Raw genomic sequence first — 115,343 nt, 5'->3', positions numbered from 1 at the left:
CAAGCGGATCGAGGCCGGCCTGTTCGCCGAGGAGCGGCTGAACTCCGGCGAGAAGATGGAGCCGAAGAACCGCCGCGAGATGCAGTGGATCGCGGAGGACGGCCGCCGGGCCAAGAACCACCTGCTCGAGGCCAACCTGCGGCTGGTCGTCTCGCTGGCCAAGCGCTACACCGGCCGTGGCATGCAGTTCCTGGACCTGATCCAGGAGGGCAACCTCGGTCTGATCCGCGCGGTCGAGAAGTTCGACTACACCAAGGGCTACAAGTTCTCCACGTACGCCACCTGGTGGATCCGGCAGGCGATCACCCGGGCCATGGCCGACCAGGCCCGCACCATCCGGATCCCGGTGCACATGGTCGAGGTCATCAACAAGCTGGCCCGCGTGCAGCGCCAGATGCTCCAGGACCTGGGCCGCGAGCCCACCCCGGAGGAGCTGGCCAAGGAACTCGACATGACCCCGGAGAAGGTCATCGAGGTCCAGAAGTACGGCCGGGAGCCGATCTCGCTGCACACCCCCCTCGGTGAGGACGGCGACAGCGAGTTCGGTGACCTGATCGAGGACTCCGAGGCCGTGGTCCCGGCCGACGCGGTCTCGTTCACGCTGCTGCAGGAACAGCTGCACTCGGTGCTCGACACGCTGTCCGAGCGGGAGGCCGGCGTGGTCTCGATGCGGTTCGGCCTCACCGACGGCCAGCCGAAGACGCTCGACGAGATCGGCAAGGTCTACGGCGTGACCCGCGAGCGCATCCGGCAGATCGAGAGCAAGACGATGTCGAAGCTCCGGCACCCGAGCCGTTCCCAGGTGCTGCGCGACTACCTGGACTGACCGGTCCTGCACGAGAAACACCCCCGGCCTGCGAAGGCCGGGGGTGTTCTTCGTTTCTCAGGCGGTGCGCGCCACCGGACGGATCTTGAGATCGGCGACGAACTGACGCCGGGCCAGCGTGAGCAGGGCGGCGCCCACTGCCATCCCGACCGCCATCACCAGCCAGGCCGCCGGGTAGCCGGCCGAACCGGCCACGAGCCCGAACAGCAGGGGGCCGAAAGCGCCGCCGGCGAACGCCCCGGCCTGAACAAAGGCGGCTGCGCTGTTCGGACGGTCACGGCCGAGCCGGACCACGGCGAAGATCAGCAGCCCGGGCCAGGACCATCCCAGGGCGAAAGCGACCAGGCCCCCGATCAGCACGAGCGGCACGTTGCCGAGGGCGAGTAGGGCCAGGCCGATCGATCCGGCGGCCATCTGCAGGGTGACGACGGGCAGGTTGCGACCGTTGCGGCGGTCGGCGGCGGCGCCCACGAGAAGACGCCCGGTGATGGCCAACGCGCTGCAGGCGGCCACGAAGAACCCGGCGGTGGACGCGGAAAGGCCGGAGAGGTGGGCCCACTGGGGGAGGAAGGCGATCAGCGCCATGGCGGAGCCGTTCGCGGTGAGCATGGCGCAGGCGGTGAGGAAAAGGGCCGACCGGGGGGCTGATTCGAGTGGGGCGGGCGGCTGCGCGGGGTGGGGCGATGGGGGCGAACTGGGGACGTCGGTGGTGGGCGCGGTAGTGGTGGCGGCGGTTTTGTGGGTGAGGGTGGCAGAACTGGGGACGTTGGTGGCGGGGGCGGTGGGGTCCCCGGCGGTTTGGTGCGTGGAGGCGGCAGAACGAGGGACGTCGGTGGTGGCCGCGGCGGCGACGGCGGCGGTTTGGGGGATGGGGGCGGCAGAACGAGGGACGTCGGTGGTGGCCGCGGTGGCGACGGCGACGGTTTGGGGGAGGGGGGCGGCAGAACGAGGGACGTCGGTGGTGGCCGCGGTGGGGGCGGCAGAATTGCGGACGCCGGGAGCAGATGGGGCGGCCTTGCGGGGGATGCGCGTGGCGGCCAGGAGCAAGGTCACGGCGCTCAGCGCCAGCAGGCCATAGGTCCAGCGCCAGCCCAGCCACAGACCAACCGCCGGCACGGCCAACCCGGCAATGAGCGCAGCCGCCGGGGGAGCAGACTGCTTGACCCCGAACCCCAGCCCCTGTCGCCCGGGCGCCACCGTCTCGGACAAGCTGAAGTTGGCTGCGGTGGTCAGCCCGGCCTGGCCTACCCCGCCGATGAGCACGAACAGCAGCAGCACCAGGTAGTGGTGGGCCAGCAGCGCGATCCCCAGCGCGCAGGCCAGAGTGCAGGCGGCGGCCAGCAGGGTAAGCGGACGACGGCCGTGCACCTCGCCGAAGCGGGTGATCGCCACCGACACCAGGGCCCCGATGCCGAACGCGACCGAGACCAGCAGACCCTGGGCGGCCTCGCCGAAGTGCAGGTCGGCACGGATCATCACGGACTGGTTGCTGAGCAGCTGCAGCGGCAGCGTGCCCAGCGAGGCGATCGCGGCGGCGGTCATGGCCGCCCTGAAGAACGACGGGCGGGCCTTGGGGGCGAGCACGGACGACCTCCCGGTGCCGGTGACAAGGGTCGATCCTCGTTGAGCGATGCGGACCCCCATGCTGCGCCGAACCCGCCCCATCTGTGAAATGCATATACCGGCGCGAAGCGATGCGCTCAACGTATAGTCCAGCGATGGACGACCGGGACCTGCGCTGGCTGACCCTTCTGGCGGAGACCGAGAATGTGTCGCAGACCGCCGCCCAGCTCGGCGTGCCCCAGCCCACCGTGTCCCGGGCCCTGGCCCGGCTGGAGGCCGACTTCGGTGCGCCGCTCTTCGACCGCGCCGGGGGCCGGTTACGGCTGAACCGCAGTGGAGAGCTCGCGGTGGCGCACGCGCAGCGGGTGGTGCAGGAGATCGACACCGCCCGGGAGCGGATCGCCGAGCTGAATCACCCCGAGCGCGGCCTGATCCGGCTCGGATTCCTCAGCACGCTGGGCGAGTCGGTGGTCCCGGCCCTGCTCACTCGCTACCGCCGCAGTGCGCCCGAGGTGAGATTCGTGCTTCAGGAAGGGCATTCGACCGACTTCCGGGAGTGGATCCGCGAGGGGCGGGTCGATCTGGCTCTGACCGGGCGGATGCGTCCGGGGACCGATCCGGACTGGAAGGACGTGGGCTGGGCACAGATCCAGACCCAGCAGCTGTGCCTGGCCGTGCCCGCCGGGCACCCGCTGGCCGGCGGCGGCCCGGTCGACCTGGCCCAGGTGGCGCACGAGCAGTTCATCACCTTCTGGCCCCGGGCCGAGGTCCGGCTGCTCACCGAACAGCTCTGCCGGGAGGCCGGTTTCACCCCGGCCGTGGCGGTGCAGACCGGTGAGGTGGCGACCGCCCGGGCCCTGGTCGCGGCCGGGCTGGGGGTGGCCGTGGTACCCGCCCCCGGCATCCCGGCCGGGCCGGTCACCGCTTCCAGCAGCAGCGAGGTCCTGGGCGTGGTGCACCTGCCGCTCAGCAACCCGGGGGCCGAGCGTCAGGTCGGGATCGCCTGGCCGGCGCACGGCCGGCTGAGCCCCGCGGTGGCCCGCTTCCTGGCGTTCCTGCGCTCCGGCGGAGAGTAATTCTCACCTCCTCAGCGTGCCCGTGGTACGAACAGGTGTCCGGACGGTGGACAATGCGGGCATGGCCCGTCGTTCTTCCACACCCCCGCCGCCTGAGGACTTCACCGAGCGGATCGTCGACATCGACGTCGAGCAGGAGATGCAGGGGGCGTTCCTCGAGTACGCCTACTCCGTCATCTACTCGCGCGCCCTGCCCGACGCCAGGGACGGGCTCAAGCCGGTGCAGCGGCGCATCGTGTACACCATGCAGGACATGGGCCTGCGCCCCGAGCGCCCGCACGTGAAGTCGTCGCGGGTGGTCGGCGACGTGATGGGCAAGCTGCACCCGCACGGTGACACCGCGATCTACGACGCGCTGGTCCGGCTCGCCCAGGGCTTCACCATGCGCGCGCCCCTGGTCGACGGGCACGGCAACTTCGGCTCGCTGGACGACGGCCCGGCGGCCGCCCGGTACACCGAGGCCCGGCCCGCCCCGCTGACCACCGAGCTGACCAACGGCCTGGACGAGGACACGGTCGACTTCGTCCCGAACTACGACAACAGCCTCACCCAGCCCGAGGTGCTGCCCGCGGCGTTCCCCAACCTGCTGGTCAACGGGGCCAGCGGGATCGCGGTCGGGATGGCCACCAACATGGCCCCGCACAACCTGGTCGAGGTGGTGGCGGCGGCCCGCCACCTGCTGACCCACCCGAACGCCACGCTGGAAGACCTGATGCGGTTCATCCCCGGGCCGGACCTGCCCACCGGGGGCCGGATCATCGGCCTGGACGGCATCCGGGACGCCTACGCCTCCGGCCGCGGCAGCTTCCGCACCCGGGCCACCGTCTCGATCGAGAACGTCACCGCCCGCAAGCAGGGCGTCGTGGTCACCGAGCTGCCCTACCTGGTCGGGCCGGAGAAGGTGATCGGCAAGATCAAGGAGCTCGTGCAGGCCAAGAAGCTGCAGGGCATCTCCGACGTGGTCGACCTGTCCGACCGCACCCAGGGCCTGCGCCTGGTGATCGAGATCAAGACCGGGTTCAACCCCGAGGCGGTGCTCGAGCACCTCTACCGGCTCACCCCGCTGGAGGAGTCGTTCGGCATCAACAACGTGGCGCTGGTCGACGGCCAGCCCCGCACCCTGGGCCTGCGGGAGCTGCTCAGCGTCTACGTCAACCACCGGATCGACGTGGTGCGCCGGCGCACCACGTTCCGGCGGGCCAAGCGGCAGGACCGGCTGCACCTGGTCGACGGTCTGCTGGTCGCCATCGTCGACATCGACGAGGTGATCCGGATCATCCGCTCCAGCGACGACACCGCGATGGCCCGCGAGCGCCTGGTCGCGGCCTTCGAGCTGACCCAGACCCAGACCGACTACATCCTCGAGATGCCGCTGCGCCGGCTCACCAAGTTCTCCAAGATCGAGCTGGAGAAGGAGAAGAGCGAGCTCGAGCGGGACATCGAGGAGCTGTCCGGCATCCTGTCCGACGACAAGGTGCTGCGGAAGCTGATCTCCGGCGAGCTCGCCCAGGTGGCCAAGACGTACGGCACCCCGCGCCGCACCGTGCTGCTGGAGGGCTCGGGGGCGGCCGTGAAGTCGGCCAGCGCCACCCCGCTGGAGGTGGCCGACTCGCCCTGCTGGGTGCTGCTGTCCTCCACCGGCCTGCTCGCCCGCACCACCAACGTCGAGCCGCTCACCCCGGTCGAGGGCGGTCACCGCCAGGCCCACGACGTGCTGGTCTCGGCGGTGCGCACCAGTACCCGGGGCGAGGTCGCGGCGATCACCAGCCACGGCCGGATGATCCGGGTGCCGGTGGTCGACATGCCCGCCCTGCCGCCCACCTCGAACGCTCCCACGCTCTCGGGCGGCGCGCCGGCCACCGAGTTCGTCACCCTGGCCAAGGGGGAGCGGCTGCTCGGCCTGACCTCGCTGTCCACCGAGACCGCGGGGCTGGCGCTCGGCACCGCCCGGGGAGTGGTCAAGCGGGTCACCATCGACTACCCGGCCAACAAGGACGAGTGGGAGATCATCGGCCTGCGCGAGGGGGACGAGGTGGTCGGCGTGGTCGAGCTGCCCACCGACGAGGCCGACCTGGTGTTCATCAGCTCCGAGGCGCAGCTGCTGCGCTTCAGCGCCAAGCTGGTCCGCCCGCAGGGCCGCGCGGCCGGCGGGATGGCCGGGATCAACCTGGCCGCCGGGGCGAAGGTGGTCTGGTTCGGGGCGGTCGACCTGAACGTGAAGGACGGCGAGTGGGGGAACGTCGTGGTGACGATCTCCGGCTCCAGTTCCGCGCTGCCGGGCACCCAGACCGGGGCCGCCAAGCTCACCCCGTTCGCGGAGTACCCGGCCAAGGGCCGCGCCACCGGCGGGGTGCGGTGCCACCGGTTCGTGAAGGGCGAGGACTCGCTGCTGCTGGCCTGGGCCGGCCCGGCACCCGCCCACGCGGCCGGGGCCACCGGTGCAGCGGTCGACCTGCCCGCGCCCGACCAGCGGCGCGACGGCTCGGGCGTCCCGCTCAAGGCGGCAGTGGTCGCGATCAGCGGTCCCCGGCCGGTTTTCGGGGCCACCGACCCCGAAGAAGGTGCCGAGGAGACCGAGACCCTCCCCGGGGTCTGATCTTTCGAAGCCCACAAACTCATGACGTCCGTGAGCACCATCGGTGCTCACGGACGTCGACAGTTTGTTGGTTCAGAGAGCGGTGCGCCCGGTGACCGCCGCGTCGAGAAGCCCCCGCCAGACCAGCCCGGTCTCGGCAAAACCGGCCTTCAGCAACGCTTCCTGGTGCCAGGTCACATCCATCAGCGACTCGGTGTGGTCGTCACCGCGCCGCTGGGCGAAGAACGCGTCGCGCTCGGCGGTCGGCCCGGAGAGCTCCGGGTCGGCGCGCAGCAGGTCCCACCAGGCCTCCCAGCTCGGCACGCCGTCTTCCCAGCGGGCGTACCGGGTGCGGCGTTCCACCTGGGCCAGGCCGTCGGTCAGCGAGGGGAGCCCCGGGTCGATCATGTAGTCGGCATTGATCAGCACCCCGCCCGGCCGCAACAGCGTGCGCGCCTCGGCGTACACCCCCTGGACCCGCTCGGCCGGCAGCCAGTGCAGCGCGGTGGCCGTGAGCACAGCGTCGAACCCGCCCGCGTCGAGCGCCGAGCCCAGGGTGGAAGTCAGCGTGCTGGGCCAGGTCCCGGTGCCCAGGTCGACCTCGGCCACGGTCACCCGGGCGTCGTCGGCGAAGGAACCCCGGGCGATCGCGAGCAGCGCCGCGTCGATGTCCAGCACCACGGTGGTGGCCTTCGGAAAGCGCTGCAGCACACGGCGGCTGATCGAGCCGGTGCCGCCGGCCAGGTCGAGCACCCGCGGCGTGAGCAGTTCGGACGGGCCCGCGACCTGACTCTCGGAATCCGCACTGCTCTCGCTGGGCAGCATCACGGCCTCGACGGTGTCGAGCATGGCGGCGAACCGCTGCTCCCGGTCCGGCAGGTACGCCTCCTGCTGCGCGTCCCACTGACGCTGCCAGTTCTCCCAGTCGCTCATACCGGTCCCCTGTCCTCAAGTCCTCAGTCGCCCTGTAATGAGCGCTACCGGCTCACGCTCATTACGCTAGACCGGACGGGGTAAGCTGCACAAGTGGATACAGCCGCTTACGCGCAACGCGCCATGGACCTGGTGAACGCCACGCTCGACACGCCGGACGATCTGCGGGCCTTCCTCGGGACGCGGGAGTGGATGGTCGAGGCGGTGCGCGCCGAGGACGTGCCGGTGCTGCAGGAGTTCCGGGTCCGGCTGGCGGAGGTGGCCGACGCCTCGGCCGCCCGCGACGGCGGCACGGTGGTGGCCCGGCTCAACGCCCTGCTGGCCCTGCACCCGATCCGGCCGGTGATCTCCGGTCACGACGAGGGCAGCTGGCACCTGCACGTGTACGACGTGGATGCCTCGGTGAGCGAGACGGTCTGCGCCGAGGCGCTCTTCGGCCTGGCCATGCTGGTCTCCGACCACGGCGCCACCAAGATCGGCCGGTGCGCGGCCACCCGCTGCAGCAACGCGTTCATCGACACGTCGGCCAACTCCTCACGCCGGTTCTGCTCCACCCGCTGCAGCACCCGGATGAACGTGGCGGCCCTGCGGGCCCGGCAGAAGGCGGCCCGGACGAGCTAGGCCCGGCCCCGGTCCAGAACTCAGAACAGGACTCAGAACTGGACCACGTTGCGGTTGGAGGCCTTGGCCTGCACCAGCGCCCGGTCGGCGCGGTCCAGCAGCAGTTCCGGGGTCCGGTCCTTGTCCTGCGAGATCGCGAAACCGACGCTGGCCGAGATGGTGATCGGCTCGCCGTGGAAGCTGACCGGCTCGCTCACCGTGGTCACCACGCGCTCGCCGATCCGGGCGATCAGGTGGTCCGGCCCGATCGCGTCCATGATCACCATGAACGTGTCGTTGGCGATCCTGCAGACCATGTCGCCGGTGCGCAGCTGCGACTGCATCCGCGCGGCGGTCACCTGCAGCACGTGGTCGCCGACCTCACGGCCGTGGATCTCGTTCAGGTCGGCGAAACCGTTGATGTCCAGGATCATCACGGCCAGCCGGTGGTTGCGGTTGCGGGCCCGGGCCAGCCGGGTGTTGAGCCACCACTGCGCCTCGGCCCGGTTGGGCAGCCCGGTCAGCGTGTCCAGGCCGCGCTCGGAGCCGCTGTCGGCGCTGCGCTTGCCCAGCAGGCCCCGGAGCCGCTCGCGCGAGACGTAGGCGGCGCCGGCGGCGGCCAGGAGCAGGGCGATCCCGGCGCCGGCCAGCATCCGGCGTTTGGTGGCGGGCGACTTGCGCCGGGGGAGCGCCCGGGGCAACACCGGCAGCGCAGCCAGGGTGGGCAGGGTGGGCAGGTGCAGACCGGTCGGGTCCGGCCGGTGCAGCGAGCGTGACGTCTTCCCCCGCGGGCTGAGGCTGGAGGAAGCGGTCGATGACAACCTCGGGCGCTTCATGGCTTGGACTTCGGTCGGCCCTCAGAGGGGCTTGAGCCTGAAGGGTGAGGTCAGGTGCCGCGCTCTGCCCACGGGCAGAGGCCGGGTTGTGCCCGGGGGGCGATGTCCGGCGGCCGCCCGAGCGACACAGTCGTGGGCATGGACACCGACGAGGAGCACGTGGTGAGCGTCCGGGGGCTGCACAAGGCCTACGCCGGGCGAACCGTGGTGAACGGGGTGGATCTGCAGGTCCGGGCCGGTGAGGTGCTGGGCCTGATCGGCGCCAACGGGGCGGGCAAGACCACCACCGTCGAATGCCTGCAGGGACTGCGCAGGCCCGACCGTGGCACGATCCGGGTGCTCGGGCTGGACCCGCACCGCGACGCCGACCGGCTGCGCCGGCAGGTGGGCAGCCAGCTGCAGAACTCGGCCCTGCCCGACCGGATGAGGGTCCGCGAGGCGGTGGCGCTGTTCTCCGGGCCGCACGCCGCCGACGCCGGCGAACTCCTCGAGCGGTTCGGCCTGGCCCATCGGCACGGATCGGCGTTCGGCGGGATGAGCGGGGGCGAGCGGCAGCGGCTGTTCCTGGTTCTGGCCCTGCTGAACCGGCCCCGGCTGGTGATCCTCGACGAACTCACCCAGGGGCTGGATCCGGCCGCCCGGCGGGAGGTCTGGTCGGCCGTGGCCCGGCTGCGGCGCGAAGGCACGACCGTTCTGCTGGTGACCCACGAGCTGGACGAGGCCGAGGCGCTGTGCGACCGGGTGGTGGCGATGCGCGCCGGGCGGGTGCTCGACCAGGGCACCCCGGCCGACCTGGTGGCCCGGCACGGCGGCTGGGCCACGGTCCGGTTCAGCCTCACCGACCCGCAGGCGGCTCAGGAGCTGAGCAGTCTGCCGGGCGTGCAGGACGTCTCGCGGCGAGGTGAGGAACTGGCGGTGACCGGCAGCCGGGCGGTGATCGCCCACACCGGAGCCTGGCTGCTGGCCCGCGGCGGCCCCGAAGGCGTCCCGGCCGACCTGCGGGTGGAGATCCCCGACCTGGAGACCGCCCTGCTCGCCCTTCTGGACAGCGATCACGAGAGCGAGGCCGCGTAATGACCACCGTCGTCACGGCCGGTACCGCCGAGGCGGTCCGCCGGCACCCGTCCGCAACCCGTCGCCTGCTGGTCTCCGAACTGAGGCTGCTCGGCCGGGAGCCGATGACCCTGACCTTCGTCCTGGCCTTCCCGATCGTCACCATGCTGGTGATCGCCGGATCGTTCGGTACCCAGCCGGACGAGGGCTTCCCGGTGAATCCGGCGCACTGGTACGTGGCCTCGTACGTCACCGTGGTGATCGGGGCCACCGGGCTGGTGATGCTCCCCGTGCACATCGCCTCCTACCGCGAGCGCGGTGTACTCCGCCGCCTGGCCGCCTCCGGCTTCCCCCGCTGGTCGTTCGCCCTGGCCGAGATCGCCGTGGGGCTGGTCGCCATCGCCGTGGCCTCCGTAGTGCTCCTGGCCGTGGCAGCCCCGATCTACGGCATACCCCGCCTCGAAAATCCCCTGAGGGTGCTCGCGGCCGCGTTCGCCGGCTCGCTGTTCTTTGTGGCGCTCGGCGTGCTGCTCGGGACGATCCTGCCGAGCGCCCGGGCCGCCCAGGCGGTGGGGCTGCTGCTCTACTTCCCGTCGTTCCTGCTCGGTGGGGGAGGCCCGCCCCCGGCCGTGATGAGCGACGCCCTGGCCTCCGTGGCCGAGGTCCTGCCCCTGACCCTGGTCACCGAGGCAATGCGGGGCCCCTGGCTGGGGCTGGGCAACGAGACCGGAACCCTGTTGGCGGTGACCGGTCTGGCGGCCGTCGCAACCTTCCTGGCTGTGCGCCGCACCGCTCTGTGAGACTGACTCCTGTGCCCCTAGGTCCTGTCCTGCGAATCGGTCGCCTACTGCGGGGCACCCGGTGGGCAGCCTGGACGCACCCGGCGGGCGCCCACGTAGAACCACTACGAGGGCGCCCACCGGGCACGCCCAGGCCGTCACCGGGCACCTCCTCGCAACGGCGCCGATCCACAGGACAGCCCCTAGCCGCGATCGAGCGTTCCCCGAGGTGGGCCGCGGCGATCGCGGTTACGGCGTTCGCCCTGGTCGGAACCGTTTTCCCGTTCGGGCCGACCCCGCAGATCGCCCGCTGGACGGCGCTGGCCGCAATTGCCCTGACGGTCGCCGAACTGGCCCGGCGCCGCGCCGGTGGCCGGCTGCTGCTGGCCGGGCTGTTGCTGGCCGATGCCGGGCTGCACGTGATCGGCGCCGGTGGCTCGGCCACGCTGAGCTGGTTCGGGATGATCATCCTGGCCGCCTGGGCGGCCTACGCCCTGCCGAACCGGGTGGCGCTGACCTTCGCCGTCGTGATCTGTGCGCCGATGCTGGCGCAGTGGATGTTCGAGCCCGACACCGGCTGGGCCTCCTGGACGGCGGGCACCCTGTTCACCGGTTTCGCCTGCGTGCAGGACACCCGGCAGCGGGTCCTGCTCCAGGAGCTGCGCCGGGCCCAGGCCGAGCTGGCCACCCGGGCCGCGGCCGAGGAACGCGCCCGCATCGCCCGTGAACTGCACGATGTGATCGGCCACGCCCTGACCGTCTCCACCCTGCACATCAGCAGCGCCCGGCTGGCCCTGGCCGACGAGCCCGCCGAGGCCGAGGCGGCGCTGGCCGAGGCCGAGAGGCTCACCCAGGCCGGGCTGGCCGAGGTGCGCACGGCGGTGGGGTTGCTGACCGGGCCGAGCAGCCGGCAGCCGCTGCCGGGCGCGGCCGAGATCCCCGAGCTCATCGAGACCTTCCGTCGGGCCGGTGGCCGGATCGACGTCGAGGGCGAGTTCGGTTCCCTGAACGCGACTCTCGGCCTGACGGTCTACCGCATCCTGCAGGAGGCGCTGACCAATGCCGTGCGCCACGCTCACGGATCACCGGTCTCGGTCACGGTCACGGTGAACGCAACTGGAGCACAGACCCGACTGGTCGTACAGTCCGAGGCGCGCCCGACGTCCATCGTTGGAAGCGGAAGTGGACTGGTGAGCATGCGCGAAAGAGCTGAGGCAGTGGGCGGGAACCTGACCGCCGGGCCGCACGAGACGGGTTGGCGGGTCGAGGCGGTGCTGCCCACGTGAGCATTCGCGTGCTTCTGGTCGACGACCAGGAGCTGATCCGGGCCGGCCTGCGCGGAATCCTGCGCCCGAGATACGGGTTCGAGATCGTGGCGGAACTGGGCGATGGGACGTCGGTGGTTGCGGCGGTCGGCGAACACCAGCCGGACGTCGTGGTCATGGACGTACGGATGCCGGGCGTGAGTGGGGTGGAGGCGACCCGGCGGGTGCGGGCCGTGGACGGCCCACCAGTGCTGGTACTGACCACTTTTGAAGACGACGAGGTGCTCGCCGGTGCGCTACGCGCGGGCGCGGCCGGGTTCCTGCTCAAGGGGGTGCCGGCCACCGACCTGCAGCGGGCGGTGAAAACGGTGGCCGAGGGCGGGGCCTGGCTCGATCCGGCCGTGACCGGAAGGGTGCTGAACGCCTACCGGGACGGTGCACCCGCCGTGGAGGCCGGCCCGGCGCTGGAGGTGCTGACCCCACGCGAGCGGGAGGTGCTCACGCTGATCGGGGAGGGGCTGACCAACGCCGAGATCGCCGCCCGGTTCGTGCTCGGTGAGGGCACGGTGAAAAGCCACGTGGGGCGGATCTTCTCGAAGCTCGACCTGCGCGACCGGGCCGGGGCCGTGGTGCTGGCCTTCGACCACGGCCTGGTCCGTCCGGAACCAGGCCGTGACCGCAGGGTCCAGTGAGATCTAGGCGTCGATCCGGTCGCGGTCCATCTGGGCCGCGCCTTCCACGATGAAGTCCTTGCGCGGGGCCACGTCGTTGCCCATCAGCAGGTCGAACACCCGCTCGGCGGCCGCCGCGTCCTGCATCCGGACCCGGCGCAGCGTGCGCCGGCGCGGGTCCATCGTGGTCTCGGCCAGCTGGTCGGCGTCCATCTCACCCAGACCCTTGTACCGCTGGATGTTCTCCTTCCAGCTGCGGCCGCGCTTGCGCAGGTCGGCCAGCAGCCGCTGGAGCTCCTGCTCGGAGTAGGTGTAGACCATCTCGTTCTTCTGCCGGCCGGAGCCGATCACCTCGACCCGGTGCAGCGGCGGCACCGCCGCGTACACCCGGCCGGCCTCGACCAGCGGGCGCATGTAGCGGAAGAACAAGGTGAGCAGCAGGGTGCGGATGTGCGCGCCGTCGACGTCGGCGTCGGTCATCAGGATGATCTTGCCGTAGCGCGCCGCCGGCAGCTCGAACGTGCGGCCCGAGCCGGCCCCGATCACCTGGATGATCGCCCCGCACTCGGCGTTCTTCAGCATGTCGGCGATGGACGCCTTCTGCACGTTGAGGATCTTGCCGCGGATCGGCAGCAGCGCCTGGAACTCGCTGTTGCGGGCGAAGTTCGCGGTGCCCAGGGCCGAGTCACCCTCGACGATGAACAGTTCCGAGCGGTCCACGTCCTCGCTGCGGCAGTCTTTCAGCTTGGTCGGCAGCGACGAGGTCTCCAGCGCGTTCTTGCGGCGCTGGGTCTCCCGGGTCTGGCGGGCGGTGACCCGGGTGCGCATCGCCCCGACGACCTTCTCCAGCACCAGTGCGGCCTGGGCCTTCTCGACCCGGGCGGCCGAGGTGAGCTTGGCCGTGAGCTCGCGCTCGATCACCCGCGAGACGATGCCGCGCACCGCGTTGGTGCCCAGGATCTCCTTGGTCTGGCCCTCGAACTGGGGCTCGGCCAGGCGGACGGTGACGACGGCGGTCAGGCCCTCGAGCACGTCGTCCTTCTCGATCTTGTCGTTCTTCTCGTTGAACTTGAGCTTGCGCTTGTTCGCCGGGTCGGCGATCTGCGCGCGCAGCGTCTTCAGCATCGCCTGCTCGTAGCCGGCCACGTGGGTGCCGCCCTTGGGCGTGGCGATGATGTTCACGAACGAGCGCAGCTCGGTGTCGTAGCCGGTGCCCCAGCGCATCGCCACGTCGACGAAGCACTCGCGCTCGACCTCGGTGTGCACCATCTGGCCGCGGCTGTCCAGGACCGGCACGTTCTCCTTGAAGTGCCCGGTGCCCTCCAGCCGCCAGACGTCGGTGACCGCGGCGTCGGTGGACAGGAACTCGACGAACTCGCCGATCCCGCCCTCGTGCAGGAACTTCTCCTCGACCGGGCCGTCGGCGCCGGGGGTGCCGGGCAGGCCGCGCTCGTCGCGCAGCACGATCTCCAGACCCGGTACCAGGTAGGTGGTCTGGCGGGCCCGGGTGACCAGCTCGTCGTAGGAGAAGGCGGCGTCCTTGATGAAGATCTGCCGGTCGGCCCAGTAACGCACCCGGGTACCGGTGACCCCGCGCTTGACCTTGCCCACGACCTGCAGGGCGGAGTTGTCGACGAAGGGGGTGAAGCCCGCCTCCGGGTCCATCCCGTCGAAGATGCCCGGCTCACCGCGGCGGAAGCTCATCGCGTGGATCTGCCCGCCCCGCTCGACCTGGACGTCGAGCCGGGAGGAGAGGGCGTTGACCACGCTGGCGCCGACGCCGTGCAGACCGCCCGAGGCGTTGTACGAGCCGCCGCCGAACTTGCCGCCCGCGTGCAGTTTGGTGAAGACCACCTCGACGCCGGTCAGGCCGGTCTTCGGCTCGACGTCGACCGGGATGCCCCGGCCGTCGTCGTGCACCTCGACCGAGCCGTCGGCGTGCAGCACCACCCGGATGTGCTGGCAGTGCCCGGCCAGCGCCTCGTCCACCGCGTTGTCGATGATCTCCCACAGGCAGTGCATCAGGCCCCGGGAGTCGGTGGAGCCGATGTACATGCCGGGACGCTTGCGGACGGCCTCCAGGCCCTCCAGCACCGACAGGTGGCGGGCGGTGTAGTCGGAACCAGCCGAGGAGCGTGATCCCGCGGAAGCCGGTCGTTTCGCGCCGGCGGCGCGGGACCGGGCCGTCTCGCTGGGTTGCACGGCCACGGGCGGCTCCTTGCTGTCGGGTGGTGCTCGTCGATGTTCGGGGGTCGAACGCGCGTTCGAATATAGCTTGGGCATGCGGGGGCCCGGGAGGGCGTTGTTTCGGGCCGCTTCCGGGCAGATTACCCGGATGCCCACAGAGGTGGTTCCCAACGCGCCGGGATCCGCAGCGTGCCGAGGGTCTCTCCCGGGCGCCCGGACGGTCGCTCTGTGTAGCACTGAGTGATCGAGGGCCTGCGCCCAGTGGTTCTTCAGTGACTACGCGGACAGCGAACGCGGCCGCCTGGAGTCCCGGGGAAGCCCGAAGCCTGATTCACTGTTCTCTCAGTGTCACCGATGTCCATTCCCGTCAGGGTCCGTCTCGTACGACGGGATGTTCAAGGAGGTCACCAGTGGGTGCTGCCATTGCTACAGAAACGCTGACCGCGACCGACCGCTGCGACCGTTGCGGCGCCCGGGCCTACATGCGGGTCACGCTGCCGGGTGGGGGCGAGCTCCTGTTCTGCGGCCACCACGGTCACGCGCACAAGGAGGCCCTGACCGCGGTCTCCGCCTCCATCCAGGACGAGTCCCAGAGCCTCTCCGGTACGCCGGCCGCCGAGGGCGAGCGCTGAGTCCCGGGCCCGGCTTCCATCACTGAATCCCCGAATCCACCCACGCTGACCTAGCCGATGAGCGCCGTGACCGTCCTGGCCGCGGCGCTCATCGTTGTCGGTCTGGCCGGGGTGATCGTGCCGGTCCTGCCCGGGCTGCTGGTGGTGGCCGGCGGGATCCTGCTCTGGGCCTTCGCCGAGTCCTCGGCCGCGGGCTGGACGGTGTTCGGCCTCGCGGCGGCCGTGCTGCTGCTGGGCACGGTGGTGAAGTACGCACTCCCGGGCCGGAGGCTACGCGAGGGCGGTGTGCCATGGATCACGTTGGCCTTCGGTGCGCTACTCGGAGTCATCGGCTTTTTCCTGATCCCGGTGATCGGCCTGCCCATCGGCTTCGTGGCCGGTATCTACCTGGCCGAGCTCACCCGGCTGGGCAGCCATTCCCCGGCCTGGTCCTCCACTCTCGCCGCGGTCCGCGCGGTGGGCCTTTCCATGCTGATCGAGCTGGCCAGCGGGCTGCTCGCGGCCGCGGTCTGGATCGCCGGGGTCATCTGGGCCTGAGGCCCGCCCGGGGCAGCACCGGAAGCGGCCGGGTCGAGGCCTGCGCCGGATAGGCCACCCGGCCCGCCCGCACCTGCACCACCTGATCGGCGTAGCGGGTGAGCGCCCGGTCGTGGGTGACCAGCAGCACCGTCCGGCCCTGCCCGGTGAGCCGCCGCAGGGTGCGGATCAGCCGTTCGGCGGCCTCCGGGTCCAGCCCGGTGGTCGGCTCGTCCAGCACCAGCACCGGACTGTCCCGCAACAGCGCCCGGGCCAGCGAGATCCGCTGCCTCTGCCCGCCGGACAGGGCCCGCCCCCGTTGACCCACGCGGGTGGCCAGGCCCTGCGGGAGGCGGTCGACGAACTCCGCGGCCCCGCTCTCCTGGGCGGCCTGCCGGATCGCCCCGGTGTCGGCCTGCGGGGCCAGGCCGTAGACGATGTTCTCCCGCACCGACTCGTCGAACATGTACGGCTCCTGCGGCAGCAGGGTGATCAGCCGGCGCAGCTGGGCCAGCGGGTAGTCGCGCAGGTCGCGGTCGTCGAGCAGGATCCGGCCGCCGTCCGGGTCGCGCAGCCGCACCAGAAGGTCCACCAGGGTGGACTTCCCGGAACCGCTCGGCCCGGTGATCATCGTCAGCGAGCCGGCCGGGACCTTCAGGTGCACGTCGGTGAGCCGGTCGGCCCGGCCGGGGGAGTGCACGGTGACGCCCTCGATGGTCAGCGAAGCCCGCTCTGGACCGCCGGCTTCGGCCACCGGAGGCTTCTGACCGGATTCGGCGATACCCGGTGGCAGGTCGAGCAGTTCGACCAGCCGGGCGGCGCTGGTGCCGCAGCCGGCCGCGGTCAGGCCGAGCTGCCCGAGGGCGGTGATCGGTGGGTAGAGGAAGGTCAGGTAGGCGGTGAACGCCAGCAGCCCGCCCACGGTCAGGTCGCCGGTGGCGATGTCGATCACGCCGATCCCGATCACCGCCAGCAGCCCGGCCGTCTCGACCAGTTCGGTCAGCGGCCCCTGCACGGCGGCCAGCCGGGTCTGGCGCAGACGGGCGCGCATCAGCCGGCCGGAGACCGCGGCCAGCCGGCGGCGCTCGGCGGGCCGGGCGTCGTAGGCCTGCACCAGGGCGGCGTTGCTGATGCTCTGTTCGAGGGCCGAGGTGAGCGCGCCGTGGGCGATCCGGGTGCGCATCGAGATCCGGTGGGTGCGCCCGGTCAGCCAGCGGTTGAGCAGCCAGACCACCGGCGCGGCGGCCAGCACCACCAGGGCCAGCAGCCAGCTCTGGCGCCAGGCGGCCACCCCGAACACGACCACCGCGAGCACCGCCCCGGCCGCCTCGATCGGGCCGGTCACGGTGAGGTGCTCGACGTCTTCGGTGTCGTCGACCACCCGTGAGAGCAGATCGCCGAGGTGACGCCGGTCGAGTTCTTCCGGCGCCACGGTGAGCAGGTGTTCATGGGTCTGGGCCCGCACGCGGCGGGAAACCCGTTCTGCGGCGCCGGCCGTGAGGATGGAGCCGACATAGGTCAGGGAAGCGGCGCCCAGGGTCACCGCGGCCCAGATCGCCGCCGGACCCCAGAACTGGCCCAGGTCGGCGTCTTCCACCGCCCCGTCGATCAGGGTGGCGAGCAGTTCGATGCCGACCGCGTCGGCCACCACGGCCAGGGTGAAGCAGAGCAGGGCGCCGATCATGGCGGTGCGCCGGCCCCGGGTCAGGGGCCAGAAGCGGCGCAGGACCGCCGACCACCCCAGAGGGGCCGGACCGGCGGGTTCTTCGTCAGGTTCTTCGGGAGGTGGGGGCGCCGACAGACCGGCGGGGCCGGTGATCACCCGAAGGTGACCACCGGCCCCGGCCTGTGCGTCGAGCATGTCACTCATGGTGTGGTTGTGGAGGCATCTCGGACGTCAGGTCGGTCCGGCTCAGTCGCGGCCGGCCCGGTTCGGCTGCGGGTTCTGCGCCTGCTCCTGCTCCTTGCGGCGCTTCGGCAGGGCCTCGACCTTGGCGGCGGGACGGCGGGTGCGGGCCTTCAGGATCTTCGCCATGGTGGTTCTCCTTCTCGCGGTGATTCTTTCGGCGACTGCGACGGTCTCGCTGTCGTGAGAAGAACTCTGCCCACCGTTCCTGGCAGAACCACGCGCAGAACCTGGCAGCCACCTCTGACAGCGAGTGACAGCCTGCTGAAGGGTTTCTGCTAGGCGCCGGCCAGCCGGACCAGCACCTGGTCGATGCGTTCGGCCAGCTGCAGACCGGTGCCCAGCGAGGCGGCCCCGGACACGATCGGGAACACCCGCTCCTGCTGCACCGCGATCTTCTCGAACGAGTACTCCTGGGTGGGCCCGGACTGCGAGGCGGAGGGCTCGGCCAGGCGCAGCCCGCAGTCGAGCAGCACGGTGGTGTCGGTCCAGGCCGGCCCGAGCGTCCAGAACGTGGTGTCGGTGGCCAGTTGCACGAAGGAGAAGGTGTGCTCGGCCAGGACGGCGGCGTGTTTCTGTCGGACCGCGGCGGTGCGGGTGCAGTACTCGTCGAGCACGGCGTTCGCCTCGCTGGTGCGCAGGATCAGGTCGGGCTCGGCGGCGGCGATCTTCTCCACGTCCGGCTCGGTGTAGTCACCGGTCACCAGCACGCCCGCGAGCCGGTCGCCGTAGCGCGCACCGGTGGACTCGTACCCGCCGCCGCCCACCCCCACCGGCACCAGCCCCACGTCGACCAGGGCGAAGGCGCCGAAGTAGTCGCCGCAGACCACCCGCTGCGGTGCGGCGGGCACGGTGACCGGGCCCTTGTCCGTTGCCTACCCCTCCCGCTCGAAAGGTGAGCCGAAAACACCGTCGTGGCAGACGTCTTCAATCGGTTTCCGGCCTCTGCGCAGGGAGGGGGAGCGATGGTCGGTGCCGGGTTCCGGCGGGTGGCCCAGGCTGATCACCCCGACGATGCGGCGCTCCGACGGGATCGCGAAGGCCTCGCGCACGGTCCCGGTCCGGGTCGGCGGCACCCCGAAGAAGCAGCCCGCCAGGCCGGCGTCGACCGCCGCGAGCAGGATGATCATCGAGGCCATGCCGGTGTCGACGTCCCAGTAGGGCACCGGCCAGCGGGCCTCGTCGCGGTCGGTCCAGCCCTTGTCCGGCTCGGCGTAGCGGTCCAGGTAGGCGTCCCGGTCCGACAGGCACAGGATCAGTGCGGGGGCGGTGCGCATGCCGCGCAGCCAGCGGTCGGGTTCCCGGTCGGGCTCGGTGGTGGCCGCCCAGAACCGGCCCACCTGCTCGGGGGTGCTGAGCACGACGAAGTCCCAGCCCTGGCTGAAGCCGGCGCTCGGAGCCCGCACGGCCAGGTCCAGCAACCGGGTCAGCACCTCGCGGGACACCGGCCGGTCGGGCCGGTAGCTGCGTACCATCCGGCGGGCCCGGACAACCTGCTCGAATTCCATGGCGCGAGCCTGCCACAGGGCAAAAGGACCACCGCGTAGCCTGGTGCCGTGGGCCAGTCGACGAACGACCCGCCGGCACGACCGGACTACCCCCTGCACTGGGAGGCGGACGTCGTGCTGCGGGACGGAGCCACCGCACACCTGCGGCCGATCACCGCCGACGACGCGGACGCGCTCCAGCGCTTCCACGTGCACCAGTCGCCGGACTCCACCTACCTGCGCTTCTTCGCGCCGATGCCCCGGCTCTCGCCCCGCGACCTGCACCACTTCACCAACGTCGACCACCGCGACCGGGTGGCGCTGATCGCGGTGCTGGGCGAGGACATCGTCGGGGTCGGCCGTTTCGACCGGCTCGACCAGGGCTCCGACGCGGCCGAGGTGGCGTTCAACATCAGCGACGCGCACCAGGGCCGGGGGATCAGCTCGGTGCTGCTGGAGCACCTGGCCGCGGCCGCCCGGGAGAACGGCATCCGCCGGTTCGTGGCCGACGTGCTGCCGCGCAACCGCAAGATGCTGACCGTGTTCCGGGAGGCCGGCTACGAGCTCACCAGCCGCTTCGACGACGGGGTGATCGAGGTCCGGTTCACCATCGACCCGACCGAGCGCTCCCGGGCGGTGATGGAGGCGCGGGAGCACCGGGCCGAGGCGCGCAGCATGGAACGGGTGCTCAACCCGGCCTCGGTGGCGCTGATCGGGGCCAGCCGGCGCACCAACACCGTGGGGCACCGCCTGCTGGCCAACCTGATCGCCGGCGGGTTCACCGGCCGGCTGCACATCGTGCACCACGAGGCCGACGAGTTGCTCGGCCGGCCCACGGTGCGCCGGCTGGCCGACATCGAGGGCGACATCGACCTGGTGCTGGTCGCGATCCCGGCCGAGGGGGTGCTCGACGTGGTGCGCGAGTGCGCCGAGCACGGGGTCCGCGGAATGGTGGTCGTCTCCACCGGTTTCGCCGAGACCGGCGACGAGGGCCTGGCCCGGCAGCGGGAACTGGTGCGCACCGCCCGCTCTCACGGCATGCGGGTGGTCGGGCCGAACTCGTGGGGGCTGATCAACGCCGGTGAGGCCGTCCGGCTGAACATGTCACTGATCCCCGACCTGCCCGAAGACGGCCGTCTGGGCCTGTTCTCGCAGTCCGGCGGGCTGGCGGTGGCGGTGCTGGACGCGGTCGAGCGGCGCGGGCTGGGGGTGTCCACCTTCCTGTCCGCGGGCAACCGGGCCGACGTCTCCGGCAACGACTGCATGCAGTACTGGGAGGAGGACGCCAACACCGACGCGGTGGGCCTGTACCTGGAGAGCTTCGGCAACCCGCGCAAGTTCTCCCGGATCGCCCGGCGCCTGGCCCGGTCCAAGCCGGTCATCGTGCTGAAGTCCGGCCTGTCGAGTTTCGGTGTGCCGCCCGGTCATTCGGTGCGAGCGAGCACGGCGCCGCGGGAGGCGTTCGACGCCATGCTGCGGCAGTCCGGGTGCATCCGGGTGCAGACCGTGGCCGAGATGCTCGACGTGGCCCAGGTGGTCATGCACCAGCCGCTGCCGGCCGGGCCGAACGTGGCCATCGTGGGCAACAGCGACGCGCTGAGCACGCTGATCGCCGATGCCTGCGTCGCGGCCGGGCTGGTGGTGGTGCACAAGCCGGTCGCCCTGCACCCGCAGGCCGACGCCGCGCAGTTCCGGGGTGCGCTGACCGAGGCGTTCGCCGCCGAGCAGGTGCACGCGGTGGTCGCCGCGTTCATCCCGCCCATCGCCACCGAGGCCGCAGAGGTGGCCCAGGCGTTGTCCGAGGTGTCGGCCCAGTCTCCGGACATCCCCGTGGTGGCCTGTTTCGTCGGGGTGCACGGCGTGAACCGTGCCCTGTCCAACCCGCGGCTGATCCCGTCCTACCCCACACCCGAAGAAGCCGTGCGGGCCCTGGCCAAGGCCGAGTGGTACGCCCGCTGGCGGCGTCGCGATCCGGGGGAGCGGGTCGACCCCCCTGGCGTGGACCTGGCTGCTGCGCGGGCCGTGGTCGCCGAGGCCCTGGCCGCCGTCCCCGGCGAGGAGAGCACCTCACTGAGCCCCGAAGCCTCCGCCCGTCTGCTGGCGGCCTTCGGTATCGAGCTGTGGCCGCGTACCCCCGTCGGCACCGCGTCCGAGGCGGCCGAGGCGGCCGCGGCGATGGGCTATCCGGTGGTGCTGAAGACCACCGCGCCGCACCTGCGGCACCGGGTCGACCTCGGGGGAGTGCGGCTGAACATCGAGGACGAGAACGAACTGCGGGCCGACTACGCCCAGATGCGCGCCACGCTCGGCCCCCTGGAGGCCGATCAGCTGGTGGTCCAGCGGATGGCCGAACCCGGCGTGGCCTGTGTGCTGCGCACGGTGGAGGACCCGCTCTTCGGCCCGGTGGTGTCGTTCGGGCTGGGCGGGGACGCGGTGGGCCTGCTGGGTGACGTGGCCCACCGGATCCCGCCGCTGACCGACGTGGACATCTCCGACCTGGTGCGCTCGGTGAAGGCCGCGCCCAAGCTGTTCGGGCACAAGGGCGCCGCCCCGGTCGACGTGCCCGCCCTGGAGGACGTGATCGGCCGGCTCGCCGTGCTGGCCGACGAACTGCCCGAGGTGGCCGAGCTGGAGCTGAACCCGGTGGTCGTCGCCGGGACCGGGCTGGCCGTGCTGGACGCCGGGATCCGCCTCGCCCGGCCGGCCGAGCGGGCCGACTCGGTCCGCCGCGAGCTGCCCAGCTGATCCGGCGCCGACCGGGCGTGTCTGCGCCCGGCCCGGGGCGGAGTGACAAGATGGGGCAATGCGTGAACGACCCGGGACGGACGCCGCCGTGAGCCAGACCAACGCCCTGCCCGACGATCTCGTGGCCGACGTCGAACGGGCCGGTTTCTACCCGGCCCTGGTGCGCGACGCCCTCGACGTGGCGATCGCCGGCGAGGAGGTGGTGTCGTACCTCGTGCAGCAGGAGACCACCTTCGACCGGGTGGAGGTACGCCGGCACGTCACCGTGCTCTCGCTCACCCCGACCCGGCTGGTGGTGGCGCACGCCGACGACCACGACCCGGACGCGCTCAGCCCCGAGCCCTACGCCTCGGCCTCCACCGAGGCGGTCCCGCTGAGCAAGGTCACCTCGGTGGTGCTCTCGCACGCCGTCACCTCGCCCGAGCGGCACCGCAGCGGCGCCGTGCCGCGGGAGCTCAGCCTGACCATCGGCTGGGGCTCGCTCACCCGGGTCGACCTGGAGCCCGCCTCCTGCGCCGACCCGGACTGCGAGGCCGACCACGGCTACACCGGCACGCTGGCGTCCGACGACATCACGGTGCGCCTGTCGGCCGAGGCCGAGGGGGAGTCCGCGGTCCGCGCGGCCGCCGCCTTCGCCCGGGCGCTCTCGGCCGCCACCGCCCGCAACTGATGCGCACCCTCGCCGACGTCCTGCCCTCGGCCGCCCTGGCCATCGCCCGCAAGAAGGGCCCGCTGCCCAAGGCCCGCACGGTCGTCGTCATGCTGGTCGACGGCCTGGGCGACGAATTGCTGCGGGCGAGTTCGGGCCATGCGCCGTTCCTGCGCCGCCTGCGCGAGAACCCCTACTCCACCCGGCTCAGCTCGGGCTTCCCGAGCACCACGGCGACCAGCCTGGGCATGCTCGGCACCGGCCTGCCCCCGGGCGCCCACGGCCTGGTCGCGCTCGACGTGCTCGACCCGGCCCGGGACAAGGTGTTCAACGAGCTGATGTGGGACCCGGAGGTCGACCCGCGTCAGTGGCAGCCCGCCCCCACCGTGTTCGAGCAGGTGGTCGCGTCCGGGCGGGACGTGGTGCGGATCGGCCCGGGCTACTTCGACGGTTCCGGCCTGACCGAGGCGGTGCAGCGGGGCGGCCGGTTCGTCGCCGCGCAGTCGCTGGACCAGCGGGTCGAGGTGGCGATCGACACCGCCCGCCGTTCCAAGGGCGCGCTGATCTACCTCTACTGGGGTGACCTGGACAAGATCGGCCACGAGCAGGGCTGCCGCTCCTGGAACTGGACCGGCGAGCTGGAGCGGGTCGACGCCGGGGCCCAGGCCCTGGCCGCCGGCCTGCCGGCCGACTGCCTGCTGGTGGTCACCGCCGACCACGGCATGGTCGACGTGCCCTTCGAGAACCGCCTGGACATCGCCCACGAGCCCGAACTGCTCACCGGCGTGCGGCATCTGGGCGGGGAACCGCGTTCGCTGCAGCTGTACTGCGAGGCGGGCGCGACCGACGACGTGGCCGCCGCCTGGCAGGCCCGGATGGGCTCCGACATGACCGTGGTCACCCGGGCGCAGGCAGTCGACGAGGGCTGGTTCGGCCCGGTCGCGCCGCACGTGCTGCCCCGGATCGGCGACGTGGTCACGGCGGCCACCGGCGAGGTGGCGGTGGTCGACTCGCGCACCGCCCGCCCCCAGGTGCTGCGCCTGCTGGGGCTGCACGGCTCCCGCACCAGCGTCGAGACCCAGGTTCCCCTCCTGGTCTCCCAGAGCTGAACCACAGAACAAAGGACGTCGGTCAGCCCTCGGGCTGACCGACGTCCTTTGTCGGTCGGTTCAGTCGCGTCGCTGGCCGAACACGATGTCGTCCCAGGAGGGGACGCTGGCCCGGCGCTGCTTGCGGCTGCTGGCCGCAGGCCGGCGCCCGGCCGGGACCGGGGTCGGCTCGGGCTCGGCCTTCTCGACGTCGACGACCCGCTCGGGCTCGGCCGCCTTGGCCTCGCTTTCGGCCTGCTCGCGCTCGGCGCGTTCCCGGCGCTCCCGTTCGGCGCGCTCGCGCTCCCGCTCGGAACGTTCCCGCTCGGCGCGGTCACGGTCGAGCCGGTCCCGGTCCGACCGGTCGGCCCGTTCCGGCTTCTCGGCGCGGGGCGGCACCGGGGCGTCGGCCGGCTCGAGGTCGTACAGCGACTCCGTGTCGGGCAGCACCAGCACCTCCCCGTCCCGCGCGTCCTGCGGGCGGGATCGGGCCGGATGGGCGGCCGGGGGCTCGCCCATCGTGTCGCTGCGGCTGAGCAGGGTGTCGATCGCCTCACGCACCGGATCGGGATGACCGGCGCGCTCCTCGTCCTCGCTGAGGGCCCGGTTACGCCGGCCACGCCGCTCGCGCAGCGTGTCGAGCAGGTTGACGGCCGCCGGTTCCTCGTACGCCGGACGCGCCTCGACCCGCTGTTCCTGGTCGTAGGGGCGGTCGGCGCCGCGCACCGTGGCCAGCCGGCGCATGCTGCCGGTGACCGGCCCGGCCGCCCGCTCGTTCTGCGGCTGGGGCGGTTCGTCCTCGGTGAGCCAGCGCGCCTCGTCGTTGTGCGCGGTGACGTTGCGCAGACCGGCGTTGTAGAGCCAGCGGGCCTGGCGCAGCGTGGAACCGGCGATGAACTCCAGCGCCAGGATCCACAGGCCGTCGTCTCCCCGCCAGGCGTCCCACGAGGTGGTCTCCTGGTCGACCTCACGGGCGGCCAGGCGCTCGGTGACGGTCTCGTCGAGCGAGAGCGGCTCGGCGCCGCCTCCCCGCCGCACCCGCACCCGGCGGGCCTGCTCGGCCACGTACTCGCGCTCGGCCAGCACCGGGCCCTCGTACTTGCGCACGTGCTCGAGCGAGAGACCGGCCGCCTCGGCGACCTCCTCGGCGGTCTCGCCGGCCCGGATCCGGGCCTGGATCTGGCGCGGCCGCAGCCGGCCCTCCGCCTCGATCTGGATCTGGCTCAGCCGGGCCCGGTCGCGCCGGACCGCCGCGCGTAACGCGTCGTCCACCCGCAACCGGAAGCGCTGGCCGTTCGGGCCCGAGAGCAGCAGGTGCTCCCCGTCCTCGTGGACGCCGACGAGCGAAAGATCTTCCATGTTCACTCCCTCCGGCAACCGCGACCTGCGTGAAGACTGTGCCACTTCGTACCGCATCGGCGAAGCACATGGCGGGCGAGTCGGCCCGGCAATCCAGGTCACACCCGTCCACCCAGGTTCACGATGAACTCTGGGTACCGATGTAATCACATTGTGTGCCGGAATCGGGGAGCGGGCCCCAGTATGGGCCGCCGGGCGGCTCCGGGACGGCGGACTCGCCGGTGCGGGACTTCCGACCCGAACGCGCGGGGACGGAAGTCAGTTGGCAGGATCTACGGGTGAGCTCCTTGAAGCCGTACGACGCCGTCCTCCTGCTCTCGTTCGGCGGGCCCGAGGCCCCCGACGAGGTGATGCCGTTCCTGGAGAACGTGACCAGGGGCCGGGGCATCCCGCGCGAGCGACTCGAAGAGGTCGAGGTGCACTACCAGCACTTCGGCGGCCGCAGCCCGATCAACGACGAGAACCGGCTGCTGCTGGCGAACCTGCGTGAGCAGCTCGCCGCCGCCGGGGCCGGCGACGTGCCGGTCTACTGGGGCAACCGCAACTGGGCCCCCTTCGCCACCGACGCGCTCCGCGAGGCGCACGAGGCCGGCGCCCGCCGGGTCCTGACGGTGGTCACCAGCGCCTACCCGAGCTACTCGGGCTGCCGCCAGTACCGCGAGGACCTGGCCGAGGCGCTGATCACGCTGTCCCGCGAGGGCCGCAGCCTGCGCATCGACAAGATCCGGCACTACTTCGACCAGGACGGGTTCCTGCAGCCGGTCGCCGACTCGATCACCCACGCCCTGGCCACCCTGCCCCGGGGCTCGCGGGTGGTCTTCGTGACGCACTCGATCCCCGACGCGATGGACGACGCGGCCGGCCCGGACGGCAACGCCTACACCCGCACCCACCGCGAGGCGTGCGCCGCCGTGGCCGCCCGCGTGCCCGGTTCGCAGGACTGGGACCTGGTCTACTGCTCGCGCTCCGGCCCGCCCTCGCAGCCCTGGCTGGAGCCGGACATCGGCGACCACCTCACCGAGCTCAAGGCCCAGGGCGTCCCCGGCGTGGTGGTGGTGCCGATCGGGTTCGTCAGCGACCACATGGAGGTCGTGTTCGACCTGGACACCGAGGCCGAGGAGATCGCCCGGGGGCTGGACCTGCCGTTCGTGCGGGCCGCCACCTCCGGCCGGGCCCAGGAGTTCGCCGCCACCCTGGCCGCCCTGGTGGTGGAGCGGGCCGCGGCCGAGCGGGGCGAGAACCCCGAGCGGCCCTCGATGGCCGGGGCCGGGCCCTGGCACGACGTCTGCCCGGCGAACTGCTGCAGCAACCTGCGTAACCCGGACAAGCCGGCCGCCTGTGGGGTCGACTGGGTGCTGCCGATCGACAAGAACGCCGACCAGCCGGTCGCTCCGGAAAGGGTGAACCAGTGAGCACCGAGCAGTTGCGGGCCCTGGCCGAGGAGGTGGCCCGGGCCGGTGGTGACCTGATCCGGGCCGGCCTGGCCGACGACCCGGGCGCCCGCGAGGTGGAGAGCACCAAGTCCACCCCGACCGACATCGTCACGGCGATGGACCAGGCCGTGGAGCGGCTGCTGCGCGAGCGTCTGGCCGAGGCCCGGCCGGGCGACGGCCTGCTCGGCGAGGAGGCCGGCTACAGCCCCGGCGAGTCGGGCCTGACCTGGGTGCTCGACCCGATCGACGGCACCGTCAACTACCGCTACGGGATCGACGCCTACGCGGTCAGCGTGGCCGTGGTGGAGGGCGACCCGACGGTGGACGGGGCCTGGACGCCGGTGGCGGCCTGCGTGCACAACCCGGCCACCGGTGACACCTGGACGGCCGGGCGCGGGCTGGGCGCGGAACTGACCCCGGGCGACGGCTCGATCCCGCGAGGGCTGAAGCTGGCCGCCCCGCCGGCCCTCGACCAGGCCCTGGTGGCCACCGGGTTCGGCTACGCGGCGACCCGGCGCGCCGGACAGGCCCGGGTGCTCACCGGGGTGCTGCCGCAGGTCCGGGACATCCGGCGGATCGGCAGCGCGGCGCTCGACCTGTGCGGCGTGGCCACCGGCACGGTGGACGCGTACTACGAGCGGGGGGTGAACGTCTGGGACATCGCCGCGGCGGCCCTCGTGCTCACCGAGGCGGGTGGTGCGTTGTCCGGTCTCCGGGGCGCTCCGGCCGGTGGTGCGATGGTCGTCGGAGCGGCGTCCCCCCTTCTCGAGGGGCTCTGCGACGTCCTCGGGCAGCTGGACGCCGACTCCGACCCGACCTGAAGCGCCTTCGATCGCTCGGACCAGACGCGGGTGCCCCTAGGCCGTTGCCCCGCCGGTGCGGCCCTGGGGGACCTGCAGGCCGTACGCGTTCAGCGACTCGGCCACTCCCTCCAGGGTGATGCTGTGGTCGGCCGCCACCCGGGCGATCGACTCGATCTGGTCGAGCGAGACGTTGACGAGGTACTCGTCACCGCTGTCCTGCGCCTCCCGGAGCCAGGTCAGCGCCTCTGCCGCACGGCCCCTGATCTGCGCGACGAACTCGCTCATTGATTTTCTCCCTCACTCGCCCCCGAACGATGTCCGCGAGCTCTTCCAGTGCCGGAAGCCATCTCTTCCGGCACTGGCGCGAGTGGGCCTCACGGGTGAGGAACAGCCGCGTTACGGCCGTGCAACAGCTGTGAGACACACTGCACCGCCCGACACTCTACGGTCGACGCAGCGTTGCCGGACAGGCGACTCGGGTGCCGTCGAGCGAACACGTGCGGGAACATTTCGTGACGTCCACCCGTTAGGCGCCGTGTCCGAGTACGGAGGGTGAGGTCTGATCCGTTCGGTGACGGGAATTGATGTCGTTCTCCCGGTGCGGCGGTGTGGCTATCCCGGCTCGACTGGTGCACAATCCCTGCCGCGAGAGCGGGCACAAATCCGGCCCCGGGCGCGTTAGTCCACAGTCCGGTAGCAACGACCTTGATCCACCAGGGCGCGAGCACCGCATTCGGCCAGAGCACCACCAGTTCGAGCAACGACCAGCAATCCCGTTCTCATGGGGGCAACGCGCACCTCACCGGTTCCGCATCGGCGGATCCGGTGGAAGGGCACGTCCCGCGTGAGTTCCACACACCGGAGCGTGACCACACCATGGCAACCGACTACGACGCGCCGCGCAAGACCGACGACGACCTCAACGAGGACTCGCTCGAAGAGCTGAAGGCCCGCCGGGTGGACAAGTCGGCCGGCTCGGTCGACGAGGACGAGACCGAGGCGGCCGAGGGCTTCGAGCTGCCCGGGGCCGACCTGTCCAACGAGGAGCTGTCCGTCCGCGTCCTGCCCCGCCAGGCGGACGAGTTCACCTGCATGAGCTGCTTCCTGGTGCACCACCGCAGCCAGCTCGCGGGCGAGAAGAACGGCCAGCTGATCTGCAAGGAATGCGCGGCCTGAACCAACGGAACGGCACTACCTGAGAGTGTGGGGCGCCAAGGGCTCGCCCAGGAGCGTCACGAGCCCAGCGCCCGCACCCAGTCCTGCGGCCGGCGGGTCGAGACGAGCCAGTACGGCGTCGGGTCCTGCGGGTCGTCCAGGGTGACCCGGATCCCGGTGCGCACCCAGCCGCGCGTGCAGCGGTAGGCCCGGGCGTCCAGCTCGGTGCCCAGCAGGGCCTTCATCCGGGCCGGGTCCAGGGCCTCGACCTCGGCGACCAGCGAGGCCGGCACCTTCGCCCGCCCGGCCGAGAACACGCCCTTGGCCAGTTCCAGCCGCGGCGTCCAGAGCACCACCAGGCCGAGCACCACGCCGGCCATCACCACCGCGGTCCCGATCGCGAACGGCACGTTGATCGGGCCCGGGATCAGGCCGAAGGCCGCCCCGAAGGCGGCGAAGCCGAGCCACACGCCGGGCGTCGGGCTCAGCTTCTCGGTCAGGTTCTTCTTCTTGGCGGTGGTCGCGGGCGTGGCCGAGGCCGCCGCTTCCTGCTGGTCCGGGCGCATGTTCCCAGTTTCCCACGGGCCCGCCGGGCCGGTGCGTACCACCCGGCCCGCGCCGTACGGAACGCATCCTGGCCGGGGCGGACCGGCCGGGCTCCGGTGCTGGATAGGCTGTCCGACCGTGAGCACGACTTCCGCACCTTCCGGCTGGGAGGACTTCGCCTCCGGCCAGGTCGAGGTGCTCGTCCAGCGCCTCGACCCCGAGCTGCCCCTGCCCGGCTACGCGCACCCCGGCGACGCCGGGGCCGACCTGGTCACCGCCGTCGACGTGACCCTGGAGCCGGGGGAGCGGCAGACGGTCCCGACCGGGGTGGCGATCGCCCTGCCGGACGGATATGCCGCCTTCGTGCACCCGCGCTCCGGCCTGGCCGCGCGTTTCGGGTTGACGGTGGTCAATGCGCCCGGCACGGTCGATGCGGGATATCGCGGTGAGATCCGGGTGACGCTGCTGAACACCGACCGCACCACCCCGGTGCAGTTGCGGCGCGGCGACCGGATCGCGCAGCTGGTCGTCCAGCCGGTGAGCCGGGCCTCCTTCGTCGAGGCCGGCCGGCTGCCCGGCTCCGTGCGCGGGGCGGGCGGCTTCGGCTCGACCGGTGGGTTCACCGACGGCAGCACGGGCAGCACGGGCTTGGGAACGCAACGAGGAGAGCACTGATGAGCTGGTTCCGCCGCAACAAGGGGGACGAGGCGTCCCCGGCCGACGAGCCGGAGACCACCTCCGCGTCCTCCGCCGCCGACGACGACCGTGAAGACAACGCCCCGAAGGGCGCACCGGCGCCGGGCGACGTCTACGACCGGTCCAACGGCCCCTGGGACGAGGCCGAGGCCGACCCCGAGGTCACCTACATCGACCTCGGCGCGATCCGGCTGCCGGCCCGTGAGGGCACCATCCAGATGCGCCTGGAGATCGAGGAGCAGACCAACAAGGTCATCGCCGCGACCGTCCAGCTCAACGACTCGGCCGTGCAGCTGCAGGCGTTCGCCGCCCCGCGCACCTCCGGGATCTGGGACGACATCCGCGCCGAGATCGCCGCCAGCGTGAGCCGCCAGGGCGGCGAGGTCGACGACGTGCCCGGCGTGTTCGGCCGCGAGCTGCTGGCCAAGGTGCCCGCCCGCACGCCGGACGGCCGCACCGTGCTGCAGCCGGCCCGGTTCTCCGGCGTCGACGGCCCGCGCTGGTTCCTGCGCGCGGTGTTCCACGGGGCCGCCGCGCTCGACCAGGAGAAGGCACTCGAGCTGGAGAGCCTGGTGCGGGACGTGGTGGTGGTGCGGGGCACCGATGCGATGGCCCCGCGCGAGCTGCTGCCGCTGAGCCTGCCCGACAACGCCCACCCGGCCGACGGCGAGGGCGAGGGTGAGGGCGAGGGCGCACCGGCCGAGGAGAAGAAGGACACGCTGCGCCCGCCGGAGCGCGGCCCGGAGATCACCGAGGTCCGCTGACCAGCTCTTCCGCGAGCACGCAGAACAGCACGGAGAACGGCCCAGGTCGGGTACCGGCCTGGGCCGTCCGGCTGATTGCCCCCAAGTCCGCCCGCTCCGGTTGTGACTCCTCGGCCGATCTGGGTCAAGATGGATGTGCGGAGCAGGAATAAGAACCGAAACGGCTTGTTGAGCAACAGGTCGTACACCTGCAAAAGAGTGGGCAGGGCCACTCCCCGAACGCCCGGGGACGGCTCAGGGAGCAGGTTCGGGATGGGTACGCTGAAATCCGTGGGTAAGCAGATCACAGACGATCAGGCACCGGCCGCCCCGGCCGAACGCTCCGGCCTGCGCCGGGCCCTGGCCCGGTTCACCGCCCCTCAGCACGTGGTGCACGCCGACGAGGAGCGCGAGCAGGCGGTCCGCCTCGGCGGCACCCCGATCGCCCAGCTCCGGGCCCGGCAGCCGGCCATGGTCTGCGGCACGCTGCGCGCCGTCACGCTGCGCCCCCGGGCCGGCGTCCCCGCGCTGGTCGCGGAGCTGTACGACGGTAGCGGCAGCATCGCGGTGGTCTGGCTGGGCCGCCGGCACATCGGTGGGGTGGAGCCGGGCCGGCGCATCCGCGTCCAGGGTGTGGTGTGCGAGGCGAGCGGCACCGCCACCATCTTCAACCCGCGCTACGAACTGGTGCCCGGCAGCCCGGGCTAGGCTTTGGGGCAGCGGTCCGCCCGGTGCGGGCCGCCCGCCCAGCCGAACCCAGAGCCGACCGGAGCTGACCAGAGCCGATGACGGAGCAGCAGCACGGGTCCGCCCCCGTCCCGGGGGAGCACTCCCAGCATCCCCACCCGCCCGTCGAACACGCTGCCGAGAACGTCGCCGAGCGGGTCGGCAAGGGCTCGTTCGCCCAGGCCGTGGCGGCCGAGTTCGACCTGAACAAGGCGATCGGCGGCCCCCGCGGCGTGATCGAGTCGGTACTGCCGTACACCGTCTTCTCGATCGCCTTCGCGATCACCCAGGAACTGCGGCCCTCGGTCTACGCGGCACTGGCCCCGCTGGTCGTGCTGATTGCGATCCGCCTGGTCCGGCGCGAGCCGCTCACCCAGGCGCTCTCCGGGGTGATCGGGATCGCGATCGGTGCCTGGATCGCGAGCAAGACCGGCCGGGCCTCGGACATGTTCCTGACCAGCATCGTCAAGAACGGCGGCTCGGCGCTCGGGGCGATGATCTCGATCGCCGTGCGCTGGCCGGTCGTCGGCGTCTTCGTCGGCCCGATCACCGGCGAGATGTTCGAGTGGCGTCACCACCGCCCGCGCTACCAGGCGTTCGTGAAGGCCACCTGGATCTTCGTGGCGCTGTTCCTGATCCGGGTGGCGGTGCAGGTCCCGCTCAGCATCGCCGACCAGGCCACCCTGCTGGGCCTGCTGAACGGCCTGGTGCTGGGCCTGCCGCTGTTCGCCGTGGCGCTCTGGCTGATCTGGCGGGTCCTGCGCAAGGTGCCGCCGGTCACCGCCGACCACACCCCGCACAAGGTCTCCTGACCAACGAAGGTGCCCACCGACGTCCTGAATCTGAGGACGCCGGTGGGCACCGATGTTTTGTACGGGGACTCTCAGCCGCGGGGGTTGAGCAGTTCCTGCAACGCGTCCTCGCTGTCCGGCACGGTGATGAACATCAGCTCGTCCCCGGCCTCGAGGGCGTCGTCGCGGCTGGGCGGGATCGGCCGCTCACCCCGGATGATCCCGACCAGCACGGTGTCGTCCGGCCAGGCGATCTCGCCGACCATGGTCCCGGCCAGCGGCGACTCGGCCGGCAGGGTCAGCTCCACCATCGAGGCCTGACCCTGCTGGAAGGTGAAGATCCGGACCAGCTCACCGATCGAGACGGCCTCCTCGACCAGGGCCGTCATCAGCCGCGGGGTGGACACCGCCACGTCCACGCCCCAGGCCTCGTCGAACATCCACTCGTTGGCCGGGGTGTTCACCCGGGCCACGGTGCGGGGCACCCCGTACTCGGTCTTCGACAGCAGCGAGACCACCAGGTTGGCCTTGTCGTCGCCGCTGGCCGCGACCACCACGTCGCAGTCGGCCAGCCCGGCGTCGGCCAGCGAGCTGATCTCGCAGGCGTCGGCCAGCAGCCACTCGGCCTCCGGCACGCTGGTCACCCGGATCGCGTTCGGGTCCTTGTCGATCAGCAGCACCCGGTGCCCGTTGGTGAGCAGTTCCCGCGCGATCGAGCGGCCCACGCTGCCCGCGCCGACGATGACGATCCGCATCAGTGCCCATCCTTCGACGGCGGGACGGCCATTCTCTGTTCCACCGAGGTGAGCTGGTCGTGCCGCAGCACGAAGTGCACCAGGTCGCCCTCCTGGTAGAGGGTGTCCGGCCCGGGCACGAGCCCCTCGCCGAGCCGCGAGAGGAAGGCGACCCGGGCCTCGGAAGCGGCTTCCAGGGCGGCCATCCGCCGCCCCACCCAGCCGGTGTGCACCTGTACCTCGGCCAGGATCACCGCGCCGGAGGGGTCGCGGTACTCGGAGATCGCGCCGGCGGGCAGCAGCCGGCGGGCCATCTGGTCGGCCGTCCAGCGCACGGTGGCGACGGTGGGGATGCCCAGGCGCTGGTAGACCTCGGCGCGGCCCGGGTCGTAGATCCGGGCCACCACGTTGCTCACGCCGAACGTCTCCCGGGCCACCCGGGCGGCCAGGATGTTGGAGTTGTCGCCGTTGCTCACCGCGGCGAACGCGTAGGCGTCCTCGATCCCCGCCTCGGTCAGGGTGTCCCGGTCGAAACCGGGGCCGACCACGCGGCGGCCCTCGAAGTGCGGGCCGAGCCGGCGGAAGGCGTTCGCGTTCTGGTCCACCACCGCGACGGTGTGCCCGCGGTCCTCGACCATCTGGGCCAGGGTGGAGCCGGTGCGGCCGCATCCCATGATCACGAAGTGCACGTTCGTCGGCCCTCTCAGCTGACCTGCTGTCCGCCGCTGAAGGTACACCCGTGGCTCGCCCACGGTGGGCCCCACGGTCCACCGTTACCGCCCTCCGGCCGCCGGGAATACGATGACCGGCCGTGCCTTCATTTCCCGGCGCCGTGAAACGGCTGCTCGTGGGGCGGCCGGTGCGCAGCGAACGTCTGGGCGAGACCCTTCTGCCCAAACGCATCGCGCTGCCGGTCTTCGCCTCGGACGCGCTCTCCTCGGTGGCCTACGCGCCGGACGAGATCCTGCTGACCCTGGCCGCCGCGGGCCTGACGTCGTACGCGCTCTCGCCCTGGGTCGGGGTGGCGGTGGTCTTCGTCATGCTGATCGTGGTCGCGTCCTACCGGCAGAACGTGCACGCCTACCCCTCCGGCGGCGGCGACTACGAGGTGGCCACGGTCAACCTCGGGCCGACCGCCGGGATCACCGTGGCCAGCGCGCTGCTGGTCGACTACGTCCTCACGGTCGCCGTCTCGATCTCCTCCGGGGCCCAGTACGCCGCCTCGGCCATGCCTTTCCTGCGGGGGCACGAGGCGCTCGTCGCCGTGATCGTGGTCGTCCTGCTCACCACGATCAACCTGCGCGGGGTGCGGGAGTCGGGCTCCGCGTTCGCCGTGCCCACCTACGTCTTCATGTTCGCCATCCTGGGGATGAGCGCCTGGGGGTTCCTCAAGTACTTCCTGGGCGACCTGCCGCAGGCCGAGAGCGCGGTGCTCGACCTGCTCCCGGAGTCGCAGTTCGAGCAGGGCCTGGTCGGTCTGGGCGGGGCCTTCCTGCTGCTGCGGGCGTTCTCGTCCGGCTGCGCGGCGCTGACCGGGGTCGAGGCGATCAGCAACGGGGTGCCCGCGTTCAAGAAGCCGAAGAGCCACAACGCCGCCACCACGCTGGCCCTGCTCGGCTCGATCGCGGTGCTGATGCTGATGTCCACGATCATCCTGTCCCGGCTGATGCACGTGCGCTTCGCCGAGTTCCCGGCCGAGCAGCTCACCCGCGACGGCGTGCCGGTCGGCGAGGACTACGTGCAGGACCCGGTGATCGGCCAGATCGCCTCGGCCCTCTTCGGCGGCTTCCCGCCGGCCTTCTACCTGGTCACCTTCGCCACCGGGCTGATCCTGATCCTGGCCGCCAACACCGCGTTCAACGGCTTCCCGGTGCTCGGCTCGATCCTGGCCCGCGACGACCTGCTGCCGCGCCAGCTGCACACCCGCGGCGACCGGCTGGCCTACAGCAACGGCATCGTGCTCCTGGCGGTCGGGGCGAGCCTGCTCATCCTGGCCTTCGACGCCCAGGTCACCCGGCTGATCCAGCTCTACATCGTGGGCGTCTTCATCTCCTTCACGGTCAGCCAGACCGGCATGGTGCGGCACTGGACCCGGCTGCTGCGCACCGAGGCCGACCCGGCGGCGCGGCGGAGGATGAAACAGTCCCGGGTGATCAACGCGATCGGCCTGAGCATCACCGGCAGCGTGCTGGTGGTCGTGCTGATCACCAAGTTCACCCGCGGCGCCTACCTGGCCCTGCTGTTCATGGCCGTGCTGTTCGTGCTGATGCTGGCGATCCGCCGGCACTACCGGAAGGTGCGGGCCGAGCTGGACGAGGAGGACGACAGCAGAGGCCGGGTCCTGCCGTCCCGGGTGCACGCCATCGTCCTGGTGTCCAAGCTGCACAAGCCCACGCTGCGGGCGCTCGCCTACGCCCGGGCCTCCCGGCCCTCGGTGCTGGAGGCGGTCACGGTCACCGTCGACGCCGAGGAGACCCGGCGCCTGCAGGAGGAGTGGGACCGCCGCGACATCCCGGTGCCCCTGCGGGCCCTGGACTCGCCGTATCGTGAGGTCACCCGCCCGGTGCTCAACTACGTGCGCAGTATCCGCCGCGACAGCCCCCGCGACCTGGTGGTGGTCTACGTGCCGGAGTATGTGGTGGGGCGCTGGTGGGAGCAGTTGCTGCACAACCAGAGCGCGCTGCGGCTGAAGAGCGGTCTGCACTTCATGTCCGGCGTGATCGTGGCCAGCGTGCCCTGGCAGCTGCGGTCCTCGCGGCACCGGCTGGGCGAGGAGAACCGCCCGGCCCCGGGGGACGCGCGGCGGGGTGCGGTGCCGCCGGAGAGCCCCGAAGAGATCTCTACGAAGGAACAGAATGTCTAGCAGTCCGACCAGTGACTCCCCGTCGTCCGTCGCCTCGGGGCCTGGCCTGGTCACCGACGAGCTGATCCAGCTGCAGGTCGGCCCGGTGGCGCACGGCGGGCACTGTGTGGCCCGGCACGAGGGCCGGGTGGTCTTCGTCCGGCACGCGCTGCCCGGTGAGGTGGTGCTGGCCCGGCTGACCGAGTCCGGGCCGGACGCGAAGTTCTGGCGGGCCGACGCGGTCGAGGTCGTCGAGGCCTCGCCCGACCGGGTCCCGGCGCCCTGCCCGGTGGCCGGTCCCGGGCTGTGCGGCGGGTGCGACTGGCAGCACGCCGACCTGTCCGCCCAGCGCCGGATGAAGGCCGACGTGGTGAAGGAGCAGCTGCGCCGGATCGCTCACCTCGACCCGGTGCCCGAGGTCGTGGTGGAGGGCCCGGAGGGTGACGGGCTGGGCTGGCGCACCCGGGTGCGGTTCACGGTCGACACCGAAGGACGCCCGGGGTTGCGCAAGCACCGCTCCCATGACGTGATCGCGGTGAAGGAGTGTCTGATCGCCTCTCCCGCGGCGGCGTCGCTGGGGATCACCCAGTCCCGCTGGCCGGGGGCGCTCGCGGTCGAGGTGGTCGAGCCCTCCACCGGCTCGCCGCTGGTGGTGGCCGAGGCCGTCGCCAGTCGCAAGGGTCCTTCGCTGCGGCTGCCCAAGCTGCCCGAGACCAACGTGGCCACCCGCGACGACGAGGGCCTGCACCAGGTCAAGGGGCGTACCTGGGTCTCTGAGGAAGTAAGCGTGGCGGGTACGCCGCGGCCGTTCCGGGTCACCGGTACGGGCTTCTGGCAGGTGCACCCGGCCGCGGCCCAGACCCTGCTCGACGCCGTGCTGGAGGCCACCCAGGCCCGGCCGGGGGAGCGCGCGGTGGACCTGTACGGCGGCGTGGGGCTGTTCGCGGCCGGGCTGGCCGAACAGGTCGGCGTCACCGGCAGCGTGCTGCTGGTCGAGGGCGACGCCCGGGCCTCGGCCGACGCCCGCCGGGGCCTGCACGACCTGGGGCAGGTGCGGGTGGAGAACGGCTCGGTCTCCCGCGTGCTGCCGCGCCTGGCCGCAGAGGGGGGACCGCTGGCCGACGGCGGGGCCGACGTGATCGTGCTCGACCCGCCCCGTTCGGGCGCCGGCAAGGACGTGATGCGTCAGGTCACCGCGCTGGCTCCGCGCGTGGTCGTCTACGTGGCCTGCGACCCGGCCGCCCTGGCCCGCGACCTGGCCTTCGCCGAGGGGCTGGGCTACCGGCTGGACAAGCTGCGGGCCTTCGACCTGTTCCCGATGACCCACCACGTGGAGTGCGTGGCCGTGCTGGTCCCGGCCGGTGAGCGGCCCTCGCCGTCGGAGGTCCCGACGGTGTCCGAGCCCGCCCGGCGCCCCGCCTGGCCCCGGCGTTCGCGCGGTCGGCGATAACAGGCCGTCGCTGCCTCGAGTGCGTCCGGAACTCGTAGCGGTTGCGCCGAACGGCGCGTCAACCTGCCTCGTTGTTCGACTGGGGGCAGGCTTCGACTTAGGTTCGGCTAACTATCTTGACGTCGAGATACTTTAGTATGGTGCTCGGTGACGACGATCTACGACGATCTAAGGAGCTCTCGTTGAGCAGTGTGAGAAGCCTCGACAGCTTTGGCGCGCGCGGCCAACTCGCTGCCGGAGACGCCAGCTACGACATCTTCCGGCTCTCGGCCGTCCCCGGTGCCGCCGAGCTGCCGTACAGCCTGAAGGTCCTGCTGGAGAACCTGCTGCGGACCGAGGACGGCGCCAACATCACCGCCGGCCACATCCGGGCGCTGGCCGGCTGGGACCCGAGTGCGAACCCGGACACCGAGATCCAGTTCACCCCGGCCCGGGTGATCATGCAGGACTTCACCGGCGTGCCGTGCATCGTCGACCTGGCCACCATGCGCGAGGCCGTGGCCGAGCTGGGCGGCGACCCGAACAAGATCAACCCGCTGTCCCCGGCCGAGATGGTGATCGACCACTCGGTGATCGCCGACGTGTTCGGTCGGCCGGACGCGTTCGAGAAGAACGTCGACCTGGAGTACCAGCGCAACGGCGAGCGCTACCAGTTCCTGCGCTGGGGCCAGACCGCCTTCGACGACTTCAAGGTGGTGCCCCCGGGCACCGGCATCGTGCACCAGGTCAACATCGAGCACCTGGCCCGCGTGGTCTTCGAGCGTGACGGCGTGGCCTACCCCGACACCTGCGTGGGCACCGACTCGCACACCACCATGGTCAACGGCATCGGCGTGCTGGGCTGGGGCGTCGGCGGTATCGAGGCCGAGGCCGCGATGCTCGGCCAGCCGGTCAGCATGCTCATCCCGCGGGTGGTCGGCTTCAAGCTCAACGGTGAGATCCCGGCCGGGGTCACCGCCACCGACGTGGTGCTCACCATCACCGAAATGCTGCGCAAGCACGGCGTGGTGGGCAAGTTCGTCGAGTTCTACGGCGAGGGCGTCGGCGCGGTGCCGCTGGCCAACCGGGCCACCATCGGCAACATGAGCCCCGAGTTCGGCTCCACCGCCGCGATGTTCCCGATCGACGAGGTCACGCTCGACTACCTGCGCCTGACCGGCCGCAGCGATGCGCAGGTCGCCCTGGTCGAGGCGTACACCAAGGAGCAGGGCCTGTGGCACGACCCGGCCAGTGAGGCCAAGTACTCCGAGTACCTCGAGCTCGACCTGTCCACCGTGGTCCCGAGCATCGCCGGTCCCAAGCGCCCGCAGGACCGGATCGAGCTGGCCCACGCCAAGGCCGCCTGGCGCGGGGCGATCTCCGACTACGTGAAGGACTGGCAGTCCGGGGGCAAGCAGGACGAGGCGGTGGCCGAGTCGTTCCCGGCCAGCGACTCCCCGTCGGCGTCCTCCTCCAGCAAGGCCGACGAGCCGAACGCGCCGCACGAATCGAACGGCCGCCCGCACAAGCGGGTTCCGGTCACCATGGCCGACGGCACCCAGTTCGAGCTGGACCACGGCCACGTCACCATCGCCGCCATCACCAGCTGCACCAACACCTCCAACCCGTCGGTCATGCTGGCCGCCGCGCTGCTGGCCAAGAACGCGGTGGAGCGGGGCCTGTCGGTCAAGCCGTGGGTGAAGACCACGATGGCGCCGGGCTCCAAGGTGGTCATGGACTACTACGCCAAGGCCGGTCTGGTGCCGTACCTGGAGAAGCTCGGCTACCACCTGGTCGGCTACGGCTGCACCACCTGCATCGGCAACTCCGGCCCGCTGCCCGAGGAGATCTCGGCCGCGGTGCAGGAGAACGACCTCACCGTGGTGTCGGTGCTCTCCGGCAACCGCAACTTCGAGGGCCGGATCAACCCCGACGTCAAGATGAACTACCTGGCCTCCCCGCCGCTGGTGATCGCCTACGCGCTGGCCGGCACCATCGACTGGGACCCGGAGAACGACCCGATCGGCACCGACTCCGACGGCAACGACGTGTTCATGCGCGAGATCTGGCCGTCCGCTCAGGAGGTCGCCGCGGTGGTCGAGGACTCGATCACCAAGGACATGTTCGTCGGCGACTACGCCGACGTGTTCGCCGGTGACGAGCGCTGGCAGTCGCTGGACACCCCCGAGGGCAGCACCTTCGCCTGGGACAGCGAGTCCACCTACGTGCGCCGCCCCCCGTACTTCGAGGGCATGAAGATCGAGACCACCCCGGTCACCGACATCTCCGGCGCCCGGGTGCTGGCCAAGCTGGGTGACTCGGTGACCACCGACCACATCAGCCCGGCCAGCTCGATCAAGGTCGACTCGCCGGCCGGGGTCTACCTGGCCGAGCACGGCGTGGCCCGCAAGGACTTCAACTCCTACGGTTCCCGGCGGGGCAACCACGAGGTGATGATCCGCGGCACCTTCGCCAACATCCGGCTGAAGAACCAGCTGCTGGACGGCGTCGAGGGCGGCTTCACCCGGAACTTCCTGGCCGAGGGCGAGCAGACCACGATCTACGACGCGGCCCAGGCCTACGCCGAGGCCGGCGTCCCGCTGGTGGTGCTGGCCGGCAAGGAGTACGGCTCGGGCTCCAGCCGCGACTGGGCGGCCAAGGGCACGCGTCTGCTGGGCGTCCGCGCGGTCATCACCGAGAGCTACGAGCGGATCCACCGCTCCAACCTGATCGGGATGGGCGTGCTGCCGCTGCAGTTCCCGGCCGGCCAGAACGCCGACTCGCTGGGCCTGGACGGCACCGAGACGTTCGACGTCGCCGGGGTCACCGAGCTCAACAACGGCACCACCCCGGCCACCGTCAAGGTCACCGCCACCAGGACGGACGGCACCAAGGTCGAGTTCGACGCCGTGGTCCGGATCGACACCCCCGGTGAGGCCGACTACTACCGCAACGGCGGCATCCTGCAGTACGTGCTGCGCTCGCTGGTCAGCTGAACCGATTAGGGACGTCCGTGGGCACCGACGCCACGGACGCCCCCTCGGGTGGCTGGTAGCCGTCCGGACCGGTCTGAACCGCCCGTCCCTCGAACGAGGGGCGGGCGGTTCTGCGCGGAGGGGCTAGGGCCTGTCCTGTGGATCGGCGCCGTAGCGAGGAGGTGCCCGGTGACGGCCTGGGCGTGCCCGGTGGGCGCCCTCGTAGTGGTTCTACGTGGGTGCCCGCCGGGTGCGTCCAGGCTGCCCACCGGGTGCCCCGCAGTAGGCGACCGATTCGCAGGACAGGACCTAGTTGCGGCCGGTGCGCTCGACCGGGATGGGATCGTCGTACTCCCCGGCGCTGCCGTGGAGCGGCTTGCCCTTCGGCGACGGCCAGGCGTTGGCCCGGCATCCGTGCATGCCGAGCGACTGCTGCTGCATCACCGGTGCCAGGCGGCCGGGGCCCGGGCAGAGCTCGTGGCCGTGCCCCAGCAGGTGCCCCGTCTCGTGGTTGATCACGTAGGCGCGGTAGACGGCCAATGAGGCGGGGTAGTCCGGCACCCCGTGCACCCACCGGGCCACGTTGATCACCACGTCGTCGCCGTTGCGGCACGAGGTGTACCCGCCCGTCCCACCGCAGAGCACGTCCCGGGTGCCCGGGGTGGTCAGCCGGACGGTGAAGTCGGCGCTCTGGCCGGGGCCCACCCGCCGCAGGCGGCGCTCGCCCTGACCGGTCCAGCTGCGGTCGTCGCCGAGGATCTTCACCACCTCACCGGCGAACTTCTTCGCCGTGATCCCGTCGATGCCCCGCTCCACCGCGACCTGGTAGCGCAGCACCGGCCCGGCCGACCCGCTCACCGCCGACTTCCCGGCCGCGACCACCCAGGTGTTCTTGCCGGTGTGCAGGTACTTCACCGGCCGCACGGTCACCGGGGCCTGCGGGGTCTGCGTGGTCTCCGGCCCGACCGGAGGTGCCGCAGGAGCCGTGGTCGCCGGGGCAGCGGCGGCTCCTTCCACCCGGTCGTGCAGGACGACCTCCACATGCGGAAGACCGCATCCGCCGAGCAGCGCCGACCCGGCGATCAGCGCCCCGCCGGCCCGCAAACGTCCTGAAAACACAGTCTCTCCTGGTAACCGCCAACCCCCAGATGAGATCAGACGCCACTGACAACGACGGAATCACCCGGTGGATCGGTTGCACTCCCGGGTGCGACGGGTGTCACTCTCTTTCCTGTGACCGAACACCTCCCGCCCGGCTGGCCCGAGGCCGTCCTTCCGCCCGGCACCCGCGAGTGGGAGCAGTCCGCCTCGTCCTGGCTCCTCGACCAGTGCCCGGCCGACTTCCGCGCCTACCCGGTGCTGCGGAAACAGGTCCTGGGTCTGGCCTGGCTGGCCTACCAGCACGTCGGGGCGCAGCGGCAGGCCCTGGACCGGGGGCTCAGCCGGATCCGCACCGACCTGTCCCGTGACCTGCCGCCTGCCGCGCTCGAAGAGATGATCGAGGCGGTCCAGCAGGAGCAGTCCCGGCTGGCGGCCGCCCAGCGGGGTGTGGAGCTCGTGGCCCGGGCCCTGCGGGGGGAGCGGTACATCCCCCGGCTGTGACCGGCTGCGTGGGGTGGCGCTCGTCACCTTCCGGCCGGGCGACTCCGGCCACGCACGGTCCCTCCCGGGTCACGGTCCGTCGAGCATGCTCTGCCCCAAGACCTGGAGGAATTATGAAAGTTTCGTGTGTCTAATCCCTTACGGGTGGAGGTTCGCAGCGCGGGCTGCGGGAGCGACCCTAGAATCGTGGGTCAGGACGGTGGATCCGCCGGATCGGGTCCGCCGAGTCCACGGGTTTTACACGGCAGCTAGGGAGATGCGTAGTCGATGGTGGCGCTCACGGAGATCCATGGCCCGGACGACCTTCGACTGCTCGACGCGGCGCAGCTGGACGATCTGGCCCAGCAGATCCGCACGTTCCTGGTCCGCGAGGTCTCCCGCACCGGCGGCCACCTCGGGCCCAACCTCGGGGTGGTCGAGCTGACCATGGCCGTGCACCGGGTCTTCCAGTCCCCGCACGACCAGATCGTGTTCGACACCGGGCACCAGTGCTACGTGCACAAGCTGCTCACCGGCCGGCAGGACTTCAGCGCCCTCAAGCGGCAGGGCGGCCTGTCCGGCTACCCCTCCCGGGCCGAGTCCGAGCACGACATCGTCGAGAGCAGCCACGCCTCCTCGTCGCTGTCCTGGGCCGACGGCCTGGCCAAGGCCAACCAGCTCACCGGCCGCGGCGACCGGCACGTGGTGGCGATCGTCGGCGACGGCGCGCTCACCGGTGGCATGGCCTGGGAGGCGCTGAACAACATCGCCGTCGGCCAGGAACGCAACCTGGTCATCGTGGTCAACGACAACGAGCGCTCCTACGCGCCCACCATCGGCGGCCTGTCCGAGCGGCTGGCCAAGCTGCGCACGCTGGACAGCTACGAGAAGGCGCTCGACCTGGGCAAGTCGGTGCTGCAGCGCGGGGGCACGCCGGGCCGGCTGGCCTACGGCACCCTGCACGGTATGAAGAAGGGCATCAAGGACATCGTGGCCCCCCAGGGCCTGTTCGAGGACCTGGGTCTCAAGTACGTGGGCCCGGTCGACGGCCACGACCTCGAGGCCATGGAGTTCGCCCTGGGCCGGGCCAAGTCGTTCGGCGGCCCGGTGATCGTGCACGCGATCACCGAGAAGGGCCGCGGCTACGCACCGGCCCGCAACGACCAGGCCGACCAGTTCCACGCGATCGGCGTGATCGACCCGGAGACCGGCAAGCCGGTCTCCAGCGGCCGCGGCGGGGTCAAGTGGACCAGCGTGTTCGCCGACGAGATCGTCCAGATCGCCGACGAGCGGCCGGACGTGGTCGGCATCACCGCGGCCATGCTGATCCCGGTGGGTCTGCACCGCTTCGCCGAGCGCTACCCCGACCGGGTGTTCGACGTCGGTATCGCCGAGCAGCACGCGGTCACCAGCGCGGCCGGGATGGCGCACGGCGGCCTGCACCCGGTGGTCGCGGTCTACGCCACCTTCATGAACCGGGCCTTCGACCAGGTCCTGATGGACGTGGCGCTGCACCGCGAGGGCGTCACCTTCGTCCTCGACCGGGCCGGGGTCACCGGCGACGACGGGGCCAGCCACAACGGCATGTGGGACCTGTCGCTGCTGGGCCTGGTGCCGGGCATCCGGATCGCCGCCCCGCGCGACGCCGTGCGGCTGCGCGAGCTGCTGCGCGAGGCCGTGGCAGTGGAGGACGCCCCCACCGTGCTGCGCTTCCAGAAGGGCCAGGTGGCCGACGAGGTCCCCGCGCTCGAGCGGGTCGGCAACCTCGACGTGCTGCACCGCGAGGGCGACGAGGACGTGCTGGTGGTGGCCGTCGGCTCGATGACGGCCCTGGGGCTGGAGGTGGCCCAGCGGCTGAACCAGCAGGGCATCGGCGTCACCGTGGTCGACCCGCGCTGGGTGCTGCCGGTGAACGAGGCGGTGCCGGCGCTGGCCGCCCGGCACCAGCTGGTCGTGGTGGTGGAGGACGGCGGGGTGTCCGGCGGGGTCGCCAGCCACGTGTCGTCCGCCCTGTCCGCCGCCCGGGTGCCCACCGCCGTCCGTGGTTTCGGGATCCCGCAGGAGTTCCTCGACCACGCCAGCCGGGCCCAGGTGCTGGAGCACGTCGGGCTCACCGCGCAGGAGGTCTCCCGCGAGGTGGTCGAGCACTTCTCCCGTCAGGCCGAGGTCGCGATGGAAGATCTGCCCCGTCCCTGACAGTCAGATGGCGTGCCTACCCCGTCGCGCTCCGTGCCGGGGTACGGCAACCTCATCGGCCGTCACCAACAGCGGGATGTCGAGAGCGCGGTCGGGCTCGTCGGTGAGCTGCCAGGCGGCCTGCACGAAGCCGGGGTCGATGTGCCGTAGGTCGAACCAGGCCCGCTGACGGGTGGGGGCGGCCACTGCCCGCATACCCACGCCGTCGCCCTCGGCCAGGTGCTTGCGCAGGGTGCGGGAGCTGAGCAACGCCAGCACGTCGCAGCCCCCGACGGGCCGGATGACCCCCTCGCGCCCGTCCCGCGACAGCCGGGCCGCCGCCAGAGCGCCCATGCGCTCGGTGTATTCACGCAGGGCGGCCCAGGACTCGCGCCCCTGTACGCCTACTCGGGCTGCCAGGGAAGGTGCGAGCGAAACACAACGGTCCGGCTCGTCCAGGAGGCCGTAGACGCCGTACCCCAGGTCCAGTGCGCCCCCAGGCAGCTTCTGCACCACCCAGTCGGGCCCGAGGTGGTCAATGTGGCCGGGCGGCAACGCAATCAGGCGCAGCGCCTCACGGAAGCAGGACCCGGCCTCGTCGCCCAGTTCGCCGACCAGTCGGTGCAGCCGCAGCAGGGCCGCCACCCGGTGCCGGGCGGTCGCGCTCTCGGCCGGCTCCGGGCCGACCACCTGGCGGATCATCGGCCAGGTCACCAGCGCGCCTTCCGCGTCCGGCAGCCGTACCCCGTCGTCGGAGGGCACGAAGTCGATGTCGTGCAGAACGCTCACCGCTAGGACACATCGCCGCAGCGCGGTCTCGTCATTTCCGATCGCGTCGGGCATGGGCCCACCGTAAGCGCGCAGAGTGCACCCAGCGTCCGAAAACCGTGGTCTGAGCCTTGATCGTGAACACTCAGTACCCGGACGCCGGGTGCACTCTCACCAATCGCGCTTCGGTGATGACTTTCCGTCAGGGAAGCGTGGATTCACCGGCCGGCAGGAACCGGCGGCCCAGAACCCGCTCGCTGTATCCCTCACGATCCAGGTACGGCGTGATGCCGCCGAGGTGGAACGGCCAGCCGGCGCCCATGATCATGCAGAGGTCGATGTCCTGAGCCTCCTGGACCACGCCCTCCTCGAGCATCAGGCCGATCTCCTGGGTGAGCGCCACCAGCGTGCGGTCGCGGATCTCCTCACCGGTGGAGACCTTGTCGCCGAACTGGAACAGCGCGGCCGTCTCCTCGTCCACGTAGGGCTTGCCGGTCTCGTCGTACGACCAGATCGCCGGCTTGCCCGCGGCCACCAGCCGGCCCAGGTTCTCCGACACCGTGAACCGGTCCGGGTAGGCCCCGTGCAGCGTCTCGGCCACGTGCAGCGCGATCGCCGGGCCGACCAGGTTCAGCAGCAGGAACGGCGACATCGGCAGCCCCAGCGGGGCCAGCGCGTCGTCGGCCACGTGCAGGTCGCTGCCCTCGTCGGCCGCGTTGACCACCTCGCCCATCACCCGGGTGAGCAGCCGGTTGACCACGAACGCGGGGGCGTCGGCGGCCAGCACGCAGGTCTTGCCCAGGGCCCGGCCGAGCTGGAAAACCGTTGCCAGCGTGGCGTCGTCGGTCTTCTCCGCGCGTACCACCTCGACCAGCGGCAGGATCGCCACCGGGTTGAAGAAGTGGAACCCGGCGACCCGCTCCGGGTGTGTCAGGTCCGCGGCCATCGCCCCGACCGACAGCGACGAGGTGTTGGTCAGCAGCACGCAGTGCTCCGGCACCACCGCCTCGAGCTCGGCCAGGACCTTCTTCTTCACCTCGAGGTCCTCGAACACCGCCTCGATCACCACGTCGGCGTCGGCGAAGACGGCCTTGTCGGTGCTGCCGCGCACCAGCGCCTTCAGCCGGTTGCCGGCGTCACCGGTGAGCCGGCCCTTGAGCAGCAGCTTGTCGATCTCGTCGTGGACGTACTGCACGCCCTTGTCCACGCGCTCCTGGTCGAGGTCGGTGAGGGTGACCGGCACCTTCAGCCGGCGCACGAACAGCAGGGCGAGCTGCCCGGCCATCAGCCCGGCCCCGACCACCCCGACCGAGCCGACCTTGCGGGCCAGCGACTTGTCCGGCGCCCCGGCGGGCCGCTTCGCCCGCTTGTTCACCAGGTCGAAGGCGTACAGTCCGGCCCGCAGCTCCGGGCTGGCGGCCATGTCGGCCAGGGCCTCGTCCTCGGCCGCGAAACCCTCGTCCCGGGAGGCCGTCCGGGCCTGGGTGACCAGCTCGATCGCCCGGTAGGGGGCCGGGGCGGCGCCACCGATCTTGGAGTCGGCGAACGCCTTCGCCTCGGCCGCCGCGGCGGCCCAGACCTCCTCGGCCTCGTCGACCGGGGCCCGGGAGACGGTGACCTGGCCGCGCAGCACGTCCGCGGCCCAGAACAGCGACTGCTCCAGGAAGTCGGCCGGCTCGAAGACCGCGTCGGCGATCCCGCGTTCGAAGGCCTTGCGGCCGTTGAGCATCCGGTTGTTGCTGAGCGGGTTCTTGATGATCAGCTCGAACGCCGCGGCCGGGCCGATCAGCCGGGGCAGCAGGTAGGTGCCGCCCCAGCCGGGGATCAGGCCGAGGAAGCACTCCGGAAGGGCCACCGCCGGGACCGAGGAGGAGATCGTGCGGTAGGTGGCGTGCAGCGCGATCTCCAGGCCGCCGCCGAGCGCGGCGCCGTTGACGAAGGCGAAGCTCGGTACCGGCAGTTCCCCCAGCCGGCGGAACACGTCGTGGCCGAGCCGGCCCACCAGCAGCGCCTGCTCGCGCGTGGCCTCGCCCTTGAGCAGGTTCAGGTCGGCCCCGGCGGCCAGGAAGAACGGCTTGCCGGTGACGCCCACGGCGACGATCTCGCCCGCCGTGGCCCGGGTGGTGGCCACCTCGAGCGCCTCCTCCAGGCTGCGCAGCCCGCGCAGGCCGAAGGTGCTGGGCCGGGTGTGGTCGAGGCCGTTGTCCAGGGTGATCAGCAGCAGCGTGCCGGCGCCCCCGGGCAGGGCGACGTCGCGGGCCAGGGCCCGGGTCACCACCTCGTCGGGCTGCGCGGCCTCGGCCTGTTCGCGAAGGTCGGTCACCGTCAGGCCCCCTTGCCGTAGTCGCGGTGGTGCGGGTTCTCCCAGATCACCGATCCGCCCATGCCGATCCCGATGCACATCGTGGTGAGCCCGTAGCGGACCTCCGGCCGGGCCTCGAAATGCCGGGCCAGCTGGGTCATCAGGCGCACCCCGGAAGAGGCCAGCGGGTGCCCGAGGGCGATCGCCCCGCCGTCCGGGTTGACCCGCGGGTCGTCGTCCTTGATGCCGTAGAAGTCGAGGAACGAGAGCACCTGCACGGCGAAGGCCTCGTTGATCTCGAACAGGCCGATGTCGTCGATGCTCAGACCGGCCAGCTCGAGCGCCCTTTCGGTGGCCGGCACCGGGCCGTAGCCCATCACCTCGGGCTCGACGCCCTTGAAACCGTAGGCGACCAGCCGCATCTTGACCGGCAGGCCGAGGGCGGCGGCGGTGCCGGCGTCGGCCAGCAGACAGGCGGTGGCGCCGTCGTTCAGGCCCGCGGCGTTGCCGGCGGTGATCCGCCCGTGCGGCCGGAACGGCGTCTTCAGGTTGGCCAGGCCCTCGAGAGTGGTTCCCGGGCGCGGCGGTTCGTCGGCCACCGCCAGGCCCCAGCCCTGCTCGGTGCTGCGGGTGGCCATCGGGACCAGGTCCTGCTGCATCCGCCCGGCCTCGTAGGCCGCCTGCACCTTGGCCTGGCTGGCCACAGCGTAGGCGTCGGCGCGTTCCTTGGTCAGGTGCGGGAACCGGTCGTGCAGGTTCTCCGCCGTCTCACCCATCACCAGCGCGGCCGGGTCGACGATCTTCTCCGAGATGAAGCGCGGGTTGGGATCGACCCCCTCGCCCATCGGGTGGTGCCCCATGTGCTCCACCCCGCCGGCGATCGCCACGTCGTAGGCGCCGAAGGCGATGCCCGAGGCGGTGGTGGTGACGGCGGTCATCGCGCCGGCGCACATCCGGTCGATGGCGTAGCCGGGCACGCTCTTGGGCAGCCCGGCCAGCAGGGCGGCGGTCCGCCCGATGGTCAGCCCCTGGTCGCCGGTCTGGGTGGTGGCCGCCACGGCCACCTCGTCGACCTTCTCCGGGGGCAGTTCGGGATGCCGTCTGAGCAGTTCCCGGATGCACCGGACGACCAGGTCGTCGGCGCGGGTCTGGGCGTACATCCCCTTGTCTCCGGCTTTGCCGAAGGGGGTTCGGACACCGTCCACGAAGACGACGTCCCTCGAAGTGCCGGGCACGCGACCTCCCCGTTGCTCGGGCGGCCTGGAGCTGCCGCCACCGTTGGCGTAGTCATCTGAATGCTACTCGCCAGTAACGCCAGTGCGAAACCGGCCCGTTACCGTGACCTGAAACAGTCACGCTACCTGTGAGGGGTAAGGGCAGACAGCGAACAATGGACGGGTGGCGCGCCTGGGCGCGCAGGTCCCGTCGAGTGCGGGGCAGGTCAGTGCCCGGACGTCTCCGGCGTGGGTTCAGGAGGAGGCGCCGGGGTCTGCAGAGTCTGCACCAGCGGTTCGGCGATCAGACCGATCTGCCAGGCCCGGGCGCCGGCCGACTCCAGCCGCGCCTGGACCGTCGCGAGGGTGATCTCGGCGGGCGGTGACCAGGACAGCCGGCGCACCGTGTCGGGGGAGATCAGGTTCTCGACCGGCAGGCCGAGCTCGGCGGCCAGTTCACCCATCGCCGCCCGGGAGGCGGCCAGGCGGGCGGCGGCCGCCGCGTCACGCTCGGCCCAGACCCGCGGCGGGGGCGGGCCCTCGCTGGGCAGGTGCTGGGGCGGGAGGTCGCTGTCGGACAGGCCGCGGGCCTTGGACACCGCTTCGGTCCACTGCCGGGCGTAGCGCCGGGCACCCCGCCCGTTGAAGGCGGGCAGGGCGATCAGGGCGCTCAGGGTGGTGGGCATCGCCAGGGCGGCCTCGATGATCGCGGCATCGCCGAGCACGCGGCCGGGGGAGAGGTCACGCTGGCGGGCGATCGCGTCGCGGGTCTGCCACAGCTCCCGCACGGCGGCCAGGCGGCGCCGGTCGCGCACCCGGTGCATGCCGGAGGTGCGGCGCCACGGATCCACCTTGGGGGCCGGGGGCGGGGTGGCCGCGACCGCCGCGAACTCCTCCGTGGCCCAGGGCAGCTTGCCCTGCCGGGTGAGCTCGGCGGCCACCGCGTCGCGCAGGTCGACCAGCACCTCCACGTCGAGCGCGGCGTAACGCAGCCAGGGCTCGGGCAGCGGCCGGGTGCTCCAGTCGACCGCCGAGTGCTCCTTGGCCAGGCTGAGGCCGAGCAGTTCCTCGACCATCGCGGCCAGGCCCACCCGCGGGTAGCCGGCCAGCCGGGCGCCGAGCTCGGTGTCGAAGATCAGGGTGGGGCGCAGGCCCACCTCGGACAGGCAGGGCAGATCCTGCGACGCGGCGTGCAGCACCCACTCCACGTCGGCGATGACCGCGTTCAGCCCGCTCAGGTCGGGCAGGGCCACCGGGTCGATCAGGGCGGTGCCGGCGCCCTCACGGCGCAGCTGCACCAGGAAGGCGCGCTGGCCGTAGCGGTGGCCGGAGGCCCGCTCGGCGTCGACCGCGACCGGGCCGGAGCCGGCTGCGAAGGCGTCGATGACCTGCTGAAGGGTGGCGATGTCGCTGACTACCGGGGGCACGCCGTCGCGGGGAGCGTCGAGCCGCTCCAGCACGTGCTCGCTGTCGGGGCCACCGGCTGCCGGGCCTGCCGGAACGCCGTCCGGGGTCAATGAATCGCTCCTCCCTTCGTCAATCGACACAAACCCCACCGTAGCCTGCCGCCTGCCGGTGTCGCTTGTTCTGCTGTGTGACGTTGCAGTGAGCGATGCGGTCGTGCGGGACCGGGGGCTGCCGTCAGGCGGCCTGTGTGCGGCTGTGTGCAGCGGTGTGCGGTCGGGACCGGTCTGCGGAACGGCCCGGAACACCGGGCCGGACCTGGTCAGCCTGCCACCGATCGACGTCTGTGTCCGGGGCGGCGCCGGGCCGATATGAAGGCGTGACCCGGGTCACGGGTCCCGTCTTCGTGCCGTCCAGGCGTCACCGGACTTCATATCACCCGATCCCGTCGGGCGGCGGCCCTGGTCGGCGCGGGTGCTACCGACCGGTCACCCAACGTAACCCGACCGTCACCCGACCGTCGCCCGGGACTGCTCAGGCGATGACGCCGGAGCGCAGTGAGGTTGCGACCATCTCCGCACGGTCACCGGTGCCGAGCTTGCGGGCGATCCGGGCCAGGTGACTCTTCACGGTCAGCGCCGACAGCCCCAGCGCCACCCCGATGTCCTTGTTCGACTTGCCCTCGGCGACCAGCTGCAGCACCTGGATCTCCCGGGCCGAGAGCGAGTCCACGCCCTCACCCCGGTCGGCCGAGGGGCGGGGCATCCCGGTGCCCGCCGCCGAGACCACGTAGCAGCGGATGCCCGCACCGACCGCGGCCCGCACGCTGTAGGGGTCGTCGCTGGTGGCCACCACCATGCCGCGCTGCCAGCCGGCCTGACGCAGTTCCCGCACCAGGGCGATGCCCGAGCCGTCGGGCAGACCGGCCTCGGCCACCACCAGGTCGGCGATACCGGCGGCGGCGCGCTGCCGGGCCTCGGCCACCGTGTTGATCTCCAGCACGTGCCGGGCCCCCATCGCCCGCAGCGTGTGAGCAACGGTCTCACGTACGGCGGGGCTGTTGACCACGACCATCGCGGCGAAGCGGCCCGGCCGTGGCACCGCAACTCCTGTTCGCTCCACGAGTGTGGTCACCTCAGCCTCCAAGGGGGGATGTAGCCCGGACGAGTGTCGGCGGCCGGGTCGGTTGCTCCCCAAGAGGGTCGGCACCGGGCGGTGTCGACTTGAGATCACACGTGCGGGCGGTGGACAGCCCCGCCGAGGTTCGGTCGGGCCCGGTCGCGGTGCGTCGGGCCCGGTCGCAGTGCGGCCGGGCTCAGTCGCGGCGGCGCCGGGGCAGGGCGGTCACCCCGGGCGAGACCGGTGGCAGCCCGCCGACTGTGCACAGCAGTTCCGACCACGCAGTCAGGTGGATCACCGCGTCGTCCACCGGCGTCCATGAGGCCCGCAGCTCGATGTCCACCGTAGGCGCCTGACCGGCGAGGGCGCCGAACGACTCCGAGACCACCCGGGTGATCGTGCCGCCCGAGGCCCGGTGCCCGGCACCGGCCGCGGACAGCGACTCCTGCAGCCAGGCCCAGCCGACCTGCCCCATCAGCGGGTCGGTGGCCAGTTCGCTCTCCAGGGCCGCCCGGATGAAGCTGACCACCCGGTAGGTGCCCTCCCAGGACTCCGGGCCGGAGGGGTCGTGCAGCAGGACGAACCGGCCGGTGGCCAGGTCCTCGTCGTCCTCCGAGACCACGTCGGCCGACAGGGCCAGGGCGAACGGGGCGATCCGCTGCGGTGCCGGGACCTCCTCGAGGATCACTTCCGGGCGCAGCTTGGCCGCGCGCAGACGGGAGACCACGTCGAGGAAACCCTCGGGGGCATCGTCGGAGATCCTCATGGCAGCCACGCTCGCAGCGTACGGTGACGGATCGCCACTATCGGGGACGACGCGCCCAATCCTGGGGGTGAGAGCAGCCATTTCGCGTACTCGGTGTGACGAAGCCCGGTCCGGACGCTGCCCGGATGTGCACCGAGATGCGCGCCGGGGTGCTCACCACCTGAGAGGATCGGCTCGTGTCCACCGAGTTCGCAGCCCCCTTCGCAGCCCTTCCCGTCGCCCCCCGTGACCCCCGTCTCGCCGATGCACCACTGCTGCGCGCGGCGCGTCGGCTGCGCCCGGCCCACACGCCGGTGTGGTTCATGCGTCAGGCCGGGCGCTCGCTGCCGGAATACCGCAAGGTGCGCGAGGGCATCGCGATGCTGGACAGCTGCCGCCGCCCCGAGCTGGTCACCGAGATCACCCTCCAGCCGGTGCGCCGCTACGGGGTCGACGCGGCGATCTTCTTCTCCGACATCGTCGTGCCGCTCAAGGCGGTCGGGGTCGGGCTGGACATCAGGCCGGGCGTCGGCCCGGTGATCGATCAGCCCTTCCGCACCCGGGCCGACCTCGACCGGATCCCCGAGCTCGAGCCGGAGATGATCGGCGACATCGCCGAGTCGGTCGGCCTGCTCACCGCCGAGCTCGGCGGCACCCCGCTGATCGGCTTCGCCGGTGCCCCGTTCACCCTGGCCTCGTACCTGGTCGAGGGCGGGCCCAGCCGCGACCTGGCCCGCACCAAGGCGCTGATGTACTCCGACCCGCAGCTGTGGGAAGCGCTCCTGCAGCGCCTGGCCCAGATCTCGGCGGGCTTCCTGCGGGTGCAGGTGGCGGCCGGGGCCTCGGCCGTGCAGCTGTTCGACTCCTGGGTGGGCGCCCTGCCGCTGGCCGACTACCGGAGGTTCGTCCAGCCGTCCTCGGCCGCGGTGCTCGACGCCGTGCGCGAACTCGACCCGACCGCGCCCCGGATCCACTTCGGCGTGCAGACCGGTGAGCTGCTGCCGGCCATGGCCGAGGCCGGCGCCGACGTGGTCGGGGTGGACTTCCGGGTGCCGCTCGACGTGGCCACCGCCCGGCTGGGCGGCGACCACGCCGTGCAGGGAAACCTCGACCCGGCCCTGCTCTTCGCCTCGCGTGAGGTGCTCGGACAGCGGGTGCGGCAGACCCTCGAGGCGGGCGCCGCCGCCCCCGGCCACATCTTCAACCTCGGCCACGGGGTGCTGCCCGACACCGATCCCGACCAGGCCAAGTTCGTGGTCGACACGGTTCACGCCTGGAAGGGCTGAACCCCTCAGGGATTCACCGGGCCGGGGGCAGGCCGCCGCAGACGCCGGTACCCGAAGTAGGCCGGAACCCCGATCACGGCCAGCACCACGCCGATCGGCAGCAGCACCCCGATCACGGTGAGCACCACCACGGTGCCCGCCTTCAGGCCGTCCCAGCCGGTCGAGAGGCCGGCCAGGAACCCGCTGTCGTCGTCCTCGGGGGCCCCGGCCCGGGGCACGTCGAGGGTGACCACCAGGGTGGAGAGGGCGGCCTTGTCCTTCACCGCGGCGGCCTGGGCCTGCAGCGACTCCAGGTCGGCCTCGCGGGTGCTGAGCTCGGCCTCGATCGAGATCACGTCCCTGACCGAGTCGGCCTCGGCCAGCAGGGCGCGCAGTCGCTCCACCGACTTCTCCTGGCTGAGCACCCGGCTGTCCAGGTCGGCCACCTGGGCGGTCACGTCCTTGCTGCTGGTGCGCAGGTCGAGGGTCCGGCCCAGTTCACCGACCCGCTCGATCGCCGGGTCCAGGCGGTCGACCGGCACCCGCAGGGTGATCACCGAACTGCCCTTGCCCGGCCGGGCCCCGAAGGTGCTGTCCTCCTTCTGCACCAGCCCTTCCGACGCCGAGGCGATCCCCCGGACCTTGACCGTGGCCTCGGCCACGTCGTCGACCTGGAGCGTCATCTCGGCCGTGCGGATCTGCCGGGACGCCGCCGGGTCGGTCAGCGCGGCCGGATCGACCTTCGTCGTCTTCTTGGCCGGTTCCGTGGCGGTCCCGCCTTCGGAACTGAACCCGGCCGAGTCCTCCGCCACGTTCGCCGAGCTCGCACCCCCGGACGACTCGTCACTACCCGCGCTGCACCCGCCGGCCAGGAACGCCAGGCCCACTGCGAGCGCGATCGTGGCACCTCGTAAGTTCTTCCGTGCAGTCATCTCCGGCCCCTCCCCATGCTGTCTGGTCCTCCGCGCAGTTCGACGGGGCAGCCCGGCGGCCGGTTGCGGGCCCGAGGTAATGATCAGGTAACGGAATGCGGGTCAGCGGGGGTCGTTCGGCCCTGGCCGGGCCCAGGGGTAGTTCCGCGAGGATCAAGGTGTGAGAAGAGATGTCTGACAGTTCGAGCGGCCGAACCGGCGACCGGGCGGTGCGCCTGGTCGTGGTGGGTGGCGGGATCTCCGGTCTGGTCGCGGCCTGGCGGCTGGTGCAGGCCCACGGACCGGCGGCCCAGGTGCTGGTGCTGGAGTCGTCGGCGCGGGTCGGCGGCAAGCTCTGGGCCGGCCCGGTCGGTGACGTCACGGTCGACCTGGGGGCCGAGTCGATGCTGGCCCGCCGGCCGGAGGCGGTCGGGCTGCTCACCGAGCTGGGGCTGGACGACGAGGTGGTGCACCCCCGCGCGGCCTCGGCCGCGGTCGTCTCCCGGGGCGGGCTCCACCCCCTGCCTCCGGGCACGGTGATGGGGGTGCCGGTCGATCGCACCCGGCTCCCGGCGCTCGCTGGGATCCTCGACCCGGACGAGGTGGCCCGGGCCGGCCAGGAGAGCGGCGTCCCGGGCGAGCGGCTGCCCGAGGACGTGGACGTGGCGTCCTGGGTGGCCTCCCGGGTGGGCCGGGCCGTGGTCGACCGCCTGGTGGAACCCCTGCTCGGAGGCGTCTACGCGGGCAACTCCGCCCGGTTGTCCCTGCAGGCCACCATCCCGCAACTGTGGCAGCGAGCCCGTGGCGGGCGTCCATTGTTGGAGACCCGGCCACCAGCTACCCAGACCACCCAGACCAACCAGACCACCCCAGCCGTTTCGGGACCGGTGTTCGCCGGGCTCCGTGGGGGAGTGGGGCGCCTGCCGCTCATCCTGGCGGAACGCCTGGAGAAGGCGGGCGCCGAAGTGCGCACCGGGGTCACCGTGCGCGGGCTGACCCGCACCCCCACCGGCTGGCGGCTGGAGACCGGTCCGGCCAGTGGGCCCGAGTTCATCGAGGCCGACGGCGTGGTCCTGGCCGTGCCCGCCGCCCCCGCCGCCCGGCTGCTGGCCGACGTGGTGCCGGTCGCCGCCCATGAGCTGGCCCAGGTGGAGACGGCGAGCGTGGCCGTGGTCGCCGCGGCCGTGCCCCGCGAACAGCTGACCGGCCTGACCGGTACCGGGCTGCTCGTCCCGCCGGTGGAGCAGCGGCAGATCAAGGCGGCCACGTTCTCCTCGAACAAGTGGCGCTGGGTCAGCGACGAGCAGTCCGCCGAGCACCTGGTGGTGCGGTTGTCGCTGGGCCGGGCCCGGGAGGAGGCGGCGCTGCAGCGCGACGACGCCGACCTGACCGAACTCGCCCTGGCCGACCTGCGCGAGATCACCGGGCGCGACGTGCGCCCGGCCGAGACCCGGGTGGTGCGCTGGGGCGGGGCACTTCCGCAGTACCAGGTGGGTCATCTGGACCGGGTGCAGCGGATCCGCGAGGCTGTGGCCGGTGCCCCCGGCCTGGCCGTGTGCGGGGCGGTGTACGACGGCGTCGGCATCCCGGCCTGTGTCGCCGCCGCCGGCCGGGCCGTCCACGACCTGCAGACCAGTATGCGTACCCGGGTCGAGGGACCTCGGGACCGACAGGAGAGAATCGAAGAATGAGTCAGACTGAAACTGGGTCCCACGCACCCGACGCGAACGCCATCAACGACACGATCAAGTACACGATGTGGTCGGTGTTCGCGGCCAACCGGCTCCCCAACGACCGCAGCCGGCTGGCCGCCGAGCTGGAGACGTTCGTCGCCGGTCTGGACGGGCGCGGGGTGGAGCTGCGCGGCATCTACGACCTGTCCGGGATGCGCGCCGACGCCGACCTGATGGTGTGGTGGCACGCCGACACCGTCGACCAGCTCCAGGCCGCCTACAAGGACCTGCGCCGCACCGACCTGGGCCAGTACCTGCGCCCGGTGTGGTCGAACGTCGGCCTGCACCGCCCGGCCGAGTTCAACAAGGGCCACGTGCCGGCGTTCATGTCGGGCGAGGAGGCCCGCAAGTACATCTGCGTGTACCCGTTCGTGCGCAGCTACGACTGGTACATCCTGCCCGACCAGGAGCGCCGCGACATGCTCGTCGAGCACGGCAAGGCGGCCCGCGGCTACGCCGACGTGCGGGCCAACACGGTCTCCGCGTTCGCCCTGGGCGACTACGAGTGGCTGCTCGCCTTCGAGGCCGACGACCTGCACCGGATCGTCGACCTGATGCGTGACCTGCGCGCCACCGAGGCCCGCAGGCACGTGCGCGAAGAGGTCCCGTTCTTCACCGGTCCCCGGGTGGGCATCCGCGAGCTGGTCACCTCACTGCCGTGACCCGGCGGCGGCGGGCCGGCGCATCGGGACGTGCGGGATGCCGTCCTCGAGGTACTCCGGCCCGCTCGCGGTGAACCCGTAACGGGCGTACCAGCCGGTCAGGTGGGCCTGGGCGTCGAGCACCGTCTCCCGCCCGGGCTCCAGGCCCGCGAGCGCGGCCTCCATCAGACGCCCGGCCAGCGACCGGCCCCGGGCGTCGGCGCGGGTGCAGACCCGGCCGATCCGGGCCCGGCCGTCCGGGTCGGCGAGCAGCCGCAGGTAGGCGGTGGGCCCGTGTTCGTCGGCCAGCCACAGGTGTTCGGTGCCCGGCTCGACGTCACGGCCGTCGAGCTCGGGGTAGGGGCACTTCTGCTCCACCACGAACACGTCGACCCGCAGCTTCAGCAGGGCGTAGGCCTCGCCCGGGGTGAGGTCGTCCCAGAGTGCACGTCGTTCGGTCACGCCCGGATGCTGGCACCCGGGCCTGCCGATTGACGAATCAGCTGCTCAGCGGTTCACGCCGGATGCTGATCGAGTTGATGCAGTAACGCTGGTCGGTGGGGGTGGCGTACCCCTCGCCCTCGAACACGTGGCCCAGGTGGGAGCCGCAGTTGGCGCAGCGCACCTCGACCCGCTTCATACCCAGCGACACGTCCTCGATGTACTCCACCCGGCCCTCGGCGGCGGGGGCGAAGAACGACGGCCAGCCGCAGTGGCTGTCGAACTTCTCGGTGCTGCGGAACAGTTCCTCGCCGCAGGCCCGGCAGGCGTAGACGCCCTCGGTGTGGTCGTCGGTGTACTCACCGGTGTAGGGGCGCTCGGTGCCGGCCTCGCGCAGCACGTGGTACTCCTCGGCGGTGAGCTTGTCGCGCCACTGGGCGTCGGTGAGCTGCAGCGGGTAGATCCGGTTGGTGCTGTTGGTTGCCATGACCGCCTCAACAAGGTTCCTCGCCCGGTAGTTCCCTCACCCTACGAGGGCCCGCAGGCCCGCGGTGACCAGCCCGGCGACCAGCAGGCAGAGCAGGTGCGGGCGCTGCCAGAGGGCCCGCAGCAGCACGGCCGCGGCCAGCCCGGGCAGCAGGGTCCAGTCCGCGTCGCGCCAGTGCGGCCCGGCCAGGTCGACCACCAGGAGGGCGGCCAGGAGCACGGCCGGCAGGGCGACGATCACGGCCTCGACCCGGGTGGGGAAGGTGCGGTCGCCCAGGAGGGCGGGCCCGGCACCCTTGTAGATCACGTTGATCACGGCGAGGGCCAGGACGGCGGCGAGGATGCCGGTCACGAGGGGCTCCGGGTGAGCAGGGCCGGTAGCGCGGCCAGGGCGCCGGCCAGGAGAGCCACGCCCGGGGGCACGAACAGGCAGGCGATCCCGGCCAGCAGGGCGGCCAGAAGAGCCAGCGGGAGGATGCCGGGCCGGGCCCGGAGGGAGTCGAACAGCAGCAGAGCGAAGAAACCGGGGAAGATCACGTCCAGGCCGTAGGTCCGGGCGAACTCCGTGGACGGAACCAGTAGTGCACCCACCGCGGTGCCGAGGATCCAGGCCGGCCACTGCACGAGCGTGGCGCCGAACAGTTTCTTCCGGTCCACCGAGCCGTCCGGGCGCTGGGCCGCCACCCAGGAGGCGTCCACCACCGACTGCCCCTCCAAGGCGCGCTGCAAGCGTCCTCCGTTGAGGTACCGGGCGGTCGCGGCGGCCATCGGCACGAACCGCAGGTTGATCAGCGCCGCGCTGAGCACCGCGGTGAGCGCCCCGCCACCCCCGGCCAGGGCGGTGGCCAGGGCGAACTGGGCCGAGCCGGAGAACGTGACGGCCGAGGCGAGGATGGCCACCCAGGGCGGCCAGCCGTGCAGGACGGCGAACGCGCCGAAGCTGATGGCCAGGGCGAAGGCGCCGACGGCGAGGCCGGCGCCGACCTGCAGGCCGGCGCGCCAGCCGCCGTCGGGGTCTGCGGTGGTCCGGGTCACGCCACATGGTCAGGTGCGATCGGGGGGTCGGCAACCCCGGTCCTCTCGAGTTTCGGGGTCACCCGTTCGGCCGTACGTTGGCCAGGAGTGACAATCGCTCACCGCATCGGGGAGTAGACACCATGACCAGCGAAACAGGTTCCCGCAGGCCGATCGACGCCCCCAACGACCGGACGATGAGAGATTCGCTCCAGCAGCCGGTCAAGGGAGCCCCGGTCGACGCACCGTTGCACGAGGAGACCGCCGATGCCGCGGTCGCCGGACCGGCCGGGACCGCGCAGCCGGCCCAGCCCGTCCAGCCCGCGTACCGCGACCCGGCCTACCGGGATCCCGCCTACCAGGAGCCGGTCTACCAGGAGGAGCCCGTGCGCCGGAGTGAGCCCACCCGCACCGCCACGATCTCCTCACCGGGCCGGATCGGTTTCGGCGCCGGGGTTCTCGTGCTCGGCATCCTGCTCGGCATGTCTGACCAGCAGGCCGACGGGGCCGGGATGGCCTTGCGGGTCCCCGCGCTGATCGCCGCCCTGATCATGGTGGCCCAGGGCATCCAGCTGATCCTGCGGGGCCTGCCGCGCCAGACCGAGGTCGAGGTGGTCGAGGTGGTCGACGACACCGACCCGGCGCACCCGCGCACCGCCGTGCGCCCGCGCCCGTGGTCGGCCGGGATGGCCGCCTTCCGCACCGACCCCGGCTCTCTGGGCCTGCCCACGCTGGTGATCGTGCTGGCGATCTGGCTCGGCCTGGCCACCCTGCGCATCGACGACGCGCCGGCCAACCTCAGCAACCTCTCGATGCTGTCGGCATTCGTGCTCTTCGCCCTCGGCTGGACGCTGATCCCCGCCCGCGCCTGAGACTCCCTGCATGTGAAAAGGCCCACCGTCCGGACGGTTCCGGAGGGTGGGCCTTTTCGTGCGGTCCTCAGCCGAGGAAGCTGCTGCCCGCGTAGACGTGCAGCACGGGCACGCCCAGCGCCTCCCGGGCCCGGGAGGCCCAGTCGGTGTGGAACGTGTCCTCCACCGCGTGCGGCCGGGTCACCACGATCACCTCGTCGGCGCTGTGCTGCTGGAGCACCTTGACCGGGTCGCCCTCGATCACCTCGCCGGTGGCGGTCCAGCCGGCCCGGCTGAACGCGGCCAGCGAGCGGGCCAGCGCGTCGGCCGCCTCGGTGCGGGTGGGCTCGTCCTCACCCCGCACCGCCTCCAGCGCCTCGCGCAGCTGGAACAGGCTCAGGTGGTCGAGCACGTCGGCCAGCAGGTTGCGCTCCACGTCGGCCGGCACCAGCAGGTGGTAGGCGGGCCGGCCGGACTCGTCGTCGGCATGCACGGAGGTCAGCCGCAGGGCGTCCTCGTCGCTCAGTGCCACTTCGGTCAGGACCAGGATGGACGGCGTCTCAGTCACATGATCACCCTAGTCGGGAAGCGGATCGGTGGCTCCCCGGCATCGCTGACACCCGGTTCGGTCGGCAGAATTGAGTCATGAGCGTTACGGAGACTGCTGGAGGAGCTCGATGAGCCGCCTGGGTGGGCAGCAGATGCCGGACGGTGTGCGCCGGCTGGCGGTGGCGGCCGCGGTGGCGGGGGCCTCGTCGGCGGTCGCGGCGGGGGTGGCGGCGGCCACGGCGGCCACCGTCTTCGCCCGCCGGGTGGTCACGCCCGACGCCAACCGGCCCGAGAACGTGGAGATCCTCGCGGTCGAGGGCGAGGTGGTCACGCTGCGGGCCGACCCGGAGACCACCCTGCCCGGCCGCTACGGCCTGTGGCAGGACGGCGGGAAGACGCACGCCCGGGTCGGCGAGGTGATCTCGTACGACACCGCGGCCGGGGCGGTGCGGCGCCCGCTGCTGGGGACCGACTCCGGCCGGCTGAGGCCCGGCAAGGCCCGGCTGAACCAGTACTACTACGCGGGCGACCCGTTCAGCGCCCTCGGCCTGCCGTTCGAGGACGTGACGATCGAGGGCGACGCCACCGTGCTGCACGGCTGGGTGGTGCCCGGCACCCAGCTGAACCTGGACGATCGCGGGGCGGCGGCCAGCACGGTCAAGAGCGCCACGGCGGTGGCCGCCGGCCGGACCCGGGTCAAGGGCAGGCGGAGCAGCCGGGCCGAGCTACCGCCCACCGGCAGCGCCTGGGCCATCCTGGTGCACGGGCGCGGCGCCACCCGCGAAGAGTGCCTGCGCGCCCTGCCGGTCCTGCACCGGCTGGGTTTCACCTCGCTGGTCGCGGGCTACCGCACCACCGCCGGGGTGCCGGTGGCCTCGGTCGGCCCGCTGGCCCGCTACCACCTGGGCGACCAGGAGTGGCGTGACGTGGAGGCGGCGATCGTCTACGCCGCCGAGCACGGCGCCGAGGAGGTGGTGCTGTTCGGCTGGTCGATGGGCGGTGCGATCGTGATGCAGACCGTCTCCCGCTCGTGGACGGCCGACCGGGTCAAGGGCCTGGTGCTCGACGCGCCGGTGATGGACTGGCGCGACACCCTGGCCCACCAGGCCCGGCTGAACAGGATCCCGCCGGCCGTGGGCCGGCTGGGGCAGAGCGTGCTGTCGCACCGGTCGGTCTGGCGGCTGGCCGGCACCGAGGCCCCGGTCGACCTGGACCGGCTGGACTGGGTCACCCGGGCGGCCGAGGTACGTCACCCGATCCTGCTGATCCACAGCAAGGACGACGAGTACGTGCCCTCCGCGCCCTCCGAGAAGTTCGCCGAGGCCCGGCCCGACCTGGCCACCTACGTGTCGGTGGACGGGGCGCGGCACTGCAAGGAGTGGAACGTGGACCAGAACACCTGGGAGTCGGCCGTGGCGAGGTTCCTGCTCCGCCTCTAGAAACCGTCTCTAGTTGTTGGGCACGGTCTGCACCAGCCAGCGGCCGAGCAGCACGTCCTCGGCCGCGATCAGGTGTGCCGGGCGGGCGGTCAGGTTCACCTCGGGCCCGTGCGAGATGCGCGGGCCGCCGCCCGCCACCAGCGTCGGCGCCCAGGTCAGGCACAGCTCGTCGACCTGGCCGGCGGCCAGCGCCTGGCCCAGCAGCGACGGTCCGCCCTCGAGCAGGACCCGCCGGTGGCCGCGACCGGCCAGGACCCGCACCGCGTCGTCCAGGTCCACGTCGTCGTCACCGGCGACGATCACCTGGCCGGGCCCGGCCTGCTCACGCAGCCGGGTCAGGTCGGCCCGGGTGGTGGTGACCACGAAGGTGGTGCCGTCGAGCAGGCCGGCCGGCACGTCGCCGCTGCGGGTGACCACGGCCAGGGCCGGGGCCGGCTGCTGTCCGCGGCTGCGGCGGCGCTCGGTGAAGGCCGGGTCGGCCTGCGGGACGCCGTAGCCCTCGGCCCGCACCGTGCCCGCGCCCACCAGCACCACGTCGGCCAGGCCGCGCAGGACGTGGAAGGTGGCCTTGTCGGCCGCCCCGCCGAGCGCCCCGCTGACCCCGCCCGGCCCGGTGGCCGAGCCGTCGAGCGTGCTCACCATGTTCGCCCGCACCCAGCCCCGGGCCGGTACCGGCTCCGGGTAGGCGTAGAGGTCGGCCAGGGCCTGGACGGCCGGCTCGGGGTCGGTGGTCAGGTTGCCCACCTCGGCCCGGCCGGGCAGCAGGAGCTGCAGCACGGTCACGCCGGCGTGCCTTCCTTCACCTGGCGCTTGATCCGGGCCAGCATCCCGGCCATCCCGCGCAGCCGCAGCGGGCTGACCGCCTCGGACAGGCCCAGGCGCTGCGGGACGTCGTTGGGCACGTCCAGGATCTCCTGGCCGCTCAGCCCGGCCAGGCCGGTGGCCAGGATGCTGGCGAAGCCCCGGGTGGTGGGGGCCTCGGCCGGGGCGTCGAAGTAGACCTGCGCCTCGTCGGCCAGGGTGGCGCCGGTCTCGACCCGGACGAACACCGGCGACTGGCACTCGGTGACCGCCTCCATCGCGTCGTGGTCGCCGGCGTACCTCTCCGGCAGCGCGGGCAGCTCCCTGCTGAACTCCAGCAGCAGTTCCAGGCGGTCCTTCTGGGCCAGCGCGGTGAAGTCGTCGACGATCTCGGCGAATGCCGCCGGAAGGGTGTCTGCCACCCGCCGATCCTGTCATGTCCCGTGCTGGAGCGGCACCAACGGGCGACCCGGTCGTCACACCGGCCGGGATCCTCTGAGAACCTGCGTCCATGAACATCGCCCGGAAGGGACCCGGAACCGGGTCCCGCTCTCCCCGCGCCCGCCTGCACACCACCGCTCCGCGCCGCAGCCTCAACGGCACCTGGCAGTTCCGGATCTTCCCCGGTCTGGCCGCCGCACCGGACGACGGATGGGACGGCGACGACGCGGGCTGGGCCCTGGGTGAGGAGTGGACGAGCATCCCGGTGCCCGCCCACTGGGTGCTCGAGGGCCACGGCCGCCCGGCCTACACCAACGTGCGTTTCCCGTTCCCGATCGACCCGCCCAACCCGCCGGACGAGAACCCGGTGGGCGACTACCGCCTGGTCTTCGACGCGGCCCCGGAGTTCCTCGAGGGCGCCGTGCTGCGCTTCGACGGCGTGGAGTCGGCCGCCGAGGTGCGGCTGAACGGTGAGCTGCTGGGCGAGACCCGGGGCAGCCGGCTGACCCACGAGTTCGACGTGCGCGGGAAGCTGCGCGCCACGGGCAACGTGCTGGCCGTGCGGGTGGCGCAGTTCTCCGACGCCAGCTACCTGGAGGACCAGGACATGTGGTGGCTTCCCGGGATCTTCCGGGACGTCGACCTGCTGGCCGTGCCGGACGGCGGCGTCTGGGACGTGTTCGCGGTCACCGACTACGAGGCCACCGACGGGACCGGCACCGTCGACCTGTCGGTCACCCGCAACGGCGCGGCCGGGGAGCCGGCCCGCTTCCGCATCCCCGAGCTGGACGTCGACCTCGAGGTCACCGGCGGCGGCGTGATCGGGGTGGGCGGGGTCGAGCCGTGGTCGGCCGAGACCCCCCGGCTCTACACCGCCGAACTGGTGACGCCGGCCGAGACGGTCACGTTGCGCCTGGGCTTCCGCCGGATCGAGGTGCGCGACTCGGTGCTGCTGGTCAACGGCGCGCCGATCCAGCTGCGCGGGGTCAACCGGCACGAGCACGACCCGGAGCGCGGCCGGGTGTTCTCGCCCGAGCGGCTGGAGCAGGACCTGCTGCTGATGAAGCAGCACAACGTCAACGCCGTGCGCACCTCGCACTACCCGCCGCACCCGGCGCTGCTGGACCGGGCCGACGAGCTGGGGCTCTTCGTCGTTCTCGAGTGCGACCTGGAGACCCACGGGTTCGAGGAGATCGGCTGGCGCGGCAACCCCAGCGCCGACCCGCAGTGGCGGGGCGCCTACCTGGACCGGATGCAGCGCACCGTGCACCGGGACAAGAACCACGCCAGCATCGTGATGTGGTCGCTCGGCAACGAGTCCGGCACCGGCGAGAACCTGGAGGCCATGGCCGCCTGGACCCGCGCCTTCGACCCGTCCCGGCTGATCCACTACGAAGGCGACTGGAGCAGCACGTACGTCGACGTGTACTCCCGGATGTACGCCTCGTTCGAGGAGACCCGCCGGATCGGCGAGGAGGTGCTCACCCCGGCGCCGTTCGGCGCCACCGCGGCCGAGATGCACCGCCGTTCGCTGCCGTTCATGCAGTGCGAGTATGCGCACGCGATGGGCAACAGCCCGGGCGGCCTGGAGGAGTACCAGGAGCTGTTCGACCGGTACCCGCGCCTGGCGGGCGGTTTCATCTGGGAGTGGATCGAGCACGGCATCGCCACCACCGGCGCCGACGGCCGCCGCGGTTACCTCTACGGCGGTGACTTCGGCGAGCACACCCACGACGGCAACTTCGTGATCGACGGTCTGGTCAGCGCCGACCGCGAGGTGCGCCCGGGCCTGGTCGCCCTGGCGCACTGGTACTCGCCGGTGCGGATCGAGGTCACCGACGGGGCCGTGGTCATCCAGAACCGTTACGACCACGTCGATCTCAGCGGTCTGCGGTTCGTCTGGAAGGCCGAGGCCGACGGCCGCGAGCTGGGCCGGGGAGAGCTGAAGGTCGGCCGGGTCGCCTCCTGGGAGAAGGTGGTGATCGCCCTGCCGGACGAGCTGGCCGACCTCGCCGAATCCCCCGAGATCGTCACGGTCGAGGCGGTTCTGGTGGACAAGCAGCTCTGGGCCGAGGCCGGGCACGTGGTCGGCCGGGGCCAGCGCGCCTGGCTGACGCCGGCCGAGCCGCCGCTGGAGACCGGCGTGCCGCCGCGTTCCGCCTTCGACCCGGTCTCGCTGCGGCTGCGCGAGCTCGGTGGCCTGCGTCTGGACGGGCCGGTGACCAGCCTGTGGCGGGTGCCGACCGACAACGACCGGCGCCCGGGCTGGGAAGAGATGGACAAGCCGGCCTACGCCGCCCGCTGGGAACTGCTGGGCCTGAACCGGCTGCTGACCCGCGTGGTCTCCGCCACCGAACAGGACGGGGCCCTGGTGGTGCGCACCCGCACCGTGCCCCCGGGCCGCGACTGCGCGGTCGACGCCGAGTACGTCTGGCGTCAGGCCGGCCCGAACGCGATGACCGTCGAGGTCACCCTGGTGCCGGACGGCACCTGGCCGGTGGAGTGGCCCCGTCTGGGGCTCGACCTGGTGCTCGAGGGGGCGCCGACCGGGATGGCCTGGCGCGGTCTGGGTCCGGGCCCGTCCTACCCCGACCTGGCCGCCGGGCCGTTCTGGGGAGACCACGAGGCCTCGGCCGACGAACTGCTGACCCCCTACGTGCTGCCGCAGGAGAGCGGCGCCCGCGCGGGGGTGCGTCACGCCTCGATCGGTACCGAACAGGGGACGCTCGTGGTCACGGTGCTGCCGGGTGGCGCTTCCGGTGGGGTCGAGGAGGTGGCGGTGACGGTCTCGCCGTACAGCCGCAAGACCCTGGCCACCACCGCGCACCAGCACGAACTGGTGGCCGACGGCCGTACCCACGTGTCGATCGACCTGTTCCAGGCCGGGGTGGGCACCGCCGCCTGCGGTGAGGGCGTGCTGCCGCGCTACCGCCTGGCGGCCCGTCCGGGCCGGGTCACCCTGCTGCTGGAGAGCCGAGAGGGGTAGAGCAGGTCAAGCGGTCCGGGGCGTGGAACGATCTCGCCCATGAATGGCTTGAGCGACGCGGGTGCGCCGGCGGTCGGGATCGACGTCGGCGGCACCTCGGTCAAGGGTGTCCTGCTGGGTGCCGACGGCTCGGTGCTGGCCGTGCACCGGCTGCCCACCCCGGCTCCTGCCCCTGACGGCAGGGCCGTGGTGGAGACGGTCGGGCAGGTCCGGGACGCCCTGGCCGGCGACCAGCTGCTGCCGGTCGGGGTCGCCGTGCCCGGGGTGGTGGACGAGGCCGACGGACTGGCCGTCTACTCGGCCAACCTGGGCTGGCGCGACCTTCCGCTGGGTGAGCTGCTGGAGAAACGGCTGGGCAGTGGCGTGGTGCTCACGCACGACGTGCGGGCCGGGGGCGTGGCCGAGGCCCGGACCGGCGCCGCTGCGGGCCGCGACGGGGTCATGGCCTTCGTCCCGGTCGGCACCGGCGTCGCCGCGGCCGTCCTGATCGACGGTCAGCCCCTGGTCTCCGGGGGCTGGGCCGGCGAGATCGGGCAGTTGCTGATCACCCAGGGCGAGTTCGCGGGCCAGCGGGTCGAGGAGGTGGCCTCCGCCCGGGCCACTGCCCTGCGCGCCGGGATGGCCAGTGCCCGCGAGGTGGCGGCCTCCGCCGGCCGCGGCAGCACCGTCGCTCAGCAGGTCTGGAAAGAGACGATCACCGTGCTGGCCGACGCGCTGGCCGGGCTGTCGGCCACGGTCGCGCCCTCGGTCATCGTCATCGGCGGCGGCCTGGCCCTGGCCGGCCGTCAGCTGATCGCCCCGCTCAGTGAGGAACTCACCCGCCGCCTTCCCGGCCTGCGGGTGCCCGAAGTGCTTCCGGCGGGTCACGGCGACGCAGCGGCTGCGGTGGGTGCGGCCCTGCTCGGACTGGAGGGACGGTCATGAACGGCATTGTTGCGATCCGCCGGCTGGTCGACGGAGCGAGCCACGACGGCCCGGTGTGGCTGCGGATCGAGAACGGCCTGGTGGTGGAGCGCGGTCAGGGAGAGCCGGACTCGGCTCCGGCGGAGCAACTCGACATCGTCGTCCCCGGTGCCGTCGACCCGCACGTCCACGGTGCCGTCGGAATCGACTTCGCCACACCAGGAGTCGACCCGCAGCCCGCCCTCGACCACCACCACCGGGCGGGCAGCACCACCCTGATCGCCTCGCTGGCCACCGGAAGCCTGGCCGACACCCGTTCCCGGGTGAAGGAACTGGCGCCTCTGGTACGCGAAGGCCGCCTGGCTGGAACACATCTCGAAGGGCCCTGGCTGTCCCCGGCCCGGCGCGGAGCACACAACCCGGACCTGCTGCGCCGGCCCGACCGCGCCGAGGTGGCCGACCTGCTGGCGGCCGGCGAGGGCACGATCCGCATGGTCACCATCGCCCCCGAGCTGCCCGGTGCCTTCGACGCGATCGACGAGCTGGTCGCCTCCGGCGTCGTGGTGGCGATCGGGCACACCGACGCCGATGCCGAAACCGTCAGCCGGGCCATAGATTCCGGCGCCCGGGTCACCACCCACCTGTTCAACGGCATGCCTCCGATGCACCACCGCCAGGCCGGCACCGTAGGGGTGTCGCTGAGCGACGACCGCATCACGGTGGAGCTCATCGCCGACGGTGAGCACGTGGGCAACGAGGTCATGGACGTGGCCCGGCGGGCCGCAGCCGGCCGGATGATGCTGGTCTCCGACGCCATGTCCGCCACCGGCCTGGGTGACGGCTCCTACGACCTGGCCGGCTCCGAGGTCGTCGTCGCCGGGGGAGTGGCCGTGCTGGCTCAGGGAAACTCGTTGGCCGGCAGCACCACTGCGCTGATGGCCGCCGCGCTGCGCCTGCTCAACCGCAACGTGCCCCTGCCTGAGGTGGTGGCGGTGACCAGCGCTACGGCCGCGAACGTGTTCGGTCTGCGCGGCCACGCCCTGCGCCCGGGGGATCCGGCGGATCTGATCGAGCTGCACTTCCCCGACGGCGTGGCCGAGGTCGCCCGAGTGGCCCGGCGAGGCGTGTGGCTGGATCCGGTCGATGTCCCGACGTTCAAGGAGGAACTGTCATGACTGTGCTGCAGCAGGCCCGTGAGCGCGGGCGGGGAGTCGGCGCCTTCAACGTGATCCTGCTGGAGCACGCCGAGGCGATCGTGGCCGGGGCCGAGGCGGCCGGACTGCCGGTCATCCTCCAGATCAGCCAGAACTGCGTGCAGTACCACGGTGCGCTGGAGCCGATCCTGGCCGGAACCCTGGCGGTGGCCCGCAACTCGCAGGTTCCGGCCGTCGTGCACCTCGACCACGCCGACGACGAGGCCCTGGTGCGGCGGGCGCTCGAGCTGGGCGTGCACAGCGTCATGTTCGACGCCTCGCACGACAGCTACGAGGTCAACGTGCGCCGTACCTCAGCAGTCGCCGAACTCTGCCACTCCGCCGGCATTCCGCTCGAGGCCGAGCTCGGCAAGGTCGGGGTCAAGCACGGGGTGCACGCTCCGGGCGTCCGCACCGATCCGGCCGAGGCGAAGGCATTCGTGGAGGCCACCGGGGCCGACAGCCTGGCCGTGGCGGTGGGCAGCTCCCAGGCGATGACCGAGCGCACTGCCGTGCTCGACCTGGACCTGATCGCCGCCCTGGCCCAGGCCGTGCCGGTGCCCCTGGTGCTGCACGGCTCGTCCGGGGTCTCCGACGAGCAGCTGGCTGGGGCGGTGCGGGCCGGGCTGGTCAAGGTGAACATCTCCACCCACCTGAACGGCCTGTTCACCCGGGCCGTCCGCAGGACGCTGGCCGCCGACGAACGGGTGGTGGACCCGCGCAAGTACATCGTCCCCGGCCGGATCGCGGTGGCGGACGAGGTGGAGCGTCTGCTCAGGCTGCTGGCCCCGCCGAAGCGGGGCCGATCAGCGACTCAGCCCTGAACCCGCAGCACCGCCACCGAGTCGGGCTGCAGCTGGGCGGTGCCGCCCGAGACCGTGACCGAACCCCAGGTGAGCTGCGGCACCGAGCCCTCGGCGACCGCAACGCCCACCGCCGAGGGGCCGATGTTCAGCACCGTGGTGAACGCGCCGCGCCGCATGGTGATCCAGGCGTCGCCGTACTCCACCGAGACCGAGTCGAACGAGTCGTTCAGCAGGTCGGGTGACGAGCGGCGCAGCGCGATCAGGTCGCGGTACCAGGTGAGCATCGCCGCGTGGTCCGGCTCGGCGGCCTCGGCCCAGTTCAGCTTGGAGGCCTCGAAGGTCGAGAGGGCCTGCGGGTCGGGCACCTCCTCGGGAGCCCAGCCGTGCGAGCCGAACTCGGCCCGGCGGCCCTTGCGCACGGCCTCGGCCAGCTCCGGGCTCTCGAACGAGGTGAAGAACTGCCAGGGCGTGCTCGCCCCCCACTCCTCACCCATGAACAGCATCGGGGTGTAGACGCTGGTCAGCATCAGGGCGGCGGAGGCGGCCAGGCGCCCGGGGGGGACCGTGGCGCTGGGCCGGTCGCCGGTGGCGCGGTTGCCGACCTGGTCGTGGTTCTGGGTGGCGACCACGAACTGGTGACCGCGGTGCTTCTCGGCCGAGACCGGTGTGCCCCAGTGCTTCCCGCGGAAGGTGGAGTAGTCGCCGGCGTGCCGGAACGCCTCCCTGAGCACCCGGGCCAGCACCGCCGACGTCCCGAAATCGCAGTAGTAGCCCTGCGTCTCGCCGGTGACGAAGCTGTGGATCGCGTGGTGCACGTCGTCGTCCCACTGCCCGGTCATGCCCCGGCCGCCCTCGGCGACCGGCTCGACCATCACCGGGTCGTTCAGGTCGCTCTCGGCGATCAGGCTCAGCGGGCGTCCCACCGTGGCCGACAGTTCGGCCACCCGGTCGGACAGCTCGGCCAGGACGTGCCGGGGGGAGGCGTCGACCAGGGCGTGCACCGCGTCCAGGCGCAGCGCGTCGATGTGGAAGTCGCCCAGCCAGCGCAGGGCGTTGTCGATGATCCAGGAGCGCACGCCGAGGGCGCCGTCGTCGTCCAGGTTCACCGCGTCGCCCCAGGGGGTGTTGTGCGCGTCGGTGAAGTAGGGCCCGAACTCGCTGAGGTAGTTGCCGTCCGGGCCGAGGTGGTTGTACACCGCGTCGAGGCAGACCCCCAGCCCCTTCTGGTGCGCCGCGTCGACGAAGCGCTGCAGGGCCTCGGGACCGCCGTAGGCGTGGTGCACGGCGTACAGCCCGACCCCGTCGTAGCCCCAGCCGCGCTCACCCGAGAACTCGGCGACCGGCAGCAGTTCGACGATCTGGACCCCGAGGTCGACCAGGTGGCCGAGCCGCCCGATCGCCGCGTCGAGCGTGCCCTCCGGCGTGAAGGTGCCGATGTGCAGTTCGTAGAACACCGCACCGCGCGCGTCCAGACCCGGCCAGGCGGAGTCGGCCCACTGGTGCCGCGACGGGTCGAACACCCGGCTGGGCCGGTGCACCCCCTCGGGCTGCCAGGCGCTGCGCGGATCCGGCCGGGGCTCGCCGCCGTCGATCGCGAACGCGTAGTCGGTGCCGTGATCGGCCTCGGCCACCGCGAGCTTCCAGAGCCCCTCGGTCTCGGGAGTGGGCTCCTGGCCCAGCGCCGGGTCGGCCACCCGGCGCATCGGCTCGCGCCGGTCGAGGGCGGGCAGGTGCAGCATGACGCGGGAGGCGGAAGGCGCCCAGACGGTGAACTCGTGCACGGGGCCAGCCTGTCAGACATTCGCCGGGTCCACCTGCGGACGGGGAGCTAACGTGGCCGCATGCCCACCGCACTCGTCACCGGCCCCACCGCAGGCATCGGCACGGCGTTCGCCCGCCGGCTGGCCCGCGACGGGTACCAGCTCGTCCTGGTCGCCCGCGACGCCGGGCGCCTGGCCCAGCTGGCCCGCGAACTCGGCGGGGCCGAGGTGATCGTGGCCGACCTCGCCGTGCCCGAGCAACGGCGGGCCGTGGTGGAACGGCTTCAGGACGGGTCGCGCCCGGTCGATCTGCTGGTCAACAACGCGGGGGTCGGCGGGCAGGGAGAGTTCTGGAGCACCCCGTTCGACCGGTTGCACCAACAGCTCGAGCTGAACGTCACCGCGGTGGTCGAGCTGACCCACGCGGCGCTTCCGGGCATGCGGGCGAGAGGAGCGGGGGCGGTGATCAACGTGGCCAGCGTGGCCGGGCTGACCCCTGGTCGCGGAAGCACCTACACCGCCAGCAAGGCCTACGTGATCGCGCTGAGCGAGGGGCTGGCCAACGGGCTGAGCGGCACCGGCGTGCGGGTGCAGGCGCTGTGTCCGGGGTTCACCCACACCGAGTTCCACGCCCGCGCCGGGATCGACATGGCCTGGGCGCCGGAGGCGCTCTGGCTGGAGGCCGACTTCGTGGTCGACGAGTCGCTGAGAGACCTGCAGCGCGACGTGATCGTCTCGATCCCCAGCGTGCGGTACAAGGCCCTGGTGGCGGCCTCGCGGCTGGTGCCCCGCAGCGTCACCCGCTTCTTCGCGGCCCGGCTGGGTGGCCGGTCGCGCAACTGAGTCCTCCCGACCAGAAAGGCTTTCCAGTGGCGAAGAGCAGACCTAAGGACGAGGGTGGGCCTGAGAGCGGGTCGGTGACCCCGGGGCGGCTGGCCGGGTTGCTACGGGTCGGAAAGGGTTTCGACCTGAGCCGGACCGACTCGTCGGCAACGCCCGGGTTCTCCGGGGGCCGGGCCGACGGAGAGGTGGCCCTGGCGCTGGGCGCCGCTCAGCTCTCGGAACTTCAGGAGCGGCTCTTCGCCGCCGGTTTCAGCGGTTCCAGCCGGGCCAACGTGCTCCTGATCATTCAGGGTATGGACACCTCCGGAAAGGGTGGCATCGTCCGGCACGTGGTCGGGGCGGTCGACCCGCAAGGGGTGCGGCACACCGCGTTCAAGGCGCCGACCCCCGAGGAACTGGCCCACGACTTCCTCTGGCGGGTGCGCCCTCGGGTGCCCGGGCCGGGCCTGATCGGCGTGTTCGACCGCTCGCACTACGAGGACGTGCTGATCGTGCGGGTGCACGACCTGGTACCGAAGTCAGAGTGGGAGCCGCGGTACGAGGCGATCCGCCGGTTCGAGGCCGAGCTGGCCGCCCAGGGCACGGTGATCGTCAAGGTGATGCTGCACATCTCGCCGGCCGAGCAGCTGCGCCGGCTGGAGAAGCGGCTGTACCGGCCGGACAAGTACTGGAAGTACAGCGTGGCCGACCTGGACGAGCACGCCTTCTGGGACAAGTACCAGAAGGCGTACCAGGCCGCGCTCACCCGCTGCTCGGCGGAGGGCGCGCCCTGGTACGTGGTCCCGGCCGACCGGAAGTGGTACGCCCGGTGGGCGGTTCAGAGCCTGCTGATCGACGCGCTCACCCGGATCGACCCGCAGTGGCCACCAGCCGGGTTCGACGTGCAGGCCGAACGAACCCGGCTGAAAGCCCTTCTGGCTAGCGGGTGAGCAGGGCCACCGGGTAGGTGTTCAGCAGGTCGGCCAGCCTCGCCGGTCCGCCCTCGAACGTCTGCCCGGTGAGCTGGTCCGTCCACGAGCCCTCCGGCAGCACCACCACCGACGTTCCCCAGCCACCGGCGTCCTCAAGTGTGAGAGGCAACCGCGTGGCCAGGGTGACCGCTCGCACGTCGCCGTCCACCCCTCGTCCGAAAGCAACTGCGTGCCCGGACGAGGTGGGCAGGGGGGTGTACGAACCGCCGGTGAACCACTCCGGGTGTTCCCGCCGCAGGTGCAGGGCGGCCCGGGTGACCAGAAGCTTCTCCGCGTCCAGACGCTCCTTCTCGGCCACCTCGCCGATCGTGCCGGACTCGATCACCGACAGAAGACGCTCGCGGTAGCCGTAGTCGACCGGGCGGCGGTTGTCGGGGTCGACCAGGGAGAGATCGACGATCTCGGTGCCCTGGTAGACGTCCGGCACCCCGGGCATGGTGAGCTGGACGAGTTTCTGGCCCAGGATCGCCGCGCGCACGCCCGGCTCGATCCGCTGCCCGAACTCCTGCACGCTGGAGAGGATCTCGCGGTCGCCCAGCACCGAACGGGCGAAAGCCTCCACACCTTCGTCGAAGTCGGTGTTCGGGCTGGTCCAGGAGGTGAGCTGCTTGGCCTCGCGGGTGGCCTTGGACAGGTAGGCCACGATCCGGTCCGCGTCCGGTGCACCGTGCGGCCCGAAGGTGGCCACCAGCGTCTGCCAGAACAGGTACTCGGTGGACGCGTCCGGGAAACCGCCCGCCGAGCGGTACTTCGCGGCCTGCCGGTGCCACTGCTGCACCGACTCGGCCCAGTCCCAGGTGACCTCGCTGATCGGGGTCAGCCGGGCCCGGGCGTCCTCCGAGCGCTTGGTGTCGTGCGTGGACAGCGTGGTCATCGTGCCCGGCCAGTCCTCGGCCAGACGCGCGGCGAAGGTGTGGAACTCGTCGGCGCTCACCCCGAAGTGCTCCGGCTCGCCGCCCACCTCGTTCAGCGAGATCAGCCGGTGGTAGCGGTAGAACGTGGTGTCCTCGATGCCCTTGGCCATCACCGGGCCGCAGGTCTGCTGGAACCGGGTGACCAGCTCGGCCCGCCGCGGGTCGGTGCCGGCCTTCTCCCCGTCCTGCAAAATGGCCAGCACGGCGGCCAGAGCGGGCCGGAACTGCGGGGCCACGCGCTGCTCGGCCACCCCGTAGGCGGTCCCGAGCGTGGCCAGGGCCTCGTCGGGGGCGGCCTCGCCAGGCACCACGTAGGCCCGGTACTGGTCCATCGCCACCAGTAGCTCGACCACCGCGGTGTGCAGCTCGCGCCGGGTGAAGTCGGCCAGATCCGGCTCTGCGTCGCGGATCTCGGCGAGAAGGTCGGTCAGCCGCCGCACCTCGGTGTTCAGGCTGGTGTCGATGATCTGCCGCTTGGAGGCCTCGACGATCTCCTCGAGCGTGCGCCGGTCGCCGGTGAACTCGGTGAGCAGCTCCGACAGCGGGGAGGCGCCGGCCGGGTCGACGAACAGGCCGCCGATCCGGTTGAGCGCGTCGTAACCGGTGGTGCCGGCGCAGGGCCAGTCCTCCGGGAGGGTCTCGTGGCCCTCCAGGATCTTCTCCACCACCACCCAGGCGTTGTCGGTCAGCTCGGCCAGGTCGCGCAGGTAGCCGCGGGGGTCGGCCAGGCCGTCCGGGTGGTCGATCCGCAGCCCGGCCAGCGAGCCGTTCTTGACCAGCTCACCGATCAGGGCGTGGGTGGCGTCGAAGACCGGCTTGTTCTCCACCCGCACCGCGATCAGCGTGGTGACGTCGAAGAACCGGCGGTAGTTCAGCTCCTCGTCGGAGGTGCGCCAGAACGCCAGGCGGTACCACTGCTGGGCGAGAAGTTCCGGCAGCGGCAGGTTCTCGGTGCCCGGGCGGATCGGGAACTCGTGGTCGTAGTAGCGCACCACCCCGTCCTGCACCGAGATCTCGCCCGCAGCCAGCACCTTCGGCAGCCGGTCGCCCAGCACGGGCACGATCACCCGTCCGGGCGCCCAGTTCACGTCGAACCAGCTCGCGTACTCCGATTCGGGCCCGTGCTGCAGCAGCGACCAGTACTGGGCGTTCAGCCGGGCCGGGGTGGGCACGGCCATGTGGTTGGGCACCACGTCGGCGACCGCGGCCAGCCCGGCCGCCCGCAACGACGCGATCATCGCGTCGAAGGCCGGGCGGCCACCGGCGTCCTCGGACAGTTCGTCGTGCGCCACCACGTCGTACCCGTGCCCGGATCCCGGGGTGGCCCGCAGGATCGGGGACAGGTAGGCGTGGGTGATGCCCAGGCGGGCCAGGTACGCGGCGCGCGCACCCACGTCCGTGAATCCGAACGAGTCCCTGACCTGGAAACGATAGGTGGAAACGGGGGTGCTCAAGAAGATCTACCTTCCGACTCGTGGGGCGGGGGTCGGGGTCAGCCGGGGCGCCGCCCGCGGCACCGTCTCGACGGCCTTCCCGAACCCCGCGATGGCCTCCGTGCTGGCCGGTACCGTGCTCGAGCCGCTTCCGGACCCGCGCCGCGCCATCTGCGACGGCGGCGTGTTCTGGTCGATGGTGGGGCGTTTCAGCACCACCACCGAGCGGGCGACCACGTGCACCAGTTCGCCGGGGGCGTAGGCGTCCCCGCCGTCCTCGTGGGTCACGTCGTCGACCGCGGTGTCCAGCAGCACCGTCCACCACTGGCCGTACTCGGCCGTGGGCACGGTGAACTGGAGGTCTTCGTAGTGGGCGTTGAAGAAGATCAGGAACGAGTCGTCGATGATCTTGCGACCCCGCTTGTCCGGCGCCATGATCCGCTCGCCGTTGAGGAACACCGCGACCGCGCGGGCGTAGCTCTGGTGCCAGTCGTCGTCGGCCATCGGCTGCCCGGCCGGGGTGAACCAGGCGATGTCGCCGACCTCGCTCTGCCCGCCCCGGGAGGCCGCGCCGCCGAAGAACCGGCGGCGCCGGAACACCGGGTGGTCGTGCCGCAGCTTCACCACCCGCCGGGTGAAGGCGTGCAGGTCGTTGTCCGGACCGGCCATCTTCCAGTCGATCCAGGCCAGTTCGTTGTCCTGGCAGTAGACGTTGTTGTTGCCGTTCTGGGTACGGCCGAACTCGTCGCCGTGGGCCAGCATCGGCACCCCCTGCGACAGCATCATCGTCAGGATGAAGTTGCGCTGCTGCCGGGCCCGCAGGGCGAGGATCGTCTCGTCGTTGGTGTCACCCTCGACGCCGCAGTTCCACGACCGGTTGTGGCTCTCCCCGTCGGCCCCGCCCTCGCCGTTGGCCTGGTTGTGCTTCTCGTTGTAGGAGACCAGGTCCCGCAGGGTGAAGCCGTCGTGCGCGACGACGAAGTTGATGCTCGCCATCGGGTGCCGGCCGTCGTCCTGGTACAGGTCGGAGGAACCGGTGAGGCGGGAGGCGAACTCGCCCAGGGTGGAGGGCTCGCTGCGCCAGAAGTCGCGGACCGTGTCGCGGTACTTGCCGTTCCACTCGGTCCACAGCGGCGGGAAGTTGCCCACCTGGTAGCCGCCGTCGCCGACGTCCCAGGGCTCGGCGATCAGCTTGGTCTGCGAGATCACCGGGTCCTGCTGGACGATGTCGAAGAACGCGCTGAGCCGGTCCACCTCGTGGAACTGCCGGGCCAGGGTGGCGGCCAGGTCGAAGCGGAAACCGTCGACGTGCATGTCCAGCACCCAGTAGCGCAGCGAGTCCATGATCAGCTGCAGCACGTGCGGGCTGCGCATCAGCAGGCTGTTCCCGGTGCCGGTGGTGTCGTAGTAGTGCGAGCGCTGACCGTCGACCAGCCGGTAGTAGGCGTTGTTGTCGAGCCCGCGGAAGCAGATCGTCGGGCCCAGGTGGTTGCCCTCGGCGGTGTGGTTGTAGACCACGTCGAGGATCACCTCGATCCCGGCCTCGTGCAGCGCCTTCACCATCACCTTGAACTCCTGCACCTGCTGGCCGCGCTGGCCGCTGGCGGAGTAGGCGTTGTGCGGGGCGAAGAAGCCGATCGTGTTGTAGCCCCAGTAGTTCGACAGGCCCTTGGTGACCAGGGTGGTGTCCTGCACGAACTGGTGCACCGGCATCAGCTCGATCGCGGTGACGCCCAGGTTGACCAGGTGGTCGATGATCTCCGGGTGGGCGATCGCCGCGTAGGTGCCGCGGATCTCCTCCGGCACCCCCGGGTGGGTCATGGTCAGGCCCTTGACGTGCGCCTCGTAGATCACCGTCTCGTGGTACTCGCGGCGCGGCGGGCGGTCGCTGCCCCAGTCGAAGTAGGGGTTCACCACGATCGAGAGCATGGTGTGGCCGAGGCTGTCGTCCTGGTTGAACTCCGCGCTGCCGTCGAAACGGTAGGAGAACAGCGACTCGTCGCCGTCGATCTGGCCCTCGATCGCCTTGGCGTAGGGGTCGAGCAGCAGCTTGGCCGGGTTGCAGCGGTGGCCCGCGGCCGGGTCGTAGGGGCCGTGCACCCGGTAGCCGTACCGCTGGCCCGGGCCGACGCTCGGCAGGTACCCGTGCCAGACGAACCCGTCCACCTCGGTCAGCTCGACCCGGCTCTCCCGGCCGGCGTCGTCGATCAGGCAGAGCTCCACCTTGTCGGCCACCTCGCTGAACAGCGCGAAGTTGGTGCCCGCGCCGTCGTAGGTGGCTCCCAGGGGATACGGATGGCCTGGCCAGATCTCCATGAACTTCCCGACTCCGAAACTCGAACTGCGCCTCGTGTACTGCCCACCGGACGCGTCTCGCAACACTGCGAGGCGCGCCGGAATCACGTGCATTGTTGCGGCTCGGCCCGCGCCCCGCCGGTCAGGGGGTGGCGACTCGCCGGTACGAACCGGAAGGGGTGGAATTGTCTCCGGTTCGGGTCGTGTTCGGATGTCCCCAGGATGACAGGCGTCACAGCCGGTCGCGGCGATTTCCCGCGTGCCTATCCGGGCAGTGAGCGTTCCACGATCATCTGAGTGGCCTTGCGGCCCACCGGGAGAGTGCCGTAGAGAGTGCCGCCGCCGCCCGCCACCCGGGTGGTCAGGAAGGTGGACGCCACCGGTTCCGGAGCGCAGCGCACCAGCAGGGACGCCTGGAGCACCACCCCGAGCCGCTCCACCATCCAGCGGGCCCCGGCCTCCACCGCCGCCGGGTCGCGGCGGGCCTCGCGGGAGGCCGCCATCAGGAAGCCCGCCACCTCGTCCATCGCCCGGTCGAGCCGGGGGTCGGAGCCGCGGCCGCGGTCGATCTCGGCCAGCAGCACCTCCATCGAGCGGGGCTGCACCGCCATCGCCCGCAGCACGTCGAGCGCGCTGATGTTGCCCGGGCCCTCCCACAGCGGCCCGACCAGCGAGTCCCGGAACACCCTGGCCAGGCCGTGCTCCTCGACGTAGCCGTTGCCGCCCAGGCACTCCAGGGCCTCGGCGACCACCCCGGTGGCCCGCTTGCAGACCCAGAACTTGGCCACTGGCACCGCAGCCCGCAGCAGCTCGGTCTCGCCGGCGTCGACCGCGGCGGCCAGCCGCATCGCCAGCACCGTGGCCGCCTCGCTCTCCAGCGCCAGGTCGGCCAGCACGTTCTGCATCAACGGCTTCTCGCTGAGCACCGAGCCGAACGTCTCGCGGTGCCGGCAGTGGTGCACCGCGCGGGCCACGGCCTGGCGCATCTGCCCGGCCGAGCGCAGCACCGCGTCCAGCCGGGTGGCGGTGAGCATGCCGGTCATCGCCCGCAGCCCCTTGCCCTCCTCACCCAGGCGGGCGGCCCAGGTGCCGTCCAGCTCCACCTCGGCCGGCCGGTCGGAGCGGGTGCCCACCGCGTTCTTCAGCCGCAGCAGGCGCCAGGTGTTGCGGGTGCCGTCGGTGAGCACCCGGGGCACCACGAAGGCGGTGAGCCCGCGGTCCGCGGTGGCCAGCACCAGGAACACGTCGCTCATCGGCGACGAGACGAACCACTTCTGCCCGGTCAGCCGGTAGATGTGCTCGCCCTCGACCGGGGCGTTGCCGGCCGAGCCGGAAAGATCGGGCATCGGGGTGGCCACGGTGGTGCCGGCCTTCGGGTCGGAACCGCCCTGGCGCTCGGTGACCGCCATCCCGGCCAGGCAGCCGAGCTTCTCGCCGGGGGCCCGGAAGGCCGAGTCGTAGGAACGGGCGGCCAGCCGCGGGCGCCAGATCGCGTCCAGCCCGGGGTCGATCCGCAGCGAGGGGACGGCCGCGTAGCTGGTGCTCAGCGAGGACAGGTGGCCGCCCTCGACCTGCGACCAGACGATCATTGCGGCGGCCCGGCCGGTGTGTGCGGCCACCGGGGCGGAGCTGTCCCAGGCGGCGGCGGTGAGCCCGGCCCGCACCCCGGACTGCATCAGCCGGTGCCAGGCCGGGTGGTACTCCACCTCGTCCACCCGGCGCCCGTGCGGGTCGTGGGTACGCAGGGTGGGCGGGAACCGGTCGACCGCGTCGGCCCAGCCCAGCGAGCGCGGTGCCCCGGCGAGGCGGCCCAGGTCGCGCAGCCGGGCCAGGTGGGCCTTGCCCTCGTGCCGTTCGACCGCCTCGACCAGCACCTGGTCCTCGGAGAACACGTCGCGGTCGGCCGGCGCGGGCACCAGATTCAGTGCGTCGTCGGATTCGGCCACGAACGTCACCGTACCGACCGACACCCCGGTACACCGACAAGCCGGTAACAAGCCCACCTCAACGGCGAGTCGTGTCGCCCGCTCCTCCCGGGTGTCAGGTCACGCGGGCGTCTCGGGCGGATCTCGGGCGGATCTCGGTCTCGCGTGGTCCTGGTCACCAGGTCGGCGGCAGCCCGGCCGATGCGTTACTGACCGGCTGGGAAAGATAGGTACGGTGACCGGCGTGGTCACCGATGCGGGCGCGAGGGGGAGAGTGGTGCCGGTGACAGCGGCGCAACCTCCGGCCCTGGGCTCCGTCCGCCGGCTCCTGGCCCTGCTGTGGTGGCTGACCACCGAGACCACCCGGATCTGCCTGCGCTACCGGGTCACCGGCCTGGCCGCCGAGGTGGGCTTCTTCGCCCTGCTCTCGCTGCCCCCGCTGGTCCTCGGGCTGGTCGGCAGCATCGGCTTCGTGGGCGACCTGATGGGCGCCGAGGCGGTGGGCGACCTGCGGGGCCGGTTGCGCGAGCTGACCCTGACCTTCCTCACCGCGGAGAGCGTCAGCTCGGTCATCCTGCCCACCTTCGACCAGGTCGTCGGGGCCGGCCGGGCGGACATCGTCTCGCTCGGTTTCGTGCTCTCGCTGTGGTCGGGCTCGCGGGTGCTGAACGTCTACCTGGACACCGTGTCGATCATGTACGGGCTGGGCGGGCTGCGCGGCATCGTCCGGACCCGGGTGCTCTCGTTCTCGCTCTACTGCCTGGCCCTGGTGGTCGGCATCGTGGTGATCCCGCTGGTCCTGATCGGGCCCGGCTGGCTCTCCCGGGTGCTGTACGGGGCCGGCTGGAACACCCTGGGCGACATCGGCGGCTCGGACTGGGTGTACTGGCCGGTGGTCTCGTTCGCCACCGTGGCCGGAATCGCCGGGCTCTACCACCTCTCCACGCCGATCCGCTCGCGCTGGTACCGCGACGTGCCGGGGGCGCTTCTGGCGCTGACCATCTGGGTGCTGACCAGTTTCGTGCTGCGCTGGGCGCTGAACGAGTCGGTCGGCGGCACCTCCATCTACGGCCCCCTGGCCACCCCGATCGTGGTGCTGATCTGGCTGTACTTCCTGGCGATCGCGGTGCTGATCGGGGCGGCCCTGAACGCGGCGATCGACGAGCGCTGGCCTACCCCCGACCGGATCGAGGCGCGGGCGCGGGTGCGTGAGCGGCACGAGGCCGCAGTGGCCGGGCTGCCGGAGAACGTTGCGGAAGCAGCCGAGACGGTGCCTGAGCCGCCGGAGACCCTTACCCCGCTCGATCCACGTCCGACGTTCGCCCAGCCCGTCGTCCCCATGCCGGTACCCGAGGCCGATCCGGTCGATCCGGCCGACGACGAGCCGTTCCCGCCGATCCGGACCGGACCCGAGACCAAGCCGAACCCGGCGGTCCAGTCGTGGCGGACGTCCACCATCGACTCCGACCCCTCCGAGGACAGCGACCGCTGAGGCCGTCCGACGTCCCCGCCGGAAAATCAGGCGACATCGTCGCCGCAGTTGCCTACCTTGGAAGTGCGCCGGGAAACAGCCCGGCGAGCATCCCCGAGCCACACCGGGCGAACCGGTCGTGGCGCGGGAGTCGTAGCGACGCGCCTTCGTGGCGCAGGGGAGGAGGTCGAGATGTCCGAGCCCACCTGGGACGGCCGTCCCGCGCAGTCCTGCGCGTGCACCCCTCCGTCCGCTCCTCCCGCGCCCGCCTGACCGTCGCTCACCGCCGACGGCAGGGGGCACCTCATTCCGAGAGGTACCACCCGTGACTTCAACGCGCTCAGATTCCAGCACCATCAGTAACGACCTGCGACCCGGTGTCGTGGTCCGCGTCGACCGAGGGGTCGCCACGGTCGAGCTCACGCCGGTCCAGAACGAAGACCAATTGCTTGCGGACGTCGGTGAGCCGTCGGGCTCTTCGGTCTCCTTGGGCTCCCTGGGCACCGTGCGGGCCAGTTGGGGAGGCGGTCTGCTGACCGCCGTCCACGACGACCCGGACGCCGCCCCGACCACCGGTGACCGGGTCCGGCTGCGGTTCTGGCCGGACGAGCGGATCACCGTGGAGAGCGTCGAGCCCCGCCGCACCCTGCTCACCCGGGCCGACGCCGACGGCAGCGCCCGCCGCCAGACCCTGGCCGCCAACGTCGACGTGGTCGCCGTGGTCGAGGGACTGGTGCCCGACCCCGACCGCAACCGGATCGCCCGGCTCCTGGCCCTGGCCTGGGCCAGCGGGGCCGAACCGGTGGTGATCCTGACCAAGGCCGACCTCGAGCCCGAGGCGGCGCGGATCGCGGCCGAGCTGCAGACGCTCAGTGCCTGCCCGGTGCTGCCGGTGTCCTCGGCCTCCGGCGACGGGCTGGCCCCGATCGCGGCGCTGTTCGCCGGGGGACGCACGGTGGCCTTGCTCGGGCCCTCCGGCGCCGGTAAGTCCAGCCTGGTCAACGCGTTGTCGGGGGACCATGTGATGCGGGTCAACGCCCTGCGCCGCGACGGCAAGGGGCGCCACACCACGGTCACCCGAGAACTGCACCCGGTGGCCGGCGGCTACGTGATCGACGGGCCGGGGCTGCGCAGCGTCGGCATCAACACTGCGGCCGGGCTGGACCAGACCTTCGCCGACATCACCGAGCTGGCGCAGGACTGCCGGTTCTCCGACTGCGGCCACTCGGTCGAACCGGGCTGCGCGGTGATCAGCGCGATCGAGAACGGCGACCTGGACCTGGAACGGTTCGAGTCGTACCGGGCCCTGGTGGCCGAGGGCTTCCGGCAGGAGGTGCGCCGGGACGCCCGGCTGCGGCAGGAGGAACTGCGCAAGCACAAGATCATGCACAAGGCGCTGCGCCGGCACTACCAGAAGCCGCCGGAGCGCGGCCGCTGGTGATCTGACCACCTCGCGATGTGTACACATGGTCCACCTGGTACCGGGTGGACCATGTGTACCGAGGAAGCGCGGACCTCGTCGTTTCCTGGCGAGGGCGGCCGGCGGCTGGGGGAGACCCGGTCGCCGGCTCTTGTTTTGCAGTACCTGGGGTTGAAGGGGTTGAGGGGGCTGGCGGAGAAGCCGGGGTTGGTTGTGCTGGAGGGGTGACTGGTCGGTGTGCTGGGGGCCAGCGGATCGGCTGTGCTGGAGGGGCCGACGGGTTGGCTGTGTTGGAGGGGCGGGTCGGCTGCGCTCTGTTCCGCGCGTGTTCACCGACAGCCGCTTCGGCATGCTGGCAGCCCTGAACAGGCACGAGTCACCGCAACTGCCTTCCTGGCGTCCACCCCCACCCGACTACCGCAGGCTGACGGGCTGGGCGGTGCGGTCGGCGGGGCGGTTCGTCATCGGCCTCTCGGCGGGCGTGGGCGTCAGGAGAACGGGCTGTTCCTGAGGCTGTACGTGGCACGGGGGACAGGTGCTGCCTAGCGTGGTCAGTGGGAGCCGAGGCGCGTTCGGTGTTCCGTCGCCGATCGGAGGCCGCAGATGGTCGATGGCTGGAGCTTCAACCCGCCGCCGCACTGGCCCCGCCCTCCCCGGGGCTGGGTGCCACCGCCCGACTGGGAGCCGGATCCGGAATGGGGACCGCTTCCTCCGGGCTGGCAGCTGTGGGTGCCCACCCCCTCGACCCGCCACCCCTGGCCGGCTGTGCTGTGCGCGGCCGGTGTGGTCGCGCTCGCCGTGGGAGCGATCAGCTGGGTGCCGCGAATGTCCGATGCTGCTCTGTTGCCGGGTGATTCCCAGCTCCGACCGGCCGGTCTCGGGTCCGGGGCGCCGGTTGTCGAAGGCACGCGTACGCCGGAGATTCCGGGCCCGCGAACGGTGCAGAAGGAGAAGTATGCACCGCCCGTCGAGGCCACCCAGATGACCCAGGAGACGGCCCCCCGCTTCAAGAACTGCGACCGGCTCGTCGCCGAGTATCCGCACGGGGTCGGCCTGCCCGAGGCGGTGGACGTGCCCGCGCCCCGGCGCGACGAGCGGCGCTCCGGTGCCGAAGACGGGCCGGGACTGTCGTCGCCGGTGGTGGATTTTGGCCGTAGTACAGCCCTTTACGGGGCCAACCAGGGCCTGGACCTGGACCAGGACGGGATCGCCTGCGAGCGGGCGTGACCGGCGATGACTGGCCTTGACGGTGATGGGCCGGCTTTGAGGGCGATGACTGCTGATGGCTGACCTTGACGGCGATGACGCGCCTTGAGCGGCGATGACCGGCGGTGGGCGAATCGGCACTCTTGCATGGTTCGGTGTCGAGATGGCTTGTGTGGTCGGCCGATTGCCGAAACGCCGAGGGGGCGGGGATACGCCCTCGCGGTTATCCACAGATTTCGCTTCTGGGGGCGAGATTGCCGGCCGGGGCGCCTAGTATCGGTGGTGCTGGAACCGGCCTGCGGTGAAAAGTACTGCGAGACAGGAGGTAATCGTGTCGTTTCGGATGCACGGTACCTCTGGGGTCCTGGTGCCCCGGTGATGCAGGAGGGTAGGCGGAAGGCTGTTGCCGGGGAGGTCCCGCTCGGTGTGGATGTGTTCCATCTGACCGTTTCGGGCGCTCTCGCAGGCGCGAATGTTGTTCAGCGGGAGCGTGTCAGGAGTCACGTTGGCTTCTGCCCGGCTCCGGCCGAACAGGGTAACGAACGTGAAGAAGGAGCCCCCCGATGACGCAGTCCACCAGTACCAGTGAATGCGGTGATCCCGTCGAACCCGGAGCCCTCGTCCGGGCCGGGTGCGCCGCGGCCGACCGTGGCCACCTGCGCGAGGCGCTGCGCCTGTTCGGGGCGGCGGCGCTGGCCGGTGACGCCTCGGCCCAGCTGAACCTGGGCAACACCTACATGCAGCTGGGCCGCCGGTCCGAGGCGGCCGAGGCGTTCGGGGCGGCGCTGGCCGCAGGTGAGCCGGGAGCGGCCTACTGCCTGGGCCGCGCCCTCGAGGACCTGGGCGACGTCGACGCCGCGCTCGAGGCGTACCGGCAGGCCTGGGCCGAGGGTGACGCCAAGGGCGCGATCGGCGCCAGCTGGATCCTGAGTGACCGCGGGCACCGCATCGAGTCGTTCGAGCTGCTGCGGGCGGCGGTCGGGCAGGGCAGCGATCTGGCGGCCGGTGTGCTGGGCGTGCGGCTGTGGGAAGAGGAACGCGCCCGGGAGGCCGAAGGGCTGCTCAGCCGCGGCCTCACCCTGTATCCGCCGACCCGCCCGCCGCTGGCCGAGATGTACCTCGAGCAGGGGCGCGCGGCCGAGGCCCTGGCCGTGCTGCGCGACGGTACCCAGGCCCTCGAGGTCGAGTGCTTCCTGCCGATGGGCAACCTGCTCTACGAGGTGGCCGACAACTCCGAGGCGGCCGAGGCGGCCTACCGCATGGGGCTGAGCCTGGGCGATGCCAACTGCCGCCTGAACCTGGCGTTGCTGCTGCGCGCCACCGACCGCGAGGAGGAGGGCATGGCCCTGCTCGTGGCTGCGGTCGAGGCCGGCGACGAGCTGGCCCGCAAGCACATGGACCTGGAGTGACCCGCAGGCCTTCGGGGTGCCGGGGCCGCCGCGTACCGGCATCCTGGTAGCCCTGGCAGTGGGCGCGACCACGCCCTTCGGAAAAGGTGTGGTGGGCGAGTGTCGGTCGGTGAGCGGGCGGAGCGGCTGCACGACCGGGTGGACCGGTTCCAGCAGAAGCACCGGGTCGTCGGATTCCCTTTGGCCGTCGTGTACAAGTTCTTCGACGACCAGGGCGGTTACCTGGCCGCGCTGATCACCTACTACGGCTTCCTGTCGGTGTTCCCGCTCCTGCTGCTCCTGGCCTCGGTGCTCGGCTTCATCCTGCAGGGCAACCCCGACCTGCAGCGCGAGATCCTCGACTCCGCCCTGAGCCAGTTCCCGGTGATCGGCGATCAGCTGGGCGACCCGCGGGGCCTGCGGGGCAGCGCCACCGCGGTGGCGATCGGCCTGGTCGGCTCGATCTACGGTGCCCTCGGCGTGGCCAACGCCACGCAGAACGCGATGAACACGATGTGGGCGGTGCCCCGCAACCGGCGGCCCAACCCGATCGCCGCCCGGGTGCGCAGCCTCTTCCTGCTCGCCGTGGGGGCGCTGACCTTCATCGTCACCGGCAGCCTGGGCAGCATCGGCACCAACGTCAACGGGTTCGCCGACCTGCTCAACTTCAACGAGGTCCTGCGCCTGGCCTCCGGCCTGGCCGGTATCACCCTGATCACCCTGTTCTTCATGTTCCTGTTCCGGTGGGGCACCACCCGCCGGCTCAGCCGACGCGACGTTCTGCCCGGCGCCGTCGCGGCCGCCCTGGTGTGGCAGGCCCTGCAGCAGTTCGGCACGGTCTACGTGGGCAGCGTGGTGCGTCAGGCCGACGCCACCAACGGGGTGTTCGCCATCGTCCTGGGCCTGATCGCCTGGATCTACCTGGCCGTGGTGGCCCTGCTGATCTGCGCCGAGGCCAACGTGGTGCGGGTGCGCGAACTCTTCCCCCGCACCCTGCTCACCCCCTTCACCGACGACGTCGACCTCACCGACGCCGATCAGCGCGCCTACCGCAGCTACGCCCGGGCCCAGCGCACCAAGGACTTCGAATGGGTCGACGTGGGCTTCGAGCACGGCGGTCAGAACGCCACTGCGCGCCGCCGTCGTCGGCTCGCCCGGGCCCAGGCCAAAGAGGCCTTGCGTGCGCAGGAGGCCCGCGGAGATCAGGAGGCCCGCGGAGATCAGGAGACCCACGGGGAGCAGGAGTCGCAGAGCGTTTCCGGGCCGACCCGTTCCGAGCCTGGTGCGCCCGTGATCCCCGAGATGCGGGACTCGTCCAATGACCAGACCACGTCCGGGGCCGGCGCCGCGAGCGGAGCTGGTTCTGGAGCCGGTTCCGGAGTCGGGCCCGGAGCTGGTTCTGGAGCCGGTCCTGGCGCTGGTTCTGGAGCGGGTTCTGGAGTCGGGCCCGGGCGGGCGGAGCCGAACCCGAACGGTCCCGGCGGCGAACGGCCCGAACGAGCATCGTGATACTGACCCGTCGGCCGCCGATCCCGTGGATCATGAGAGGCCGGACCCCACCCCCGGCGGCGGAGGAGGAAGTCAGGCGTGGCTGCGATGAGCTACATGGCCGAGCGGTGCGGGGCCTGGCCGGTCGGTGACGACCCGGACGCCGCGGCCCTGGAGTTCCGGCTGTTCTTCCCGGCCGGTGTCGACCCGGGCATCCAGTCGCTCGAGGTGACCGGCACGTTCGCCGCCCCCGGCGCTGCGCCCCTGCAGATGACCAGAGACGCGTCGGACCCCCGCGGGGAGTTCTGGACGGCCACCACCCCCGGCCCGGTCCCGGCCGGGTTCTACGAATACGCCTACGACGTACGCTTCCACAACGACAGCACCCGCCGGGTGGCCGACCCGTGTGCGCGCTACAGCGGCCTCGGTGAGCTTCGTTCCGGTGTGGTGGTCGGGGGCAGCAGCCCGGCCCAGAACACTGTGCGCCCCCTGGCCCACAAACGTCTTCAATTACAAGACCTGATCGTCTACGAACTGATGCCGGACGACTTCACCGCCGGCTACCGCGGCTCACGGGCCCCGCTCGACGCCGTCCACGACAAGCTCGACCACCTCGCCGCCGTCGGGATCAATGCCATCCTCTTCATGCCCTGGACGGCGTGGCGCAGTCGCGACTTCGACTGGGGCTACGAACCGTTCCAGTACTTCGCGCTGGAGGCCCGCTACGCAGACGCTCCCGACACCCCGGCCGAGAAGCTCTCCCGCCTCAAGAACCTGATCAGCGCCTGCCACGACCGGGGTATCCAGGTGATCATGGACGGGGTGTTCAACCACGTCAGCCGCGAGTTCCCCTACCCGCAGCTGTACCAGGACCCGCAGACCTGCCCGTTCACCGCCGCGACCTTCGGCGGCTCGTTCACCGGGCTGCAGGATCTGGACTTCGCCGCCGAGTGCACCAACGACCTGGTCCTGGACGTGTGCACCTACTGGGCCGGGCAGTTCGGGCTGGACGGGATCCGGCTGGACAACACGGTGAACTTCTACGTGCCGGGCGACCTGCGCGGCCTGCCTCGCCTGCTCTCCTCGATGCAGGAGTGGCTGCAGGAGCGCGAGGAACAGAACTTCACCTTCACCGTCGAGCACATCGACGCCAGTGCGGTCACCTTGACCAACGCCACCGACACGCACAGCTTCTGGGACAACTCGCTGCACGAGCTGACGTTCGAGTGGCTGTGGACCGGTGGCTTCGACGAGCGGCTGCTGCCGGCCCTGAACAACCGCCGGTTCCTGCAGGACAAGCGCAAGGCGCCCACGCTGTACCTGAGTAACCACGACCACTCGCACGTGAACCAGAGAGCCGGAGCCAAGGACGAGGTCGGCGCACCGGGCAGTTGGTGGCGGGTGCAGCCGTACCTGATCGCGCTCTTCACCTCCACCGCGGTTCCACTGGTGCACAACGGGCAGGAGTTCGGCGAGGAGCACTACCTGCCCGAGAACGACCACGACACCGGCCGCCGGGTCACACCGCGGCCGCTGCGCTGGAAGATCGCCGGAGACCGGATCGGCCGCTCGCTCACCGCACTGCACGGCGCCCTGGCCCGGATCCGCACCCGGCACCCGGCCCTGCGCTCGGAGTTCATGTACCCGCGGTTCTGGCCGGAGGCCGACACCGGGCCCCGTCCGGAGGGGATCGGTGTCGACACAAACGCCCGCACCGCCGTCTTTCATCGGTGGGCCGGTGGTGCTCTGGTCGAGAACATCGTCGTCGTGCTCAATTTCGCCGATGTCGACCAGGTGGTGACCACTCCGTTCCCCCTCGACGGCACCTGGGTCGACCTGCTCGCGGGGGAGATCGACCCCGACCGGCCGTGGTCGGTGGAGGTCTCCGGCTTCACCGCAGCGGTCCCGACCCCCTCCCACTGGGGTCGGGTTCTCTGCCGTCTGCACGTGCCCTGACCTCGAGGTGAATCAGCGGGAGAGTCACGATGCTCATCAACCTGAACCGCAGTGGCGGTTTCGCCGCTGTTCCGGGGCTCGGCCGCAAACTGTCGGTGGACACCAGTAGCCTTCCCAAAAATGATGCGGAACAACTGGAGTCGGCCGCACGGGCGGTCCTCTCCGGCCGGCAGCCGCCGGAACCGACACCACCCACCGCGGGTGACCATTACACCTATCACCTGACCGTGCAAGAAGGATCAGCCAGTCACTCCCTGACCGTCACCGAGCCCTTCGAGGACCCGGCGATGGACACCCTGATCGACCTGCTGTCGTCCTGTTCGTGAGCCAAGGGGGAGCGAAATGAACGCAACAGAAAGAGCAGTCGCGCATCTGGGTCTGCACCACGTCCTTCCGCCCTACATCCTCGAGCGGATCGCCGAGAGCGGCCCGGCCGAGCTGCGTGAGGCCGCCCTGGTCGACCTCAGCATCGACCGGCAGTTGCGCAGCGCCCGGGTGGCCCAGCCGCTGGCCCGGTTCGGCACCGCCGCCGAGGCCCTGGACACCACGCCCAACCGCACCGTCTTCGACGCGGAGAACCGGCGTTCCCTGCCCGGCACCGAGGTGCTGCGCGAGGGCGGCGACCCGGTCCCCGACGTGGCCGTCACCGAGGCCTACGACGGTCTGGGCGCCACCTTCACGTTCTGGTGGGAGGTGTTCGGCCGCAACTCGATCGACGCCAACGGCCTCCCGCTCGACGCCACGGTGCACTACGGCCGCGACTACGACAACGCCTTCTGGAACGGCGAGCAGATGGTGTTCGGTGACGGGGACGGGGCCCTGTTCAACCGGTTCACCGTCTCGCTCGACGTGATCGGGCACGAGCTGGCGCACGGTGTCATCGGGGCCGTGCGCGACTTGGTGTACAGCCACCAGTCCGGCGCCCTCAACGAGTCCCTGGCCGATGTGTTCGGCAGCCTGGTCAAGCAGTACTCGGCCGAGCCCCGCCAGAGTGCGGAGGAGGCCGACTGGCTGATCGGGGCCGGGCTGCTCACCAGCGCCGTGCAGGGGGTGGCCCTGCGCTCCATGAAGGCCCCCGGCACCGCCTTCGACGACCCGAACCTGGGCCGCGACCCGCAGCCCGCCTCGATGGCCGACTACCTGGAGACGGACGAGGACAACGGCGGCGTCCACATCAACTCCGGCATCCCCAACCGCGCCTTCTACCTGGCCGCGGTCGGGTTCGGCGGCTACGCCTGGGAAAAGGCCGGCCGCATCTGGTTCGCCACCCTGTCCAGCGAGGAACTCACCACCACCGCCACCTTCTCTGAGTTCGCCACGATCAGCGTCGCCCGGGCCGAGGAACTGTTCGGCGCCGAGGGCCGCGCGATCGTCGAGAGCGCCTGGGCCGAGGTCGGGGTGGAACTGGCGGCCGCCGAGGACGGGCCGGAGGGTGACGCCAATAGCAGCGGGGCCAGCAGGATCGACCTGACCGGTGCGGACAACGGCGGGCTGACGTCGAGCAGCACGGAGGCCGTCCAGAACTGAGGCTGTCCAGAACCAAGGCTTTCCAGAACTGAGCTGGTTCGAAACTCAGCTGGCCGGCCGGTCTCTGAAGGGGCCTCTGGTGGTGGCTCTGGTCGGCGGGTGAAAGGCTTTGACGAAGAGGGACTGTCCGGTTGGCCGGGCAGTCCCTCTTCGCTTTGCGCATGCACTTGTCCCTCATGATGCCGAGCGTTCGGAGCCGGCTTCAGTAGCGGTCGGCAAGGTTGTCGGTGGTGGGGTTTAGTCTGGTTCTGTCGCGGTGGGGGCCGTAAAAGTGCCTACGTTCTGGGGGTGTTCACGTGGGAGCGCTGGCAGAAGGCAGCTTCGAGGGGCGTGTTCCAGGGCTGAGTGTGGGGGTGTTCGAATGGCTGCTGGAGGAGGTCGGCGCGCTGGCGGCTTCAGGGGGGCAAGTTGAGTCCGCCCGCGCATTTGAGCCTGGCGGTGTAGCTGGGGCGTCCGGTGTGATGGAGTCTGAAGGTGTAACTGAGACAGTCGATAAGGCCGAGTCTGCCAATGTCGCCGAGTCTGCCGGCCCTGCCGAGCCCGCCGACCTTGCCGACCTTGCCGACCTCGCCAAGTCTGCGGACATCGCCGAGCTTGTCGGTCTCGCAGTGGCTGTCGACGTGGCCGAGTCAGCGGACCTCGCCGAGTCAGCGGACCCCGCCGAGTCAGGGGACCCCGCCGAGTCAAGGGACCTTGCCGAGTCAGCGGACCTTGCCGAGTCTGCCGACCCCGCCAAGTCAGCCGACCCTGCCAAGTCCGCCGCGCCGGTCCAATCTCCTGAACCTTCTGGCTCAGCCCAGTCCGCCCGGCTGTCTGAGCCGACCAAGCTCTTTGAATCAGCCGAGCCCGTCCCATCCGCTACGGCTCCTGTTTCGCCCGCGTCGTTGTGTCCCTCGGCCTCGTCACGGCCCGAGACCAGCCCCGATGCGTGGGTTACCGGTCTGATGGCGGGAGAGCTGTTCATCCGGCGTCTCCAGGCGGCCCAGATGCGTGCTCTGGTCGCGGCCGTAGAGAGAGTTCCGGCCGTCCGCCGCCGTGGTGCCCGCGATGACCAAGATCCAGATGGCTCAGATGGTTCGGGTGGCTCGGACGGGCGCGATTCAGCCAGTTCGATCTCTTCGCGCCGGCTGGTGTCTTCGCGCCTGGCCCCGGAGATGAACTGTCACCCCCTCACTGCCGCCACCGAGGTGCAGACCGCGCTGGGGCTGGTGCACGATCTGCCGCGGATCTTCGCCCTGCTGGAGCAGGGGCGCATCGATGCCGGCCGAGCCCGTCTGGTCACGAGCAAGTTGCACACTGCGAGTGAGACCCGGCCCCAGCTCGAGCCGGGGAACGATGCTTGGCGGCTGCTTGAGGCGATGGTGGCGGCCCAGGCTCCGGACCTGACCTACGGGGAGCTGGATCGGCTGATCGTCAGGCTGCTGCTGCAGCTCGATCCGGACGGAGGGAACGACCGTCACGCCCAGGCCCTGCGCGGTCGGCACGTACAGGTCGAGGCCCAGCCCGACGGCATGGCCCTGATCACCGCCCTGGTCTCGGCCGAGGCCGGGCAGTTGCTGGACGGCTTCCTCGATGCGGCCGCCGACGCGGCCCGTGACCGAGCCGCCGAAGACGGTGTGCCGGACGGCCGTACACATGCCCAGCGGCGTGCGGACGTGCTGGCGGCGCTGGTGCATGCCCTGTCGGAGGGGGTGCACATTCCTCTGGTTCCCGACCCCCGCAACGAAGCACGCGACGAAGATCTGGCTGAGCAAACGGGTCAGGCAACCACCCTCCACCACAAGCCTTCAGCCAAAAACCTGCCCACAGACGAGCCTTCCGGGAAGGGCCCCGCCCACGAAGAGCCTTCCGGTGAGAGGTCGTGCCGCGGGGAGGCGTGCCGTGAGGGGGCGTGCCGTGAGGGGGCGTGCCGTGAGGGGGCGTGCAATGAGGGGGGATGCCGCCAGGAGTCGTCTCGCGGGCAGTCGTGCCGCGAGGGGGCTTGCCGCCAGGAGTCGTCTCGCGAGCAGTCTTCCCGCGAGCAGTCCGCCCGTCAGGAGCACTCCCGCGAGCAACGCTGCCCCGAAGAGCCTCCCCATCAAACCGGAGCGCCGACCGCAGGTCCCGGCCCCGCCGCGCATCCGGACGCTCCGGCCGCCGAGGCCGAGCCAGCCACCGACGAAGAATGTGAAGCTCGCTCGGCTCAGTCTGGCGCAGACTCCTTCCGCTGGTACGAGGAGGAAGACGTGCAGCCGACAGCCGCCGACAACTACAACCCGTTGCGGGATCCGGGCTTTCCTCCGGTGCCACAAGGAATGATCCCGGCCTGGTGGGAGATTCCGAACCTGCCCCGGGGCAAGGGCCGCGGCGCGCATCTCGTAGTGACGATCACCGACGCCACCCTGCTCGGACTGGATCAGATTCCTGGTCTCCTACAAGGCCACGGGGTGATCAGTGCCGAGCATGCCCGCCGCTTGGCCGTCGCGCCGAGCCAAGTCACGCTCCTGGTGCTGCCGACCGCCTGCACTCACGCACCCCCTGACGCTGACGAGACCTCATGCCCGGTCGGCCTGGACCACCAGCAACCTCAGGCCGACCGCTACAGGCCGGGGCGGACCCTCACCAATCAGGTTGCCGCGCGCTACCCGGTCTGCACTTTCCCTGGCTGCAGCACCCCAGCCAGCCGCTGCGATCTCGATCATCTCCAGCCTTTCGAGCGTGGAGGGGTGTCGTGCGCCTGTAACCTGCACCCGGCCTGCCGGGGGCACCACCGCCTGAAGACCTTCGGGGGATGGCAAGCCCGCCCGGCCCGAGCCAGCGAGCCCTATCCACCAGGCACCATCATCTGGACCACCCCCGACGGCACCGGTCATGCGAGCTCGCCCGCGTGCCTGCCGGGTATGCCCGGCTGGAGTCTGCCCACCAAGGCCCCCGCGCTCCCGGCAGAGGACGAGACTCTGACACGGATCGACCTGATGTCCTCGGCCGAGCGCACGGCCCGTCGCACCCGCCGCTGGAGCCGTGATCTGCAGTGGCAGGCCGATCGCCAGGACCGGCTTCGACGAGCAGCAGCCAAGCAGTCCGCGAAGCAAGCAGCCAAGTCCGCGATCAGGCCACCCCTGGCTCGACCTCCACAGGCTCCCTGGGGTCAGGCAACCGGCGTCTTCCCTGAATACGGCGAGCCCCCTTTCTGAGGCTCGCTTCGCGACAGCACAGGAGCAGCTCGGGTAGTCGGGCGGCTCTCGTGGACGGCTGAGTGGGGCGCGTGTCTGCAATCGGGGAATCAGGCCAGGTGCACAGACGCCCGCGGAGGCTGGAGCTGGGGAGGGCTGAGCTTGGGCGGACTTGGGGAGGCTGAGCTAGGGAGGCTGGAGATGGCGGAGGGCGGAGCTTGGGAGGCTGGAGCAGGAGAGGGCTGGAGCTGGAGAGGGCTGGAGCAGGAGAGGGCTGGAGCTGGAGGGGAGCCGGAGGGTTGCAACCTGGGCGGGCTGAAGCAGGAGGACAGGAGGTGGGAGGGGCGGCCGTTAGACGGATCTGGCAGGAGGAGGACTGCGGCCGTTAGACGGATCTGGCAGGAGGAGGACTGCGGCGGGGGGACTGCGGCGGGAGGGTGCTGGGGCAGGAGGGTGCTGGGGCAGGAGGGCTGGAGCTGGGGAGGGCCGGGAGGGGCGTCGGCAGGGCGCAAGGGCGCCGGACACGAGGGCGTGAGTGCCGGAAGGTGTGCCAGGAAAGGTGCGACGGGCCGGGAAAGAGGTTACCCGGCCCGCTGCGTGTGCCGACGTGCATGCACATCTATCGCTGGTGCTGGTGCGACTTGGTTTGGCGGCTGGACGGGTTCCAGCGTGCTGTTGGGCGGGTTCGGGCGTGCTGCCGGACGGCTCGGGCGTGCTGCCTGAGGCTTGAGCGTGCTGCCGGACGGCTCGGGCGTGCTGCCTGAGGCTTGAGCGTGCTGCCAGACAGTTCAGGTGTGCTGCCTGGTGACTCGTGCGTGCTACCGAACAGCTCAGGTGCCCCGCTGAACGGGCACGAGCGTGCTGGCAGCCAGCTCAGCTGCGCCGCCGGACAGCCACGCACACTGCCGGACGGCTAGGCGTACTGCCGGACGGCTAGGCGCACCGCCCGACAGCCAGGCGCACCGCCAGCCGGATCAGGCGTAGTACCAGACCGTCGGAGCCGTCGCCGAGCCCGGCCGCAGGTCGACGTGCTGCGCGTTGCCGTCTCCGCGGTTGATCCCGATGCCCGTGAAGATGCCCAGCGCCTTGATCCGGCGCAGCGACACGGTGTGCGGGATGTCGATCGCGTCGCCCTTGAGGTGCCGCGATGAGGACGCCCCGCCCACGTACCGGTTGTGCCCGGTGCAGCGGCACCACGACACCGGCGTGAGCCCGCGCGGGAAGAACGTCGTGCGCAGGGCCTCGGCGGCGATCACGGACTGCCGGGTGGGCCAGATCCGCCGGCAGTCGGTGAAGTTGCCCCCGCACTTGCAGCGGGCCTCGATGAACGAGAAGTGCGGCGACATGGTGGTCAGGCCGTCCTTGTCGCGCTCGTACGCCAGGTCGATCGCCTTGCTCGCCTTGGGGCCCAGGATGCTGTTGGCCACCGTCCCGTCCATCAGCGAGGGGCCGAGCTTGAACCAGCCGGTCTTGAACGCCCGGATGGCCTGGTCACGCTCGCCGGTGCTGCGGATCCGGAAGCCGAGGGAGCGCAGCCGCTTGGTCACCTCGGTCATGGTCAGCGAGGCCGCGTCCGGGGTGGGGGCGGCGGCGGTGCGCAGGTTCCGGGCCGCCGTGGCCTGCCGCAGGGTGGACAGCGGCAGGTACTCGTCGTCCCCCTCGTTGCGGGCGCCCTTGAAGATCGGTGCGTCGTCGGGCAGGCCCTGCTCGAGGTCCAGGGGGTCGCCGGAGACGTCGGAGCGGGGCGAGAACGGGTTGCGGTCGTTCGCGTCGGGGCTCTCCTCGCCGATCGGCCCGTCGTCCAGCCCGCTCGGGCTGTCGGGCACCTCGGTGGTGATGAGCCGGGGCGTGTCGTCAGTCTTCGTCGTGGCGTCGTCGGGGGTCACGGCGTACATGAAACGAGACCAGTGGTTGCGTGTGCAACGTATGCAACAGGTTTGTTAGCCGTGAAAGCACTGTGAGTATTGCGAATTACTCTGTGTCAGCACGGCATCCCGTGTCACATGTGAGACCGGTCACGGCTCCCCTGACAAGATCAACCGCTTCCCGTTGTCATCCGCCTACATCGACGCCCACGGCGTGCACCTGCTGTAGTTGGGCCGTTCCGGTGGGGCTCGTGTCCCCGTCGGTACGCCAGGCCGGGATCCGAGGCCAGACCCGAGGGAAGAGGGACCAGCGTTGAACAACGTCAGCCGCCGCACCCTGCTCGCCGCCATCACGGCGGGTGCGGCAGCAGTGCTGAACGGGTGCGCCCAGGCTCCGTCGTCGGCCGGCGGTGAGGGGGCCGCGTTCACGGCCTCGCCCGGCCTGGCGGCGCCGGGGAACTCCATCCCGCAGGTGACGGTGAAGGCCGCCTTCCCTCCCTGGGGCGACGAGCTGCTGGGGGTGGCCGGGATCGACGTGGGCTACTACAAGGCGGTGGGCATCTCCATCACGCCCGAGCCCTACGGCGCCCAGCAGGACCTCCTGAGCAATCTGACGCCGCTGGTCAACGGTCAGGTCGAGCTGGGCGGCGGTTACGTCCCGACGGTGGCCAACCAGATCGACAACGTGAAGAACGTGGTCGGGTTCGCGGTGAGCGACGTGTCGTACGTCTACCGGATCGTGGCGCCGAAGGGTAAGTACCGCACGGTCGCCCAGGAGATGGCCGACGGCAAGGACTTCACCGAGGCCCTGACCGCGGTGATGGCGCAGCTGAAGGGGCAGAAGCTGATCTGCGTGGACGGCGGCAGCCCGCTGTTCCGCAACACCGTGGCCGAGGCCGCCGGGCTGGACCTGGAGAAGGACGTCGAGATCGAGTTCCTGGCCAACCCGGACATCGTGAAGGCCGGGTTCGCGGGCAAGGCGGACTTCCTCTCGCCGTCGTCGGCCGGGTTCGTGGTGCAGCTGCAGCAGAACGGCTGGGAGCCGCTGATCGACCTGCGTCAGCTGATCGACAACCTGCCGCACGAGCAGACCGTGCCGCTGCGCTTCACCTACTCCGGGCTGGTCACCACCACCGAGTACGCGGAGCAGAACTTCGAGACGCTGCTGCGCTTCACCAGCGTGCTGTACCGCCTGATCGACGACCTGCAGGCCGACCCGGAGGAGACGGCGGGCCGCTTCGTCGAGTACCTGAACTCCTACACCGGCACCGAGATCACCGCGGCCGAGCTGGCCGGGACGTTCGACGACATCTACTCGTTGCGCAACTTCGAGGATGCGACGGACTTCTACACCGACAGCGACGACCCGTTCTTCTACGAGACGGTGGCCGAGGCCAACCTGGCGGTGCTGGCCGGTCAGGGCGTGATCCGCGAGGGCCACAAGCCCGACGAGCTGAGCATCGCGGGGAAGGTGTACGAGGCGCTGGTGCGCTACAAGAAGGAGGCGGACCGGGCTCTGGCCGCGGCGCCGGACGGGGACCTGAAGAAGAAGGCCCAGGAGCAGTACGACGGGCGTAACTACCTGGACGCCTACCGCTTCGCCGCCGCGGCTGCTGCCTGACCAGTCAGAGTTGCCTGACCAGCCAGAGCAGCCTGACCCCGCCAGAGCTGTCTGACACCAGCAAAGCAACTGCCAGAGCCGATTGAGGACGTCCGTGAGCCTGTCTGTCGAGAAGGTCACCCGGGGAACCGGGTCGGGTAAGCGTCAACCCCGCGCACTCGACCCGTTCCTCTGGGGGGCCACGGGCGTCCTCTGTTTCTGGGGTCTGTGGGAACTGGCCGCTCTGGCCACCGGCAACGACGCCGTCCTGCCCGGACCCCGCGTGGTGCTCTGGGAGTTCCAGCACGGCTTCCAGGGCGACCGGGGGCTGGAATACCTGGGCATCCGACAGTCCGGCTACGTGGTGAATCTGGCCTGGACGGTCGGCACCGCGGCGGGGGCATGGCTGATCGGCAGCACACTGGGCATTCTGGCGGGGTTGGCATCGGCCCGCCGGCAGTGGCTGCGTGACGTCACAGAGCCGGTTCTGTTCTTCTTCGGGGCCGTTCCCGTGCTCGTCGCGGCTCCGCTCTTCCTGGTCTGGTTCGGGGCCGGCCCCCTGAGCAAACTGGCGCTGGTCACGTTCTACTGCTTCGTCGTGGTGGGCGTGGTGGCGCAATCGGCGGCGCTCAACATTCCGCCCACCACCGAGGAATACGCGGCGACCCTCGGGCTGGACAACAAAGCCAGGTTTCGCGCGGTGGTGCTGCCGAGCGCCTTCCCGCCGATCGTGGCGGTGCTCCGGCTGGCACTGGCCACGGGGATCAGCCTGGAGGCGAGCGCCGAACTGCTCGGGTCCCGGGCCGGCGTGGGGCGGCTGATCGCGGTGCGGGCCCAGCAGGGAAACGTGGGCGCTGTATTAGCTCTGGCGATCGCGCTGGGGCTGGTGGCGCTCGTGCTGGACGTGCTGATCCGGGCCGCGGTGGCCCCGGCCCTGCGGTGGCAAGGATGACGGCCTTCGAGATCCGTGGGCTGACCGTGCAGTTCGGCCGGGGTGACGATTCCGTTGTCCCGCTGCGGGGTCTGGACCTGGACGTGCCGAATGGTCAGTTCCTCTGCGTGCTGGGTCCTTCCGGGCAGGGAAAGAGCACTTTGCTGCGGTGCCTGGCCGGCCTGCTTCAACCCACCGAAGGAAGCATCACGTCGCATGGCGTGGCCGTACAGGGGCCGAGTGCAGCCCGGGGCATGGTGTTTCAGCAGGACGCGATACCGGGCTGGCTGAGAGTGCGGGACAACGTGGCGCTCGGCCCCCGCAGCCGCAGGGTTCCCGAGAGGGACTGGCGTCCTCAAGTTGAGCACTTCATCGACGAGGTCGGCCTCAGGGGCCGAGAACGCGCCTGGCCCCGCGAGCTTTCCGGAGGTATGCGCAAACGGGTGGCGATCGCGGCGGTATTCGCCAACGATCCCGACATTCTGCTGATGGACGAGCCGTTCTCGTCGCTGGACCACCTCACCCGGGCGGGCCTGCACCGCACCGTTCTGAAGCTGTGGCGGGAGACCGGCAAGACCATCGTGTTCGTGACCCACGACGTGGACGAGGCGATCACCCTGGCCGATCGGGTGGTCGTGGTGGCCGGAGGGGGAGTGCGCGCCGACGTACCGGTCACTTTCGAGCGGCCGAGAGGTGAAGAGCTGCGGATGGACGCCGAGGCGAACGCTCTGCGATCGACGCTCCTGAAGTACTTGGCCGATCCCGAAGATGGCTGGGCCTGAAGATGACTGAACCCGACGTTGCTGCGCGGCGGTTCGGAGTAGCCCTGCGGACTCGGCCCCGCAACCGGGCCCTGTTGGCCGGCGTAGTCGCGGGAATCGTCCTCTGGCAGTTGCTCTCGCTCTTGGTCGGGGCCACCACCGAGCAGGGCCAGAACGTGGTGCCGCCGCTGCAGAAGATTCTCACCAGTGGCATCACCGGGCTGAGCCATTTCTACAAGGGGGGCTGGGGGCCGGCCACAACGCTCCAAGGTGCCGAGGACTCCGTCCCTCTGGCCGTTCTCGCCGTGGTTCAGAACAGCCTGGCCACCGCGGTGAGGGCCTGGAGCGGCTACCTCCTGGCGGTCGGGCTGGGCCTGCCGGTGGGGCTTCTCGTGGCCGGAGCAGCGCCGGTCCGCCAGGCCGTCAGTGGTGTCGCTGGGGTGCTGCGCATGCTGCCCGTGCTGGCCATGTCCCCGCTGTTCACCCTCTGGCTGGGCGCCACCACCTCGGCCAGCATCGCGTTCGTGACCTTCGGCGCCTTCTGGGTGGTGCTGCTGGCCACCACCAACGCCGTACGCAACCTGCCGGCCCAGGTCACCGACTACCCCCGCACTCTCGGCCTGGGCCCGCTGCGGCTGCGCACGCACGTGATCCTTCCGGCCATCCTTCCCGGCCTGCGCGGCGCCCTGATGCTGGCCGCCGGCACCGCCTGGGCCTGTGTGCTGGCCTCGGAGCTGTACGGCATCCAGTCCGGCCTGGGCTGGGCCCTGAACCAGACGCTGCTCTTCTCGCTGGTGGATCAGATGGTGGTGGTGGCCGGAGTGTTCGTGGCGCTCTCCCTGGCCTCGCTGAGACTGGTCAATCACGTGACCGGGCGCCTCACCCAATGGAGTGAGTAGGACAGTCCCCTCCCTGCGGGACCTTAGTCACTACAGCCGGTAGGCGGCCTACCGCCAGGGTGTGTTCCATGGACGCCCTCGACCTGGCCAGATGGCAGTTCGGTGTAACCACCGTTTACCACTTCATCTTCGTTCCGCTGACCATCGGCCTGGCCCCGATGGTGGCGATCATGCAGACCCTGTGGCTGCGCAGCGGCGACGAGCGCTGGCTGCGGATGACCAAGTTCTTCGGCAAGCTCTTCCTGATCAACTTCGCGATCGGCGTGGTCACCGGCATCGTCCAGGAGTTCCAGTTCGGGATGAACTGGAGCGAGTACTCGCGCTTCGTCGGCGACGTCTTCGGGGCCCCGCTGGCGATGGAAGGCTTGGCAGCGTTCTTCCTGGAGTCCACCTTCATCGGGGCCTGGATCTTCGGCTGGGGCCGGCTGCCGGCCAGGGTGCACCTGGCCGCGATCTGGCTGGCCGCGATCGGGGTGAACCTGTCGGCGTTCTTCATCCTCGCGGCCAACTCGTTCATGCAGCACCCGGTCGGGGTCGAGCTGAACCCGGAGACCGGGCGGGCCGAGCTCACCAGCATCTTCGACCTGCTGACCAACAGCACTGTGCTGTGGGCGTTCCCGCACCAGATCACCGCGGCCTGGATGACCGCGGCCACCTTCGTGGCCGGCATCGCGGGCTGGTGGATGGTCAGGGACCGGGCGAGCAACCTCTACCGTCCGGTGTTCCGGCTGGCCAGTGTGGTCCTGCTGATCGCCGGGATCGGCGTGGCGATCACCGGGGACGGGCAGGCCAAGCTGATGTTCGAGCAGCAGCCGATGAAGATGGCGGCGGCCGAAGGGCTGTGCGAGACCGAGGACAGCGCCGGTTTCAGCCTTTTCGCGATCGGCAACCCGGGCCCGGGGCACTGCGACGTCTGGGCGGTGAGCATCCCCGGCGTGTACTCGTACCTGGCCACCGGCGACTTCGGGGCCACCGTGGACGGGGTCAACGACCTGCAGGCGGAGTACTCCGAGAAGTACGGCGACGGGCGGGACTACGTGCCCAACCTGGCCTCCACCTACTGGAACTTCCGGCTGATGATCGGTTTCGGCCTCGTGGCCGCCGCCTTCGGTACGGTCGGGCTGTGGGTGACCCGCAGGGACCGCACGCCCGGACGCTGGTTCGCGCGCTTCGCCCTGGTCGCCGTCCCGGCCCCGTTCCTGGCCAACCTGACCGGCTGGATCTTCACCGAGATGGGCCGCCAGCCCTGGGTGGTGGCACCCGCCCCGGACGGTGACCCGGCCATCCGGATGCTCACCGAGGACGGCGTCTCGATGATCGGCCCGTGGACGGTGGGCACCTCGCTGACCGTGTTCACCCTGCTCTACGGCGGGCTGGCGGTGGTCTGGTTCGGCCTGATCCGGCGCTACGCCGCGGCCGGGGCGCCCGAGGTGGACAGCCCGGACGAGCACGACGACGACGCCGACCGCCCGCTCAGCTTCGCGTACTGAAAGGCAGAGACGTGGAACTCGTCACCTTCTGGTTCATCCTGATCACCGTGCTGTGGATCGGCTACCTCGTCCTCGAGGGCTTCGACTTCGGCGTCGGCATGCTGCTGCCCGTGGTGGGTAGGAACGACACCGAGCGCCGGGTACTGATCAACACCATCGCGCCGGTCTGGGACGGCAACGAGGTCTGGCTGATCGTGGCCGGCGGCGCCACCTTCGCCGCCTTCCCGGAGTGGTACGCCACCCTGTTCTCCGGCTTCTACCTGCCGCTGCTGCTGATCCTGGCCGCGCTGATCATCCGCGGGGTGGCGTTCGAGTACCGGGGCACGATCGAGTCGCCCCGGTGGCGGCGGACCTGGGACAACGCGATCGTGATCGGCTCGGCGGTGCCGGCCGTGCTGTGGGGCGTGGCCTTCGCCAACATCGTGGCCGGGGTGCCGATCGACGCCGACAAGCAGTTCACCGGCACTCTGCTCACCCTGCTCAACCCGTACGGCCTGCTCGGCGGGCTGACCACCCTGCTGCTGTTCGCCTTCCACGGGGCGCTGTGGCTGGGCCTGCGCACCGAGGGGGAGGTGCGGACCCGCTCGATCGCGATCGGGGCCCGGCTGGCCCTGCCGACCATCGTGGTGGCCGGCGGCTTCGCGCTGTGGACGCAGTTCGCCCACGGAAAGCCCTGGACCTGGGCCCTGGTCGTGATTGCGGCGGTCGCGCTGGTCACCGCCGGGTACGCGGCGGTGCGGCAGAACGAGGGGCTGGGCTTCGGGATGACCACCCTGGCCACCGTGGCCGCGGTGATCCTGCTGTTCGGCTCGCTGTTCCCCGACGTGATGCCCTCCAGCACCGACCCGGCCTTCTCGCTCACCGTGGACAACGCCTCCTCCACCCACTACACGCTGGTGGTGATGACCTGGGTGGCCGCCTTCATGGTGCCGGTGGTGGTGCTCTACCAGAGCTGGACGTACTGGGTGTTCCGGCACCGGATCGGCGTGGCCAAGATCCCGCCCGGCCATGGTCTGCCCTGGTCCACCCCCAAGAAGCAGGAAGTCACGAGCTGATGAGACCGCTCGATCCCCGGCTGCTGCAGCAGGCCCGGGCGGCCCGTCGGTACGTCGTGCTCACCACCGGTCTGGGGGTGGCGACCACTGCACTCCTGGTGGTGCAGTCGCTGCTGCTGGCCCGGATCATCGCCGGGGTGGCGATGGACGGCGAGTCGTTCGCCGACGTCCGGGACATGGTCGTCGGGCTGGGGATCGTGCTCGCTCTTCGCGCAGTGCTCGTGGGCGTGCAGGAGCGCTTCGGGCACCGCGCCGCCACGGCGGTGGTACGACAGTTGCGCGAACGGCTGATCCAGCACGCTGCTGCCCAGGTGGGGCTGAAGCACCAGAACGGCGCGGAGACCGCTCTTCTGGCCACGCGCGGTCTGGACGCCCTTGACGGCTACCTGACCCGGTACCTGCCCCAGTTGCTGCTGGCGGCCACCTTGACCCCGGCCGTGCTGGTGGTGATCTGGTGGGAGGACTGGATCGCCGGGCTGACGGTGCTGCTGACCCTGCCGCTGATCCCGTTCTTCATGGCGTTGATCGGTATGGCCAGCCAGGACGCGGCCGACCGGAGCCTGAACTCGCTGCAGCGGCTGGGTACTCACGTGCTCGACTTGATCGCCGGCCTGCCCACTCTGCGGGCGCTGGGTACGGCGGGCGCCCAGGCCTCGCGGGTGCGCGCGGCCGGTGACGCCCATCGCCGGGCGACCATGAAAACTCTTCGTACGGCTTTCCTCTCCGCCCTGGCGCTGGAGATCCTGGTGACCCTGTCGGTGGCTCTGGTGGCCGTCGGCATCGGCCTGCGGCTGGTGCACGGCACGCTGGATCTGCAGACCGGGCTGGCCGTGCTGCTGCTGGCCCCCGAGGTCTACGCGCCGCTACGGGCGGTGGGCACGCACTTCCACGCCAGCCAAGACGGTCTGGCCGCGGCGCAGCAGGCGTTCGACCGGTTGGAGCAGCCGCTGCCGATCCGCGGTACCCAGCCGGCGCCGGACCTGTCCCAGACCACAATCTCTTTCGAGAACATCAGCGTGCAGCACGACGGTGTCCCGTACGCCACCCCGGCCGGGCTCTCCGCCACGATCTTTCCCGGAGAGGTCGTGGCCCTGACCGGTCCCAGCGGCTGCGGCAAGACCAGCGCGGTCGCCGTGCTCCTGGGCCTGCGGCAGCCCAGCGGTGGACAGGTCACGCTGGCGCCCGATGGTGCTCTGGCCGATCTGGAACCGGAGAGCTGGTGGCGTCAGATCGCCTGGTGCCCGCAGCATCCCGTGCTGATGCCCGGCACGCTGACCGAGAACGTGACCATGCTGCGTCCTTCGGCGTCGGTCGAGGAGATCCGGGAAGCCGCCCGAGTCACTGGATTTGAAGACGTGGTGCGCACCGTTCCGGGGGAGTGGGACGCCCGTGTCGGCCAGGGAGGTATCGGCCTGTCGGCCGGTCAGCGCCAGCGGCTCGCGCTCACCCGGCTGCTGCTCAGTGAGGCTCAGCTGGTGGTGATGGACGAGCCGACCGCCCATCTGGACGCCGGGTCCGAGCAGGCCGTGCTGACCCTGTTGACCGAGCTCCGGCGTCGGGGCCGGACCGTGGTGATGGTGGCCCACCGTCCTTCGCTGATCGCAGCAGCAGATCGCGTGATCGATCTTTCCGCCCGCCGCGCCCCAAGTCTGATCGGGAATCCGTCATGAGACCGCTCGTGGAAGTCCTGCGCGCAATGCGCCCCGACCCCTGGCGCCTGCTGCTGGCCGCCTTGACCGGGGCCGCCGCGGTGGCCGCCTCGATCGCCCTGCTCGGGGTGTCGGGCTGGTTGATCACCCGGGCCGCCCAGCAACCGCCGGTGCTGTTCCTGATGGTCGCCATCGTGGCGGTGCGAGCCTTCGGTATCGGCCGGGGCGTGCTGCGCTACAGCGAGCGGCTGATCTCGCACGACGTGGCCCTACGAGGTGTGGTCCGGCTGCGGGAGACGCTGTTCGCCCGGCTCGCCGCGGCCGACGACACAGTGGCGGCCGGCCTGAAACGGGGCGATCTGCTGGCCCGGCTCGGGGCGGACGCCGACGAGCTGGGCGACGTGATCGTGCGCGGCGTGCTGCCTTTCGTCACCGCGGTGATCACCGCGCTGGCCTCGGTCGTGGCGCTCTGGCTGATCCTGCCCGCCGCCGGTGCCGTGCTCGCCGCCGCCACCCTGGCCGGTCTGCTGGTGGTGCCCTACCTGGCCGGCCTGGCGGGCCGTCGCGACGTGGTGGGCACCGCCCGGGCCCGGTCCGAGATGTCGGAGAACGTGCTGGCCCTGCTCGACAGCCTGCCCGAGTTCACCGTCGCCGGCCGGGTCGACGAGCGGGTGCGGGAGATCGGCCGCAGCGACGACGAGTTGTCCCGGGGGCTGGACCGGGCGGCCCGGCCCGCGGCCTGGGCCGCAGGGCTCGGCTCGGCGGTGATGTCGGCCGCGGTGCTGGGCTGTCTGGTGGTCGGCGTACGTGCGGTGGAGGCCGGCGAGATTCGTGAGGTCGCCCTGGCCGTGCTGGCTTTCGTACCGCTGGCTCTGGCCGAGGTGATCGGTGCACTGCCGGCGGCCTCGGTTGCTCTGGTGCGCGCGGCAGAAGCGGCGCGCCGGGTGGCTCCGCTGCTCGAGGTAACAGCGCTGACGCCCGGGGCGGGTCGGCCGGAGGTGCAGGCGCAGTCGGCGCCATCGCTGCGGGCGGTGAACCTGGGCGTGGGTTGGCCCGGGCGCGCACCGGCCGTGCGCGGGGTGGACCTCGACCTGACGGCGGGGCGCCGGATAGCGATCGTGGGCCCCAGCGGACAGGGCAAGAGCACGCTGCTGCGCACCCTGGGCGGGCTGTTGCCGCCGGTCGAGGGACGAATGCAGATGGACGACGGGATCGACCTGGCCGACGTGCAGGCCCGCAGCCTGCGTGGCCAGGTGCACCTGACGGCCGACGACGCCCACGTCTTCGGCACCACCGTGCGGGAGAACCTGCGCGTGGCCGCGAAGGACGCGACCGACGCCGAACTGCTGGCCGCCCTGGACCGGGCCGGGCTCGGCCGCTGGATCACCGAAGAGGTCACCCTCGAGGAGGTGGTCGCCGACCCGGCCGGACCCGGGCAGGGCGCCGGAAGTCACGTGCTCTCAGGGGGTCTCAGACGCCGGTTGCTGCTGGCCCGGGCGTTCGCCAGCGGCGCGCCGGTGCTGCTGGTGGACGAGCCCGCCGAGCACCTCGACCCGGCCACGGCCGACGACCTGGTGGCCGAGGTGCTGGCCCGGACACCGGGCGAGCCCCCGGACCGCACCGCGGTCGTCGTCACCCACCGGCTGACCCCGCTGGCCCTGGCCGACGAGGTGCTGGTGGTCGACGGCGGCCGGGTGGCGGCCCGGGGCACGCACGACGAACTGATCGCCACCTACCCGCCCTACCGCAGTGCCTGGGCGGCCGAACAGGGCGAACAGAGTAAACAGAGCGAATCGGCGGCCCGGCCCGGTTGAGACGCGTTCAGCCGCGCGGGCGGGGCGCCCCCTCGGCCGGGTCGGCGTCCTCGACCTTCTCGGGCTCGATCAGCCCCTTGTCGGCCAGGTCGCCGGCCGTGCGCCGGGCGTCCTCGATGTCGTCCTGGATCTTGTCCAGCCGCTGGTGCGACTCGTCCTTCTCGCCGGCCTGGGCCATGGCTCCTCCTTGGTCAACGCGGGTTCCCGGATCGGGCGGAAAGGTCAGTCGTCCCGGCAGGAGTGGAGGATCTGATAGGCCTCCGCGAAGGTGCGGACGGCGTTGGCGTTCGATCCGCCCAGTGAGCTCGGGGTGGTGGCCTGACGGTTCATCGCCTCGAGCAGTTCCTGCATCACCGCTTCGCGGGTGGTTGCCATCGAGTACTCCCTCGTCCTGGGAATGTGACCAGAACAGGGTAAACACGGATCACAGCGCGCGCACGATCTCCTCCACCCGCTGCCGCGCGTCGCCGAACAGCATCTGGGTGTTCTCCCGGAAGAACAACGGGTTCTGCACCCCGGCGTAGCCGGCCGCCATCGAGCGCTTGAACACGATCACGTCCTGCGCCTGCCAGACCCGCAGCACCGGCATGCCGGCGATCGGGCTGGCCGGGTCGTCGAGGGCGGCCGGGTTGACCGTGTCGTTCGCCCCGATCACCAGCACCACCGAGGTGTCGGCGAAGTCGTCGTTGATCTCGTCCATCTCGAGCACGATGTCGTAGGGCACCCGGGCGTCGGCCAGCAGCACGTTCATGTGGCCGGGCAGCCGCCCGGCCACCGGGTGGATGCCGAACCGGACCTGCACGTCGCGTTCCCGCAGCCGCCGGGTCAGGTCGGCCACCGGGTACTGGGCCTGGGCCACGGCCATCCCGTACCCCGGCACGATGATCACCGAGGTGGCCTCCTTGAGCAGCTGCACCGCGTCCTCGACCAGGATCTCCCGGTGCTCGCCCTGCTCCCCGCCGGCCGTGACCGCCTGCTCGGCACCGAAGCCGCCGGCGATCACCGAGATGAACGAGCGGTTCATCGCCTGGCACATGATGTACGACAGGTAGGCACCGGAGGAGCCGACCAGCGCGCCGGTGACGATCAGCAGGTTGTTGTTCAGCAGGAAGCCCGAGGCCGCGGCGGCCCAGCCGGAGTAGGAGTTGAGCATCGAGACCACCACCGGCATGTCCCCGCCGCCGATCGAGGCGACCAGGTGCCAGCCCAGGGCCAGGGCGACCAGCGTGCCGGCGGCCAGCAGCCCGGTGCTCGGCCCGGCGGTGAAGACCACCGTGAGTACGGCCAGGGCGGCCAGGGCCCCGAGGTTGAGGAAGTTCTTGCCCGGCAGCATCAGCGGCGCCGACCGCAGCCGCCCGGCGAGCTTTCCGTAGGCCACGACCGAGCCGGTGAACGTGACCGCGCCGATGAACACACCGATGAAGACCTCGGCGTGGTGCACGGTGAGCAGATCGGCAGCGACGTCGCTGTGGCCGGAGGCGACCTCCAGGTGGCCGTTCCAGCCCACCAGCACGGCCGCCAGGCCGACGAAACTGTGCAGCACGGCGATGAGTTCGGGCATCGCCGTCATCTCCACCCGCCGGGCCCGGGCCAGGCCGATCACCGCACCGCCGGTCAGGGCCAGGGCGGTCAGGGCCAGGCCGACCAGGGCCCGGCCGTCGTCCAGGTCCAGCCGGCCGAGGGCCAGGACGAGGGTGGCCAGGAGCGCGACGGTCATCCCGGCGATGCCGGAAGTGGCCCCGGCGCGCGAGGTCTCGTGCCGGGAGAGGCCGGCCAGGCTCAGCACGAACAGCACGGCGGCGACGATGTAGGCGGCCTGGGCGGCGCTCTCGGCGGTCACCGGGCGTCCGCCTTCACGAACATGCCGAGCATGCGCCGGGTGACCGCGAAACCGCCGAAGATGTTGATGCCGGCCAGGAACACGGCCAGCGCCGCCAGTGCGGTGACCGTGGTGTTCTCGTGACCGACCTGGAGCAGGGCGCCGACCACGATGATTCCGGAGATCGCGTTCGTCACCGACATCAGCGGGGTGTGCAGGGCGTGGTGCACCTTGCCGATCACGTAGTAGCCGATCACCACGGCCAGCACGAAAACGGTGAGGTTGCCGATCAGCTGGGCGGGCGAGAACGCGGCCAGAAGGAAGAACAGCAACCCACCCACCCCGGCCGCCGCATATCTGAGCGTGGGGCTGACCGACGTCTTCAGTTCGGGTTCGGGCTCTTTGGTGGCGACGGCAGCGGGTGCGGCCGAGACCTGTACGGCCGGAGGGGGCCAGGTCTTCTCGCCGTCCCGCACCACGGTGAGGGAACGCTGGACCGCGTCGTCGAAGTCGAGCACCAGCTGCCCGTCCCGTTCGGGCGTCAGCAGTTTCATCAGGTTGACCACGTTGGTGCCGTACAGCTGGGAGGCCTGGGTGGGCAGCCGCCCGGCCAGGTCGGTGTAGCCGATGATGGTGACGCCGTTGGCGGTGACCACCGCCTCGCCGGCCCGCGTGCCCTCGACGTTGCCGCCCTGCGCGGCCGCCATGTCGACGATCACGCTGCCCGGTCGCATCGCGGCCACGTGCTCGGCGGAGATCAGGCGGGGCGCCTGGCGGCCCTGGACCAGCGCCGTGGTGATGATGATGTCCACGTCGGCGGCCTGCTCGGCGTAGAGCTCAGCGGCCCGGCGGTCGTAGTCGCTGGAAGTTGCCCGCGCGTAGCCGTCGGAACTCGCACTCGCCTCGGGCTCGGCCACCGAAAGGAACTGGCCGCCCAGCGATCCCACCTGTTCGGCCACCTCGGGCCGGGGGTCGGTGGCCCGGACCACCGCGCCGAGGCTGGCCGCCGTGCCGATCGCGGCCAGCCCGGCCACCCCGGCCCCCGCCACCAGCACCTTGGCCGGGGGCACCTTGCCCGCGGCGGTGACCTGACCGGTGAAGAAGCGGCCGAACACGTTGGCCGCCTCGATCACCGCGCGGTAGCCGGCGATGTTGGCCATCGAGCTGAGCACGTCGAGCGACTGGGCCCGGGAGATCCGCGGCACCGCGTCCATCGCCAGCACCGTGATCCGGCGCCCGGCCAGCTCGTCGAGCAGGTCCGGGTTCAGCGCCGGGGCGATCAGCGCGGCCAGGGTGGCGCCGTCGTGCAGGCGGGCGATCTCCTCGGTGCTGGGCGCGTTCACCTTGAGCACCACGTCCGCGTCCCAGGTCTGGGCGCGCGGCAAGACCAGGGCTCCGGCCGTGGCGTAGGCCTCGTCGGGAAACGCGGCCCGGTCTCCTGCTCCGGCCTCGACGAGCACCTCGTAGCCCAGGGCGATCAGCTGGGCGGCGGTCTTCGGGGTGGCCGCCACCCGGGTCTCCCCGGGGGTGGACTCGGCCACCACCCCCACCCGGAGCGGAGCAGCGCGATCAGGCCCACCATCGGGAAGAGGATCAGGCACGGTCTCAGACACAGGCGGATCCGATCGTCGGCGTTCGGGGGACACCTCGGGGACATCCAGGGATACCAGCTTCGGCGGGCCCGCATAAGGCCCGGAATGCCCGAGAATGTGACCTGGATCGCTCCGGCTCGCCGGATGTCACACTCGGGCCGTCCCGGCCCTCTCAGATGCGCGGCCCGATCGGACCGCTCGGTAACGGCAACGGGAGGAACCCTTGAAGCTCACCGTGATCAGTGCCACCGGCGGGATCGGCCGGGCCCTGGTGGAGCAGGCGGTGGCCGCCGGGCACGACGTCACCGCGGTCGCCCGCAACGCCGATCGGATCGGCTCGGAGGGCAGCGTCCGGGCCGTGCAGGCGGATCTGGCCGACCCGTCCCCGACCGCCTCGGCCGCGCTCAGCTCGGCGGTGGCCGGCAGCGACGCCGTGCTCTCCGGTCTCGGCCCGCGCACCCGGGCCGATGTGGGCATCGCCGAGCAGGGCACCCGGACGCTGATCCGCGCCATGCAGGCGGTCGACGCCCGGCGGCTCGTGGTGGTGAGCGCGGCACCGGTCTCGACCACCTCGGCGCCCGACCCGGGCAACGGCTTCTGGGCCCGGCACCTGCTGTACCCGGTGATCGGGCGGGTGCTGCGGGGGAACTACGCAGACCTGGCCGAGATGGAGCGGGCGCTGGCGGCCAGCGGGCTGCAGTGGACGGCGGTCCGCCCGCCCCGGCTGACGGACGGCCCGCTGACCCGGCGGTACCGCAGTGCTCTCGACCAGAACGTCCGCGGTGGACTGTCCATCTCCCGGGCCGACGTGGCCCACCTGATGCTCGACGTCGCCGGTCGTCCGGAGACGGCCGGGCACACCGTGGGTTGTGGATACTGAGAACGCGGGCGAGGAGTACGCCGCCCATCGGAACCTGTTGTTCTCGCACTGGCCCGGCAGGCAGTGATCCGCCGGCGCCGGGAGACGTACGTCGGGCCGTGGCTGCCCGAGCCACTGGTCGGCGCGGCGGAGGGCACCGAGGAGGCGGTGCTGCGCCAGGAGCTGGTCTCGATGGCGGTGCTCGTCGCGCTGGAGACGCTGAGCCCGCTGGAACGGGCCGTGTTCGTGCTGCACGAAGTGTTCGGGTACGGGCACACCGAGACCGCGGTGGTCCTCGGGCGCAGCCCCGCCGCGGTACGGCAGCTCGCCCATCGGGCCCGGGAACACGTGCGCGCCCGTCGTCCCCGCTTCGAGGCCGACCCCGCCACCCAGGCGCGGGTCACCGAGCAGTTCGTGCGCGCCGCGACGAACGGTGACTGGCCGGCTCTGATGGAGCTGCTGGCGCCCGAAGTCACGCTGTGGACCGACGGCGGTGGGAAGGTCGCCGCCGCGGGCCTGAGGCCGATCACCGGCCGGGAGAAGGTGGTTCGGGCCCTCGGTGGCTACGCGCGCCGGGGCGCTGCCCTGGACATCCAGTTCCGACCGGTCAACGGCACTCCATCGATCGTGGTCTTCGACGGGGAGCGGCCGCACGTGGTGATCGGGCTGGACCTCGATCTGGGGCTGGCCCCGGGCCGGGGGCCGGTGCGGGCTCTGTACGCACTGACCAACCCGGACAAGCTCGGCCTGGTCCGGCGCTGAGTCAGGTCAGAGGGTGGGTCGGAGGGCGGGCCGGGCCGGCTGCGGAGGGCGGCCCGCCCACAGCGCCACGAGCATCTGCACGCCGGCGATCCCGGCCACCATCAGCACCGACGCGTCCCAGCCGCCGGTGCGCTCGGCCAGGAACCCGGCCGCGATCGGCCCGAGGGTGGCCAGCAGGTAGCCGAGCGACTGGGCCATGCCCGAGAGCCGGGTGGTCTCGTGCTGGCTGCGCCCGCGCAGGCTGATCAGGGCCAGCGCCACCACCAGGGCGGCGCCGGTGCCGATGCCCGAGCAGATCGCCCAGAGCAGGAACAGCGACGGGGCCAGGAGCACCCCGAACGACCAGATCACGACCGGGACGGCGGCGGCCACCGCGGCCACGACCTGGCTGCGCCCGCGCATCAGGAACGGCACCAGCAGGCCCCCCACGATGCCCGCGCCGGAGGCCAGGAACAGGTGCAGCCCGGCCACTTCGGCGCTCACCCCCTGCGCGGTCTCGATCGAGGGCAGCCAGGTGATGGTGATGTAGAACGTGGTCGACTGCAGGCCCATGTAGGCCGTCACCAGCCAGGCGGTGGGCCACTTCCAGACATTGGTGCCGGCTGCCTCTTCCGGTTCGGTCTGCTCCGCAACGGCCGTCACCGGCCGCTCGGCCGAGAGGGCCCGGGGCAACCAGAGCAGTGCCACCACGAACGGCGGGATCGCCCAGAAGGCCAGGGAAAAGCGCCAATTGAAGACGTTTGCGAGCGGCACCGCCACCAGGCTCGCGGTCGCGGCGGCCCCGGTGATGAAAGCGGTGTACACGCCCATCGCCCCGGAGACCCGTTCCGCGTAGTCGCGTTTCACCAGAGCCGGCCCGAGCACGTTCCCGACCGCGATCGACGCGCCGACCACCGCCGTCCCCAACCACAGACCCAAGGTGCCCAGACCTGCCCAGGAGCGCACCAGCGTCCCCAGACCCAGCACGATCAGCGAGATCACGACGGTGCGCTCGTAGCCGGTGTGCCGGGCCAGGCGGTGCACGAACGGTGAGATCGCGGCGAAGGCGAGCAGCGGGATGGCGCCGAGCACCCCCTGGGCGCCCTCACCGAGGTTCTCCTCGGCCCCGATCCGCTCCAGGACCGGGCCCACCGAGGTGATGGCCGGGCGCAGGCAGACCGCCAGCAGGAAGACGCCGGCGGCCAGCAGCAGCCCGGAACGTTTGGTCGCGGTCACCAGGGTCGACGCTGCTCCGCGAGAGGAAGCATGTGCAGCGGCTCGGTCTCCCACACCGCGCCGAACCGCCCGCCCTCCGGGTCGAGTTCGAGCACCAGGCCGTGCGGCGTCTCCAGGAACACCACGTCGACCCGCAGCCCGGCCCGGCCCAGGGCCGGCGTGGTCTGGGTGGCCACCACGTCGGTGGTCACCCAGCCGGAGGGGGCCAGGGACGCGACCACGTCCTTGCCGCCGTCACCGATCACGATCTCCCAGCCGGTCGGCCCGCCCTCGCGGATCTCGACCTCGGTGACCGCACGGGCCTCGCTGGCCCCGGCGACGGCGTACACGCTGGACACCTCGGCCACGTCGGCCGGCTCGAAGGCGGCTGCGGTGAACGATGCCTCGCCGCGCCCGGTGACCACCGGCAGGGTGAGCGCGGCCAACTGCGCGGCCAGGGCCCGGTCGGCCGCCTCGCCCTCGGCGCCGCCGGTCAGCGCGGGCAGCAGGTGCTCCCAGACCAGGTCGACCAGGGCCTGCTGGTCGGGCGACTGCGAGGTGATCGCGACCACCGCGTCCTGCTCCGGCAGCACCATGACCAGCTGGCCGAAGGCACCGTCGGCCCGGTAGCCGTGGGTGCTGCGCCAGAACTGGAATCCGTAGCCCAGCCGCCAGTCGGGCTTGTCCTGGTCCGGGTCGTCGTTGCTGACGTGCACCCGGGTGGCCAGCTCGACCCAGCCCTCGGGCAGCACCCGGCGGCCCTCCCAGACACCGTCCTGGTGGTAGAGCAGACCGAGCTTGGCCAGCACCTCGGTGGTCACGTGCAGACCGGAGAAGCCGAGCTCGCGGCCCTGCCCGTCGCGGATCCAGCCCATCCCCTCGACGTCCACCCCGAGCGGTTCGAACAGCCGCGGGCGCAGGTACTCCAGCAGGCCGGTTCCGGAAGTGCGCTGCACGATCTGGGCCAGCGCGATGGTGCAGGGCTGGTTGTAGGCGAAGATCGAGCCCGGCTCGGCGTCGGGCGGCAGCCGCAGGAAACCGCGCATGATGTTGCCGGTCTCGTCCAGCTCGGCGGCGCCGTACGTCTCCTCCTGGTGGCCGCTGGCCATCGCCGCCACGTGCCGCACCTTCATCGCCCGGGAGCGGGGATCGGTGACGTCGGCGTCGAGCTCGGGGAAGTACGACAGCACCGGGGCGTCCAGGTCGACCAGACCCTCGCCGACCGCGAGACCCAGGGCGGTGGCGGTGAAGCTCTTGCTCACCGAGTAGACCAGGTGCGGCCGCTCGGGCGCGTAGGGGGCCGACCAGCCCTCGGCCACCACCTGGCCGGACTTCACCACCATCAGACTGTGCAGCTCGACCCCGCTGCGCCGGGACGCGGCCTCGGTGAAGGCCGCGATGCCGGAGGCGCTCACCGCCTGCGCGGAGGGCGTGCTGCGGGGGAGCGGGACGGACTGGGCGGTCGACATGGTCCCTATTGGATCACGGTGCCGGACCGTGGCATCAGCAGCCGGATCCGTCACCACCGCAGCTGTCGACCGTGCCAGACCCGAGCTGTGGACCGTGCCGGACCCGAGCCGTGGACCGTGCCAGATCTGAGCTGTGGACCGTGCCGGACCTGCCTACTATCGCGGGTATGGCCGACTCAGCCCTCGGGGACTTCCTGACCAGCCGCCGCGCCCAGGTGAAACCGGCCGACGCCGGCCTGCCCACCGCCGGGTTGCGCCGGGTGCCGGGGTTGCGGCGGGAAGAGGTGGCGACCCTGGCCGGGGTGAGCGTGGACTACTACGTGCGCCTGGAGCAGGGACGCGAACGGCATCCCTCGGCCCAGGTGGTGGCCGCGCTGGCGTCGGCGCTCGGGCTGGCCGAAGACGCCCGGCGGCACCTCTTCCGGCTGGCCGGGGTCTCGGAGGTGGGCGCGGCCCCGGCCTCGACCGACGAGGTGCACCCGAGTCTGCGCGAGCTCATGGACACATGGCCGGACAACCCGGCGCTGGTCTACAACCGGGCCTACGACGTGCTGGCCGCGAACACCGTGGCCGACGAGCTGTTCCTGGGCTGGAACCGCTCGCGCAACCTGCTGGAGTTCCTGTTCCATGACCCGGGGGCGCGTTCCTTCTACCGCGACTGGGACGAGGTGGCCCGCAACTCGGTGGCCGGGTTCCGGCTCGCCCACGGTGAGGCCCCGGACGACCCGCGGGTGCGGCAGGTGCTGGCGGCCCTGCTGCGCGGCGAGTGGTTCGCGAACGAGTGGGAGCGGCACGACGTGCGCGGCAAGTCCCTGGAGCGCAAGCGGTTCCAGCACCCCGAGGTGGGCCCGCTGGAGCTCACCATGCAGACCTTCGCCGTGCGCGGGGCGCCCGGGCAGGAACTCGTGGTCTACCACGCCGAGCCCGGATCGGCCGACGCCCAGGCCCTGCGCCTGCTCGGCAGCCTGGCCGCCACCCGGGATCAGCCGAGCTGTAACGGGTCCCGGGTGCCGCCGGTGAGTTCCACGTAGACCGACTTGGTCTCGGTGTACTCGTTCACCGCCTCGAGGCCGTTCTCCCGCCCGATGCCGCTGGCCCCGAACCCGCCGAAGGGCATGTTGGGGGCGATCACCCGGTAGGCGTTGATCCAGACGCTGCCCGCCCGCAGACGCGCGGCCACCCGGTGCGCGCGATGGACGTCCTTCGTCCAGACCGCGCCGGCCAGGCCGTAGGGGGTGTCGTTGGCCAGTCCCAGCGCCTCGTCCTCGTCGGTGAACGAGTACACGCTCAGCACCGGGCCGAAAACCTCTTCCCGCACGATGGTGCTGGCCGGCGTCACCCCGGTGACCACCGTGGGCCGGACGAACAACCCACCCAGGTCCGGGTCGGGCGAACCGCCGCAGGCGAAGGTGGCGCCCTCGTCCGCGGCGGTGCGCAGATGGCCCAGGATCCTCTCGAACTGAGGACGATTGGCCACCGGTCCCATCTCGGTGTCCGGATCGGTGGGGTCACCGAGGCGGATCGACCGGGCCCGCCGGATCACCTTCTCCAGCAGGGCGTCCTGGACCGACTCGTGCACGATCAGCCGGGAGCCGGCCATGCAGGTCTGTCCGGTGGCCGCGAAAACCCCTGCGACCAGGCCGTTCGTGGCTGCGTCGAGATCGGCGTCGGGGAACACGATCTGCGGGCTCTTGCCGCCCAGCTCCAGGGTCACCCGGTTGATGTTCGCCCCGGCGGCCTGGGCGATGCGGGCGCCGGTGGCGGTGGAGCCGGTGAACGCCACCTTGTCGATGCCGGTGTGCCCGGCCAGGGTTGCGCCGGCCGAGCGGTCCCCGGCGGTGACCACGTTCAGCACACCGGCGGGAAGCCCGGCCTCGTGCAGGATCTCGGCGAACGCGACGGTGGAGGCCGGGGCGTGCTCGGAGGGCTTGGCCACGCAGGTGTTGCCGGCCGCCAGCAGGGGAGCCAGTTTCCAGGTCAGGAGCAGCAGGGGCGAGTTCCACGGGGTGATCGCGGCGACCACCCCGACCGGCTCCCGGCGGGTGTAGCAGAAGTAGTTCGGATTGGCCGGGGGCGGGGTGCGGCCCTCGAGCTTGTCGGCCAGCCCGGCGAAGTAGTGGAACCACTGGGGCAGGGCGGTCAGCTGCCCGCGCATCTCCCGCAGCAGCTTGCCCGAGTCCCGTACCTCCAGAAGGGCCAGCCGCTCGGCGTTGTCGGCCACCGCCTCGCCCAGCCGCCGCATCACCGCCGCCCGCTGGAACCCGGTCAGCGCCCCCCACTCGCCCTCGAACGCCGCGCGGGCCGAGGCCACCGCGTCGTCCACGTCGGCCGCCTCCGCCTCGGCCAGCACGGCCCAGGTCTGGCCGGTGTAGGGGTCGACCGACTCGAAGGTGCGCCCCGAACGGGCGGGCCGCGAGCGTCCGTCGATGAACAGGCCGAACTGCTCGAGGTCGGTCACGTCGCGCTCTCCCCGGATCGGCCTGTCTCGCTGATGATCTCGCTGGTGTGTTCCCCCAGACGCGGGGGTGGGCGGTGCGCGGCCGGAGGGTGGCCGTCGAACCGGAAGGGGGTGTTCACCACGCCGGTCGGTGGTCCACCGGCCGAGGTGACGCTGAGCACCATGCCCCGGCGCGCGGTCTCCGGATCGTCGAAGACCTCGCCCAGGTCACGGACCGGCCCGACCGGCACCCCGGCCTGTTGCAGGCGCTCGGTGACCTCCTGGCTGCCGAGTGAGCCGATCGCGGCGCCGACCACCGAGAGCACCTCCTCCCGGGCGGCGAGCCGCTGCGGGTTGGTCCGGAACCCGCCGATCGCCGCGGTCAGCCCCAGGGCCTCGCACAGCCGGGCGAACTGCGCGTCGTTGCCCACGCAGACGTTCACGAACCCGTCCGCGCTGGCGAACAGGCCGTAGGGCACGATCGCGCTGTGGTTGTTGCCGTCGTTCGGCACCGGCCGGCCGGTGGCCAGGTGACGGGCGGCCTGGTGGGTGAGCATCGACACCAGCGAGTCCTGCATGGAGATGTCGATCGTGCGCCCGGTGCCGGTGCGCTGCCGCTCGTACAGCGCCGCCAGCACCGACCCGGCCGCGAACATGCCCGCGCAGATGTCCGCCGAGGGCACCCCCCACTTCGTCGGCGAACCGGCCGGGCCGGTCAGCGACATCACGCCCGAGGTGCCCTGCACGATCTGGTCGTACCCGGCCAGCGGCGGCCCGTCCTGCCCGTAGCCGCTGATCGAGCAGTAGATCAGGCGCGGATCGGCCCGGCGCAGCTGCTCGGCGCCCAGGCCGAGCCGGGAGGCCGTTCCCGGGCGCCAGTTCTCGACCACCACGTCGGCCCGCCCGATCAGCCGGTCCAGGTGTTCCCGGTCGGCGGGTGACTTCAGGTCCAGGGCGGCGCTGCGCTTGTTCCGGTTCACCGCCACGAAGTAGGCGGCGTCCGGCCCGACGAAGGGCGGCCCCCAGTGCCGGGCGTCGTCACCCCGGCCCGGCGCCTCCACCTTCACCACGTCCGCCCCCAGGTCGGCGAGCATCAGGGTGCAGTAGGGGCCGGACAGGGCCTGGGTGAAGTCGACCACCCGGACCCCGTCCAGCACCGTCAGACCTGTCACCCCTCGGTCCCGTGGGAGTGGGAGTGGGAGTGGGGGTGGCTGTGCGGCATCGGGTCCCCGGCCCGCAGAGGTGACTTCTCGAACCGTCCCTCGTGGGCCAGCACCGGCCGCCGGTCGCCCTGCAGTTCGGGGTGCTTGTCCTCCAGCCGCCGGCGGGTCTCCCACTCCCGCCGCAGTTCTCCGATGTACTCGCGGTTGCCGTCCTGGGTGCCGCGCCAGGTCTGCGGCATCAGCTCCATCGGCCGGCCGGGATCGGCCCGGCCGCCCAGCGCCACCCGGGAGGGCACCTTGACCGCGGTGTCCGGGCAGGCCGGACACGGTTGCCCGGTCACCGACGGGGTGGGCACCAGTCGCTCGAAGCGGCATCCGCAGGCGCAGCGGTAGTCGTAGATCGGCATCCGGCGCTCACCAGTTCTCGATCGATCGGGCGAAGATCCCGGCGATGTCGTCCTCGCTGGGGGTGCGCGGGCAGGTGGCCAGAAGGCGTTGCTGCTTCATGGTTCCCGGAACCAGGGCGGGGATGTCGGCCTCGGTGTACCCGACGGCCCCGATCCCGTTCGGGATGCCGATGTCGCGCATCAGGTCGACCAGGACGCTGGGCAACTGCTCGACCGGGTCGTTGTGCAGTTCCGCGTCCGGCGAGAGCCACCGGGCCGCCCGCAGATGCCGTTCCGGCGCGCTCTCGAAGCTGAACCGGAAGGCCTCCGGGGCGGTCAGCGAGACCGACATGCCGTGCGGCACCATCGGCTCGTCCTGCGGGTAGCCGGCCGGGTGGAAATCCTTGACCATGCCCGCGATCGGGTAGGCGTTGGCGTGCGGGATGTGCACCCCGGAGTTGC

99 protein-coding genes (2 of these 99 running past the window's edge) are annotated in these 115,343 nt (G+C 71.6%); 56 read left to right on the top strand and 43 right to left on the bottom strand.

Annotation, left to right across the window (positions count from 1 at the left end; translation table 11 throughout):
• Positions 1-826, top strand: partial view of an RNA polymerase sigma factor gene (locus QSK18_RS22450; protein ID WP_285622834.1) — the 3' portion only. Its footprint begins 827 nt before the window's first position; 826 of the gene's 1,653 nt are visible here — the last part of the coding sequence; its start codon lies off the left edge, out of view; the stop codon is at positions 824-826.
• A 57-nt stretch (positions 827-883) separates the two neighbouring features.
• Here QSK18_RS22450 and QSK18_RS22445 read toward each other — a convergent pair whose 3' ends face one another.
• Positions 884-2,410, bottom strand: a complete 1,527-nt coding sequence (locus QSK18_RS22445; RefSeq protein ID WP_285622831.1) for an MFS transporter — start codon at positions 2,408-2,410, stop codon at positions 884-886.
• A 134-nt stretch (positions 2,411-2,544) separates the two neighbouring features.
• Here QSK18_RS22445 and QSK18_RS22440 point away from each other — a divergent pair, with 134 nt between their 5' ends.
• Positions 2,545-3,465, top strand: a complete 921-nt coding sequence (locus tag QSK18_RS22440; protein ID WP_232811921.1) for a LysR family transcriptional regulator — start codon at positions 2,545-2,547, stop codon at positions 3,463-3,465.
• A 61-nt stretch (positions 3,466-3,526) separates the two neighbouring features.
• Complete coding sequence (locus QSK18_RS22435; RefSeq protein ID WP_285622827.1) at positions 3,527-6,061, top strand: DNA gyrase/topoisomerase IV subunit A; 2,535 nt, start codon at positions 3,527-3,529, stop codon at positions 6,059-6,061.
• A gap of 72 nt (positions 6,062-6,133) precedes the next feature.
• On the opposite strand, the gene QSK18_RS22430 is transcribed toward QSK18_RS22435, so the two are convergent.
• Positions 6,134-6,973 carry a class I SAM-dependent methyltransferase gene (locus QSK18_RS22430; protein WP_285622819.1) on the bottom strand — a complete coding sequence of 280 codons (840 nt, stop codon included), beginning with the start codon at positions 6,971-6,973 and terminating at the stop codon, positions 6,134-6,136.
• A gap of 93 nt (positions 6,974-7,066) precedes the next feature.
• Here QSK18_RS22430 and QSK18_RS22425 point away from each other — a divergent pair, with 93 nt between their 5' ends.
• On the top strand, positions 7,067-7,594 hold the full coding sequence (locus QSK18_RS22425; RefSeq protein ID WP_285622806.1) for a CGNR zinc finger domain-containing protein: 528 nt from the start codon (positions 7,067-7,069) through the stop codon (positions 7,592-7,594).
• Positions 7,595-7,626: 32 nt separating this feature from the next.
• On the opposite strand, the gene QSK18_RS22420 is transcribed toward QSK18_RS22425, so the two are convergent.
• On the bottom strand, positions 7,627-8,409 hold the full coding sequence (locus QSK18_RS22420; protein ID WP_285622804.1) for a GGDEF domain-containing protein: 783 nt from the start codon (positions 8,407-8,409) through the stop codon (positions 7,627-7,629).
• A gap of 138 nt (positions 8,410-8,547) precedes the next feature.
• On the opposite strand from QSK18_RS22420, the gene QSK18_RS22415 reads away from it, so the two are divergent.
• Genes QSK18_RS22415 through QSK18_RS22400 form a run of 4 tightly spaced genes read left to right on the top strand, consistent with a single transcriptional unit; the run spans position 8,548 to position 12,198 of the window.
• Positions 8,548-9,483, top strand: coding sequence for an ABC transporter ATP-binding protein (locus QSK18_RS22415; protein ID WP_232811926.1), 936 nt, complete (start codon positions 8,548-8,550; stop codon positions 9,481-9,483).
• A complete protein-coding gene (locus QSK18_RS22410) occupies positions 9,483-10,262 on the top strand; it encodes an ABC transporter permease (protein ID WP_285622802.1) in 780 nt (259 codons plus the stop codon). The genes QSK18_RS22415 and QSK18_RS22410 overlap by 1 nt, the downstream gene beginning before the upstream one ends.
• Positions 10,263-10,273: 11 nt before the next feature.
• A complete protein-coding gene (locus QSK18_RS22405; RefSeq protein WP_285622797.1) occupies positions 10,274-11,527 on the top strand; it encodes a sensor histidine kinase in 1,254 nt (417 codons plus the stop codon).
• Complete coding sequence (locus tag QSK18_RS22400; RefSeq protein ID WP_285622794.1) at positions 11,524-12,198, top strand: response regulator transcription factor; 675 nt, start codon at positions 11,524-11,526, stop codon at positions 12,196-12,198. The genes QSK18_RS22405 and QSK18_RS22400 overlap by 4 nt, the downstream gene beginning before the upstream one ends.
• A 3-nt stretch (positions 12,199-12,201) precedes the next feature.
• Here QSK18_RS22400 and QSK18_RS22395 read toward each other — a convergent pair whose 3' ends face one another.
• Positions 12,202-14,271, bottom strand: a complete 2,070-nt coding sequence (locus tag QSK18_RS22395; protein WP_502894242.1) for a DNA gyrase/topoisomerase IV subunit B — start codon at positions 14,269-14,271, stop codon at positions 12,202-12,204.
• Positions 14,272-14,774: 503 nt separating this feature from the next.
• Here QSK18_RS22395 and QSK18_RS22390 point away from each other — a divergent pair.
• The gene (locus QSK18_RS22390) at positions 14,775-14,996 is read left to right on the top strand and encodes a DUF7455 domain-containing protein (protein WP_285622779.1); all 222 of its coding nucleotides are present in this window, start codon (positions 14,775-14,777) and stop codon (positions 14,994-14,996) included.
• 57 nt (positions 14,997-15,053) lie between these two features.
• Positions 15,054-15,533, top strand: coding sequence for a DUF456 domain-containing protein (locus tag QSK18_RS22385; RefSeq protein ID WP_232811932.1), 480 nt, complete (start codon positions 15,054-15,056; stop codon positions 15,531-15,533).
• Here the strand turns inward: QSK18_RS22385 and QSK18_RS22380 are convergent.
• The 4 genes from QSK18_RS22380 to QSK18_RS22365 form a co-directional block, all read right to left on the bottom strand.
• The gene (locus tag QSK18_RS22380) at positions 15,520-17,373 is read right to left on the bottom strand and encodes an ABC transporter ATP-binding protein (protein ID WP_285622775.1); all 1,854 of its coding nucleotides are present in this window, start codon (positions 17,371-17,373) and stop codon (positions 15,520-15,522) included. The two genes, QSK18_RS22385 and QSK18_RS22380, sit on opposite strands and share 14 nt — an antisense overlap.
• A gap of 51 nt (positions 17,374-17,424) precedes the next feature.
• Complete coding sequence (locus QSK18_RS22375; RefSeq protein WP_285622772.1) at positions 17,425-17,547, bottom strand: hypothetical protein; 123 nt, start codon at positions 17,545-17,547, stop codon at positions 17,425-17,427.
• A gap of 149 nt (positions 17,548-17,696) precedes the next feature.
• On the bottom strand, positions 17,697-18,269 hold the full coding sequence (locus QSK18_RS22370) for a TroA family protein (protein ID WP_285622769.1): 573 nt from the start codon (positions 18,267-18,269) through the stop codon (positions 17,697-17,699).
• Between the two features lie 24 nt (positions 18,270-18,293).
• Positions 18,294-18,926: a nitroreductase family protein gene (locus tag QSK18_RS22365; protein ID WP_285622766.1), complete on the bottom strand. Its 633-nt coding sequence runs from the start codon at positions 18,924-18,926 to the stop codon at positions 18,294-18,296.
• Positions 18,927-18,974: 48 nt separating this feature from the next.
• Here QSK18_RS22365 and QSK18_RS22360 point away from each other — a divergent pair, with 48 nt between their 5' ends.
• Genes QSK18_RS22360 through QSK18_RS22350 form a run of 3 tightly spaced genes read left to right on the top strand, consistent with a single transcriptional unit; the run spans position 18,975 to position 23,408 of the window.
• Positions 18,975-21,650 (top strand): bifunctional acetate--CoA ligase family protein/GNAT family N-acetyltransferase, encoded by a 2,676-nt coding sequence (locus QSK18_RS22360; RefSeq protein ID WP_232811936.1) that lies wholly within the window; start codon positions 18,975-18,977, stop codon positions 21,648-21,650.
• A gap of 58 nt (positions 21,651-21,708) precedes the next feature.
• The gene (locus QSK18_RS22355) at positions 21,709-22,320 is read left to right on the top strand and encodes a DUF5998 family protein (RefSeq protein WP_232811937.1); all 612 of its coding nucleotides are present in this window, start codon (positions 21,709-21,711) and stop codon (positions 22,318-22,320) included.
• Positions 22,320-23,408 (top strand): alkaline phosphatase family protein, encoded by a 1,089-nt coding sequence (locus tag QSK18_RS22350; RefSeq protein WP_232811938.1) that lies wholly within the window; start codon positions 22,320-22,322, stop codon positions 23,406-23,408. The genes QSK18_RS22355 and QSK18_RS22350 overlap by 1 nt, the downstream gene beginning before the upstream one ends.
• 60 nt (positions 23,409-23,468) lie before the next feature.
• Here QSK18_RS22350 and sepH read toward each other — a convergent pair whose 3' ends face one another.
• The gene (gene sepH / locus QSK18_RS22345; RefSeq protein WP_232811939.1) at positions 23,469-24,746 is read right to left on the bottom strand and encodes a septation protein SepH; all 1,278 of its coding nucleotides are present in this window, start codon (positions 24,744-24,746) and stop codon (positions 23,469-23,471) included.
• Positions 24,747-25,024: 278 nt separating this feature from the next.
• Here sepH and QSK18_RS22340 point away from each other — a divergent pair, with 278 nt between their 5' ends.
• Entirely contained in the window at positions 25,025-26,158 is a 1,134-nt protein-coding gene (locus QSK18_RS22340) for a ferrochelatase (protein ID WP_285622760.1), read from the top strand.
• A complete protein-coding gene (locus QSK18_RS22335; protein WP_285622757.1) occupies positions 26,155-27,000 on the top strand; it encodes an inositol monophosphatase family protein in 846 nt (281 codons plus the stop codon). Before QSK18_RS22340 ends, QSK18_RS22335 begins: the two co-directional genes overlap by 4 nt.
• A gap of 36 nt (positions 27,001-27,036) precedes the next feature.
• Here the strand turns inward: QSK18_RS22335 and QSK18_RS22330 are convergent, their stop codons facing one another.
• Positions 27,037-27,267: a hypothetical protein gene (locus QSK18_RS22330; protein ID WP_232811942.1), complete on the bottom strand. Its 231-nt coding sequence runs from the start codon at positions 27,265-27,267 to the stop codon at positions 27,037-27,039.
• Positions 27,268-27,858: 591 nt separating this feature from the next.
• On the opposite strand from QSK18_RS22330, the gene QSK18_RS22325 reads away from it, so the two are divergent.
• Positions 27,859-28,158 (top strand): DUF4193 domain-containing protein, encoded by a 300-nt coding sequence (locus tag QSK18_RS22325; RefSeq protein WP_052533293.1) that lies wholly within the window; start codon positions 27,859-27,861, stop codon positions 28,156-28,158.
• A gap of 56 nt (positions 28,159-28,214) precedes the next feature.
• Here QSK18_RS22325 and QSK18_RS22320 read toward each other — a convergent pair whose 3' ends face one another.
• Positions 28,215-28,703, bottom strand: a complete 489-nt coding sequence (locus tag QSK18_RS22320; RefSeq protein WP_232811943.1) for a DUF3093 domain-containing protein — start codon at positions 28,701-28,703, stop codon at positions 28,215-28,217.
• Between the two features lie 175 nt (positions 28,704-28,878).
• On the opposite strand from QSK18_RS22320, the gene dut reads away from it, so the two are divergent.
• The 4 genes from dut (at position 28,879) to QSK18_RS22300 (ending at position 31,660) form a co-directional block, all read left to right on the top strand.
• Positions 28,879-29,358 (top strand): dUTP diphosphatase, encoded by a 480-nt coding sequence (gene dut, locus QSK18_RS22315; RefSeq protein WP_408623502.1) that lies wholly within the window; start codon positions 28,879-28,881, stop codon positions 29,356-29,358.
• Positions 29,358-30,143, top strand: coding sequence for a DUF3710 domain-containing protein (locus QSK18_RS22310; protein WP_285622750.1), 786 nt, complete (start codon positions 29,358-29,360; stop codon positions 30,141-30,143). The genes dut and QSK18_RS22310 overlap by 1 nt, the downstream gene beginning before the upstream one ends.
• Before the next feature lie 270 nt (positions 30,144-30,413).
• Positions 30,414-30,830 (top strand): OB-fold nucleic acid binding domain-containing protein, encoded by a 417-nt coding sequence (locus QSK18_RS22305; protein WP_232811946.1) that lies wholly within the window; start codon positions 30,414-30,416, stop codon positions 30,828-30,830.
• 77 nt (positions 30,831-30,907) lie between these two features.
• Positions 30,908-31,660, top strand: coding sequence for a DUF3159 domain-containing protein (locus QSK18_RS22300; RefSeq protein ID WP_285622747.1), 753 nt, complete (start codon positions 30,908-30,910; stop codon positions 31,658-31,660).
• A gap of 71 nt (positions 31,661-31,731) precedes the next feature.
• Here the strand turns inward: QSK18_RS22300 and QSK18_RS22295 are convergent, their stop codons facing one another.
• A complete protein-coding gene (locus tag QSK18_RS22295; protein WP_232811948.1) occupies positions 31,732-32,394 on the bottom strand; it encodes a potassium channel family protein in 663 nt (220 codons plus the stop codon).
• Positions 32,394-33,062 (bottom strand): potassium channel family protein, encoded by a 669-nt coding sequence (locus tag QSK18_RS22290; RefSeq protein ID WP_352396604.1) that lies wholly within the window; start codon positions 33,060-33,062, stop codon positions 32,394-32,396. The genes QSK18_RS22295 and QSK18_RS22290 overlap by 1 nt, the downstream gene beginning before the upstream one ends.
• A gap of 122 nt (positions 33,063-33,184) precedes the next feature.
• Between QSK18_RS22290 and QSK18_RS22285 the strand changes: the two genes are divergently transcribed.
• The 3 genes from QSK18_RS22285 to acnA all read left to right on the top strand — a co-directional run bounded on the left by QSK18_RS22285 (position 33,185) and on the right by acnA (position 39,640).
• The gene (locus QSK18_RS22285; RefSeq protein WP_232811949.1) at positions 33,185-35,236 is read left to right on the top strand and encodes an APC family permease; all 2,052 of its coding nucleotides are present in this window, start codon (positions 33,185-33,187) and stop codon (positions 35,234-35,236) included.
• A complete protein-coding gene (locus QSK18_RS22280; protein WP_285622741.1) occupies positions 35,229-36,665 on the top strand; it encodes a class I SAM-dependent RNA methyltransferase in 1,437 nt (478 codons plus the stop codon). The genes QSK18_RS22285 and QSK18_RS22280 overlap by 8 nt, the downstream gene beginning before the upstream one ends.
• Before the next feature lie 191 nt (positions 36,666-36,856).
• Complete coding sequence (gene acnA, locus QSK18_RS22275; RefSeq protein ID WP_285622968.1) at positions 36,857-39,640, top strand: aconitate hydratase AcnA; 2,784 nt, start codon at positions 36,857-36,859, stop codon at positions 39,638-39,640.
• A gap of 288 nt (positions 39,641-39,928) precedes the next feature.
• Here acnA and QSK18_RS22270 read toward each other — a convergent pair whose 3' ends face one another.
• Positions 39,929-40,738, bottom strand: coding sequence for a DUF3152 domain-containing protein (locus QSK18_RS22270; RefSeq protein ID WP_285622738.1), 810 nt, complete (start codon positions 40,736-40,738; stop codon positions 39,929-39,931).
• A gap of 114 nt (positions 40,739-40,852) precedes the next feature.
• On the opposite strand from QSK18_RS22270, the gene QSK18_RS22265 reads away from it, so the two are divergent.
• Entirely contained in the window at positions 40,853-41,221 is a 369-nt protein-coding gene (locus QSK18_RS22265; protein ID WP_232811953.1) for a hypothetical protein, read from the top strand.
• A gap of 267 nt (positions 41,222-41,488) precedes the next feature.
• The gene (gene dxs / locus QSK18_RS22260; protein WP_232811954.1) at positions 41,489-43,396 is read left to right on the top strand and encodes a 1-deoxy-D-xylulose-5-phosphate synthase; all 1,908 of its coding nucleotides are present in this window, start codon (positions 41,489-41,491) and stop codon (positions 43,394-43,396) included.
• Positions 43,397-43,399: 3 nt separating this feature from the next.
• On the opposite strand, the gene QSK18_RS22255 is transcribed toward dxs, so the two are convergent.
• The 6 genes from QSK18_RS22255 to QSK18_RS22230 all read right to left on the bottom strand — a co-directional run bounded on the left by QSK18_RS22255 (position 43,400) and on the right by QSK18_RS22230 (position 50,948).
• Positions 43,400-44,218 carry a hypothetical protein gene (locus QSK18_RS22255; protein WP_285622733.1) on the bottom strand — a complete coding sequence of 273 codons (819 nt, stop codon included), beginning with the start codon at positions 44,216-44,218 and terminating at the stop codon, positions 43,400-43,402.
• Between the two features lie 127 nt (positions 44,219-44,345).
• Complete coding sequence (locus tag QSK18_RS22250) at positions 44,346-46,466, bottom strand: 3-hydroxyacyl-CoA dehydrogenase NAD-binding domain-containing protein (RefSeq protein WP_285622730.1); 2,121 nt, start codon at positions 46,464-46,466, stop codon at positions 44,346-44,348.
• Between the two features lie 2 nt (positions 46,467-46,468).
• Entirely contained in the window at positions 46,469-47,680 is a 1,212-nt protein-coding gene (locus tag QSK18_RS22245) for a thiolase family protein (protein ID WP_232811957.1), read from the bottom strand.
• Between the two features lie 206 nt (positions 47,681-47,886).
• Positions 47,887-49,119, bottom strand: coding sequence for an HRDC domain-containing protein (locus QSK18_RS22240; protein WP_352396616.1), 1,233 nt, complete (start codon positions 49,117-49,119; stop codon positions 47,887-47,889).
• A 478-nt stretch (positions 49,120-49,597) separates the two neighbouring features.
• On the bottom strand, positions 49,598-50,080 hold the full coding sequence (locus tag QSK18_RS22235; RefSeq protein WP_408623505.1) for a LuxR family transcriptional regulator: 483 nt from the start codon (positions 50,078-50,080) through the stop codon (positions 49,598-49,600).
• Positions 50,081-50,378: 298 nt separating this feature from the next.
• Positions 50,379-50,948 (bottom strand): DUF3000 domain-containing protein, encoded by a 570-nt coding sequence (locus tag QSK18_RS22230; protein ID WP_232812061.1) that lies wholly within the window; start codon positions 50,946-50,948, stop codon positions 50,379-50,381.
• Positions 50,949-51,199: 251 nt separating this feature from the next.
• Between QSK18_RS22230 and hemE the strand changes: the two genes are divergently transcribed.
• Positions 51,200-52,213 carry a uroporphyrinogen decarboxylase gene (hemE, locus tag QSK18_RS22225; protein WP_352396614.1) on the top strand — a complete coding sequence of 338 codons (1,014 nt, stop codon included), beginning with the start codon at positions 51,200-51,202 and terminating at the stop codon, positions 52,211-52,213.
• 5 nt (positions 52,214-52,218) lie between these two features.
• Here the strand turns inward: hemE and QSK18_RS22220 are convergent, their stop codons facing one another.
• Positions 52,219-53,124, bottom strand: coding sequence for a DUF4349 domain-containing protein (locus tag QSK18_RS22220; RefSeq protein WP_285622721.1), 906 nt, complete (start codon positions 53,122-53,124; stop codon positions 52,219-52,221).
• 170 nt (positions 53,125-53,294) lie between these two features.
• On the opposite strand from QSK18_RS22220, the gene hemG reads away from it, so the two are divergent.
• Together hemG and hemQ are read left to right on the top strand one after the other, a co-directional pair.
• On the top strand, positions 53,295-54,794 hold the full coding sequence (gene hemG / locus QSK18_RS22215) for a protoporphyrinogen oxidase (protein ID WP_285622717.1): 1,500 nt from the start codon (positions 53,295-53,297) through the stop codon (positions 54,792-54,794).
• Positions 54,791-55,498: a hydrogen peroxide-dependent heme synthase gene (gene hemQ / locus QSK18_RS22210; RefSeq protein WP_285622713.1), complete on the top strand. Its 708-nt coding sequence runs from the start codon at positions 54,791-54,793 to the stop codon at positions 55,496-55,498. The genes hemG and hemQ overlap by 4 nt, the downstream gene beginning before the upstream one ends.
• Here the strand turns inward: hemQ and QSK18_RS22205 are convergent.
• From QSK18_RS22205 to QSK18_RS22190, 4 genes are read right to left on the bottom strand one after another with little or no spacing between them, the layout of a single operon-like run.
• On the bottom strand, positions 55,487-55,939 hold the full coding sequence (locus tag QSK18_RS22205) for a GNAT family N-acetyltransferase (RefSeq protein ID WP_285622710.1): 453 nt from the start codon (positions 55,937-55,939) through the stop codon (positions 55,487-55,489). The genes hemQ and QSK18_RS22205 overlap by 12 nt on opposite strands.
• Positions 55,940-55,976: 37 nt before the next feature.
• Positions 55,977-56,405 (bottom strand): peptide-methionine (R)-S-oxide reductase MsrB, encoded by a 429-nt coding sequence (msrB, locus tag QSK18_RS22200; RefSeq protein ID WP_232811964.1) that lies wholly within the window; start codon positions 56,403-56,405, stop codon positions 55,977-55,979.
• A 36-nt stretch (positions 56,406-56,441) separates the two neighbouring features.
• Positions 56,442-56,756 (bottom strand): AzlD domain-containing protein, encoded by a 315-nt coding sequence (locus QSK18_RS22195; protein ID WP_285622707.1) that lies wholly within the window; start codon positions 56,754-56,756, stop codon positions 56,442-56,444.
• Positions 56,753-57,439, bottom strand: coding sequence for an AzlC family ABC transporter permease (locus QSK18_RS22190; RefSeq protein ID WP_232811966.1), 687 nt, complete (start codon positions 57,437-57,439; stop codon positions 56,753-56,755). Before QSK18_RS22190 ends, QSK18_RS22195 begins: the two co-directional genes overlap by 4 nt.
• A 122-nt stretch (positions 57,440-57,561) precedes the next feature.
• Between QSK18_RS22190 and QSK18_RS22185 the strand changes: the two genes are divergently transcribed.
• The gene (locus QSK18_RS22185; protein ID WP_232811967.1) at positions 57,562-58,290 is read left to right on the top strand and encodes a hypothetical protein; all 729 of its coding nucleotides are present in this window, start codon (positions 57,562-57,564) and stop codon (positions 58,288-58,290) included.
• 67 nt (positions 58,291-58,357) lie between these two features.
• Here the strand turns inward: QSK18_RS22185 and QSK18_RS22180 are convergent, their stop codons facing one another.
• The gene (locus tag QSK18_RS22180; RefSeq protein WP_232811968.1) at positions 58,358-58,837 is read right to left on the bottom strand and encodes a hypothetical protein; all 480 of its coding nucleotides are present in this window, start codon (positions 58,835-58,837) and stop codon (positions 58,358-58,360) included.
• A 109-nt stretch (positions 58,838-58,946) separates the two neighbouring features.
• On the opposite strand from QSK18_RS22180, the gene QSK18_RS22175 reads away from it, so the two are divergent.
• On the top strand, positions 58,947-60,257 hold the full coding sequence (locus tag QSK18_RS22175; RefSeq protein ID WP_285622703.1) for an alpha/beta hydrolase: 1,311 nt from the start codon (positions 58,947-58,949) through the stop codon (positions 60,255-60,257).
• Positions 60,258-60,266: 9 nt separating this feature from the next.
• On the opposite strand, the gene QSK18_RS22170 is transcribed toward QSK18_RS22175, so the two are convergent.
• Together QSK18_RS22170 and QSK18_RS22165 are read right to left on the bottom strand one after the other, a co-directional pair.
• On the bottom strand, positions 60,267-61,040 hold the full coding sequence (locus tag QSK18_RS22170) for a dihydrofolate reductase family protein (protein ID WP_232811970.1): 774 nt from the start codon (positions 61,038-61,040) through the stop codon (positions 60,267-60,269).
• On the bottom strand, positions 61,037-61,480 hold the full coding sequence (locus QSK18_RS22165; RefSeq protein ID WP_285622700.1) for a SufE family protein: 444 nt from the start codon (positions 61,478-61,480) through the stop codon (positions 61,037-61,039). Before QSK18_RS22165 ends, QSK18_RS22170 begins: the two co-directional genes overlap by 4 nt.
• Before the next feature lie 89 nt (positions 61,481-61,569).
• Here QSK18_RS22165 and QSK18_RS22160 point away from each other — a divergent pair, with 89 nt between their 5' ends.
• The 4 genes from QSK18_RS22160 to QSK18_RS22145 are packed head-to-tail and all read left to right on the top strand — an operon-like array spanning position 61,570 to position 67,405.
• Positions 61,570-64,485, top strand: coding sequence for a glycoside hydrolase family 2 TIM barrel-domain containing protein (locus QSK18_RS22160; protein ID WP_285622697.1), 2,916 nt, complete (start codon positions 61,570-61,572; stop codon positions 64,483-64,485).
• 39 nt (positions 64,486-64,524) lie between these two features.
• On the top strand, positions 64,525-65,409 hold the full coding sequence (locus QSK18_RS22155) for an ROK family protein (protein WP_232811973.1): 885 nt from the start codon (positions 64,525-64,527) through the stop codon (positions 65,407-65,409).
• The gene (locus QSK18_RS22150; protein WP_232811974.1) at positions 65,406-66,563 is read left to right on the top strand and encodes an N-acetylglucosamine-6-phosphate deacetylase; all 1,158 of its coding nucleotides are present in this window, start codon (positions 65,406-65,408) and stop codon (positions 66,561-66,563) included. Before QSK18_RS22155 ends, QSK18_RS22150 begins: the two co-directional genes overlap by 4 nt.
• Complete coding sequence (locus QSK18_RS22145) at positions 66,560-67,405, top strand: class II fructose-bisphosphate aldolase (protein WP_285622690.1); 846 nt, start codon at positions 66,560-66,562, stop codon at positions 67,403-67,405. The genes QSK18_RS22150 and QSK18_RS22145 overlap by 4 nt, the downstream gene beginning before the upstream one ends.
• Here the strand turns inward: QSK18_RS22145 and treZ are convergent.
• Positions 67,396-69,168, bottom strand: coding sequence for a malto-oligosyltrehalose trehalohydrolase (gene treZ / locus QSK18_RS22140; protein WP_285622687.1), 1,773 nt, complete (start codon positions 69,166-69,168; stop codon positions 67,396-67,398). The genes QSK18_RS22145 and treZ overlap by 10 nt on opposite strands.
• Positions 69,169-69,228: 60 nt before the next feature.
• Here treZ and QSK18_RS22135 point away from each other — a divergent pair, with 60 nt between their 5' ends.
• Both QSK18_RS22135 and QSK18_RS22130 read left to right on the top strand, forming a co-directional pair.
• Positions 69,229-69,990: an SDR family NAD(P)-dependent oxidoreductase gene (locus QSK18_RS22135; RefSeq protein WP_285622684.1), complete on the top strand. Its 762-nt coding sequence runs from the start codon at positions 69,229-69,231 to the stop codon at positions 69,988-69,990.
• A 26-nt stretch (positions 69,991-70,016) separates the two neighbouring features.
• Positions 70,017-70,919 (top strand): polyphosphate kinase 2 family protein, encoded by a 903-nt coding sequence (locus tag QSK18_RS22130; RefSeq protein WP_232811978.1) that lies wholly within the window; start codon positions 70,017-70,019, stop codon positions 70,917-70,919.
• On the opposite strand, the gene treY is transcribed toward QSK18_RS22130, so the two are convergent.
• From treY to QSK18_RS22115, 3 genes are all read right to left on the bottom strand, one after another.
• Positions 70,909-73,329: a malto-oligosyltrehalose synthase gene (gene treY, locus QSK18_RS22125; RefSeq protein ID WP_285622680.1), complete on the bottom strand. Its 2,421-nt coding sequence runs from the start codon at positions 73,327-73,329 to the stop codon at positions 70,909-70,911. The two genes, QSK18_RS22130 and treY, sit on opposite strands and share 11 nt — an antisense overlap.
• A 6-nt stretch (positions 73,330-73,335) precedes the next feature.
• On the bottom strand, positions 73,336-75,624 hold the full coding sequence (gene glgX, locus QSK18_RS22120; RefSeq protein WP_232811980.1) for a glycogen debranching protein GlgX: 2,289 nt from the start codon (positions 75,622-75,624) through the stop codon (positions 73,336-73,338).
• A 242-nt stretch (positions 75,625-75,866) separates the two neighbouring features.
• The gene (locus tag QSK18_RS22115) at positions 75,867-77,549 is read right to left on the bottom strand and encodes an acyl-CoA dehydrogenase family protein (protein ID WP_285622677.1); all 1,683 of its coding nucleotides are present in this window, start codon (positions 77,547-77,549) and stop codon (positions 75,867-75,869) included.
• A 262-nt stretch (positions 77,550-77,811) separates the two neighbouring features.
• Here QSK18_RS22115 and QSK18_RS22110 point away from each other — a divergent pair, with 262 nt between their 5' ends.
• The 9 genes from QSK18_RS22110 to QSK18_RS22070 all read left to right on the top strand — a co-directional run bounded on the left by QSK18_RS22110 (position 77,812) and on the right by QSK18_RS22070 (position 91,157).
• A complete protein-coding gene (locus tag QSK18_RS22110) occupies positions 77,812-79,020 on the top strand; it encodes a YihY/virulence factor BrkB family protein (RefSeq protein ID WP_285622675.1) in 1,209 nt (402 codons plus the stop codon).
• 304 nt (positions 79,021-79,324) lie between these two features.
• Positions 79,325-80,440 (top strand): ribosome small subunit-dependent GTPase A, encoded by a 1,116-nt coding sequence (rsgA, locus tag QSK18_RS22105; protein WP_232811983.1) that lies wholly within the window; start codon positions 79,325-79,327, stop codon positions 80,438-80,440.
• Between the two features lie 582 nt (positions 80,441-81,022).
• Positions 81,023-81,646, top strand: a complete 624-nt coding sequence (locus tag QSK18_RS22100) for an excalibur calcium-binding domain-containing protein (RefSeq protein WP_232811984.1) — start codon at positions 81,023-81,025, stop codon at positions 81,644-81,646.
• A 542-nt stretch (positions 81,647-82,188) separates the two neighbouring features.
• Positions 82,189-83,034, top strand: coding sequence for a tetratricopeptide repeat protein (locus QSK18_RS22095; RefSeq protein WP_232811985.1), 846 nt, complete (start codon positions 82,189-82,191; stop codon positions 83,032-83,034).
• A gap of 99 nt (positions 83,035-83,133) precedes the next feature.
• A complete protein-coding gene (locus QSK18_RS22090) occupies positions 83,134-84,522 on the top strand; it encodes a YihY/virulence factor BrkB family protein (RefSeq protein ID WP_285622668.1) in 1,389 nt (462 codons plus the stop codon).
• A gap of 87 nt (positions 84,523-84,609) precedes the next feature.
• Positions 84,610-86,457: an alpha-amylase family glycosyl hydrolase gene (locus QSK18_RS22085; RefSeq protein ID WP_285622958.1), complete on the top strand. Its 1,848-nt coding sequence runs from the start codon at positions 84,610-84,612 to the stop codon at positions 86,455-86,457.
• 29 nt (positions 86,458-86,486) lie between these two features.
• Positions 86,487-86,783 carry a protealysin inhibitor emfourin gene (locus QSK18_RS22080; RefSeq protein ID WP_285622666.1) on the top strand — a complete coding sequence of 99 codons (297 nt, stop codon included), beginning with the start codon at positions 86,487-86,489 and terminating at the stop codon, positions 86,781-86,783.
• A gap of 16 nt (positions 86,784-86,799) precedes the next feature.
• The gene (locus tag QSK18_RS22075) at positions 86,800-87,984 is read left to right on the top strand and encodes a M4 family metallopeptidase (protein WP_232811988.1); all 1,185 of its coding nucleotides are present in this window, start codon (positions 86,800-86,802) and stop codon (positions 87,982-87,984) included.
• Positions 87,985-88,280: 296 nt separating this feature from the next.
• Positions 88,281-91,157 carry a DUF222 domain-containing protein gene (locus QSK18_RS22070; protein ID WP_285622661.1) on the top strand — a complete coding sequence of 959 codons (2,877 nt, stop codon included), beginning with the start codon at positions 88,281-88,283 and terminating at the stop codon, positions 91,155-91,157.
• A 953-nt stretch (positions 91,158-92,110) separates the two neighbouring features.
• On the opposite strand, the gene QSK18_RS22065 is transcribed toward QSK18_RS22070, so the two are convergent.
• Positions 92,111-93,031: a D-Ala-D-Ala carboxypeptidase family metallohydrolase gene (locus QSK18_RS22065; RefSeq protein WP_285622658.1), complete on the bottom strand. Its 921-nt coding sequence runs from the start codon at positions 93,029-93,031 to the stop codon at positions 92,111-92,113.
• A 283-nt stretch (positions 93,032-93,314) separates the two neighbouring features.
• Here QSK18_RS22065 and QSK18_RS22060 point away from each other — a divergent pair, with 283 nt between their 5' ends.
• From QSK18_RS22060 to cydC, 8 genes are all read left to right on the top strand, one after another.
• Positions 93,315-94,622, top strand: coding sequence for an ABC transporter substrate-binding protein (locus QSK18_RS22060; RefSeq protein ID WP_285622656.1), 1,308 nt, complete (start codon positions 93,315-93,317; stop codon positions 94,620-94,622).
• A 94-nt stretch (positions 94,623-94,716) separates the two neighbouring features.
• On the top strand, positions 94,717-95,553 hold the full coding sequence (locus tag QSK18_RS22055) for an ABC transporter permease (protein ID WP_285622653.1): 837 nt from the start codon (positions 94,717-94,719) through the stop codon (positions 95,551-95,553).
• Entirely contained in the window at positions 95,550-96,314 is a 765-nt protein-coding gene (locus QSK18_RS22050) for an ABC transporter ATP-binding protein (RefSeq protein ID WP_285622650.1), read from the top strand. Before QSK18_RS22055 ends, QSK18_RS22050 begins: the two co-directional genes overlap by 4 nt.
• Before the next feature lie 2 nt (positions 96,315-96,316).
• A complete protein-coding gene (locus QSK18_RS22045; RefSeq protein WP_285622646.1) occupies positions 96,317-97,192 on the top strand; it encodes an ABC transporter permease in 876 nt (291 codons plus the stop codon).
• A gap of 68 nt (positions 97,193-97,260) precedes the next feature.
• Positions 97,261-98,682 carry a cytochrome ubiquinol oxidase subunit I gene (locus QSK18_RS22040; RefSeq protein WP_285622636.1) on the top strand — a complete coding sequence of 474 codons (1,422 nt, stop codon included), beginning with the start codon at positions 97,261-97,263 and terminating at the stop codon, positions 98,680-98,682.
• 11 nt (positions 98,683-98,693) lie between these two features.
• A complete protein-coding gene (gene cydB, locus QSK18_RS22035) occupies positions 98,694-99,737 on the top strand; it encodes a cytochrome d ubiquinol oxidase subunit II (RefSeq protein WP_232811996.1) in 1,044 nt (347 codons plus the stop codon).
• Positions 99,737-101,407, top strand: coding sequence for a thiol reductant ABC exporter subunit CydD (gene cydD, locus QSK18_RS22030; protein WP_232811997.1), 1,671 nt, complete (start codon positions 99,737-99,739; stop codon positions 101,405-101,407). The genes cydB and cydD overlap by 1 nt, the downstream gene beginning before the upstream one ends.
• The gene (gene cydC / locus QSK18_RS22025) at positions 101,404-103,200 is read left to right on the top strand and encodes a thiol reductant ABC exporter subunit CydC (protein ID WP_285622621.1); all 1,797 of its coding nucleotides are present in this window, start codon (positions 101,404-101,406) and stop codon (positions 103,198-103,200) included. The genes cydD and cydC overlap by 4 nt, the downstream gene beginning before the upstream one ends.
• Positions 103,201-103,207: 7 nt before the next feature.
• On the opposite strand, the gene QSK18_RS22020 is transcribed toward cydC, so the two are convergent.
• Genes QSK18_RS22020 through QSK18_RS22005 form a run of 4 tightly spaced genes read right to left on the bottom strand, consistent with a single transcriptional unit; the run spans position 103,208 to position 106,560 of the window.
• Entirely contained in the window at positions 103,208-103,378 is a 171-nt protein-coding gene (locus tag QSK18_RS22020; protein WP_285622618.1) for a hypothetical protein, read from the bottom strand.
• A gap of 44 nt (positions 103,379-103,422) precedes the next feature.
• Positions 103,423-103,575 carry a hypothetical protein gene (locus tag QSK18_RS22015; RefSeq protein WP_232812000.1) on the bottom strand — a complete coding sequence of 51 codons (153 nt, stop codon included), beginning with the start codon at positions 103,573-103,575 and terminating at the stop codon, positions 103,423-103,425.
• A gap of 49 nt (positions 103,576-103,624) precedes the next feature.
• Entirely contained in the window at positions 103,625-105,040 is a 1,416-nt protein-coding gene (pntB, locus tag QSK18_RS22010; RefSeq protein ID WP_232812001.1) for a Re/Si-specific NAD(P)(+) transhydrogenase subunit beta, read from the bottom strand.
• Positions 105,037-106,560 (bottom strand): Re/Si-specific NAD(P)(+) transhydrogenase subunit alpha, encoded by a 1,524-nt coding sequence (locus QSK18_RS22005; protein WP_232812002.1) that lies wholly within the window; start codon positions 106,558-106,560, stop codon positions 105,037-105,039. The genes pntB and QSK18_RS22005 overlap by 4 nt, the downstream gene beginning before the upstream one ends.
• Positions 106,561-106,834: 274 nt before the next feature.
• On the opposite strand from QSK18_RS22005, the gene QSK18_RS22000 reads away from it, so the two are divergent.
• Both QSK18_RS22000 and QSK18_RS21995 read left to right on the top strand, forming a co-directional pair.
• A complete protein-coding gene (locus tag QSK18_RS22000; RefSeq protein WP_285622611.1) occupies positions 106,835-107,491 on the top strand; it encodes an NAD(P)-dependent oxidoreductase in 657 nt (218 codons plus the stop codon).
• 63 nt (positions 107,492-107,554) lie between these two features.
• Complete coding sequence (locus QSK18_RS21995) at positions 107,555-108,232, top strand: sigma factor-like helix-turn-helix DNA-binding protein (RefSeq protein ID WP_285622604.1); 678 nt, start codon at positions 107,555-107,557, stop codon at positions 108,230-108,232.
• A gap of 6 nt (positions 108,233-108,238) precedes the next feature.
• On the opposite strand, the gene QSK18_RS21990 is transcribed toward QSK18_RS21995, so the two are convergent.
• Together QSK18_RS21990 and QSK18_RS21985 are read right to left on the bottom strand one after the other, a co-directional pair.
• Positions 108,239-109,447: an MFS transporter gene (locus QSK18_RS21990; RefSeq protein ID WP_232812005.1), complete on the bottom strand. Its 1,209-nt coding sequence runs from the start codon at positions 109,445-109,447 to the stop codon at positions 108,239-108,241.
• Positions 109,444-110,895, bottom strand: a complete 1,452-nt coding sequence (locus tag QSK18_RS21985; RefSeq protein WP_269810363.1) for a serine hydrolase domain-containing protein — start codon at positions 110,893-110,895, stop codon at positions 109,444-109,446. The genes QSK18_RS21990 and QSK18_RS21985 overlap by 4 nt, the downstream gene beginning before the upstream one ends.
• 167 nt (positions 110,896-111,062) lie before the next feature.
• Here QSK18_RS21985 and QSK18_RS21980 point away from each other — a divergent pair, with 167 nt between their 5' ends.
• Positions 111,063-111,926: a helix-turn-helix domain-containing protein gene (locus tag QSK18_RS21980; protein ID WP_285622599.1), complete on the top strand. Its 864-nt coding sequence runs from the start codon at positions 111,063-111,065 to the stop codon at positions 111,924-111,926.
• Here QSK18_RS21980 and QSK18_RS21975 read toward each other — a convergent pair.
• The 4 genes in view from QSK18_RS21975 to QSK18_RS21960 are tightly spaced (at most 7 nt apart) and all read right to left on the bottom strand, a layout consistent with a single transcriptional unit that may run on beyond the window.
• Positions 111,878-113,353, bottom strand: coding sequence for an aldehyde dehydrogenase (locus tag QSK18_RS21975; protein ID WP_285622596.1), 1,476 nt, complete (start codon positions 113,351-113,353; stop codon positions 111,878-111,880). The genes QSK18_RS21980 and QSK18_RS21975 overlap by 49 nt on opposite strands.
• The gene (locus tag QSK18_RS21970) at positions 113,350-114,504 is read right to left on the bottom strand and encodes a CaiB/BaiF CoA transferase family protein (protein WP_232812008.1); all 1,155 of its coding nucleotides are present in this window, start codon (positions 114,502-114,504) and stop codon (positions 113,350-113,352) included. The genes QSK18_RS21975 and QSK18_RS21970 overlap by 4 nt, the downstream gene beginning before the upstream one ends.
• Positions 114,501-114,902: an FmdB family zinc ribbon protein gene (locus QSK18_RS21965; protein ID WP_285622593.1), complete on the bottom strand. Its 402-nt coding sequence runs from the start codon at positions 114,900-114,902 to the stop codon at positions 114,501-114,503. The genes QSK18_RS21970 and QSK18_RS21965 overlap by 4 nt, the downstream gene beginning before the upstream one ends.
• A 7-nt stretch (positions 114,903-114,909) precedes the next feature.
• Positions 114,910-115,343, bottom strand: the final stretch of a protein-coding gene (locus QSK18_RS21960) for a hydroxyacid-oxoacid transhydrogenase (protein WP_285622589.1). It continues 838 nt past the right edge of the window; 434 of the gene's 1,272 nt are visible here — the last part of the coding sequence; its start codon lies off the right edge, out of view — the gene reads right to left on this strand; its stop codon occupies positions 114,910-114,912.

Origin of the sequence: Kineosporia sp. NBRC 101677 (assembly GCF_030269265.1) — a bacterium.
Taxonomy (GTDB): Bacteria; Actinomycetota; Actinomycetes; order Actinomycetales; family Kineosporiaceae; genus Kineosporia; species Kineosporia rhizophila.
Note: the sequence above shows the minus strand (reverse complement) of the source record. Positions and strands in the feature narration are given on the sequence as shown.

Excerpts from the sequence above, each read along its gene's own strand:
- QSK18_RS22440 (WP_232811921.1), top strand. The coding sequence starts at position 2,545 with ATGGACGACCGGGACCTGCGCTGGCTGACCCTTCTGGCGGAGACCGAG.
- QSK18_RS22435 (WP_285622827.1), top strand. The coding sequence starts at position 3,527 with ATGGCCCGTCGTTCTTCCACACCCCCGCCGCCTGAGGACTTCACCGAG.
- QSK18_RS22430 (WP_285622819.1), bottom strand. The coding sequence starts at position 6,973 with ATGAGCGACTGGGAGAACTGGCAGCGTCAGTGGGACGCGCAGCAGGAG.
- QSK18_RS22420 (WP_285622804.1), bottom strand. The coding sequence starts at position 8,409 with ATGAAGCGCCCGAGGTTGTCATCGACCGCTTCCTCCAGCCTCAGCCCG.
- QSK18_RS22415 (WP_232811926.1), top strand. The coding sequence starts at position 8,548 with ATGGACACCGACGAGGAGCACGTGGTGAGCGTCCGGGGGCTGCACAAG.
- QSK18_RS22410 (WP_285622802.1), top strand. The coding sequence starts at position 9,483 with ATGACCACCGTCGTCACGGCCGGTACCGCCGAGGCGGTCCGCCGGCAC.
- QSK18_RS22385 (WP_232811932.1), top strand. The coding sequence starts at position 15,054 with ATGAGCGCCGTGACCGTCCTGGCCGCGGCGCTCATCGTTGTCGGTCTG.
- QSK18_RS22380 (WP_285622775.1), bottom strand. The coding sequence starts at position 17,373 with ATGCTCGACGCACAGGCCGGGGCCGGTGGTCACCTTCGGGTGATCACC.
- QSK18_RS22375 (WP_285622772.1), bottom strand. The coding sequence starts at position 17,547 with ATGGCGAAGATCCTGAAGGCCCGCACCCGCCGTCCCGCCGCCAAGGTC.
- QSK18_RS22365 (WP_285622766.1), bottom strand. The coding sequence starts at position 18,926 with ATGGAATTCGAGCAGGTTGTCCGGGCCCGCCGGATGGTACGCAGCTAC.
- QSK18_RS22355 (WP_232811937.1), top strand. The coding sequence starts at position 21,709 with ATGCGTGAACGACCCGGGACGGACGCCGCCGTGAGCCAGACCAACGCC.
- QSK18_RS22350 (WP_232811938.1), top strand. The coding sequence starts at position 22,320 with ATGCGCACCCTCGCCGACGTCCTGCCCTCGGCCGCCCTGGCCATCGCC.
- sepH (WP_232811939.1), bottom strand. The coding sequence starts at position 24,746 with ATGGAAGATCTTTCGCTCGTCGGCGTCCACGAGGACGGGGAGCACCTG.
- QSK18_RS22330 (WP_232811942.1), bottom strand. The coding sequence starts at position 27,267 with ATGAGCGAGTTCGTCGCGCAGATCAGGGGCCGTGCGGCAGAGGCGCTG.
- QSK18_RS22325 (WP_052533293.1), top strand. The coding sequence starts at position 27,859 with ATGGCAACCGACTACGACGCGCCGCGCAAGACCGACGACGACCTCAAC.
- QSK18_RS22320 (WP_232811943.1), bottom strand. The coding sequence starts at position 28,703 with ATGCGCCCGGACCAGCAGGAAGCGGCGGCCTCGGCCACGCCCGCGACC.
- QSK18_RS22310 (WP_285622750.1), top strand. The coding sequence starts at position 29,358 with ATGAGCTGGTTCCGCCGCAACAAGGGGGACGAGGCGTCCCCGGCCGAC.
- QSK18_RS22300 (WP_285622747.1), top strand. The coding sequence starts at position 30,908 with ATGACGGAGCAGCAGCACGGGTCCGCCCCCGTCCCGGGGGAGCACTCC.
- QSK18_RS22295 (WP_232811948.1), bottom strand. The coding sequence starts at position 32,394 with ATGCGGATCGTCATCGTCGGCGCGGGCAGCGTGGGCCGCTCGATCGCG.
- QSK18_RS22280 (WP_285622741.1), top strand. The coding sequence starts at position 35,229 with ATGTCTAGCAGTCCGACCAGTGACTCCCCGTCGTCCGTCGCCTCGGGG.
- dxs (WP_232811954.1), top strand. The coding sequence starts at position 41,489 with ATGGTGGCGCTCACGGAGATCCATGGCCCGGACGACCTTCGACTGCTC.
- QSK18_RS22255 (WP_285622733.1), bottom strand. The coding sequence starts at position 44,218 with ATGCCCGACGCGATCGGAAATGACGAGACCGCGCTGCGGCGATGTGTC.
- QSK18_RS22235 (WP_408623505.1), bottom strand. The coding sequence starts at position 50,080 with ATGGGGGCCCGGCACGTGCTGGAGATCAACACGGTGGCCGAGGCCCGG.
- QSK18_RS22230 (WP_232812061.1), bottom strand. The coding sequence starts at position 50,948 with ATGAGGATCTCCGACGATGCCCCCGAGGGTTTCCTCGACGTGGTCTCC.
- QSK18_RS22220 (WP_285622721.1), bottom strand. The coding sequence starts at position 53,124 with ATGACTGCACGGAAGAACTTACGAGGTGCCACGATCGCGCTCGCAGTG.
- hemG (WP_285622717.1), top strand. The coding sequence starts at position 53,295 with ATGTCTGACAGTTCGAGCGGCCGAACCGGCGACCGGGCGGTGCGCCTG.
- hemQ (WP_285622713.1), top strand. The coding sequence starts at position 54,791 with ATGAGTCAGACTGAAACTGGGTCCCACGCACCCGACGCGAACGCCATC.
- msrB (WP_232811964.1), bottom strand. The coding sequence starts at position 56,405 with ATGGCAACCAACAGCACCAACCGGATCTACCCGCTGCAGCTCACCGAC.
- QSK18_RS22185 (WP_232811967.1), top strand. The coding sequence starts at position 57,562 with ATGACCAGCGAAACAGGTTCCCGCAGGCCGATCGACGCCCCCAACGAC.
- QSK18_RS22175 (WP_285622703.1), top strand. The coding sequence starts at position 58,947 with ATGAGCCGCCTGGGTGGGCAGCAGATGCCGGACGGTGTGCGCCGGCTG.
- QSK18_RS22160 (WP_285622697.1), top strand. The coding sequence starts at position 61,570 with ATGAACATCGCCCGGAAGGGACCCGGAACCGGGTCCCGCTCTCCCCGC.
- QSK18_RS22155 (WP_232811973.1), top strand. The coding sequence starts at position 64,525 with ATGAATGGCTTGAGCGACGCGGGTGCGCCGGCGGTCGGGATCGACGTC.
- QSK18_RS22150 (WP_232811974.1), top strand. The coding sequence starts at position 65,406 with ATGAACGGCATTGTTGCGATCCGCCGGCTGGTCGACGGAGCGAGCCAC.
- QSK18_RS22145 (WP_285622690.1), top strand. The coding sequence starts at position 66,560 with ATGACTGTGCTGCAGCAGGCCCGTGAGCGCGGGCGGGGAGTCGGCGCC.
- QSK18_RS22135 (WP_285622684.1), top strand. The coding sequence starts at position 69,229 with ATGCCCACCGCACTCGTCACCGGCCCCACCGCAGGCATCGGCACGGCG.
- glgX (WP_232811980.1), bottom strand. The coding sequence starts at position 75,624 with ATGGAGATCTGGCCAGGCCATCCGTATCCCCTGGGAGCCACCTACGAC.
- QSK18_RS22100 (WP_232811984.1), top strand. The coding sequence starts at position 81,023 with ATGGTCGATGGCTGGAGCTTCAACCCGCCGCCGCACTGGCCCCGCCCT.
- QSK18_RS22095 (WP_232811985.1), top strand. The coding sequence starts at position 82,189 with ATGACGCAGTCCACCAGTACCAGTGAATGCGGTGATCCCGTCGAACCC.
- QSK18_RS22085 (WP_285622958.1), top strand. The coding sequence starts at position 84,610 with ATGAGCTACATGGCCGAGCGGTGCGGGGCCTGGCCGGTCGGTGACGAC.
- QSK18_RS22080 (WP_285622666.1), top strand. The coding sequence starts at position 86,487 with ATGCTCATCAACCTGAACCGCAGTGGCGGTTTCGCCGCTGTTCCGGGG.
- QSK18_RS22075 (WP_232811988.1), top strand. The coding sequence starts at position 86,800 with ATGAACGCAACAGAAAGAGCAGTCGCGCATCTGGGTCTGCACCACGTC.
- QSK18_RS22065 (WP_285622658.1), bottom strand. The coding sequence starts at position 93,031 with ATGTACGCCGTGACCCCCGACGACGCCACGACGAAGACTGACGACACG.
- QSK18_RS22050 (WP_285622650.1), top strand. The coding sequence starts at position 95,550 with ATGACGGCCTTCGAGATCCGTGGGCTGACCGTGCAGTTCGGCCGGGGT.
- QSK18_RS22045 (WP_285622646.1), top strand. The coding sequence starts at position 96,317 with ATGACTGAACCCGACGTTGCTGCGCGGCGGTTCGGAGTAGCCCTGCGG.
- QSK18_RS22040 (WP_285622636.1), top strand. The coding sequence starts at position 97,261 with ATGGACGCCCTCGACCTGGCCAGATGGCAGTTCGGTGTAACCACCGTT.
- cydD (WP_232811997.1), top strand. The coding sequence starts at position 99,737 with ATGAGACCGCTCGATCCCCGGCTGCTGCAGCAGGCCCGGGCGGCCCGT.
- cydC (WP_285622621.1), top strand. The coding sequence starts at position 101,404 with ATGAGACCGCTCGTGGAAGTCCTGCGCGCAATGCGCCCCGACCCCTGG.
- QSK18_RS22020 (WP_285622618.1), bottom strand. The coding sequence starts at position 103,378 with ATGGCCCAGGCCGGCGAGAAGGACGAGTCGCACCAGCGGCTGGACAAG.
- QSK18_RS22015 (WP_232812000.1), bottom strand. The coding sequence starts at position 103,575 with ATGGCAACCACCCGCGAAGCGGTGATGCAGGAACTGCTCGAGGCGATG.
- QSK18_RS21985 (WP_269810363.1), bottom strand. The coding sequence starts at position 110,895 with ATGTCGACCGCCCAGTCCGTCCCGCTCCCCCGCAGCACGCCCTCCGCG.
- QSK18_RS21980 (WP_285622599.1), top strand. The coding sequence starts at position 111,063 with ATGGCCGACTCAGCCCTCGGGGACTTCCTGACCAGCCGCCGCGCCCAG.
- QSK18_RS21965 (WP_285622593.1), bottom strand. The coding sequence starts at position 114,902 with ATGCCGATCTACGACTACCGCTGCGCCTGCGGATGCCGCTTCGAGCGA.